This is a genomic window from Spiroplasma endosymbiont of Nomada ruficornis (genome assembly GCF_964030795.1).
In the GTDB taxonomy this organism is placed as follows: domain Bacteria; phylum Bacillota_I; class Bacilli_A; order Mycoplasmatales; family VBWQ01; genus Spiroplasma_E; species Spiroplasma_E ixodetis_A.
This window is the reverse complement of the sequence record NZ_OZ034962.1, coordinates 288,358-403,700: the sequence shown is the minus strand read 5'-3', so window position 1 is coordinate 403,700 and position 115,343 is coordinate 288,358. Positions and strand designations below refer to the sequence as shown.

The 115,343-nt window shown below is 23.9% G+C and carries 131 protein-coding genes, 18 tRNA genes, 1 other RNA gene and 2 pseudogenes (2 of these 152 only partly in view); 59 read left to right on the top strand and 93 right to left on the bottom strand.

Annotation, left to right across the window (positions count from 1 at the left end):
* From AAHM79_RS02465 to AAHM79_RS02370, 20 genes are all read right to left on the bottom strand, one after another.
* A protein-coding gene (locus AAHM79_RS02465; RefSeq protein WP_342258034.1) for a hypothetical protein crosses the window boundary here: on the bottom strand, positions 1 to 1,184 show its 5' portion. Its footprint begins 34 nt before the window's first position; 1,184 of the gene's 1,218 nt are visible here — the first part of the coding sequence; its start codon is at positions 1,182 to 1,184; its stop codon lies off the left edge, out of view.
* 3 nt (positions 1,185 to 1,187) lie between these two features.
* Complete coding sequence (locus tag AAHM79_RS02460; protein ID WP_342258033.1) at positions 1,188 to 1,493, bottom strand: hypothetical protein; 306 nt, start codon at positions 1,491 to 1,493, stop codon at positions 1,188 to 1,190.
* Entirely contained in the window at positions 1,454 to 2,842 is a 1,389-nt protein-coding gene (locus AAHM79_RS02455; protein WP_342258032.1) for a hypothetical protein, read from the bottom strand. Before AAHM79_RS02455 ends, AAHM79_RS02460 begins: the two co-directional genes overlap by 40 nt.
* Positions 2,843 to 2,853: 11 nt before the next feature.
* A complete protein-coding gene (locus AAHM79_RS02450) occupies positions 2,854 to 4,038 on the bottom strand; it encodes a hypothetical protein (RefSeq protein WP_342258031.1) in 1,185 nt (394 codons plus the stop codon).
* An 18-nt stretch (positions 4,039 to 4,056) separates the two neighbouring features.
* Entirely contained in the window at positions 4,057 to 4,434 is a 378-nt protein-coding gene (locus AAHM79_RS02445; RefSeq protein ID WP_342257219.1) for a hypothetical protein, read from the bottom strand.
* A gap of 16 nt (positions 4,435 to 4,450) precedes the next feature.
* Positions 4,451 to 4,642 (bottom strand): hypothetical protein, encoded by a 192-nt coding sequence (locus AAHM79_RS02440; protein ID WP_338957816.1) that lies wholly within the window; start codon positions 4,640 to 4,642, stop codon positions 4,451 to 4,453.
* A 34-nt stretch (positions 4,643 to 4,676) separates the two neighbouring features.
* A complete protein-coding gene (locus AAHM79_RS02435; RefSeq protein ID WP_338957552.1) occupies positions 4,677 to 4,835 on the bottom strand; it encodes a hypothetical protein in 159 nt (52 codons plus the stop codon).
* Positions 4,836 to 4,850: 15 nt separating this feature from the next.
* Entirely contained in the window at positions 4,851 to 5,234 is a 384-nt protein-coding gene (locus tag AAHM79_RS02430) for a hypothetical protein (protein WP_342257220.1), read from the bottom strand.
* Positions 5,235 to 5,349: 115 nt separating this feature from the next.
* Positions 5,350 to 5,622, bottom strand: coding sequence for a hypothetical protein (locus AAHM79_RS02425; RefSeq protein WP_342257221.1), 273 nt, complete (start codon positions 5,620 to 5,622; stop codon positions 5,350 to 5,352).
* Complete coding sequence (locus AAHM79_RS02420; RefSeq protein WP_338957557.1) at positions 5,591 to 5,866, bottom strand: hypothetical protein; 276 nt, start codon at positions 5,864 to 5,866, stop codon at positions 5,591 to 5,593. The genes AAHM79_RS02425 and AAHM79_RS02420 overlap by 32 nt, the downstream gene beginning before the upstream one ends.
* Entirely contained in the window at positions 5,859 to 6,002 is a 144-nt protein-coding gene (locus tag AAHM79_RS02415) for a hypothetical protein (protein ID WP_338957559.1), read from the bottom strand. The genes AAHM79_RS02420 and AAHM79_RS02415 overlap by 8 nt, the downstream gene beginning before the upstream one ends.
* Positions 6,002 to 6,568, bottom strand: a complete 567-nt coding sequence (locus tag AAHM79_RS02410; protein WP_342257836.1) for a hypothetical protein — start codon at positions 6,566 to 6,568, stop codon at positions 6,002 to 6,004. The genes AAHM79_RS02415 and AAHM79_RS02410 overlap by 1 nt, the downstream gene beginning before the upstream one ends.
* Positions 6,507 to 6,794 carry a hypothetical protein gene (locus AAHM79_RS02405; RefSeq protein WP_342258030.1) on the bottom strand — a complete coding sequence of 96 codons (288 nt, stop codon included), beginning with the start codon at positions 6,792 to 6,794 and terminating at the stop codon, positions 6,507 to 6,509. The genes AAHM79_RS02410 and AAHM79_RS02405 overlap by 62 nt, the downstream gene beginning before the upstream one ends.
* Positions 6,794 to 7,000: a hypothetical protein gene (locus AAHM79_RS02400; protein WP_342257316.1), complete on the bottom strand. Its 207-nt coding sequence runs from the start codon at positions 6,998 to 7,000 to the stop codon at positions 6,794 to 6,796. Before AAHM79_RS02400 ends, AAHM79_RS02405 begins: the two co-directional genes overlap by 1 nt.
* Positions 7,001 to 7,017: 17 nt before the next feature.
* Complete coding sequence (locus tag AAHM79_RS02395) at positions 7,018 to 7,179, bottom strand: hypothetical protein (RefSeq protein WP_338957563.1); 162 nt, start codon at positions 7,177 to 7,179, stop codon at positions 7,018 to 7,020.
* A gap of 3 nt (positions 7,180 to 7,182) precedes the next feature.
* The gene (locus AAHM79_RS02390; RefSeq protein ID WP_338957564.1) at positions 7,183 to 7,476 is read right to left on the bottom strand and encodes a hypothetical protein; all 294 of its coding nucleotides are present in this window, start codon (positions 7,474 to 7,476) and stop codon (positions 7,183 to 7,185) included.
* On the bottom strand, positions 7,466 to 7,903 hold the full coding sequence (locus AAHM79_RS02385; RefSeq protein WP_338957565.1) for a hypothetical protein: 438 nt from the start codon (positions 7,901 to 7,903) through the stop codon (positions 7,466 to 7,468). Before AAHM79_RS02385 ends, AAHM79_RS02390 begins: the two co-directional genes overlap by 11 nt.
* A gap of 2 nt (positions 7,904 to 7,905) precedes the next feature.
* The gene (locus tag AAHM79_RS02380) at positions 7,906 to 8,070 is read right to left on the bottom strand and encodes a hypothetical protein (protein ID WP_338957566.1); all 165 of its coding nucleotides are present in this window, start codon (positions 8,068 to 8,070) and stop codon (positions 7,906 to 7,908) included.
* 134 nt (positions 8,071 to 8,204) lie between these two features.
* Positions 8,205 to 8,723 carry a hypothetical protein gene (locus tag AAHM79_RS02375; protein ID WP_342258029.1) on the bottom strand — a complete coding sequence of 173 codons (519 nt, stop codon included), beginning with the start codon at positions 8,721 to 8,723 and terminating at the stop codon, positions 8,205 to 8,207.
* A 12-nt stretch (positions 8,724 to 8,735) separates the two neighbouring features.
* The gene (locus tag AAHM79_RS02370; RefSeq protein ID WP_338958910.1) at positions 8,736 to 8,867 is read right to left on the bottom strand and encodes a hypothetical protein; all 132 of its coding nucleotides are present in this window, start codon (positions 8,865 to 8,867) and stop codon (positions 8,736 to 8,738) included.
* 800 nt (positions 8,868 to 9,667) lie between these two features.
* On the opposite strand from AAHM79_RS02370, the gene AAHM79_RS02365 reads away from it, so the two are divergent.
* Complete coding sequence (locus tag AAHM79_RS02365; protein WP_342258028.1) at positions 9,668 to 12,736, top strand: DNA polymerase III subunit alpha; 3,069 nt, start codon at positions 9,668 to 9,670, stop codon at positions 12,734 to 12,736.
* Between the two features lie 97 nt (positions 12,737 to 12,833).
* On the opposite strand, the gene AAHM79_RS02360 is transcribed toward AAHM79_RS02365, so the two are convergent.
* Positions 12,834 to 13,304 (bottom strand): hypothetical protein, encoded by a 471-nt coding sequence (locus tag AAHM79_RS02360; protein WP_342258027.1) that lies wholly within the window; start codon positions 13,302 to 13,304, stop codon positions 12,834 to 12,836.
* A gap of 297 nt (positions 13,305 to 13,601) precedes the next feature.
* Here AAHM79_RS02360 and AAHM79_RS02355 point away from each other — a divergent pair, with 297 nt between their 5' ends.
* Positions 13,602 to 13,994, top strand: coding sequence for a hypothetical protein (locus AAHM79_RS02355; RefSeq protein ID WP_342258026.1), 393 nt, complete (start codon positions 13,602 to 13,604; stop codon positions 13,992 to 13,994).
* Here the strand turns inward: AAHM79_RS02355 and AAHM79_RS02350 are convergent.
* The gene (locus AAHM79_RS02350) at positions 13,912 to 14,862 is read right to left on the bottom strand and encodes an IS30 family transposase (protein WP_338979395.1); all 951 of its coding nucleotides are present in this window, start codon (positions 14,860 to 14,862) and stop codon (positions 13,912 to 13,914) included. The two genes, AAHM79_RS02355 and AAHM79_RS02350, sit on opposite strands and share 83 nt — an antisense overlap.
* Before the next feature lie 225 nt (positions 14,863 to 15,087).
* Here AAHM79_RS02350 and hprK point away from each other — a divergent pair, with 225 nt between their 5' ends.
* From hprK to AAHM79_RS02300, 10 genes are all read left to right on the top strand, one after another.
* Positions 15,088 to 16,035, top strand: coding sequence for an HPr(Ser) kinase/phosphatase (gene hprK, locus AAHM79_RS02345; RefSeq protein ID WP_342258025.1), 948 nt, complete (start codon positions 15,088 to 15,090; stop codon positions 16,033 to 16,035).
* Between the two features lie 32 nt (positions 16,036 to 16,067).
* Complete coding sequence (locus tag AAHM79_RS02340; RefSeq protein ID WP_342258024.1) at positions 16,068 to 17,270, top strand: prolipoprotein diacylglyceryl transferase; 1,203 nt, start codon at positions 16,068 to 16,070, stop codon at positions 17,268 to 17,270.
* Positions 17,254 to 18,219 carry a thioredoxin-disulfide reductase gene (gene trxB / locus AAHM79_RS02335; protein WP_342258023.1) on the top strand — a complete coding sequence of 322 codons (966 nt, stop codon included), beginning with the start codon at positions 17,254 to 17,256 and terminating at the stop codon, positions 18,217 to 18,219. Before AAHM79_RS02340 ends, trxB begins: the two co-directional genes overlap by 17 nt.
* A gap of 23 nt (positions 18,220 to 18,242) precedes the next feature.
* Positions 18,243 to 19,190 (top strand): DNA-binding protein WhiA, encoded by a 948-nt coding sequence (gene whiA / locus AAHM79_RS02330; RefSeq protein WP_342258022.1) that lies wholly within the window; start codon positions 18,243 to 18,245, stop codon positions 19,188 to 19,190.
* Between the two features lie 34 nt (positions 19,191 to 19,224).
* Complete coding sequence (locus tag AAHM79_RS02325; RefSeq protein ID WP_252319896.1) at positions 19,225 to 19,521, top strand: helix-turn-helix domain-containing protein; 297 nt, start codon at positions 19,225 to 19,227, stop codon at positions 19,519 to 19,521.
* 236 nt (positions 19,522 to 19,757) lie between these two features.
* Positions 19,758 to 20,216 carry a hypothetical protein gene (locus AAHM79_RS02320; protein WP_342258021.1) on the top strand — a complete coding sequence of 153 codons (459 nt, stop codon included), beginning with the start codon at positions 19,758 to 19,760 and terminating at the stop codon, positions 20,214 to 20,216.
* A gap of 8 nt (positions 20,217 to 20,224) precedes the next feature.
* Positions 20,225 to 21,841: a tyrosine--tRNA ligase gene (gene tyrS / locus AAHM79_RS02315; protein WP_342258020.1), complete on the top strand. Its 1,617-nt coding sequence runs from the start codon at positions 20,225 to 20,227 to the stop codon at positions 21,839 to 21,841.
* Between the two features lie 16 nt (positions 21,842 to 21,857).
* Positions 21,858 to 22,100 (top strand): hypothetical protein, encoded by a 243-nt coding sequence (locus tag AAHM79_RS02310; RefSeq protein WP_342258019.1) that lies wholly within the window; start codon positions 21,858 to 21,860, stop codon positions 22,098 to 22,100.
* Positions 22,040 to 22,933 carry a hypothetical protein gene (locus tag AAHM79_RS02305; protein ID WP_342258018.1) on the top strand — a complete coding sequence of 298 codons (894 nt, stop codon included), beginning with the start codon at positions 22,040 to 22,042 and terminating at the stop codon, positions 22,931 to 22,933. The genes AAHM79_RS02310 and AAHM79_RS02305 overlap by 61 nt, the downstream gene beginning before the upstream one ends.
* A gap of 188 nt (positions 22,934 to 23,121) precedes the next feature.
* Positions 23,122 to 23,637, top strand: coding sequence for a hypothetical protein (locus AAHM79_RS02300; protein ID WP_342258017.1), 516 nt, complete (start codon positions 23,122 to 23,124; stop codon positions 23,635 to 23,637).
* Positions 23,638 to 23,701: 64 nt separating this feature from the next.
* Here the strand turns inward: AAHM79_RS02300 and AAHM79_RS02295 are convergent, their stop codons facing one another.
* The 4 genes from AAHM79_RS02295 to AAHM79_RS02280 form a co-directional block, all read right to left on the bottom strand.
* Positions 23,702 to 24,043: a hypothetical protein gene (locus AAHM79_RS02295; protein ID WP_338958972.1), complete on the bottom strand. Its 342-nt coding sequence runs from the start codon at positions 24,041 to 24,043 to the stop codon at positions 23,702 to 23,704.
* A gap of 234 nt (positions 24,044 to 24,277) precedes the next feature.
* Positions 24,278 to 24,889 (bottom strand): 30S ribosomal protein S4, encoded by a 612-nt coding sequence (gene rpsD / locus AAHM79_RS02290; RefSeq protein ID WP_174480874.1) that lies wholly within the window; start codon positions 24,887 to 24,889, stop codon positions 24,278 to 24,280.
* A gap of 350 nt (positions 24,890 to 25,239) precedes the next feature.
* Complete coding sequence (locus AAHM79_RS02285) at positions 25,240 to 26,028, bottom strand: IS30 family transposase (protein ID WP_342258230.1); 789 nt, start codon at positions 26,026 to 26,028, stop codon at positions 25,240 to 25,242.
* Positions 26,028 to 26,189, bottom strand: a complete 162-nt coding sequence (locus tag AAHM79_RS02280) for a helix-turn-helix domain-containing protein (protein WP_342257378.1) — start codon at positions 26,187 to 26,189, stop codon at positions 26,028 to 26,030. Before AAHM79_RS02280 ends, AAHM79_RS02285 begins: the two co-directional genes overlap by 1 nt.
* Positions 26,190 to 26,665: 476 nt before the next feature.
* On the opposite strand from AAHM79_RS02280, the gene rplM reads away from it, so the two are divergent.
* The 3 genes from rplM to AAHM79_RS02265 all read left to right on the top strand — a co-directional run bounded on the left by rplM (position 26,666) and on the right by AAHM79_RS02265 (position 28,926).
* Positions 26,666 to 27,097: a 50S ribosomal protein L13 gene (rplM, locus tag AAHM79_RS02275; protein ID WP_342258016.1), complete on the top strand. Its 432-nt coding sequence runs from the start codon at positions 26,666 to 26,668 to the stop codon at positions 27,095 to 27,097.
* Positions 27,098 to 27,112: 15 nt separating this feature from the next.
* Positions 27,113 to 27,520: a 30S ribosomal protein S9 gene (rpsI, locus tag AAHM79_RS02270; RefSeq protein ID WP_252319874.1), complete on the top strand. Its 408-nt coding sequence runs from the start codon at positions 27,113 to 27,115 to the stop codon at positions 27,518 to 27,520.
* 284 nt (positions 27,521 to 27,804) lie between these two features.
* Positions 27,805 to 28,926, top strand: a complete 1,122-nt coding sequence (locus tag AAHM79_RS02265) for a hypothetical protein (protein WP_342258015.1) — start codon at positions 27,805 to 27,807, stop codon at positions 28,924 to 28,926.
* Here the strand turns inward: AAHM79_RS02265 and AAHM79_RS02260 are convergent.
* From AAHM79_RS02260 to AAHM79_RS02250, 3 genes are all read right to left on the bottom strand, one after another.
* Positions 28,923 to 29,873 carry an IS30 family transposase gene (locus AAHM79_RS02260; RefSeq protein ID WP_342258014.1) on the bottom strand — a complete coding sequence of 317 codons (951 nt, stop codon included), beginning with the start codon at positions 29,871 to 29,873 and terminating at the stop codon, positions 28,923 to 28,925. The genes AAHM79_RS02265 and AAHM79_RS02260 overlap by 4 nt on opposite strands.
* A gap of 828 nt (positions 29,874 to 30,701) precedes the next feature.
* Positions 30,702 to 30,938, bottom strand: coding sequence for a hypothetical protein (locus AAHM79_RS02255; protein WP_339039691.1), 237 nt, complete (start codon positions 30,936 to 30,938; stop codon positions 30,702 to 30,704).
* A 144-nt stretch (positions 30,939 to 31,082) separates the two neighbouring features.
* A complete protein-coding gene (locus tag AAHM79_RS02250) occupies positions 31,083 to 31,244 on the bottom strand; it encodes a hypothetical protein (protein ID WP_342258013.1) in 162 nt (53 codons plus the stop codon).
* Positions 31,245 to 31,420: 176 nt separating this feature from the next.
* Between AAHM79_RS02250 and AAHM79_RS02245 the strand changes: the two genes are divergently transcribed.
* From AAHM79_RS02245 to AAHM79_RS02220, 6 genes are all read left to right on the top strand, one after another.
* Positions 31,421 to 31,498 (top strand) — tRNA-Ile (locus AAHM79_RS02245).
* Positions 31,499 to 31,807: 309 nt separating this feature from the next.
* Complete coding sequence (locus tag AAHM79_RS02240; protein WP_342258012.1) at positions 31,808 to 32,623, top strand: ABC transporter ATP-binding protein; 816 nt, start codon at positions 31,808 to 31,810, stop codon at positions 32,621 to 32,623.
* Positions 32,616 to 32,894 (top strand): hypothetical protein, encoded by a 279-nt coding sequence (locus tag AAHM79_RS02235; protein WP_342258011.1) that lies wholly within the window; start codon positions 32,616 to 32,618, stop codon positions 32,892 to 32,894. The genes AAHM79_RS02240 and AAHM79_RS02235 overlap by 8 nt, the downstream gene beginning before the upstream one ends.
* A gap of 113 nt (positions 32,895 to 33,007) precedes the next feature.
* Positions 33,008 to 34,306, top strand: a complete 1,299-nt coding sequence (locus AAHM79_RS02230) for an ABC transporter permease (RefSeq protein ID WP_342258010.1) — start codon at positions 33,008 to 33,010, stop codon at positions 34,304 to 34,306.
* 423 nt (positions 34,307 to 34,729) lie between these two features.
* Positions 34,730 to 34,897: a hypothetical protein gene (locus AAHM79_RS09625; protein ID WP_425289550.1), complete on the top strand. Its 168-nt coding sequence runs from the start codon at positions 34,730 to 34,732 to the stop codon at positions 34,895 to 34,897.
* A gap of 36 nt (positions 34,898 to 34,933) precedes the next feature.
* On the top strand, positions 34,934 to 36,193 hold the full coding sequence (locus AAHM79_RS02220; protein ID WP_342258009.1) for an MATE family efflux transporter: 1,260 nt from the start codon (positions 34,934 to 34,936) through the stop codon (positions 36,191 to 36,193).
* 13 nt (positions 36,194 to 36,206) lie between these two features.
* On the opposite strand, the gene AAHM79_RS02215 is transcribed toward AAHM79_RS02220, so the two are convergent.
* Positions 36,207 to 36,590 carry a hypothetical protein gene (locus AAHM79_RS02215; protein ID WP_342258008.1) on the bottom strand — a complete coding sequence of 128 codons (384 nt, stop codon included), beginning with the start codon at positions 36,588 to 36,590 and terminating at the stop codon, positions 36,207 to 36,209.
* Positions 36,591 to 37,541, bottom strand: coding sequence for an IS30 family transposase (locus AAHM79_RS02210; RefSeq protein ID WP_342258007.1), 951 nt, complete (start codon positions 37,539 to 37,541; stop codon positions 36,591 to 36,593).
* A gap of 168 nt (positions 37,542 to 37,709) precedes the next feature.
* Between AAHM79_RS02210 and AAHM79_RS02205 the strand changes: the two genes are divergently transcribed.
* The 4 genes from AAHM79_RS02205 (at position 37,710) to hpf (ending at position 41,051) form a co-directional block, all read left to right on the top strand.
* Positions 37,710 to 38,309, top strand: a complete 600-nt coding sequence (locus AAHM79_RS02205) for a hypothetical protein (protein ID WP_342258006.1) — start codon at positions 37,710 to 37,712, stop codon at positions 38,307 to 38,309.
* Between the two features lie 516 nt (positions 38,310 to 38,825).
* A complete protein-coding gene (locus AAHM79_RS02200) occupies positions 38,826 to 39,173 on the top strand; it encodes a hypothetical protein (RefSeq protein ID WP_342258005.1) in 348 nt (115 codons plus the stop codon).
* Positions 39,174 to 39,340: 167 nt separating this feature from the next.
* A complete protein-coding gene (locus AAHM79_RS02195; protein WP_342258004.1) occupies positions 39,341 to 40,492 on the top strand; it encodes a hypothetical protein in 1,152 nt (383 codons plus the stop codon).
* Positions 40,493 to 40,658: 166 nt separating this feature from the next.
* The gene (gene hpf / locus AAHM79_RS02190) at positions 40,659 to 41,051 is read left to right on the top strand and encodes a ribosome hibernation-promoting factor, HPF/YfiA family (RefSeq protein WP_174480838.1); all 393 of its coding nucleotides are present in this window, start codon (positions 40,659 to 40,661) and stop codon (positions 41,049 to 41,051) included.
* Between the two features lie 793 nt (positions 41,052 to 41,844).
* On the opposite strand, the gene AAHM79_RS02185 is transcribed toward hpf, so the two are convergent.
* The gene (locus AAHM79_RS02185) at positions 41,845 to 42,966 is read right to left on the bottom strand and encodes an Mbov_0401 family ICE element transposase-like protein (protein ID WP_342258003.1); all 1,122 of its coding nucleotides are present in this window, start codon (positions 42,964 to 42,966) and stop codon (positions 41,845 to 41,847) included.
* A 300-nt stretch (positions 42,967 to 43,266) separates the two neighbouring features.
* Here AAHM79_RS02185 and AAHM79_RS02180 point away from each other — a divergent pair, with 300 nt between their 5' ends.
* Positions 43,267 to 43,473: a hypothetical protein gene (locus AAHM79_RS02180; protein WP_342258002.1), complete on the top strand. Its 207-nt coding sequence runs from the start codon at positions 43,267 to 43,269 to the stop codon at positions 43,471 to 43,473.
* Positions 43,474 to 43,552: 79 nt separating this feature from the next.
* Here AAHM79_RS02180 and AAHM79_RS02175 read toward each other — a convergent pair whose 3' ends face one another.
* The 21 genes from AAHM79_RS02175 to AAHM79_RS02075 form a co-directional block, all read right to left on the bottom strand.
* Positions 43,553 to 44,839: a hypothetical protein gene (locus tag AAHM79_RS02175; RefSeq protein WP_342258001.1), complete on the bottom strand. Its 1,287-nt coding sequence runs from the start codon at positions 44,837 to 44,839 to the stop codon at positions 43,553 to 43,555.
* Positions 44,824 to 45,579: a hypothetical protein gene (locus AAHM79_RS02170; RefSeq protein ID WP_342258000.1), complete on the bottom strand. Its 756-nt coding sequence runs from the start codon at positions 45,577 to 45,579 to the stop codon at positions 44,824 to 44,826. Before AAHM79_RS02170 ends, AAHM79_RS02175 begins: the two co-directional genes overlap by 16 nt.
* Positions 45,524 to 46,165, bottom strand: coding sequence for a hypothetical protein (locus AAHM79_RS02165; protein ID WP_342257999.1), 642 nt, complete (start codon positions 46,163 to 46,165; stop codon positions 45,524 to 45,526). Before AAHM79_RS02165 ends, AAHM79_RS02170 begins: the two co-directional genes overlap by 56 nt.
* Positions 46,166 to 46,784: 619 nt before the next feature.
* Complete coding sequence (locus tag AAHM79_RS02160) at positions 46,785 to 47,735, bottom strand: IS30 family transposase (protein WP_342257998.1); 951 nt, start codon at positions 47,733 to 47,735, stop codon at positions 46,785 to 46,787.
* A 355-nt stretch (positions 47,736 to 48,090) separates the two neighbouring features.
* A complete protein-coding gene (locus AAHM79_RS02155) occupies positions 48,091 to 49,275 on the bottom strand; it encodes a hypothetical protein (protein WP_342257997.1) in 1,185 nt (394 codons plus the stop codon).
* Between the two features lie 3 nt (positions 49,276 to 49,278).
* On the bottom strand, positions 49,279 to 50,247 hold the full coding sequence (locus tag AAHM79_RS02150; RefSeq protein WP_342257996.1) for a hypothetical protein: 969 nt from the start codon (positions 50,245 to 50,247) through the stop codon (positions 49,279 to 49,281).
* A 234-nt stretch (positions 50,248 to 50,481) separates the two neighbouring features.
* Entirely contained in the window at positions 50,482 to 50,997 is a 516-nt protein-coding gene (locus AAHM79_RS02145) for a hypothetical protein (protein WP_342257995.1), read from the bottom strand.
* A gap of 14 nt (positions 50,998 to 51,011) precedes the next feature.
* Complete coding sequence (locus tag AAHM79_RS02140; protein WP_342257994.1) at positions 51,012 to 52,259, bottom strand: hypothetical protein; 1,248 nt, start codon at positions 52,257 to 52,259, stop codon at positions 51,012 to 51,014.
* A gap of 17 nt (positions 52,260 to 52,276) precedes the next feature.
* Positions 52,277 to 52,462 (bottom strand): hypothetical protein, encoded by a 186-nt coding sequence (locus AAHM79_RS02135; RefSeq protein ID WP_174480219.1) that lies wholly within the window; start codon positions 52,460 to 52,462, stop codon positions 52,277 to 52,279.
* 1 nt (position 52,463) lies between these two features.
* A complete protein-coding gene (locus AAHM79_RS02130) occupies positions 52,464 to 52,652 on the bottom strand; it encodes a hypothetical protein (RefSeq protein WP_174481134.1) in 189 nt (62 codons plus the stop codon).
* Positions 52,653 to 52,692: 40 nt separating this feature from the next.
* The gene (locus tag AAHM79_RS02125; RefSeq protein WP_338959443.1) at positions 52,693 to 52,851 is read right to left on the bottom strand and encodes a hypothetical protein; all 159 of its coding nucleotides are present in this window, start codon (positions 52,849 to 52,851) and stop codon (positions 52,693 to 52,695) included.
* 177 nt (positions 52,852 to 53,028) lie between these two features.
* The gene (locus tag AAHM79_RS02120) at positions 53,029 to 53,694 is read right to left on the bottom strand and encodes a hypothetical protein (protein ID WP_342257993.1); all 666 of its coding nucleotides are present in this window, start codon (positions 53,692 to 53,694) and stop codon (positions 53,029 to 53,031) included.
* A 3-nt stretch (positions 53,695 to 53,697) separates the two neighbouring features.
* On the bottom strand, positions 53,698 to 53,943 hold the full coding sequence (locus tag AAHM79_RS02115; protein ID WP_338959439.1) for a hypothetical protein: 246 nt from the start codon (positions 53,941 to 53,943) through the stop codon (positions 53,698 to 53,700).
* Positions 53,943 to 54,080: a hypothetical protein gene (locus AAHM79_RS02110; protein WP_338959437.1), complete on the bottom strand. Its 138-nt coding sequence runs from the start codon at positions 54,078 to 54,080 to the stop codon at positions 53,943 to 53,945. Before AAHM79_RS02110 ends, AAHM79_RS02115 begins: the two co-directional genes overlap by 1 nt.
* Positions 54,073 to 54,276: a hypothetical protein gene (locus tag AAHM79_RS02105; protein ID WP_338959436.1), complete on the bottom strand. Its 204-nt coding sequence runs from the start codon at positions 54,274 to 54,276 to the stop codon at positions 54,073 to 54,075. The genes AAHM79_RS02110 and AAHM79_RS02105 overlap by 8 nt, the downstream gene beginning before the upstream one ends.
* Entirely contained in the window at positions 54,276 to 54,437 is a 162-nt protein-coding gene (locus AAHM79_RS02100) for a hypothetical protein (protein ID WP_338959435.1), read from the bottom strand. The genes AAHM79_RS02105 and AAHM79_RS02100 overlap by 1 nt, the downstream gene beginning before the upstream one ends.
* A 3-nt stretch (positions 54,438 to 54,440) precedes the next feature.
* The gene (locus AAHM79_RS02095) at positions 54,441 to 54,734 is read right to left on the bottom strand and encodes a hypothetical protein (protein WP_342257992.1); all 294 of its coding nucleotides are present in this window, start codon (positions 54,732 to 54,734) and stop codon (positions 54,441 to 54,443) included.
* 2 nt (positions 54,735 to 54,736) lie between these two features.
* Entirely contained in the window at positions 54,737 to 55,162 is a 426-nt protein-coding gene (locus AAHM79_RS02090) for a hypothetical protein (RefSeq protein WP_339040146.1), read from the bottom strand.
* Between the two features lie 2 nt (positions 55,163 to 55,164).
* The gene (locus AAHM79_RS02085; RefSeq protein ID WP_339040130.1) at positions 55,165 to 55,338 is read right to left on the bottom strand and encodes a hypothetical protein; all 174 of its coding nucleotides are present in this window, start codon (positions 55,336 to 55,338) and stop codon (positions 55,165 to 55,167) included.
* A gap of 134 nt (positions 55,339 to 55,472) precedes the next feature.
* Entirely contained in the window at positions 55,473 to 55,991 is a 519-nt protein-coding gene (locus AAHM79_RS02080) for a hypothetical protein (protein WP_342257991.1), read from the bottom strand.
* Between the two features lie 12 nt (positions 55,992 to 56,003).
* On the bottom strand, positions 56,004 to 56,144 hold the full coding sequence (locus tag AAHM79_RS02075) for a hypothetical protein (RefSeq protein ID WP_342257990.1): 141 nt from the start codon (positions 56,142 to 56,144) through the stop codon (positions 56,004 to 56,006).
* A gap of 1,145 nt (positions 56,145 to 57,289) precedes the next feature.
* Between AAHM79_RS02075 and AAHM79_RS02070 the strand changes: the two genes are divergently transcribed.
* From AAHM79_RS02070 to AAHM79_RS02055, 4 genes are all read left to right on the top strand, one after another.
* On the top strand, positions 57,290 to 57,583 hold the full coding sequence (locus tag AAHM79_RS02070) for a hypothetical protein (protein WP_174481144.1): 294 nt from the start codon (positions 57,290 to 57,292) through the stop codon (positions 57,581 to 57,583).
* Between the two features lie 23 nt (positions 57,584 to 57,606).
* Positions 57,607 to 59,265, top strand: coding sequence for a DAK2 domain-containing protein (locus tag AAHM79_RS02065; protein ID WP_339039713.1), 1,659 nt, complete (start codon positions 57,607 to 57,609; stop codon positions 59,263 to 59,265).
* A 53-nt stretch (positions 59,266 to 59,318) separates the two neighbouring features.
* The gene (locus AAHM79_RS02060) at positions 59,319 to 59,948 is read left to right on the top strand and encodes a hypothetical protein (RefSeq protein WP_342257989.1); all 630 of its coding nucleotides are present in this window, start codon (positions 59,319 to 59,321) and stop codon (positions 59,946 to 59,948) included.
* Between the two features lie 76 nt (positions 59,949 to 60,024).
* Complete coding sequence (locus AAHM79_RS02055; protein ID WP_342257988.1) at positions 60,025 to 60,252, top strand: helix-turn-helix domain-containing protein; 228 nt, start codon at positions 60,025 to 60,027, stop codon at positions 60,250 to 60,252.
* 19 nt (positions 60,253 to 60,271) lie between these two features.
* Here AAHM79_RS02055 and AAHM79_RS02050 read toward each other — a convergent pair whose 3' ends face one another.
* The 10 genes from AAHM79_RS02050 to polA all read right to left on the bottom strand — a co-directional run bounded on the left by AAHM79_RS02050 (position 60,272) and on the right by polA (position 71,455).
* Positions 60,272 to 60,940, bottom strand: coding sequence for an IS30 family transposase (locus AAHM79_RS02050; protein WP_342258232.1), 669 nt, complete (start codon positions 60,938 to 60,940; stop codon positions 60,272 to 60,274).
* A 9-nt stretch (positions 60,941 to 60,949) separates the two neighbouring features.
* Complete coding sequence (locus AAHM79_RS02045) at positions 60,950 to 61,222, bottom strand: helix-turn-helix domain-containing protein (RefSeq protein ID WP_342257987.1); 273 nt, start codon at positions 61,220 to 61,222, stop codon at positions 60,950 to 60,952.
* An 86-nt stretch (positions 61,223 to 61,308) separates the two neighbouring features.
* A complete protein-coding gene (locus AAHM79_RS02040; protein WP_342257986.1) occupies positions 61,309 to 62,130 on the bottom strand; it encodes a hypothetical protein in 822 nt (273 codons plus the stop codon).
* A 362-nt stretch (positions 62,131 to 62,492) separates the two neighbouring features.
* Complete coding sequence (locus tag AAHM79_RS02035; protein WP_342257985.1) at positions 62,493 to 63,149, bottom strand: hypothetical protein; 657 nt, start codon at positions 63,147 to 63,149, stop codon at positions 62,493 to 62,495.
* A 9-nt stretch (positions 63,150 to 63,158) separates the two neighbouring features.
* Positions 63,159 to 64,349, bottom strand: a complete 1,191-nt coding sequence (locus tag AAHM79_RS02030; RefSeq protein WP_339039761.1) for a phosphoglycerate kinase — start codon at positions 64,347 to 64,349, stop codon at positions 63,159 to 63,161.
* Positions 64,350 to 64,475: 126 nt separating this feature from the next.
* Positions 64,476 to 65,483 (bottom strand): type I glyceraldehyde-3-phosphate dehydrogenase, encoded by a 1,008-nt coding sequence (gene gap, locus AAHM79_RS02025; protein WP_342257984.1) that lies wholly within the window; start codon positions 65,481 to 65,483, stop codon positions 64,476 to 64,478.
* 180 nt (positions 65,484 to 65,663) lie between these two features.
* Positions 65,664 to 66,596, bottom strand: a complete 933-nt coding sequence (locus AAHM79_RS02020) for an ATP-binding protein (protein WP_342257983.1) — start codon at positions 66,594 to 66,596, stop codon at positions 65,664 to 65,666.
* A 45-nt stretch (positions 66,597 to 66,641) separates the two neighbouring features.
* Positions 66,642 to 67,760, bottom strand: coding sequence for a DnaD domain protein (locus AAHM79_RS02015; RefSeq protein ID WP_342257982.1), 1,119 nt, complete (start codon positions 67,758 to 67,760; stop codon positions 66,642 to 66,644).
* A gap of 172 nt (positions 67,761 to 67,932) precedes the next feature.
* Positions 67,933 to 68,763 (bottom strand): DNA-formamidopyrimidine glycosylase, encoded by an 831-nt coding sequence (gene mutM / locus AAHM79_RS02010; protein ID WP_252319020.1) that lies wholly within the window; start codon positions 68,761 to 68,763, stop codon positions 67,933 to 67,935.
* Positions 68,764 to 68,830: 67 nt separating this feature from the next.
* Positions 68,831 to 71,455 carry a DNA polymerase I gene (gene polA, locus AAHM79_RS02005; RefSeq protein ID WP_342257981.1) on the bottom strand — a complete coding sequence of 875 codons (2,625 nt, stop codon included), beginning with the start codon at positions 71,453 to 71,455 and terminating at the stop codon, positions 68,831 to 68,833.
* Between the two features lie 419 nt (positions 71,456 to 71,874).
* Here polA and AAHM79_RS02000 point away from each other — a divergent pair, with 419 nt between their 5' ends.
* The 7 genes from AAHM79_RS02000 to AAHM79_RS01970 all read left to right on the top strand — a co-directional run bounded on the left by AAHM79_RS02000 (position 71,875) and on the right by AAHM79_RS01970 (position 76,902).
* Positions 71,875 to 72,825: an IS30 family transposase gene (locus AAHM79_RS02000; RefSeq protein ID WP_338979395.1), complete on the top strand. Its 951-nt coding sequence runs from the start codon at positions 71,875 to 71,877 to the stop codon at positions 72,823 to 72,825.
* A gap of 562 nt (positions 72,826 to 73,387) precedes the next feature.
* Positions 73,388 to 74,338, top strand: coding sequence for an IS30 family transposase (locus tag AAHM79_RS01995; protein ID WP_342257980.1), 951 nt, complete (start codon positions 73,388 to 73,390; stop codon positions 74,336 to 74,338).
* A 78-nt stretch (positions 74,339 to 74,416) separates the two neighbouring features.
* Positions 74,417 to 75,235 carry a hypothetical protein gene (locus tag AAHM79_RS01990; protein ID WP_342257979.1) on the top strand — a complete coding sequence of 273 codons (819 nt, stop codon included), beginning with the start codon at positions 74,417 to 74,419 and terminating at the stop codon, positions 75,233 to 75,235.
* Between the two features lie 227 nt (positions 75,236 to 75,462).
* Positions 75,463 to 75,795 (top strand): ATP-binding cassette domain-containing protein, encoded by a 333-nt coding sequence (locus AAHM79_RS01985; protein ID WP_342257978.1) that lies wholly within the window; start codon positions 75,463 to 75,465, stop codon positions 75,793 to 75,795.
* Positions 75,796 to 75,803: 8 nt separating this feature from the next.
* On the top strand, positions 75,804 to 76,265 hold the full coding sequence (locus AAHM79_RS01980; RefSeq protein ID WP_342257977.1) for an ATP-binding cassette domain-containing protein: 462 nt from the start codon (positions 75,804 to 75,806) through the stop codon (positions 76,263 to 76,265).
* Between the two features lie 68 nt (positions 76,266 to 76,333).
* Positions 76,334 to 76,579, top strand: coding sequence for an ATP-binding cassette domain-containing protein (locus AAHM79_RS01975; RefSeq protein WP_342257976.1), 246 nt, complete (start codon positions 76,334 to 76,336; stop codon positions 76,577 to 76,579).
* A 77-nt stretch (positions 76,580 to 76,656) separates the two neighbouring features.
* Entirely contained in the window at positions 76,657 to 76,902 is a 246-nt protein-coding gene (locus tag AAHM79_RS01970; protein ID WP_342257975.1) for an AAA family ATPase, read from the top strand.
* A gap of 100 nt (positions 76,903 to 77,002) precedes the next feature.
* On the opposite strand, the gene AAHM79_RS01965 is transcribed toward AAHM79_RS01970, so the two are convergent.
* Together AAHM79_RS01965 and AAHM79_RS01960 are read right to left on the bottom strand one after the other, a co-directional pair.
* Positions 77,003 to 77,275 carry a hypothetical protein gene (locus tag AAHM79_RS01965; protein ID WP_174480642.1) on the bottom strand — a complete coding sequence of 91 codons (273 nt, stop codon included), beginning with the start codon at positions 77,273 to 77,275 and terminating at the stop codon, positions 77,003 to 77,005.
* Between the two features lie 210 nt (positions 77,276 to 77,485).
* Complete coding sequence (locus tag AAHM79_RS01960; protein WP_342257974.1) at positions 77,486 to 79,618, bottom strand: hypothetical protein; 2,133 nt, start codon at positions 79,616 to 79,618, stop codon at positions 77,486 to 77,488.
* A gap of 324 nt (positions 79,619 to 79,942) precedes the next feature.
* On the opposite strand from AAHM79_RS01960, the gene AAHM79_RS01955 reads away from it, so the two are divergent.
* From AAHM79_RS01955 to AAHM79_RS01905, 10 genes and pseudogenes are all read left to right on the top strand, one after another.
* Entirely contained in the window at positions 79,943 to 84,670 is a 4,728-nt protein-coding gene (locus tag AAHM79_RS01955) for an ABC transporter permease (protein ID WP_342257973.1), read from the top strand.
* Between the two features lie 162 nt (positions 84,671 to 84,832).
* On the top strand, positions 84,833 to 85,810 hold the full coding sequence (locus AAHM79_RS01950; protein ID WP_342257972.1) for a DnaJ domain-containing protein: 978 nt from the start codon (positions 84,833 to 84,835) through the stop codon (positions 85,808 to 85,810).
* A gap of 219 nt (positions 85,811 to 86,029) precedes the next feature.
* Positions 86,030 to 87,013, top strand: a complete 984-nt coding sequence (ftsY, locus tag AAHM79_RS01945; protein WP_342257971.1) for a signal recognition particle-docking protein FtsY — start codon at positions 86,030 to 86,032, stop codon at positions 87,011 to 87,013.
* The gene (gene ylxM, locus AAHM79_RS01940; RefSeq protein ID WP_174481096.1) at positions 87,006 to 87,320 is read left to right on the top strand and encodes a YlxM family DNA-binding protein; all 315 of its coding nucleotides are present in this window, start codon (positions 87,006 to 87,008) and stop codon (positions 87,318 to 87,320) included. The genes ftsY and ylxM overlap by 8 nt, the downstream gene beginning before the upstream one ends.
* Before the next feature lie 15 nt (positions 87,321 to 87,335).
* Positions 87,336 to 88,163 (top strand): TIGR00282 family metallophosphoesterase, encoded by an 828-nt coding sequence (locus tag AAHM79_RS01935; RefSeq protein WP_342257970.1) that lies wholly within the window; start codon positions 87,336 to 87,338, stop codon positions 88,161 to 88,163.
* 30 nt (positions 88,164 to 88,193) lie between these two features.
* On the top strand, positions 88,194 to 89,180 hold the full coding sequence (locus tag AAHM79_RS01930; RefSeq protein WP_342257969.1) for an alpha/beta fold hydrolase: 987 nt from the start codon (positions 88,194 to 88,196) through the stop codon (positions 89,178 to 89,180).
* Between the two features lie 11 nt (positions 89,181 to 89,191).
* Entirely contained in the window at positions 89,192 to 90,367 is a 1,176-nt protein-coding gene (gene metK / locus AAHM79_RS01925) for a methionine adenosyltransferase (protein ID WP_422397105.1), read from the top strand.
* An 18-nt stretch (positions 90,368 to 90,385) separates the two neighbouring features.
* Positions 90,386 to 91,054 (top strand): copper homeostasis protein CutC, encoded by a 669-nt coding sequence (locus AAHM79_RS01920; protein ID WP_342257968.1) that lies wholly within the window; start codon positions 90,386 to 90,388, stop codon positions 91,052 to 91,054.
* Between the two features lie 86 nt (positions 91,055 to 91,140).
* Positions 91,141 to 92,090 (top strand): annotated as a pseudogene (locus AAHM79_RS09620) (IS30 family transposase).
* Positions 92,091 to 92,273: 183 nt separating this feature from the next.
* Positions 92,274 to 93,314, top strand: coding sequence for a hypothetical protein (locus tag AAHM79_RS01905; protein ID WP_338957760.1), 1,041 nt, complete (start codon positions 92,274 to 92,276; stop codon positions 93,312 to 93,314).
* 60 nt (positions 93,315 to 93,374) lie between these two features.
* On the opposite strand, the gene AAHM79_RS01900 is transcribed toward AAHM79_RS01905, so the two are convergent.
* Both AAHM79_RS01900 and AAHM79_RS01895 read right to left on the bottom strand, forming a co-directional pair.
* The gene (locus AAHM79_RS01900; protein ID WP_338957759.1) at positions 93,375 to 94,346 is read right to left on the bottom strand and encodes a 3'-5' exoribonuclease YhaM family protein; all 972 of its coding nucleotides are present in this window, start codon (positions 94,344 to 94,346) and stop codon (positions 93,375 to 93,377) included.
* 14 nt (positions 94,347 to 94,360) lie between these two features.
* Positions 94,361 to 96,043 (bottom strand): phospho-sugar mutase, encoded by a 1,683-nt coding sequence (locus AAHM79_RS01895; RefSeq protein ID WP_342257965.1) that lies wholly within the window; start codon positions 96,041 to 96,043, stop codon positions 94,361 to 94,363.
* 216 nt (positions 96,044 to 96,259) lie between these two features.
* Here AAHM79_RS01895 and AAHM79_RS01890 point away from each other — a divergent pair, with 216 nt between their 5' ends.
* Positions 96,260 to 97,210 carry an IS30 family transposase gene (locus AAHM79_RS01890; RefSeq protein WP_342257964.1) on the top strand — a complete coding sequence of 317 codons (951 nt, stop codon included), beginning with the start codon at positions 96,260 to 96,262 and terminating at the stop codon, positions 97,208 to 97,210.
* Between the two features lie 12 nt (positions 97,211 to 97,222).
* On the opposite strand, the gene AAHM79_RS01885 is transcribed toward AAHM79_RS01890, so the two are convergent.
* On the bottom strand, positions 97,223 to 97,456 hold the full coding sequence (locus tag AAHM79_RS01885) for a hypothetical protein (protein ID WP_342257963.1): 234 nt from the start codon (positions 97,454 to 97,456) through the stop codon (positions 97,223 to 97,225).
* Between the two features lie 916 nt (positions 97,457 to 98,372).
* Here AAHM79_RS01885 and AAHM79_RS01880 point away from each other — a divergent pair.
* The gene (locus AAHM79_RS01880; RefSeq protein ID WP_174481002.1) at positions 98,373 to 98,600 is read left to right on the top strand and encodes a hypothetical protein; all 228 of its coding nucleotides are present in this window, start codon (positions 98,373 to 98,375) and stop codon (positions 98,598 to 98,600) included.
* A complete protein-coding gene (locus tag AAHM79_RS01875) occupies positions 98,600 to 98,797 on the top strand; it encodes a hypothetical protein (RefSeq protein ID WP_338957754.1) in 198 nt (65 codons plus the stop codon). The genes AAHM79_RS01880 and AAHM79_RS01875 overlap by 1 nt, the downstream gene beginning before the upstream one ends.
* A gap of 53 nt (positions 98,798 to 98,850) precedes the next feature.
* Here AAHM79_RS01875 and AAHM79_RS01870 read toward each other — a convergent pair.
* Positions 98,851 to 98,924, bottom strand: a tRNA-Gly gene (locus tag AAHM79_RS01870).
* A 161-nt stretch (positions 98,925 to 99,085) separates the two neighbouring features.
* Here AAHM79_RS01870 and AAHM79_RS01865 point away from each other — a divergent pair.
* Positions 99,086 to 99,478, top strand: coding sequence for a hypothetical protein (locus AAHM79_RS01865; protein ID WP_339039793.1), 393 nt, complete (start codon positions 99,086 to 99,088; stop codon positions 99,476 to 99,478).
* A gap of 95 nt (positions 99,479 to 99,573) precedes the next feature.
* Here AAHM79_RS01865 and AAHM79_RS01860 read toward each other — a convergent pair whose 3' ends face one another.
* Together AAHM79_RS01860 and AAHM79_RS01855 are read right to left on the bottom strand one after the other, a co-directional pair.
* Positions 99,574 to 99,702 carry a hypothetical protein gene (locus tag AAHM79_RS01860; protein ID WP_342257962.1) on the bottom strand — a complete coding sequence of 43 codons (129 nt, stop codon included), beginning with the start codon at positions 99,700 to 99,702 and terminating at the stop codon, positions 99,574 to 99,576.
* Between the two features lie 5 nt (positions 99,703 to 99,707).
* On the bottom strand, positions 99,708 to 101,252 hold the full coding sequence (locus tag AAHM79_RS01855) for a sodium-dependent transporter (protein ID WP_342257961.1): 1,545 nt from the start codon (positions 101,250 to 101,252) through the stop codon (positions 99,708 to 99,710).
* A gap of 270 nt (positions 101,253 to 101,522) precedes the next feature.
* Between AAHM79_RS01855 and AAHM79_RS01850 the strand changes: the two genes are divergently transcribed.
* Together AAHM79_RS01850 and AAHM79_RS01845 are read left to right on the top strand one after the other, a co-directional pair.
* Entirely contained in the window at positions 101,523 to 102,473 is a 951-nt protein-coding gene (locus AAHM79_RS01850) for an IS30 family transposase (protein ID WP_342257960.1), read from the top strand.
* A 211-nt stretch (positions 102,474 to 102,684) separates the two neighbouring features.
* A complete protein-coding gene (locus AAHM79_RS01845; protein ID WP_342257959.1) occupies positions 102,685 to 103,722 on the top strand; it encodes a hypothetical protein in 1,038 nt (345 codons plus the stop codon).
* A 73-nt stretch (positions 103,723 to 103,795) separates the two neighbouring features.
* On the opposite strand, the gene AAHM79_RS01840 is transcribed toward AAHM79_RS01845, so the two are convergent.
* The 7 genes from AAHM79_RS01840 to AAHM79_RS01810 all read right to left on the bottom strand — a co-directional run bounded on the left by AAHM79_RS01840 (position 103,796) and on the right by AAHM79_RS01810 (position 104,467).
* Positions 103,796 to 103,877: transfer RNA gene (locus AAHM79_RS01840), tRNA-Leu, on the bottom strand.
* A gap of 65 nt (positions 103,878 to 103,942) precedes the next feature.
* Positions 103,943 to 104,030, bottom strand: a tRNA-Leu gene (locus AAHM79_RS01835).
* Between the two features lie 6 nt (positions 104,031 to 104,036).
* A tRNA-Lys gene (locus AAHM79_RS01830) sits at positions 104,037 to 104,111 on the bottom strand.
* Positions 104,112 to 104,127: 16 nt separating this feature from the next.
* Positions 104,128 to 104,202: transfer RNA gene (locus AAHM79_RS01825), tRNA-Gln, on the bottom strand.
* A gap of 9 nt (positions 104,203 to 104,211) precedes the next feature.
* Positions 104,212 to 104,296 (bottom strand) — tRNA-Tyr (locus tag AAHM79_RS01820).
* Between the two features lie 11 nt (positions 104,297 to 104,307).
* Positions 104,308 to 104,384: transfer RNA gene (locus AAHM79_RS01815), tRNA-Thr, on the bottom strand.
* Positions 104,385 to 104,391: 7 nt separating this feature from the next.
* Positions 104,392 to 104,467: transfer RNA gene (locus AAHM79_RS01810), tRNA-Val, on the bottom strand.
* A 282-nt stretch (positions 104,468 to 104,749) separates the two neighbouring features.
* Between AAHM79_RS01810 and AAHM79_RS01805 the strand changes: the two genes are divergently transcribed.
* The 4 genes from AAHM79_RS01805 to AAHM79_RS01790 all read left to right on the top strand — a co-directional run bounded on the left by AAHM79_RS01805 (position 104,750) and on the right by AAHM79_RS01790 (position 107,335).
* Positions 104,750 to 105,178, top strand: coding sequence for a hypothetical protein (locus tag AAHM79_RS01805; RefSeq protein WP_342257958.1), 429 nt, complete (start codon positions 104,750 to 104,752; stop codon positions 105,176 to 105,178).
* 118 nt (positions 105,179 to 105,296) lie between these two features.
* Positions 105,297 to 105,614: a hypothetical protein gene (locus tag AAHM79_RS01800; protein ID WP_342257957.1), complete on the top strand. Its 318-nt coding sequence runs from the start codon at positions 105,297 to 105,299 to the stop codon at positions 105,612 to 105,614.
* A gap of 9 nt (positions 105,615 to 105,623) precedes the next feature.
* Positions 105,624 to 106,250, top strand: coding sequence for an isochorismatase family cysteine hydrolase (locus AAHM79_RS01795; RefSeq protein WP_342257956.1), 627 nt, complete (start codon positions 105,624 to 105,626; stop codon positions 106,248 to 106,250).
* A 134-nt stretch (positions 106,251 to 106,384) separates the two neighbouring features.
* The gene (locus AAHM79_RS01790) at positions 106,385 to 107,335 is read left to right on the top strand and encodes an IS30 family transposase (RefSeq protein ID WP_342257955.1); all 951 of its coding nucleotides are present in this window, start codon (positions 106,385 to 106,387) and stop codon (positions 107,333 to 107,335) included.
* A gap of 68 nt (positions 107,336 to 107,403) precedes the next feature.
* Here the strand turns inward: AAHM79_RS01790 and AAHM79_RS01785 are convergent, their stop codons facing one another.
* The 3 genes and pseudogenes from AAHM79_RS01785 to AAHM79_RS01775 form a co-directional block, all read right to left on the bottom strand.
* Positions 107,404 to 108,714, bottom strand: coding sequence for a glucose-6-phosphate isomerase (locus tag AAHM79_RS01785; RefSeq protein ID WP_425289544.1), 1,311 nt, complete (start codon positions 108,712 to 108,714; stop codon positions 107,404 to 107,406).
* Positions 108,715 to 108,884: 170 nt separating this feature from the next.
* On the bottom strand, positions 108,885 to 109,262 hold the full coding sequence (locus AAHM79_RS01780) for a S1 RNA-binding domain-containing protein (RefSeq protein ID WP_252318945.1): 378 nt from the start codon (positions 109,260 to 109,262) through the stop codon (positions 108,885 to 108,887).
* A 321-nt stretch (positions 109,263 to 109,583) separates the two neighbouring features.
* Positions 109,584 to 110,057: pseudogene (locus AAHM79_RS01775) on the bottom strand (oleate hydratase); the annotation flags it as partial.
* 120 nt (positions 110,058 to 110,177) lie between these two features.
* On the opposite strand from AAHM79_RS01775, the gene AAHM79_RS01770 reads away from it, so the two are divergent.
* A complete protein-coding gene (locus AAHM79_RS01770; protein WP_342257952.1) occupies positions 110,178 to 110,585 on the top strand; it encodes a rolling circle replication-associated protein in 408 nt (135 codons plus the stop codon).
* A gap of 19 nt (positions 110,586 to 110,604) precedes the next feature.
* Here the strand turns inward: AAHM79_RS01770 and AAHM79_RS01765 are convergent, their stop codons facing one another.
* From AAHM79_RS01765 to AAHM79_RS01720, 10 genes are all read right to left on the bottom strand, one after another.
* The gene (locus tag AAHM79_RS01765) at positions 110,605 to 111,555 is read right to left on the bottom strand and encodes an IS30 family transposase (RefSeq protein WP_342257951.1); all 951 of its coding nucleotides are present in this window, start codon (positions 111,553 to 111,555) and stop codon (positions 110,605 to 110,607) included.
* 341 nt (positions 111,556 to 111,896) lie between these two features.
* Positions 111,897 to 111,972: transfer RNA gene (locus AAHM79_RS01760), tRNA-Asp, on the bottom strand.
* A 1-nt stretch (position 111,973) separates the two neighbouring features.
* A tRNA-Met gene (locus AAHM79_RS01755) sits at positions 111,974 to 112,048 on the bottom strand.
* 21 nt (positions 112,049 to 112,069) lie between these two features.
* Positions 112,070 to 112,159 (bottom strand) — tRNA-Ser (locus AAHM79_RS01750).
* Between the two features lie 13 nt (positions 112,160 to 112,172).
* Positions 112,173 to 112,249 (bottom strand) — tRNA-Ile (locus tag AAHM79_RS01745).
* 7 nt (positions 112,250 to 112,256) lie between these two features.
* Positions 112,257 to 112,333: transfer RNA gene (locus tag AAHM79_RS01740), tRNA-Met, on the bottom strand.
* Positions 112,334 to 112,365: 32 nt separating this feature from the next.
* A tRNA-Ala gene (locus AAHM79_RS01735) sits at positions 112,366 to 112,441 on the bottom strand.
* An 11-nt stretch (positions 112,442 to 112,452) separates the two neighbouring features.
* A tRNA-Pro gene (locus AAHM79_RS01730) sits at positions 112,453 to 112,529 on the bottom strand.
* Position 112,530: 1 nt separating this feature from the next.
* Positions 112,531 to 112,607: transfer RNA gene (locus AAHM79_RS01725), tRNA-Arg, on the bottom strand.
* 107 nt (positions 112,608 to 112,714) lie between these two features.
* A tRNA-Cys gene (locus AAHM79_RS01720) sits at positions 112,715 to 112,790 on the bottom strand.
* 239 nt (positions 112,791 to 113,029) lie between these two features.
* Here AAHM79_RS01720 and AAHM79_RS01715 point away from each other — a divergent pair.
* Positions 113,030 to 113,980: an IS30 family transposase gene (locus AAHM79_RS01715; protein WP_342257950.1), complete on the top strand. Its 951-nt coding sequence runs from the start codon at positions 113,030 to 113,032 to the stop codon at positions 113,978 to 113,980.
* Between the two features lie 116 nt (positions 113,981 to 114,096).
* Here AAHM79_RS01715 and ssrA read toward each other — a convergent pair.
* Positions 114,097 to 114,512: a transfer-messenger RNA gene (gene ssrA, locus AAHM79_RS01710) on the bottom strand.
* 125 nt (positions 114,513 to 114,637) lie between these two features.
* Positions 114,638 to 115,343, bottom strand: partial view of an IS30 family transposase gene (locus AAHM79_RS01705; protein ID WP_342257949.1) — the 3' portion only. The gene runs 245 nt beyond the window's last position; 706 of the gene's 951 nt are visible here — the last part of the coding sequence; the start codon falls outside the window, past its right edge — the gene reads right to left on this strand; its stop codon occupies positions 114,638 to 114,640.

Below are 115,343 nucleotides of genomic sequence, written 5' to 3'. Positions count from 1 at the left end.
AAATTAATTTTTCCAAGTTCAGGATAAGAATTACCACCACCACTAAATTGTTTCTTTTTATTGTTATAGTAAATAGTTCCAATATTTAAAATATTTTTATTTTGTATTTGTTCTCCATAAGTCATGGAATCAACATTTAACAATTCAAATTCGTTAAAAACATTATTTAAATAAATTTTAATTACTTTATAAAATTTCATAAAGTTATTTTCTGTTGAATATTGATAACTGATTTTAATAAAATATCATTTAAATATTTCTATATTATTATTTTCAACTTTTTTTCATAAGGGACTAGTTTCAATATTAAATCAATTATTTTTAACATCATTAATATTTTCGTTTGTTTTAATTAATTCACTATTTAATTTGGTAATTTCATTTTCATTTGTAGTAATTCGTTTTTGTTGTTTAGCAGAAAAATCACAAGTTGGTGCATGTGTATAATCACCAATTTGTGGATTGTTTTGTAAAACATCAGGTGGTAATGTTCCAATTTCATTAGGTCAATCTAAAATCATAGTTTCAGTTTTTGAGTCATATTCTGTTGCAACATAACCTTTATTTATTAAATTTGTAACTGGTCCCCTATATGTTTCATTTTTATTACCATTAATGGTATCATCATATAATTTTATTTGCTTTGATAATGTAAATTCTTTTTGTTCTTGAATTAATTCATTAACTTGGTTTCTAGTATAAAATGCTTTTAAGTTAATTTTTTCAACATCTATTTCATCATTATTATAATTTGAAAATATTTGTTTTAATTCTGTTAATCTTGCTCATATTTTCATTCTACTAGGTGCTAAATCTCAAATATTAATCGTAGGAGTACTACTTGCACTAAATTGATTACCATTATTAAATTGAATAGTAGCATCAACATTAAATTCAATTGGTGTACGATTAAATACTCAATGTTCAACCATAACATAAACCATATCTCTTAAAGTTTCTTTAATTAATTCATCTTTAAAACTATCAAAAGGAAATTTAGATAAAATAAAATCAAGATAAGCATTAATATCATTTTGAGCACGAATAGCAAATGTTTTAAATCAATCATCAACATTTGGTCATGTATTTATATATTGTCGTGGTGTTTCTGTAATTGTTCCAGTTAATGGATATCAGTTATTATAATTTTCTAAACTGACACCAGTTCAAAGTTTATTAATCATATTTTATCATTCCTTAAAAAATGCTTTTTTATAACGTTTGGTTTTTGATTTAGTTTTTCTATGTGATATATGTATAATTTCTTTTTGTAATTTTTTCTTTCCTTTTTTTACAACTTGATTATATGCAAATTTTTCTAAATGTCTTAACAATCCAGTACCAAATACAGTATTAACTGATAATTTTAAACCCACCCTTTTAAATGATTTATTGACATTATCAATAGGATTATTAATAACATTAACTACTTTATGATAAGTTCTAATTGTCCTTAATATTTGCCTATAAATTTTAAAACTATCTTTAATCATTTATTTTGACTAACTCCATATCCAATATATCAACCGCTATATCATCTATATCAATGAAATGGATGTATTTGAATAACAAAAGTTTCTGCTTTGATAATACTATCAATAACTACAATTGGTTTATATTTAGGATTACGATGATAAATAGTAATTCCACATTTATCTAATGATAAAGGTTGAATTTTACAAGCCATAAATACTGGTGAATTTAATGGAATTAATTGTGCATGTTTAATTGCTTTCTTTTCAGCACTTGTAAATACATCAATTGTTTTTTCTTTTAATTTATTAATTTTTTCAAATGCTTGTTTTTCTAATTTTTCGAATTTCTCTTGTAATTTATAAATATTTATTCTTATTTTTTCAAAATATGAAGTATCTTTTCAAAATTTATTTAAACCTTTTTTAAAATAAAATTTAATATCAAAATATTTAAAAGTTTGATTTGCTTTTAATACTAATTTATGAATTGAACTATTTTTAAAATTAAATTTAATTGCATTAGCACGAATTTGTTGTAAATCTAAAATTAAAGATTTTCCATATCTATTTTCTGCATGTATTGTATGAACTAAATTTAATCAGTCATGTTGGTTCATTTTTAATACTTCTTTTAAATCAGTATTATATTTTTGTAAAAAATTGTTTGCTTTATCAATATCTTTAATTTTAAATTTAGGAGTTAACTGTGGACTTAACTTTATTAATTCATTTTGTAATAATAAATAATTTTTTAATTCTTGTACTTCTAATTTTGCAAAATTATTTTTATATTGTCTTTCAGCAACAAAACCTAAATTTTGTATTATTGTTTCGCGATTTGGAGCATGGTTATAATTAAATAAATAACGTTTATTTCCAATAATTTTATCTGTTAAAATTTCTTTTCCACTTACTTGACTAATGATTTCTTGTAAATTTTTTGCTTTTTTAATGCCAATTTGTTCTAATGTTTTAGTTTTTTCTGCTAAACTAATAAATTTAGTTGTACGATAACCACGACTAATTCTATTAAGTCCAGCAAATGCAGGTAATATATTAAAAAAAGTATTTAATGGTGTAACATTTCCTTTTAAATAATCATAAACTTGATTAATAGTAAAATCAGTTAAAAACTCTACACCAACAGCACTAATACTAGCAAGTAAATCACTTGCACCTAAACCAAGTGCTAAACTTTCACTTAATCCACCAGTAAAAGGAGCAAGTGCTACTGCTATTACTTGTACACCAATCATTTCTAAAATTTCTCATCATCAACTTTTATGTTCTTGTTGTTGACTTGTTCTAGTATGTTTTGGTTTATTTATGTTTAAAAGTATTGCTGTACTAGTTGTACCAATTGGCATAATAATTATCCTTATTTAATAGTTATTTTTATAGGATTTGTTGAACCTTGATAATTTTTATCAGTGTCATTAGTAGTGATTACTACATATAAATCTCCTGCTTTTTGGTTTTGATTACTTACATCAACTTGACCTTGGGCATCACTAAAATAATTAATAATTGGAGTTGTTAAATTTGGATTTAAATTATTTAGTTCAGTTGTATTTTTAATTGTTGTATCTAATAATTTATTCTTTTTAGTAGTATCAGCAGTAATATTAGTTGTTAATGTTGTAATTTCTTCACTTAAATATTTTTTATTAACAATACCACATAACATTCATCTTGATTCTGTTTCTGAGTTTGACATATAAGGAATAGATTCTCCTGTTACTTGTCCACCAACTAAATATCTTTTTGGAACTTTACCATCTTTAATATCTTCAACATATATACTAGTTTGTTGTAACATATATCTTTTCATTGCTTTTGGTGTTGCTAAAACAAAATTCATAATTTGATTTTTATTTTCAGTATTTTTAAATGTCATATAATCATCCATAACAATTTGACATAATACACCTTTAATATATAAATTTGTTCCATTTAATCTTAATTGTTGTGCTAGTTGATTATCAGTAATTAAACCTTTATTATCTGCTAAATAAAATAAAGTATCATAAAGACTATTTGTTATAAAAAATTTACAATTATTACTATTTCTTAATTGAAATAAAGTATTTCATGCTGATAACATTGATTTTAAATATCCTACTGGTGTTGTATCAGTAATGATTACTTTTTTGGCAGATTTAGCAATTGTATTTGTATCATTATTTGCTAAATAATCTGCTAAATCATTAGCAACTTCATATTGCATACTTTCTAGTAAATTTTGCCCATTATCTGCAAATAAATCAACTTCACCAATCATTTCTCCTGTACTAGCTTCTTTTGTAATTTCTTTAATAATTTTATCAGTATCAACATAACCAACTTCTAATCCTTTACTTTTATCATTTCAATGAAGTATTTTGAATGTTGGGTCTTTTGGTTTTTTAACTATAAATTCAATTTTTGTAGAATTAACCATTTCAATTGGAAAAAAACTTGCTCATGGACTATTTGATTGTTTATAAAATTCTATAAATTCAGGTGTTTCTACTAATTTTGTAGTATTATCTAAATTTTGTTTAAATGGCACTGGATTTGGCATTTTAAATTTTCCTTTCTTTTATAAATTATTTTTCTTTTTATAATCTAATAAACTACTTTTTATTGAAGTTTCTTGATTTGTTAATATTGTTTCTTGTTTACCACCTGTATTAATTGGTTCTTTAAATAGTGGTTGTTCTTTAATCATTTTTTTAATAGTTTCTTCAATTTTTGAATTTTCTATATTACTTGTTTTAAATTTTAAAAATTCATAAAATTCTTTTTTAACTTGATATTTTTTAAATATATTAATTATTTCTTTTTCTTTAATTTCTTGATTAAGTTTATTTAACTTATTTTCTAATTCAACAATCTTAATTTCTTGCTCTTGTTGTAAATTATTATTTTCAATTAAAGGTTCAGTATTTTGTTCAACATTAGTTTCATTTTCTAACATTTAAATCACACCTTTATTATTTATTTTCTTTTCCATTAATTTTTTCATTAAGTTTTGCTAATTTTTTTTGATGTTTCATCACTTTATTATTTCTTCTAATATGTTTTGGAGTTGTAATAAATCTTTTAAATCAAACAATTAATTCTCTACAAATTAATGTTCCTACACTTGTTCCAATAATAATTAATTCATGTAAAAATTCTTTCATTTTCAATTATTTCCTTTCAATTATTTATTTTTAATTATTCGTCAAATTGACCATTATTAATTCTTTCAATCATTGATTTTGAATTACTTATAATAGTTACCAATAAAGATATTTCTTTATTTAATTGTTCCATTCTTTCTTTATATGTCTGAATTTCATTGTTATAATATTCAATCAATTTTTCTTTATTCATTAGTTATCATCTCCTTTATAAACTATCATATGTAGTTGGTCTTTCATATAAAACATCACTACTTCCACTATTATTACTAATAGCATCACTATTAATTAATCTTCTTGTTTCATTTGTAAATGATGTTTCTTGCATTTCTTGATTATAATTTGTAGTTTCCATAGGTAATAAATTATGTATAATTTCACTTGCACCAGCAACTATTGTTGGTACTGCATAAGCATTATTAAAATCATTATTTATACCCATAGCTACACCACTTGAAATTAGACATCCACTAGTTGCCATATTACATATTTTTCTTATTACTTCAAATCTATTAGGTATTAGTTCACTTAACCCACCAATTAGATTTGATATACCATAAGTACTTAAACTAATATATGTATCTCAATCCATTTGTTGTTTATTATCATTAGTTAATAATAATGGTCATGGTGGTGTTTCTGTGGTAGTAGTTGTTAATCAAGGTGGTGGTTCAGGATTAGGATTGATTTTTGTAAATTTTGCATAATTAATTAAACCAATAGTTCCTAAACCTAATAATATTTTTTTTACTTGAATTTAATATTTTCTTTTTAGTACTTGGCATTTGATTTAAGTTTCATATATCAATTCCTAACTTTTTACTAAATAATAAAGCATTAATACTTCCTAATACTGGATTACCAATAATTTGACCATAATAAGCACTTGTACCAATCATTGCTGATAATGGACTTATTCCAATTCTTATTATTTTTAATAAAGTATAGTTATTTGATTGTACATTCGTGTCATTTGGCATTTTCATTTACTCCTTCATTTTTTGGTTTAATAAACACTTCAACTCAACCTGTATAGTGAACGTTATCACCAACTAAAATAGCAGTATTTGCATGTGGTTGAGAAACAACTAAATATTCAGCAATAACATTAGGATATTTTCATAAAATAATTGCTTTTATATCATTACTATCTGTTAAATCTTTGGGATTTGGTGAAAATATTTCTATTTTATCTTGACCAAATAAATCTGTTAATTTAGTCATTATCAAATTCACCTTTTTCTATTTTTTCAATTAATAAATTTAAAATATTTTTGTCCAAATCAGAGTTTGTATAATTAATTTTTTTAGTTCATTTAATTATATCTTTCATATATTTAAGTAATTTTTCTTTATTCATTATTTATTCTCCTTATTTAAATAATATCAACCAATTAATAAACTATCTGCTTCATCATGATTTGATATTTTTATATTTCAATTATTTTCTTTAATAATTTCTTCAGCAACATATATACTTAGTTCTTTATCTCAAGGTCTTAATCAAAAAATAGGTGGGTCATAACGTTCATATCATTTCTTTCATTCACTTGGACTTATTAACATATCTTTTGTTAATAATTTATTAAATTGTCCTGCAATAAAACCACGTAAATGTTCTTGAGTTTCATAACCAATACCATTTTTTGAATTAAAAGTACCACGTTCAATAATTAAATCCAATTCATTATCATTAACTTTTATATCTCAATAAAATTTTCTTTGTCCATCATATTCTTTTAAATTATAACTTTTAACAAATATTGGTTTTCAATTTCAAAAATCATATTTATCATGTAAATAAACTTTTTTTCATAAAGTAAATCCAGTATTTTTAATACTTGGGTCAATTGAAAGTAAATAATTAGTCATTATCAAATCACCGGTCTTTAATTCTGGTTTTAATTGGTTTATAAACTTCTTCATAATATCCGTTTAAGCGATATGTGTTTTTAATATATTGCATAAATCTTTCTTTATTAATACAATTTTTATGTCTTGATTTATTAATTTCATCAACTTTATTTCTATGTTCTTTATCACCTTGATAACAATGTTCACATACATTTTCTCAGCAGTTTTTTTCGCAAGTAAATAAATCATGTTTTTTATCACATACACAACAATCTTCACAACATACTTCTTTATTCATTATTTATTCTCCTTTCTATTATTTCTTTCTTGCTTTATTAAGAAATTTATTCAAATAATTTGATTATCACCATCACCTAATTTTTTTAAAAGATATTCATATCTTTTCTTAAAATCTTCACTATCAATATCTCTATCTTGGTAAATTATTTTTTTCAATTTTTTTATTTTATACAAGGTTTTTGGAGAATATATTTCTCCATGCATGCAAAGAAAACATTTCATTATTTATTCTCCTTATTTTCAATTTGATTAGCAATTTCACTTAATATTTTTAATACTTTATATTCATTTTTTAATTCTTTAATAATAAATATCAAAAATATTATTAGTGTTATACTTGTTATTAATATTGGTGCTATTAATAAAATTTCTCATCATATCATTTTTTACTCTTTTCATTTTTTAAATCATTTAACATTAATTGAACAAAATACACGATTTTTAGGAATGTTTAAAGTATTAAAAATTTGACCAGTGACAATAATTTCATCGTTTTTGTTTAATAAAATACATCGGTTATAAAATTTTGGATTATTAAAAATTAAAGTAACATAGTTTAAACCATTTCATTGACCACGAACACTATAATATAATTCTTTATTACCTTTTTCGTAATATTTTGCTTCAATAGTGTTACTTAGTTTTACTGTTAATTTGACATAATTGGCTTTATCTTTCATTTTTATAATTCCTTAAATAGTATTGAATGTGTTTATATGCATCTTGTTCATGTTTTGTTAATTTTATATTTCCTTTATAATTTGTTATTTTATTTTTATTTTTTGGTTGGTTTTCTAGATAATCTCAGTTGAAAACATCTTGTACTAATACCATTAATGAACCAATAATTTTAGGAGTTGCTAATGGATTAGTTAATAATTGTTTTGAACTTAAAAAGAAATTTTCTACAATAACTAATATTTTGTTTTCAAAAAATTGTTCTTTGATTATTGATAATATTCTTTTATAACGATTTTTACTTTCAAAAACATGTGTTGTGTTGAATGTTTCTGTATAAATAATCCTATTTGTTTCATTTGAATATATAACAATTCCATTATTACCAATACCAGCGGGGTCAATCCCAATAATTAAGTCATATTGCATTATTAATCAAATTCACCATTTTTAATTTTTTGATTTAATTGAGATATAAGATTTAATCTTCCATTAAAACAACTTTTTCAAAGTTTAGTTACTTTTTCATCGTCTCTCATTTCTTTATTTCATTCTCATTCATCTTTAAGATATTCAAGTATTTTTTCTTTATTCATATTTATACCTCCTACTTAACCTAATATTTAAAATACAGTCATAACAAATTGCTTTACTATTTTTATCTCTTAAAAAATATTTTCTTGTTTTTATATCATTAGTATTAAAGAATAAATAATCTAATTTATTTTGTTTACATGTTCAACAAAAATACTTTTTCATTATGAGTTGAAATTTCCTTATAAGAAGTAAATATATAATTAATTGGTAAATCATCATGTTTATATGGATTATTTATTTTAAAACCTTTTCTGTTTTCTTCTCACGTAATGTTATATTTAAAACAAGGATTAGTAATTTTAGTTTTGTTATCTGTTATTTCACCCATAAATCAACTATTATGCTGTTCATAAAATGTTAATTGTTCAAGTTTTATATCATTAAGATAATATTCTTTTGGAGCAGTTGGTTTATTAACAGTTATTTTTTGGTCTTTAATATATGGTTCTAATAACTTTATTAATTCATTACCACTTAATTCTTTTTTAATATTTTCTAAATTAAAAACTCAATATGTGCAACTGTTATCAACAATAAAAGAATTATTTTTAATCATTCATTTTGGAAGAGATAATTTATATTCAACATAATCCATAAGAATAGATTGTGGTTTATCTTTAACAATTTGTTCTTTTTTAAATTCTATTTGCATAATAATCCTTTCCTAATATGTTCTGTTGCTTCTAGCATAAAGAACATATATTTTTATTCTTAGATTATTAATAATACTACTATTTGTTTTATTCATTCCAGCAATTCTGGGCTCAAAAATAAATTGTGAAATTTTAAAAAACATTGAGGCATTCGATTCAATATTTATTTAATTTGCGTTTAGCAAATTAATATTTTAATTGAACCGGTCCCGCTCAATTTTTTTTACAAGTTTGAAATTTATTTTCTCGCCCAAAAATTTTTCAAAAAAAAATAAAAAATAAAACCAACACTTGCTCACTTGGTAGTGGCAAGGTTGGTTAAATAAAGAATAATAGTTGGTCCCCACTCCGGGTCTATATATACTAGTTTCCAATTCGCTCCCACCCCAAGAATTACCATTTCTGGTTAGTATATTTTATTAGGTATCACTCCACTTTTTATTTATCCATGCAAGTCCACATGCTAGCTACTATTTTTAACAACTATGTTGTAGTTCACTTTTTTATTTCCCTAACACGTGTTGATAATAGTGCTAAAGACGGTTATTAAAAATTTTAAAATTTTACAATTACAAAAAAAGACAAGAATTTTATTCTCGTCTTTTGTCATTTATTTTTTAATTTAATAGTTTAAAAAAGAAAGGAGTTATTTTTAAAAATTTTTATTTATCGACATCTTCGGTACGCTCCCGAATTTTGCAATTTTATTTACTTGCACTTACAAGTATAATTCAGCTATTGAAAAAAATAATGTTTATTTTTTCTTTTTTAATATAAATTTTAGAAATAAAATTTATTTTTTTATTTTATTTCTAAAAAAGTTGATTTTAAGTGTTTTAAATAGTTTTGTATTAAAAACAATAACTTAAGAATAACCTAGCAAGATAAAATGATGTTAAAATTAACTTGTAATATAAGTCATTCAAGAATTGTAGGGGATAGTATGAAATATATAGTTAATTTAAATGTTCGTTCTAATTATTCATTTCTTTCATCAACTATTAAAATAAGTGATTATATTGAATTTGCTAAAAAAAATAATTTAAAAGTTCTATCTTTAGTAGATAAAAATATAATGTATGGTGCTTATGAATTTTGTAATTTATGTATAGAGAATGATATTAAACCATTAATTGGTTTAAATTGTGTTTGAGAAAGTGCTACTGATAAAGTTGAATTAACTATTATGGCAACTTCATATGCTGGTTATCAAAGATTAATAGAGCTTTCTACTATTATTAGTACTAATAATAATATTGTTACTACTAATGATGTAAAAAAATATCTTAATCAAACACGTGAAGTTTTAGTTATTATTCATGCTAATAATAAAAATATTAGATATATTAAAAATAATTATGATATTTTAAATTCAACAGGTCATGAATTAGTTTATTTTGGTTTAGTACCTAGTGATATGGATAATATTACTTTATTAAAATCGATTACATCTAATATTATTCCAATTGATTTGGTTTTATATTTAGATGAAAAACAACATCGTACTTATCAAATTTTACAAGCTATTAAAGAACAAAAAACATTAAAATCAGAAGATTTATCAAAAAGTAATGAGTTTTTATATAAAACTAAACAAGATTTAATGCAACATTATCCAAATGAAATTATTGAAAATATTGAAAAGGTTATTTGATTATGTAATTTAAAATTTCCTAAAAATAAGCCAAATAGTGCAGAATTAAGTTTACCAAAATTTACTTGCCCTAATAATCTTACTAGTAATTTATATTTGCAAGAATTATGTAAGCAGGGATTAGAAGCGCATTTTCAAAGTCGTGAAATTCCTGAAACATACGTTAAAAGAGTTTTATATGAATGACAAGTAATTAATGAAATGGGTTTTGCTGATTATTTTTTAATTGTTAATGATTATGTTAAATTTGCAAAAAGCAAGAATATAATGGTTGGACCAGGTAGAGGAAGTGTTGCTGGTAGTTTAGTGGCATATGTTTTAGGAATTACTGGTGTTGATCCTATTGCTTATAATTTAATTTTTGAAAGATTTTTAAATCCAGAACGAATATCATTACCAGACATTGATATAGATTTTGAAGATACAAGAAGAGATGAAGTTATTAATTATATTCATCAAAAATATGGCAAAGAACATGTTGCATATATTGTTACTTTTCAAACAATTGCTAGTAAAATGGCAATTCGTGATTTGGGAAGAGTTTTTCAAGTTAATATTGAAGATATTAATGAAATGACAAAATTAATACCAATTCAATATAATTTTGAAATAGATATGGCTATTAAACAATCACCAAAATTAGCATGATATGCAAATAAGTATCCTTTATTGTTTATTTTAACCAAAGAAATTCTTGGTTTTCCACGACAAACTAGTACTCATGCAGCAGGAATCGTTATTACAAGAGCACCGTTAGTTACTGCTATTCCATTACAATTAGGATTTCAAGGTATTTATCAAACGCAATTTCCAATGCAAACCCTAGAAACTCTTGGTTTGATAAAAATGGATATTTTAGGATTACGTAATTTAACTATTTTGCAAAATATTTTACAACAAGTAAGCAAACATTATTTTTTAAATTTAAAATTATCTCAAATTCCTTTAAATGATGAAAAAAGTTTTAACATTATTAAAAATGGTGATACAACCGGTATTTTTCAATTGGAATCTTCAGGAATGCGTCAAATTTTAATTAAAATGAAAGTTGATAACTTAGAAGATATTATTGCTAGTTCTTCTTTATTTCGTCCTGGACCACAAGAGTACATTCAAGATTATATTAATCGTAAATTAGGAAAACAAAAAGTTACGTATATTCATGAAGATTTAAAACCTTATTTAGCATCAACTTATGGCATTATTATTTATCAAGAACAAATATTATTAATTTTACAGAAAGTTGCTGGTTATTCATTAGGAAAAGCTGATTTAATTCGTCGTGCAATTAGTAAAAAAGATACTACAGTTATGAAAGAACAAGCAAACTCATTTATTAAAAGTGCTGTTAATAGAGGTTATTCACCAAGAGTTGTTAAGAAAATATGAGAAGATATTGAAAAATTTGCTGGTTATGGATTTAATCGATCTCATGCTGTCGCTTATTCATTAATTAGTTATTATTTAGTTTATTTAAAAGCAAATTATCCATTGGCATTTATGGTGTCGTTATTAAGTAGCGTTATTGGTAATGATCAAAAAATGTTACAATATTTGAATGAATGTCAAAAATATCAAATTAAAGTTTTACCACCATCAATTCAATTTTCTGACATTGATTTTTTAATTGATGGTGGTAAAAAAGCTATTCGTTATAGTTTACAAGCAATTAAGCAAATGAGTCAAGGTAGTTGTAGTAATCTTATTAAAGAACGTACTAGTAATGGATTTTTTCAAGATTTTTTTAACTTTTGTGCTCGAGCAATATTTATTGGTTTGAATCGTAAAAACATTGAACATTTAATTGCTGCTGGTGCTTTAGATGATATTCAATCAAATCGAACAATGTTATTATTAAACTTGGATGCTGCATTAGAATATGCCAATATGGTGCAGGTAAAAAATGAAACTAGTGGCGAATTATCATTAAATTTTAATTTAATTGCTAAACCAATTATGTTACAAAGAGAAGATGATTGAAATAATAATAGTATTAATGAACATCGTGCATTAGGACTTTATTTAAAATATAATCCTAAATTACTATGAAAAGAGCAATTAGATCCTCATAATAAAGCTATTGATTTAGCATATATTAATAATTATGTTGATCAACATGTTAGAGTATATGGAGTTATCAATAATATTAGAGTAATTAAAACTAAAACTAAAAAATTAATGGCTTTTTTTGAAATGCAAAATGATAGTAATGTTATTGAAGTAACGGTTTTTGAAAAGTTATATCAAATATATCAAGAATATTTACAAGTTAATAAAGTAATTTTAATGGAAGGAAAGGTAGAAATTTATAATGATAATATTCAGTTAGTTTTATCAAGAGTAATTAAAAATTTATAGTAAGCATATAATTTTATCTATGCTTACTATATTAAATAATAAATATAATCAATAGTTTTTAAATTTCTTACTTTAATTTCTAATAATAAATAAAAAATTAATGAACATAGTAATTATTAATAATTTCACAATTTTCAATAGCATCTCAAAAGTTATTATCTACTTTTTTTATTTTTAAATAAATATTTAAAAAGATTAGTAATATAGTTATAAATAATAAAATTATTGGACTTAAAATTATAGCAAAAACAATTCCAATTTTTAGTTGTACTAATGATTTAAGATTATAGTTTTCAACAATATTTTGGAAGAGGTAATGTTTACAAAAATATAATTTATTATTAGTTAACATATAAATTAAACCATGTTCTTTTATTAAATTAAAACCATTTTCTTTTGTTATTATTTCTTGTTTTCGATAATGATTATAGAAAGAAGGAATATATTTTATATCATTTTTTATGTTAAAAAAATCTATTAGGGTTAAAGAAGTAAATATAACCAAAATAGTTAAAATCAATAGTGATAGTGTTATTAAATTTATTTTTTTAAGTTTCTGAATTTTCATTTCTAAAAATCTCCTTATATTTTATTTATAGGTTAATTTTATTTTGTTAGGACAGTATTATAATATATTTTTTATTAAATAAAATTAAATTATGAAATATTTATATATAATATTTTAATAATGATTTGCTATTATTTTTTTGTTTTTTTGTTATATTATAAGTAGTAATATTTATTACCAATTTACGATGAATTGCAAAGCAACGAAGATTAAAACCCCAATATATTTATTCAAAATTTCAGTTTATTATTTTATTTTTAAAGTAACTGTTTTTCTTTTAAAGGAGCACACATCACCATGGCAATTAAAGATGTACAAAGAGATGGTAATTGTTTATTATGAGCAGTAATCGTTTCATATTTAGAACAAGTTAAAACTAATAAAAACCAATTTAAGACAATATATAAATCACTTTTTGGTCTAGAAGTCGGTTGAGAACGAATTTTTAATTTTGCTGATTTTAATTTTGCTGATAAAGAAAATGAAAAATTAGTTAAAGTCTTTCGTAATCGTATTTGTGATTATATTGAAACAAATTTAGATACAAAACGTCCAAATAATAAAGCTAATTTTAGATCAATGTGCTGAATTGTAAAGGTAAGTGCAACTAAATTATTTTTCTATCCAAATATTCGATTGGTGAAAGATAATTTAGTATTTTTCTCGGTCTTTGATTTAAAGACAATATAAATTTATGAACTTCATTTTTATTAGTTTTTGAAAAAATAAATTTTTTAGGAAATTTTTCTCTAATTAAACCATTAGTATTTTCATTAGTACCTCTTTGTCAAGGTGAATATGGATTGGCAAAATAAATTTTTACATCTAAATTTTTTTCAAGTTGTTGTCAATTTGAAAATTCTTTGCCACGATCAAAAGTAATAGTTTTAACAATGTTTTTAGGAAGAATTGATAAATAATAACTGACATTTTTATTAATAACTTTAGTAGTTCTGTTTTTAACTAATATTGCTAAAGTAAATCGTGATACTCTTTCAACTAAAGTTATTAAACATGATTTGCTTTTACCTCGTGATGATACTATAGTATCTCCTTCTCAATGACCAAGTGTTATACGATCATTAACATTTATATCTCGTTCTTTAATTGATTTACCATTAAACTTGCCACGATTTTCTTTAGATTTTCGTTTTTTACCTTTTCTTCTTAAATTTTTACTAGTAACTTTATCAAGCATTCCAAAATAAATTCAAGTATAAATTGTTTTAAAACTAATAACTCACTCTTTATGAAAATTTTTAATTCTGCCATAAATTTGTTCAGGTGATCAACCTAATAGTAATTTTTGTTGTACATATTTTACTAAATTCTTATTTTTAAACTTATGAAAACTAATATGTGATTGTTTTCGATTTTCAGCTTTATTTTGTGCAATTAATGAAAAATAATGATTATTATCTTTATTTCTATTAATTTCTCGAATAATAGTACTAATACTTCGATTAAGATTTTTAGCTATTTCACTAATTTTAAATTTAAATTTCAATTGATTCTCAATATAAATCCTTTCATCTATGCCAAGATGTTTATAACTCATATAAAAACTCCTTACTTTTTTCTAAACTAAATTTAGCATTATGAAATTTTTATATGAGAATTTTTTGCAATTTTATTTACTTGCACTTACAAGTATAATTCAGCGTTTTTAGAAACTTATGTATATTTTTTGTTAATAATAAACTTTCTGTTGATATATTATATATAATTATATTATGTTTAAAATTCATCAAAAATTTTAATTATAAAAGGTAGGAAATTAAGTATGGAAAACCTTAGTGTTGGCGAAATAATAACAAAATTTAATTTAACAATTTTATATATTAATCCCAAAATTCCAATTGAAAAAAGAATTATTACTAATATTGGTACTAATCGTGGTGGTTTAGAGTTAACAGGATTTAAAACTAAACAAATCTCACGTAGTCGTCGTATAATTTTATTAAGCAGTAAAGAAAGCGAATATATTTCTTCTTTACCAAAAATAGAATTTAAGAACCATTTTAGTAATATTTTAGAAGATCATATTCCTGCTATTTTTGTAACACCTAATTTTAAATTTAAAAAAGAATTATGTGACTGTGCTAAAGCAATTAATTCAACAGTTCCAATTATTGAAGTATTATTTTTTACTTCTGAATTTGCAGCAACAGTTTCTACGTATATTGTTGAACGTTTATCTGAATCTAAACGTTTACATGGTACTCTAGTAAATATTTTTGGTTATGGTGTCCTAATTACAGGTGAAAGTGGTATTGGTAAATCAGAAACAACATTAGATTTATTACGTAATGGGCACTTATTTGTTGGCGATGATAGTATTGATATTTTAAAAGTCAGCAATAAAATTGTAGGAAAAGTTAATCCGATTATTAAAAATTTAATTGAAATTAGAGGAATAGGTATCCTAGATATTACCAAAATGTATGGATATCATGTTATAATGCATGAGAGTCAAGTAAATTTAATTATTAATTTAATTAGAATTGAAAATGATGGTTGAACTAAAGTTGATCGACTTGGTGATCATAATAACTTTGATGTTTTTTTTGAAATTAAAGTGCCTAAAATAATTATTCCTGTTAGTCCAGGAAGAAATTTAGCTGATTTAATTGAAGCAGCAGTTATTAGTTTAAAGTTAAAAGATGAAGGTCAAGACGCTACTGCTAGTTTTCAAAAACAAATAATTAGAAATTTAACAAAAAAGAAATAATTTAATTATTAAATTATCAAAAAGGAAAAAATATGATTAATGATGATGGATACAATAGTTTAATTACCGATATTCCGGGAACGGGAATTCATATTTATTCAGTATTAATGGCAATAGGTTTTTTAACTGCTGTCATTGCTTCATGAATAAAATTATATCGTCGTAATATTCCAACTAAAACTTTAGAATGAGGAACATTAGTTATTGCATTAGCAGGATTAATAGGAGCAAGAGCATGATATGTTCTTAATAATACTAGCACAATTGCAAATGCACTTGATGTAGTTGCCGTTTGAAGAGGTGGTATGGCAATTGAAGGAGGCGTTACAGTTGGAATGATAGTAGGGTTCTTTATTTTTTATCGTACTTCAAAACAGTTACAAATTTCAATGTGAGTTTTTATTGATTGTATTGTTCCAAATATTTTATTAGGTCAAGCGATTGGTAGATGAGGTAATTTTTTTAATCAAGAATTACTAGGAACTGATGTTGCTCATCCTTTCAGTTGATTACCAACATGAATAAATAATCATTTACATTATGGTTTTAATAGCGATAATCGAGATCCTGTTGCTGTTTATCGTCAACCTTTATTTTTATATGAGTCATTATCTTCATTATTTAGTTGATTCTTTTTAACGTTTTTTGTACCAAAAACAGGACAAATATTTAGTAAAAAAACATGAAAATTAGATTCTTCGCAATTTATTTCGCCTTTAAAGACTAATCCAATTGTTGGAAAAGATTTTTTAAAACCTTGAACGGTTATTAAAAAAATTCATGGATATCGTAAATTTAAATATGAAAGTTGAAAACAAGCATATTTTGATTTTACACCCAATAAGAATAGTGTTAAAAGTGTTGAAAAAATACCTTGAAAAGATGTTAAAACACATTCAAAAGTTAAATCAAAGATAAAAAAATGATATTTAAAGATTAAATATAATATGCAACCACATTCTAAATCTTTAAATACTATGTATAATCCTAATAATTATCGAGTAACGTATGCAGGAGTATCAGGTAGTTTATACTTTGTCTTTTATGGTATTATTAGAATGATTTTAGAACCACTTCGTGATAATAGAGACATTATGAAAATAGCCAATGTTTCAACTTCAATGATAGTTTCTGGAATGTGAATTATTTTAGGTGTTATTTTAGTAATATTTGCACAAATTATTGCACCATCAAGATTTCGTAAAGGAGAATGATTATATGAAAAATCATACTAATAAAGAAAATAAATATGATTATGATTTAGTAGTTATTGGTGGTGGTCCAGCAGGAATGACAGCTGCTATTTATGCACAAAGAGCAAATCTTAAAACTGTGATTATTGAAAAATATATTGTTGGTGGAAAAATGATTAAAACTTCTGAAATTGAAAATTATCCAGGTTATGATTATATTTTAGGGCCTGAATTATCAGAAAAAATGCAAAAGCAAGTTGAGAAACTACAAGTTGAATTTGTTACTGATGAGGTTATTAAAATTACAGATAGTGAAAATCATAAAATTAAAACAGTCCTTTTAAGTAGTGGTGATGTTCTTATTGTTAAAGGAGTAATTATAGCTACTGGTTCATTAGAACGTAAAATTGGTGTTCCTGGTGAAGAAGAATATGCTAATCGTGGTGTTTCTTATTGTGCTGTTTGTGATGGTGCTTTATTTAAGAATAAAATTATTAGTGTAGTTGGCGGTGGTTATGCTGCTTGTGAAGAATCTTTATATTTAACAAGATTTACTAATAAAGTTAATCTTATTCATCGTCGTGATCAATTTCGTGCTGATGATAAAACCGTTAATAAAGTTAAAAATAATGAAAATATTAATTTAATAACTGATCATGTTGTATTAAAAGTATTAGGTACTGAGGATAAGAAAAAAGTAGGTAAATTAGAAATTCAAAATATTAAAACTAAGGAAATTAGTGAAATTACTACTGATGCCTTATTTCCTTATATTGGTTCTGATCCTGTTACAAAATTTGTTAAAGATTTAGATATTTGTGATAGCAATGGTTATATTATAGTTAATGATAAGTGTCAAACTAAAATCCCAGGATTATATGCAGCTGGTGATGTAATTGCTAAAAATTTAAGACAAATAGTAACTGCTGTTAACGATGGAGCGATTGCAGCACAATATTTAATAAATTTTATTGATAATTTTAATGAATAAAGTGTACAATTGAGGTGATAGTAATGATATCATTTACAACAAGTGTAAAAGATGAAATCTGTCAAAAAAGTTTTAAAAATTGTTGTCAGAAATCTTTGCTATCAGCATATTCGCTTATTAATGGTAAGATTACAAATTCAGATAAAATAAATCATGAGATTATTATTCATAGTTTTCATAACAAAACCACTAGGTTAATATATAAATTTTTAAAAAATCAATATAAAGATGTAAAATTGATAGTTATGGTGGATGTTTTAAATAAATTTGAGCGTCCAAAGGTGTATAATATTCGTATTAATAATAAAATTGATTTTATTATTAATGATTTAATGCTTCAAGATAAATATCTTTTTATTGAGAAAGAAGCTATGCACCAGCATATAATAAAAGAGCATTGTATAAGAGCGTATATCGCAGGAATCTTCCTTGTAGTTGGCAGTATCAATTCTCCTTCAACACCTAACTACCATTTGGAATTACAATTTCATAATGATATGTTGGCTAAAAAAATTAAAAATATTTTATTACAAATTTTTAAATTAAACTTTAAAATAATAAAACGTCGTAATAAAACGGTGCTTTATCTAAAAAAATCTAATGTAATTTCTGACTTTTTAAAAATAATTGATTGTCCACAAGCAGTTTTCGCTTTTGAAGATAAACGCATTTCACGAGAATTATTTAATAATATTAATCGTTTTAATAATATTGATATTTCTAATCAACAAAAAATTTTAAATGCTGGAGACCAGCAAGTTATAATGATTTCTGTTTTAAAGGATAAAAAACTTTTCAAAGCGTTGTCATTAAAAGCTCAAATTATTTCAAATTTAAGATTAAAAAATCCTGAAGCATCACTTTCAGAATTGGGTGAACTTTACTATCAAGAAACTGGTTTTGTCATTACTAAGTCTGGGGTTAATCATTTAATTCGCGAAATTAAGAAAAAGTATCAAGAAACATTGTAAGTTAATAATAAAAAGTATAAGAGGAGGCCATACAATGAAAAAGAAAGAAATTTTAAGCAAAGGTCGTCAAGATTTATTGAATGCTTTTGGAAAACGAATGAAAACTTTACGTAATCAAAAAGGTAGAAAATTTTCACAAGAGAAACTTGGAGAAGCAAGCGGCCTACATCGTAATTATATTTCTGATGCTGAAAGAGGAACAAGAAACGTATCTTTAGTTGCAATCTTAAAAATAATTAATGGGTTGGATTCATCTATTAGTGAGTTTTTTGCTGTAGGGTTTGATAATATTGATACTTCAAATTTATATGACACATTTAGTGTTGAATAAAATCAATTTAATACACTTTTAGTAGTACTTTATAAATAAGTACTACTTTTTTATTATTTTATTTTTGATTAAAAATAAATTTGAGAAAAGTATTAGTACTTTTTATAAAATTAATTGATATTCACTAGTAATTTTTTTATCTTAATGAAGATTATGAAAATTATTCACTTTATATTAGGAATAATTAATCATTAAAATGTTATAATTTAATTATTGATTATCATTAAGGAGTTATTATGACAATAGAAAATACAGAAGTTGAAATTGAAAATGTTACTACTAATGTTGATAATGCTAAAAAAGAACCTTATCAGTTAAGTAGTATTATTTCACCTATATTTGGTCTTAATCATCAAAAAATAACTACTATTCCAATTAATATTAAAAAAGCTGATAGCAGTTCTAGCACTATTGAGCAATATGTTGATAAAAAAACTAAAGAAAATATTTTTCGTGAAAAAGAAGTAGCGTATAATAATTCTAGTAATCTTGATAATACTAGAATTGCACAAATTAAAAAAAATAGAGAACAACAAAAAATATATGATAGTTTACCATCGCGCTATCTAGAATTTCGCGATAAAATATTTAAAGAAACTACATCTATTAATTACAATAATGCAAGTAATAATAACGATACAGTTATTACAACTATTGATTTGTTAGTTGATGATATTTTAGATGAAAATAAATAGGAGATGCTATGAATAATATAATAAAATCCAATATTATTGACGAATTAAAATGACGTAATATCTTAAAAGATATTAGTAGCATAGATAAAGTAATTAATGCAGGAAAATTAGGAAAAGGAATATATTGTGGTTTTGATCCAAGTAATGATTCATTACATTTGGGTAATTTACTACAAATTATTTTATTGCATCGTTTTGCTATATTTGGTTTTCAACCAATTGCTGTTATTGGTGGTACAACGGCAATGATTGGTGATCCAAGTGGTAAAAATAAAGAACGTAATTTATTAGATGAAAATGTGTTACAAACTAATGTTAGAAAAATAAAAGAGCAGTTAGTGACATTATTAAGTTATGAAAATATTGATAATTTAACATCATTAGAATTAATTAAAACATGTAATTTATTAAATGATAAAGAATATGAAACATTAGAGATGATTATTAAAAGTATTAATCCAAATAATCAATATCAACAGACTTTAAGTAGTATTTTAAAAACATTGCCCTTACCTTGAGAAGAATTAGGATTATCAGCATCATTACTAAAAACTTTATATGAAATTTGTAATTTTGATCAAAAGTGAATTACTATGAAAAGTGATTTAAATAATCTTTCCTTTAAACAATTGTTAAATTATTGTGATAGTTATGTAGAAACTTGAATTACATTTTTAAAATTACCATTGGGAACATTAAACAATAAAATTAAACCAATTAAAATTATTAATAATCAAACATGATTAGGCCCACTAACAATTACAACTTTTTTGCGTGATATTGGTAAGCATTTTAATGTTAATCAAATGTTAGGCAAAGAAATGATTGCTAATCGTTTAAATTCTGGAATTTCTTATACTGAATTTTCTTATATGGTATTACAAGCGTATGATTTTTATCATTTATATGAAAAAGAGCAATGTTATATTCAATCTGGTGGTAGTGATCAATGAGGAAATATTACTTCCGGTTTAGATTTAATTAGAAAACAAAAAGGTGATGAACATCATGCTGCCTGTATTACTATTAATTTATTAACTAAATCTAATGGTGAAAAATTTGGTAAAAGCGAAAAAGGTGCTATATTTTTAAATAGTGAAAAAACTTCGCCTTATGAGTTATATCAATTTTTATTTAATCAAGAAGATAAAGATTTGCCTACTTTTTTTAATTCTTTAACTTTATTTAGTGAAGAACAAATAGCAAAAATTTTAGTAATTCATAACAGTGATGTTAAGCAACATTATGGACAAAAGATTTTAGCAGCTTTATTAACAGTATTTATTCATAAATTAAATGGATATTTTAGTGCTATTAATATTACTAATGCTTTTTTCCACGACCGGATTCATCAAATGAAATCATCTGAGATTTTACAGGTTTTAAAAGATGTACCACATTTTAATCTTAATCATAATGAACAAATAATTGATTTTTTAGTTAATAATCAAATTTGTAATTCAAAAAGAATAGCAAGAGAACTAATTATTCAAGGTTCAATTGTTGTTAATGGTGAAAAAATTACCAATATAAATTTTCTTATTAGTAAAAAAAACGCAATTAATAATCAAGTAACAGTTATTAAAAAAGGTAAGCGTCATTATTTTATAGTTGTTCATAAATAAGGAAGGGTATTTAAATATGATATTTATTAATGTTTCTCCATTATTATGGGATATTATTATTTTTGCTATTATTATTTTTGGTATTGTTGCTGGCTTTTTTATTGGGGGAAGAGCATTAACATTTATTAGCGCTGGTAATTTACTTAGTATTGGTTTAATGTTGGCATTTAAACCAATGTTAATAGATTCTTTTAAAATATGGTATCACCATGGTTTAGTGACCTTAGCGGTAGTTTTGCTTCATTTAAGAATTTATTAACTGATAATATTGGATTTTTGATATATGCTATTGTTTGAATTATTGGTATTAATATTTTATTTTGAATAATCTATATTATTTTATATTTTGTACTTTTTAATAAAAATAAAATTGAACACAAAGCAATAAATGCTACAGCGGGAATTTTAATTAATTTTATTAGAATGAGTATTTTAGGTAGTATCATAATAATTATGATGGGTACTAGTGTTTTCGGTAATAAATTATTAAGTTATGGTGTTATTAAAAATGAAATACCAACAACTTCTGTTACTCATAAAATATTTAGTAGTATTGATAATAATCTTCCTTTTTTAAATGTTAATGTAACAGACATTAACACTGTTATTGATTTATATCAAAATAGTGAAACATTAAAGCAGAGTATAAATGAATTAAAAAATAATACAACTTATGAGGAATGTTACAGTACTGTTGAAAAGTTAAAAATGATAGGTATATTAAGAGTAGATGAAACCGATAAAATTGCTAATGCTCTAAAAGAAATGGAATCAACAGGTGATATCAATGCTAATAAAAAAATAATTATAGAAATCTTGCAACAACACGGAGTTGATAATTTTTTAGATGTTAATTATATGGTATTAGTTTTTAATGCTTATGCTAATATACTTAATTTATATTCGGAAGTAGTACAAGTATGTGATAATAATTTAAAAGATATGCCAAGAATAGATACTACACTTCCAAAAAATATGGGTCGTTATAATCTTTTAAAGCCTAAAATTTCTGCTTTTACTAATTCAATGAAAGATGTAATAGTAAGAGAACATATTATTCAAAATTTAAAAAATATTTATAATCCGTTTTAATAAAAATAAAAAAATAGTTGAGGAATTTAATTTTTACTTATAACTGGAGTAGTAATTTTTCTTTGTGTTTTAAAAAAAATATGATATTATTACCTAGTAATTTAATAAATGTTCTTTCCTAGTATAGATATTTTCTATATTAGGATTTTTATTAAGTTAATTTTAATAAGCAAAGGAAGATAAAGAATATGTTAGATGATTTATTAAGAAAAACATTAGAAAACACACCTAAAGAATATAAGAAAAATATGATTGACAGTTTCAGAATAAATATAGGTAAATTAATTAATAATATTAATGACTATATAGACGTTGAAGAGAAAATTTATAATGCAGAAAGTAAAGCAGGATATTCTGTTTCTTATAATCCTTTTTATATGTCACTTCAACATCGAATTAATATCCAACTATTAAAAGAAATAGTAAATGCTCTTAATAATGTTGATGAATTAGAAAAGTTTAAAAAATTAGAAGAAATATATAAAGAATTCGTTACTAGAAAAGAAGAAATTGAAACACCAAATTCAAGATGAAAGAATGCTAATAAATATAAAGAACCTAATAATCCTGACTTACAAACAAGAATTAATCAAATTTGAGAAAATGGTCCATTAACAAGACAACAAAATTTTATTGATGCAGCAAATCAAGAACATATTCCTAATAATGGTAATGGTTCAAATAGTTTTCATAATGTTATATAATATGAACCTATATTAAGTTCATTATTTATAGAGAACATATAAAAGTTACCCTTTGGGGTAACTTTTACAATATTTTATTTTTTATTAAATCAATAGTATTTTCTACTTGTTTATTATTACTTTCTTTTTTGTCTTTTGTCTTAATAAATCGATAAGTACTAATGATTAAAAAACCTATATAAATTAAATAAGATATCGTTAATACTGATATTAGTAAAATATTATCATAATAATTTTTAGTAAAAAATGAAAATATGTTACTAAAAATTAAAGGAATTATAGCTATTCATAAAATTAAATATTTCTTTTTGTTTTTACTAATTCCTAATCAGCCAATAGCTGTTATCATAACAGCTATCACAAAAGTAATACTAACTATTTTTTCAGAAATTTCATTTTTAATCATTTTTATTCTTCCTTTACTCATCTATAATTAACATTATATCATTTAATTTAATTGACATAGTAGTTGTAGAAAATTAATTGTTACTTTTGTTTTAAGGAAATTTATTAATAGATAATTAATTTATATTTTATTTTTTCAAAAATCAAAAAAATAATAAATGCTTTTATTGATATTTACCATCTAAAAAATAAATCTGTTATCAATTGATAACAGATTTTAAATTAATTATTAATTTTAAGCACGTCCATATGATTCAACAACTAATGCTTCATTAATATCAGTATTTAGTTCGTCACGTAGTGGATGACGTACATATGTACCAATAAATGTTTTTTTATTGAATTCAATAAATGGTAATGTTGAAGCATTAGCGCTTAATGCTTCAATAATTTTTGCATTTTTTTGTGCTTTTTCAGTAATAGTAATTTTATCTCCTATTTTAACACGATATGAAGGAATATTAACTTTTTTACCATTAACTAAAACATGACCATGATTTACTAATTGACGAGCACCTTTTCTTGTTAAAGATAAACCTAAACGAAAAACAATATTATCTAATCTTGATTCTAAGAATACCAACAAGTTAGTACCAGTAACACCATGAGTTTTTTTTGATTCATCAAATAAATTTTTCATTTGACGAGCATTTAAACCATAAGTGAAACGAATTTTTTGTTTTTCTTGTAATTGTAATCCATAGTTAGAAAGTTTAATTCTTTTTTGACCGTGTTGTCCAGGAGCGAATGTTCGCTTTTTTCCTTTTGCAAATTCTTTACCAGATTCAAGAATTGAGAAGTTTAATCTTCTTGATTTTCTAAAAACCGGACCAGTATATCTTGACATAATAAAAACCTCCTTGGAATGTATACAAACACAAAGAGACTTTAATAAGTTCTCATTAAGATAGTTTACAATTCGCCAGAACAGCACTGGTTACTATTAAGATTAATAGAAAATTCTACTAATAAAAAGAATAATCTTTGAGGGTAAACTATTTGCAACTTAATAATACTTATTTGCTGCTTTCGTGAATGCTTGTTAATTATAGGATAAGTAATGTTATTTGTCAAATATTATTTTTCATTTTTGCAATTAAATATCATTAAATTTTAGTTATTATTTTTTAAAAAAATAATTTAAATTTATATAATAAAATTTAGTATTTAATTGCTAAATTGTAAAGGTAAGTGCAACTAAATTATTTTTCTATCCAAATATTCGATTGGTGAAAGATAATTTAGTATTTTTCTCGGTCTTTGATTTAAAGACAATATAAATTTATGAACTTCATTTTTATTAGTTTTTGAAAAAATAAATTTTTTAGGAAATTTTTCTCTAATTAAACCATTAGTATTTTCATTAGTACCTCTTTGTCAAGGTGAATATGGATTGGCAAAATAAATTTTTACATCTAAATTTTTTTCAAGTTGTTGTCAATTTGAAAATTCTTTGCCACGATCAAAAGTAATAGTTTTAACAATGTTTTTAGGAAGAATTGATAAATAATAACTGACATTTTTATTAATAACTTTAGTAGTTCTGTTTTTAACTAATATTGCTAAAGTAAATCGTGATACTCTTTCAACTAAAGTTATTAAACATGATTTGCTTTTACCTCGTGATGATACTATAGTATCTCCTTCTCAATGACCAAGTGTTATACGATCATTAACATTTATATCTCGTTCTTTAATTGATTTACCATTAAACTTGCCACGATTTTCTTTAGATTTTCGTTTTTTACCTTTTCTTCTTAAATTTTTACTAGTAACTTTATCAAGCATTCCAAAATAAATTCAAGTATAAATTGTTTTAAAACTAATAACTCACTCTTTATGAAAATTTTTAATTCTGCCATAAATTTGTTCAGGTGATCAACCTAATAGTAATTTTTGTTGTACATATTTTACTAAATTCTTATTTTTAAACTTATGAAAACTAATATGTGATTGTTTTCGATTTTCAGCTTTATTTTGTGCAATTAATAGAAATAATGATTATTATCTTTATTTCTATTAATTTCTCGAATAATAGTACTAATACTTCGATTAAGATTTTTAGCTATTTCACTAATTTTAAATTTAAATTTAAATTGATTCTCAATATAAATCCTTTCATCTATGCCAAGATGTTTATAACTCATATAAAAACTCCTTACTTTTTTCTAAACTAAATTTAGCATTATGAAATTTTTATATGAGAATTTTTTGCAATTTTATTTACTTGCACTTACAAGTATAATTCAGCATTTATTGTTTAAATAATGATATATTTTGGTATATATTTTTTAATTTGTATTTTTGTAGAATTAAATTAAGACTTATTTAAAAAGTATTTTAAATAAGTCTTAATTTAAGTTTATAATTGAAAAAAATAATATATAATAAAAAAAATGTTTAATGTAATTATTTTTAGAAAATAATACTATATTTTTAAAAAATAAATATTTTTATAAGAGTTAGTTATAACTTTTAATTATTTATTTTGTAATCGATAATTTTGTGTAAAAATAATTATTAAATCTTTGATAATACTTGTTTTTTTAAATAAGTTTCTATATAATTATTAATGCTTTAAGCAATGTAGTCCCGGTAAAAATTACACTGTAAGGAGAAAAAAATGCGTCAAACAACAATGAATTTCAGTAACATTGAAAAAAAGTGATATGTTATTGATGCCAGTGGTTTAATTTTAGGACGTCTTGCAACTAAAGTTGCAATGATATTGCGTGGTAAAAATAAACCTTCATTTACACCACATTTAGATTGTGGAGATTATATCATTATTATTAATGCAAACAAAATTAAATTAACAGGTAATAAATTACAAGATAAGAAGTATTATAACCATTCACAATATCCTGGTGGATTACGTGTACGTAATGTACAAAGTATGATTGCTAAAGATGCTTCTGAATTAGTAGAGATAGCGATTAAAGGTATGCTACCAAATACTACCTTAGGTCGTAAGCAATTTACACATCTTCATGTTTATAACCATGATCAACATCAACATCAAGCCCAAAACCCCGAAGTTTTAATATTAGGCTAATAGGAGTAGACTTTTATGACAACATCTAATAAACCCGTAACTTATTCAAGTTCAGGCGGACGTAAAACGTCAACTGCCCGTGTTCATTTAAAAAATACTGGTCAATCAAAAATATTAATTAATGGTTTTGAGCCTTTAAAATATTTAGAACAAGAAATCTTAGTTCAAGATATGTTATTACCTTTAAAAGTAACTAATACGTTAGAAAACTTTGAAATTAATATCAAAGTTGAAGGTGGCGGAAGAACTGGTCAAGCTGGTGCAGCACGTTTAGCTTTATCTAATGTTTTAGTTAAGGTGTCAGAAGATTATCGAGTATTATTAAGACAATTTGGATTATTAACTCGTGATGCACGTAAAAAAGAACGTAAAAAATATGGTTTAAAAGCAGCCAGAAAAGCACCGCAGTTTTCAAAACGTTAATATAATAAAAAAAGAGTCTGAGACTCTTTTTTTATTACTATTATCTAATATTTTTTTATTATTATAGTATTACTAGAATTTTATATATTATTTTTGTTTATAATTTACTTTTTTATTTATATAACTTTCTTTTTTTTAAAATTTGTATTTCTTTAAATAAATTAGAGGTGTTTTTATTATAAACACTATATATGTGTAAAATAAGAATATCAATAATTTGTTTTAATAATAATGTAAAATTAATTTACAAAAAATTTAATAAAATTAAGGAGAGATTTTAATTTATGCCAAAAGAAATTAAAAGAAAAAGAAAAGTTATTGTAGGAATGGTTGGTGGGGCAGTTTTGGCTGGTGGATTAATCGGTGGTATTATAGCAATTTCTGAAATATTAGTTCAAAATGAGGGGGTATATCAAGAAAAATTAAATATTTTTAATTGACCTGAATCTTATGGTGCAATATCAACTTTATTAAATATAAATAATGATTTATATGTCGGAACTAGTAATGGTGTATATAAAATTAAAGATAATGCAAGTAATACAAAAGACAAAATAATAACACCAATTAGTGGTATTAATGGTTATATTTCTAGTTTAGTTGTTACTAATGATGGAACTGTTTATGTAGCAACTTTTGCTAATGGACTTTTTAGATATTCTCCTGAACAAAATATTTTGACACAAATATCAGAAATAACAGGAGAAGTTTATAGTTTAGTAGCTATGGGTAATAATGTATATGTTGGAACAAGAACTTCTGATTGTTATGGTAAGTTATTTATGATTGAATCTAATAAAAAGGTATCAGAAATTAAGGATTGAATTGAAACATATGGTGAAGTTAGAAGTTTAGCGGTTATTGATAATGATTTGTATATTGGTACTAAAACTGGTACATATACTGGAAATTTATTAATATTTAAGCCTAATGGAATATTAGAATTGTTAAAAAAATGAAATCAAAATAATGGTGAAGTTTGGAGTTTAATAGTTTTTGGTAATGATTTATATATTGGAAGTAGAAATCAACTATATGAAAGTAGACTATTTAAACTTTCTCTTAAAGGAGAAAAAATAACAGAAACTATTGGTTGAAGAAATAATAAAAATTATGGTGAGATTTGAAGTTTAGCTGTTGTTAATAATGATTTATATGTTGGAAGTAGAGTTCAAGTGATTGATAATAAATTTTTTAAAGGTGGATTATATAAGTCATCTGATGGTGGTATTACTTTTACTGAAGTATTTGGTTGAAATAAAGATTATGGTGCGGTAGTAAGTTTATTACTTGCAGATAATAATTTATATATTGGAAGCAAAAACTATAGTGATAAAACTAATCAAAATTATCAAGGGAAGTTATTTTTTAAAAGAATGCTAAATTGTAAAGGTAAGTGCAACTAAATTATTTTTCTATCCAAATATTCGATTGGTGAAAGATAATTTAATATTTTTCTCGGTCTTTGATTTAAAGACAATATAAATTTATGAACTTCATTTTTATTAGTTTTTGAAAAAATAAATTTTTTAGGAAATTTTTCTCTAATTAAACCATTAGTATTTTCATTAGTACCTCTTTGTCAAGGTGAATATGGATTTGCAAAATAAATTTTTACATCTAAATTTTTTTCAAGTTGTTGTCAATTTGAAAATTCTTTGCCACGATCAAAAGTAATAGTTTTAACAATGTTTTTAGGAAGAATTGATAAATAATAACTGACATTTTTATTAATAACTTTAGTAGTTATGTTTTTAACTAATATTGCTAAAGTAAATCGTGATACTCTTTCAACTAAAGTTATTAAACATGATTTGCTTTTACCTCGTGATGATACTATAGTATCTCCTTCTCAATGACCAAGTGTTATACGATCATTAACATTTATATCTCGTTCTTTAATTGATTTACCATTAAACTTGCCACGATTTTCTTTAGATTTTCGTTTTTTACCTTTTCTTCTTAAATTTTTACTAGTAACTTTATCAAGCATTCCAAAATAAATTCAAGTATAAATTGTTTTAAAACTAATAACTCACTCTTTATGAAAATTTTTAATTCTGCCATAAATTTGTTCAGGTGATCAACCTAATAGTAATTTTTGTTGTACATATTTTACTAAATTCTTATTTTTAAACTTATGAAAACTAATATGTGATTGTTTTCGATTTTCAGCTTTATTTTGTGCAATTAATGAAAAATAATGATTATTATCTTTATTTCTATTAATTTCTCGAATAATAGTACTAATACTTCGATTAAGATTTTTAGCTATTTCACTAATTTTAAATTTAAATTTCAATTGATTCTCAATATAAATCCTTTCATCTATGCCAAGATGTTTATAACTCATATAAAAACTCCTTACTTTTTTCTAAACTAAATTTAGAATTATGAAATTTTTATATGAGAATTTTTTGCAATTTTATTTACTTGCACTTACAAGTATAATTCAGCGAATAAAATAAAATTATTAAAAAAAATAAAAAACATTATAATAAAAATATTATAATATTTAGAAAATATTTAGTTTTTAAATTATTAATAAGATAAAGTATATTAATAAAAATTAATGAACATAGTAATTATTAATAATTTCACAATTTTCGATTGCATCTCAAAAATTATTATTTTTTTCTTTTATTTTAAAAATAAAAATAATTACTATGAATAGAAATACTGTATATAATAAAATTGGAACGATAATTATACAAAAGATCACTCCAATCTGTAATTGAATTCAAGGATAGTAATTATCAGGAAAATGATTTAAGTTACAGAAAGAACTTGCCGAAGTGCTAATAGTATAATTTAAACCAAAATGTTTTAATATTGTATATCCATCTTTAAAATTTGAATGACATTGTTCCTTATTATCGAATTTAAAATAAAAGTTACTAAATCAAATTAAGTATAAACCAGTAATTGTAATTAAAACCGTGATTGCAAATAATATTATAGTTGTTAACTGTAATATTTTAACTTTTTTCATTTTGATACCTCTTTAAATATAAAAAAAACATTTTTAGATAATAAAAATAATAAGTTAAGAACTATATTATTTTATGTAAAAATGATAACAAATTTATATTGTTTTTACAATTATTGATTGTATAAGCAAAGTTTTAATTAATTATATAAATGAATAATATTAAGAAAATATTTGAATATTTTCTTAATATTATTTTGATTTATTAATTTGATTCAATATTCTACTTGCATCTAAATTAAATGGTATTACAATAATTTCATAGTGAATAATTTCGCGATTAGGATATCCAAATTTTGTCACTATTTCTTTAAAACTTAGATGAAATAGTGTTGCTAATTCTAATGTTTCAAATGCTTTATATTTTATGTCATCACTTTGATTTGTTTTATATTTTAATAAATAAATTTCTTTGAGTTTTATTTTCATTTCATTTTTATTGCCATTCATTTTTTTACCTCTCAAACTTATATAATTTAACAAGTAAATTATATATAAATTATATCATTTTACTTAATTCATATTTAGTATTTTTTATTAAAAAATTTTAATAAATATACAATAAAAATATGATTATGAAAACGTAGTTGATTTTGCAATAATATCATCATTAATTTTCTCTATATTCTCATTCTCATTTATATCTTTTATATCATCATCATTTAGTGTTGCTTCTTTTCCTAAATTTTGATTTCATTTTTCAATTTTTAAGATATGTATTTTAATCTTTGTCATTCTGAATCCCCTCTTAATAAAAAACCTTGTATGAATAAATTATACAAAAAATTTTTTTTACTTTTAAAAATATAAATTTTTATTATAAGAATATTAAATAAAAATTAAATAAAATATTGTTATTATATATTGCAATCGTGCTTGAACAAATATATAATATCTCTGTTGCTCTTTTTGGGACTATAGCTCAGGCTGGTTAGAGCGCACGCTTGATAAGCGTGAGGTCGATGGTTCAAGTCCATTTAGTCCCACCATTATATGTGAAATTATGAAATAAACAGTTTTGTTTATTTTTTTTTATTTAAATCAAATTAAAAATTATAATAAAGATGTAAATCAATTGATTTATTAAGAATATAAAAAGTTATATTAAAAACCTATGATTAATAAGATATTTTAATTAGTGATAGGTTTTTAGTAATTGTTATTTTTTTTAGTATGTTTTATATTATTCATTTTTTTTATTTTTGAATTATAAATTAATATATAATATATCAGTATATTAGTATTAAGTATATTAACCATATAGTAATTATTATATTTAAGTAGTTAGGAGAATGAGTATGAAAAAACAAGAAATATTAAAACCAGTTATTAATAGTTCTTTAGTTGAAGATGATGTTAATGCTAAATCAAAAGAAAAACATAAATTTATAAATTTTATTAAATCATATTTTAAAAACTGACGTAATCATTATAACCGTAATGTAATAGTTAATCACGAAGATGCTCAATATGCATTTTTAATTCGTGATTTTACTAAACAGTTTAAAAAATTTAAAGCTGTTGATAATGCTATTATTAAAGTTAAAAAAGGTACTATTCATGGTTTTATTGGTCCAAATGGATCAGGTAAAACTACTACTATTAAGTATTTAATTAGCGCTATGGTTGAAACACACGGTGATTTAATTATTCATGGTAAGCGTTCATGAACAGTTGAAGCAAAAAAACAAGTAGGTTATATTCCAGAAGCTGCAAGATTTCCTAAACGAATTACTACTTATGATTATTTAATTTCAATGGGACAAATTAGTGGTTTGAAATATAAAATTGCTAAGGAAAAGACAGAAATGATTTTAAAGGAATTAGATTTATGGAAATTTAAAAAACGCAACCCTAATGCTTATTCTTCGGGTATGAAGAAAAAGGTGTTATTAGCACAATCACTATTAAATAATCCAGATGTCTTAATTTTAGATGAACCAGCCGCTAATCTTGATCCAACAGCAAGAACAGAACTGTTTAATGATTTAAGAAAGCTTCGTGAACAAGGTAAAACTGTTTTTATTTCATCACATATTTTATCTGAATTACAAAATTTAGCCGATGAAGTTACTGTTTTAAATTATAGTAAAGTTGTTTACAGGATTGGTTAATAAAACTGATTCATTATATGAAATAAGTTCTAATAATAACAATAATAAATTAATGAAGTTATTAATAGATAAAAAATTTTCAGTAGATGTTAATGAAAATCGTTTATTGGTAAATATTAAAACTGAAGCACAAGTTGCAGAAGTATTAGCAATTGCTTTAAGTGCTAATATCATCATTACTTATTTAAAACCATATACTGTTGATTGGCAAACAATGTATGAACGAATTGTTATGGAAGCTAATGATAAAAATAAGAAGGGAGAAAAATAATGCCAATATTTCGTTATACTTTTAAAAAGATGATTGCTACTCCTTCAACTTGAATTATTTTTATTATAACTTTAATTTTTCTTGCTTTATCTTAGTCTTTAATTTCGTTATTTGTGGGTTCTGAAGCAATAAAACAATTAACTTATGATCAAGCATTAAATTTTTATGTACCACAATGAAAAGTATTATCGTTCTCGGTACTTTTATCAATTATGATTTTTGTATTTATTTCAGTTAAAGCAACACAAGTTTTTCGTGATGAAATTGATGATGGTACTTTATTGATTTTAGTATCAAAGCCAGTTAGTAGAACTAGAATTTGAACTGAAAAGTTATTATCTTTACAAGTGGTAATTATTTTATATTTATTTTTATCTATTTTTATTGCTAGTTTTGTTATTACTATTCCTGGCATTGGTAGCTCAACTATTTATAATGCGGTATTTCCTTATTTATGAATTTTATTTGGTGTTGCTATTATTTTTGATTTAATTATTTCTTCAATTGCTATTTTATTTTCATTAATTTTAAATGCTAAGGCTTTAGTTGCAATTATGATTGGAATGGCTGCTTTATTCAATATTTTTGCGACATTAATTAATGGTTTAGTAACATTTGATCCTACATATTATGTTGTTTCACAGTCATTAGCAGTTTATAATAATGTAAAAGCTAAATTAGATAAAACTGATATTGATTGAATTAATGACGTATATAGAAAAGACCCAACAACTGCTATTGAATCTATTCAAAAGGCTATGTTTAGTATTTACGATACATATATTAAAGAAGTTAAGTATCCTAATAATTATGATTATCAAAAAGAACAAACAATAGTATTAGCAATTAAGAATGGTAGTACTAGTACTCCACCAACTACTGATGCTCCTAAGGACTTAGTTACTCATATTTACAATATTAGTAATGCTTTTCGTCAATGAAAAGAACAAAGTTTTGAAGAATTAATGACAGGTAAAAAAGTTGGACTAGATAACCTTGGTCCCAAAAGATCAAATGGTGTTGGTAGCAATAATGTTGATTATTCAGTAAATCTTATGATTACGGGTTTAAATACATCTCTTTCTCAATCACAATATGATGCTCTTAATACTAAGACATCACAAGTTAAAGCAATGCGTTATTTAAATATTTTTTATCAATTAAAATATATTTGAGATGGAATATCGACTGAACAAAGTTCAATCTTTGCTTATCCAAGTGAGTATGCTATGACAGCAGATCCTTATTTAGTTAGTTTTAATAAAGTTAACACAAATTATCAAGTTGATACCAATAAAGCAACTAATAGTAAAATTCTTAATTTTCCAGTTTTATTGACTGTGTATGTTTTGCTTGGTATTGGTTTATTGAGTGCTTCATGATTAGTATTTAATCGTAGAGATTTTACTTAGCAGTTTAGCATCTTTTATAAAAAATCAACATCAAAGATGTTGATTTTTTATATATTAAATTTCAAACCTCATTATTTAAATGATGTAAAATTATTATTATAATATAGAGCAAATTAATGATAAGGGTGAAACTATGAAAATTAGTGGATTTAAAATTAATAATAGAGCAAATCCACATAAAATTAGTAATTTTTTTGCTACTAAAAAATGGTATTTATTAGCATTAATGATTATTATTCCGGCAGTATTGCAACAAATATTATCAGCATCAATGAATTTACTAGATAATATTATGGTTGGAGAATTAAAGGATAGTTTTATTAGTGATTTAAAGCCAATGAATGAACATATTAGGGATATTTTTACTTCATTAGGACTTTGAGATAATTGAAGTTGATGAAAAGATAATGGTTTAGAACATTTTTATCATTTGCAATATTCAGCAGGACAAATTGCTGTTTCGGGAGTTACGGTGCTCAATTTTATGGAGCTGGAAGATATGGTTCTTTAAGACAAACAGTAAGAATGAGAATTATTTTTGGATTTTTAATTGGAGTGATAGTTATTATTTTATCTTATACAGTGGGTTAATATTTAATTTCTTATACTACTAGTCCTAGTAGTGCATTGGATAAATTTAATCAATTATGTGCTGCTAAAGGATTAACTATTAATGATATTAATGAGTTAAAGGACATTTTAAATTATAATCATGCTTTTGATGAAAATTCACTTATTAATTTTATGAATGTTCATAATATTGATAAAAACGATCCCCAATTTGTACAAATTATTTTACGTTATTATGAATTTCATTCAGCATCTTTAGCAACAGCACAAGGTATTGATTATAATCAATGAATTGTTTTTTCTTATCCATTGTTAGGAATAAACTTTGCTTTTGTTTCAGTATTTCGTGAAACAAAACGTGGTTATATTCCATTAATATTAACTTTTGTTTCAGTATTTATTAACTTTTTATTAAATTTATTATTAATTAATGGTATTGGTGCAGTTGCAGGAATTGGAGCACGAGGTTCAGCAGTTGCTACTTTAACAGCGAGAATTGCTCAGTTGGCATTAATTAGTAGTTTTATTATATGAAAGAAATATGAATTTCAACCAAAAGTTTTGAAAATGTTTAAGATTAGGGGTGATTTATTTAAAAAAATTATAATTAAAACATGGCCATTAATGTTAAATGATTTATTATTTGCAGTTGCTACGACAATGATTATTAGATTAATTTCGCAATGAAGCTTTGAAGCATTAAGTGGTTCGGCAATTGCTTCCACGATTAATACCATGTTCTATACTTTATATATTGGATTTGGTATTGCTTCTTCGGTGTTAATTGCCAATCGTTTAGGTGCCGATGATTTGATTGGTGCTAAATATAATGCTAAACATTTAATTAAGTTAGGCTTTTTTGTATCATTATTTTTTGCTGGCTTATTAGTTTTATCTTCATTTTTTTTACCACAATTATTATTTAATGCAACAACAGAAGCCTTACGAATTTCTAGTTGAATGATGCGTGTTGATGCTATAGTTTTTAGTGCTTATACTATTTTGTATACTTGTATTTATGCATTTCGTGCTGGTGGCTTAGCAATTACTGTTTTACTTGTTGATAGTTGTTTTACTTGATGTTTTTCAATATTAATTTTATTTATTGAGGTACATTATAGTCCTTTAGATATTGTTTATATTTATGCTATTATGCGTTCTTGTGATGTTATTAAAATGATTATTTCTTTATTTATTTATCATCGTGGTAAATGAGTAAGAAATTTAGCAAGTAGTATGAATAAAGTATATCCAGAATCTCCACCAGTAATTGATATACCAAAAGCAAAAGATAAAGTTGATATTGCTAATTTCTAAATATGTTTAATTTTTAAAATTTTATTATTCTTGAATTAGTTGGCTTTATTCTTTGCTTATAATTTTTTGTTGGAATATCATTTTCATATTTACGTAGTGTTTGTTCTCAAGGGATGTCTTTTTCTTTTTGTTTATTAATAGGGTTAGATATTTGTGGTTTTGGTTGTATTTTTAGAGGTACTGAAATATCTGAATTTAAAGAATCTGTTGATGTAGATTTTGAATTAAAGCCTTCATCACTACTGTTAGATAATAATTGATTTTCCAAATCACAAATTTTTTCACTAAGTTGAAATATTTCTGATTCAAATTGTTCAACCATTTGCTCATTGACTTCGACAATTGTTTCTTTTTCTTGTTGTTCTTTTTGATTGCTAAATTGTAAAGGTAAGTACAACTAAATTATTTTTCTATCCAAATATTCGATTGGTGAAAGATAATTTAATATTTTTCTCGGTCTTTGATTTAAAGACAATATAAATTTATGAACTTCATTTTTATTAGTTTTTGAAAAAATAAATTTTTTAGGAAATTTTTCTCTAATTAAACCATTAGTATTTTCATTAGTACCTCTTTGTCAAGGTGAATATGGATTGGCAAAATAAATTTTTACATCTAAATTTTTTTCAAGTTGTTGTCAATTTGAAAATTCTTTGCCACGATCAAAAGTAATAGTTTTAACAATGTTTTTAGGAAAAATTGATAAATAATAACTGACATTTTTATTAATAACTTTAGTAGTTCTGTTTTTAACTAATATTGCTAAAGTCAATCGTGATACTCTTTCAACTAAAGTTATTAAACATGATTTGCTTTTACCTCGTGATGATACTATAGTATCTCCTTCTCAATGACCAAGTGTTATACGATCCTTAACATTTATATCTCGTTCTTTAATTGATTTACCATTAAACTTGCCACGATTTTCTTTAGATTTTCGTTTTTTACCTTTTCTTCTTAAATTTTTACTAGTAACTTTATCAAGCATTCCAAAATAAATTCAAGTATAAATTGTTTTAAAACTAATAACTCACTCTTTATGAAAATTTTTAATTCTGCCATAAATTTGTTCAGGTGATCAACCTAATAGTAATTTTTGTTGTACATATTTTACTAAATTCTTATTTTTAAACTTATGAAAACTAATATGTGATTGTTTTCGATTTTCAGCTTTATTTTGTGCAATTAATGAAAAATAATGATTATTATCTTTATTTCTATTAATTTCTCGAATAATAGTACTAATACTTCGATTAAGATTTTTAGCTATTTCACTAATTTTAAATTTAAATTTCAATTGATTCTCAATATAAATCCTTTCATCTATGCCAAGATGTTTATAACTCATATAAAAACTCCTTACTTTTTTCTAAACTAAATTTAGCATTATGAAATTTTTATATGAGAATTTTTTGCAATTTTATTTACTTGCACTTACAAGTATAATTCAGCGTTTTTTATTAAATTATATTAATCAGAAGGATATTTTTCATAGATTAGAAAGAGAGAAATAAAAATGGATATTAGTAAATCTTCATTTGCTTCTTCAATGCAAGATGAAAATAATTATGTAGTGGAAGTGGTTAAACCTTCACTATCAAGAAAAAAAAGTTTTCGAAAGAAATTGAAAAAAAATTTTGTAAAAAATTTACCTATAATAACTGCCGGTACTGCTACAGTAGTAACATTAGCGGTTGGTGGAATTGATGGCTTTCAATGTTCTGATTTAGGAATAGCAGCTAGTGCAGGTACATCTGCTGCTATGATGGGTGCAGTTATTAAAGCTACGATTAAACAAAATAAACAAGAGAAAGTAGAATTAGAAGATGACAATAATGAAAAATCAAGTATTCTTCAGAGAAAATTAGAAGAATTACAATTAGAAACAGTAGGAGCAAAAATTCTTAAAAAACAATTAGAAAGAACTAAAGTTGAACTTGAATTAGTTAAAGCAAGAGAAAAATTAGCAAAACTTAATAACATAACTAGTTTAAATATTACTTCATCACCGATCCCTCAAGAATTAAATTTAGCAAAAGTAGTAAATGTAGAAACAAGTAATAATTGTTCATTATCAATTCATAAAAAAAATAAGTACATATATATAAAAATGTAAATAAACAATTGAAAAGGATAAAAGATATGAAAACAGAATTGTAAAATTTAAATGATTGTAATAATGAAACTGTTGTTATTGCAAAAAAAACTTTAGATAAAGAAAATAAAAAATTTTATTGAAAAACTGGTATTCAAGCTGTTATAAGTACTGCTGCTATTACTGGCTTGTTTGTAAGTTGGTGTTGGGTTAGTACCAATATCTATTTTTTCTGGAAGTTTAATAATTGGTAATACACTTTCAATTTGAGCAGAAAGAAAAAGAAGAAAAAATGTCAAAAAATTTTTTCAAGAATGAAATAAAAAATTAAATAAGGAATTAGAAATTAGTAAAATAAGATCAGAAATACAAAAAGAAAGATTAGAAGCAGAAAGATTAGAAGCAGAAAATTTAATTAAGCAAGAAGAACTTGAACAATTAAAGTTAGAAATAAATGAAAAAGAATTAATTATTTTAACTAAACAAATAGAATATAAAAAAATAGAATTAGAAAAAAGGAAGATAGAAGCAGAAAATTTGATTAGGGAAAAAGAATTTGAACAATTAAGTCTAGAAAGAAGTAGGGTACAACAAGATATTTTAACTAAGCAGTTAGACCTTGCAAAATTAGAAATGACTACCACGTTAGAAACAGATAAAACATTAGTACAATCTCAATTAAATGGTACATTAAAAGTAGAAAGTTTATTTGATATTTTAGAAAAAAATAGATTAGCAAAAAAAGAGAGTGGAAGGAAATTTTTTGAAGATGAATCATTAGATGAAAGATTAAATATTGAAAAAATTAATAAATCAGAATCACAAAATCAACAATCTTTAACAAAAAATTATTCGCAAGAAAGTTGCAAATTTAAAGTTTATTAAAAATATTATGATACATTTTTATTAAGTTAAATCTAAATTTTAATTTTCAAGAAGTATTTTTATAAAGGTTATATTTTCATTTATATTTCATAATTGTCGTTAAACATGTTAATCATCATTTATGATAGAATTTAATATATGAGATTTTAGGGTTGTGAGGTTTTAGTATGGAAGTGTCAGAAGAGAATTATAGAAACATTAATTCTCATAATCGTTGAGGAATTATTGTTAGTTCGGGATTAATGGCAATAACTTTGATTATAAGTTGAGTATTATGACTTATACTTTATCGTACTAATGTTAATGAGATTTTAGCAATTTTAACTGAAGTAATTAATAGTAAAGGCATTACATTTACTCTTACTTTTCAGATTTTAACAATTTTTACTTTAATTTTTTCGGTTATTACTCTAGTGTTTATTACAATTCCATTTATTTTTTTAAATAAATATGGAATAATAACTTTAGTATGAGCATTAATAGTAGTAGTAATTTCGCTTGTCTTACTTATTGGTTCAGGATTATTAATAAGTTATGGTTATAAAAAAATTTATAGTTATGTTATGGACAAAAAAATTATTAATGTTTTATTTTTTATTTTACCTTGAGGTTTTGCATTAATTTGTAGTTTCTTTTTAGTACTTTTTTCTTTATGATTAATAATGGCTAATTTAAGAAATAAATCAAAAAAAGCATTATCATTGACAAATAATAATGCTTTATCAGCAACAGAAATACCCGCAAGTGTTGAACAAAATTCTCTTTTTGGTGAACAAACTATTGGACCATCATTTACAGATCGATTTTTTAATGAACATGATAAATCAATACAAGGTATAAATATAGTTATTAATAATACTAGTGGAGGTGCACTTCCACAATCAAAATTACTTGATAATCAAGTAACTAGTAATCCAAATCCTGTTCAAACTAATAACAGTAGTAATAACAGTAGTAATGTTGTTAATAGTGAAGTAACTTGAACACCACAACAAATTGAAGAAGTATGAAATAAAGGAGAAATTATTGATGATTATAATCCACAGTTATATCGAAAAGACTATGCGGGTGCGCTAATGTTTAAAAATAACTTTATTAGTAATGTTAAACTTAATGATGATCCTAAAAGTTATAATTGAACTATTATACATCAACGACCTTTATTTCATGGAGGCACTTCTGATATTAGTAATTTACAACCAATGAATAATACTAATGCTATTACTAAAGGTAATAATTATCCACGTTGAAAAACAGCTATTACTTTTAATGGAAAACAAAATTTTTTAAAACAAAAATCATGAAAAGATAAAAAATAGAGTATTAATCATTAATTTAACTGAAGATGATATTAAGCATATTATAAATATAATTGGTATTTTGCTTAGTGGTTAATAATTTAAATTTAATTACACTATTATCTTTTAAAATTTATTTGTTTATGGGAAAATGTATATAATAATTAAAAGATAGGAGCAATTAATCATGCAAGTTATTGTCCATGGAAAAAATATTAATATTACTTATGAAATTAAAAATGCTGTTGATAAAAATTTTAATTATTTACAAGAAAAGTATTCTAAATATATTAAAAAAGATATGATTGCTAAAGTTGGTATTGAAAGAAATAGTAATCATACATATAATATTTCCGTTCATATTCAGTTATTAAATAATAATTTTTTACAGTGTTTAGTAGAAAATCACGATCTTTATGTTGGCATTAATAAAACATTAGTTCCGTTGGAAAAACAATTAAGTCGTTTAAAAACGGTTGCTGATAAAACTGGTGCTGAAAGCGTTGGTCAATTTATAACTAAAGAAATTCTTGATGATAATAGTGAAGTTATTATTGACGTAACAGAAAATAAAGATTAAAGAAAACGTTTATGAAAGTATACAATTATTAGCATTAGTTTTTTTATGTAAATATGATGCATCATATTTTTCATTTTCTGCATCTTGTGCTTTTTTTGTAAATTTTCTTCTGGTGTTATTTTTAAATTTCGCTTATAAATATTTGTATCCATTTTGTTTATTATTAAAATGGCATATTCAAGACTTTTTTTTATTTCTTTAATTAATTGTATATTTAAATTATCTTGATAGTTTTTTGTTGAAATATGTTTCTTTTTTTGTTATCTCTAATTCTAAAATGTTTGATATAGTTATAGTAATAAAAAATATAATAGAGATTTTTAAAAGTATTAATAATTTTTTTTGTATATTTTTCAATAAAAAAATAACTAATATCACTATTAGTTGCGTTATCTTTTATACAAATTTTATAAAAAATTATAGTTAAAGTAGTTGTATTATTAAATACTTCACTTACTTCTTTTTCAATTTCTTTTGTTAATTTTTTATTTATTGTTATTAGTGGAATTTTAATTTTATGATGTGTATCATAAAATTCTTTGGAGATTGTCAAAAATCCGGAATAAATTAAATCGTTGTAGTCTTATTATATTTTAGACAAGAAATAATTTGGATTTTTATGAAATTGTAAATTTATCTTACTACTAATTTAAAAATATTACAATTAAAATACTCAATTTTATAAATTATAAAAACATTTTAATAATTTAATTAACATAAATATATAACAAAAATTCTTATTAACTTTTAATTTAATAAGAATTTTTAATTTTTTATTTTAAAATAAGTAAAATTATGTTTTTAAATTTATTTGATTACATTTAAAAATAACCATTTTTATATAAATAAAAATACTATATGTTCTATTAACAATCATTTCTTTTAAAACATGTCAAATATTTGTTTCAGTAAAACAACCAATATTTCATTTTGCACCTTGATTAACAATACCTTTTTTATTATTTTTAAAATATTGTTTTTTTAACTTTTTATGATTATCTAATTCTTTATATAAATAATCAATTAATTGTTCATATTGACCATTATTAATGAAATCTTTACAATTATTATATTCACTTCAATATTTTCCTTTATTTCCCGCCATTATACCAAGATATAATGTTCTAATTAAATGGAATTTATCTAAAACAAACTCAGCACCAAGATAATCTGCTACATCTTTAATTCATCCAGCACTATCTCCACAAATAATTATTTTTGCTTGTTCAACATTTTCATAAAATTTTTGACAATGTTCTTGAACAAATTCAGCAGTTTTTTTAACTCCAATTGCTGTTCTTGTTGGTCTAATAATTGCTTTTACTCTTTTATTTTGTACTTTATGATTAATATTATCTGTATATGTTGTTATTAATCTCATAGAGTGTTTTATACCTTTACGTTTAAAATCTCAAAACTTTCGATGTCCATCATCAATTGCTACAAAAATAGGTTGATTTTTTTCTAATTTTACTTTTACTGGATTTGCTTCAATTACTTCTAAATTTTTAAAAACTCTATGAACAGTACTAACACTAATACCTGCTTTTTTACAAATAGCACAAATATCATGATATCTTTTTCCATCAGCAAAATATTCAATAATAGTTTGTTCAACATCTTCACCAATTCTTTTATATTTAGGTAATTCTAGTCATTCATCAACTAAACAAACACGAACTCATTTTTGTAATTTTTCATCAAAATATTCATAAATTCTTCTTTTATAAGTTACTAATCCATACATTATTTTTCTTGTTCGATATTGATAATCAACAATTTTATATTTCTTTTTATCTCTTGTATTTTTTATTCTTCAATCTCATTTTTCTCATTTTTTTGTTATATGTTCTAAAACTAATTTATCAATTTTTGCACTTTGTTCTCTAAAATTTCATTTATAATTAAAATTCACATTTACTTCTCCTAACTATTTTAAAAAAATCTAAATTTATTGTAAATATATTTAAAAAATTAATTTACTTAATTATTATATAAATATATAAGTGTAATTTTAAATAAAATAAAAATTATTTAAAAAACCACTTTCATATTTAAAATATAACAAACAATTTCAATATAATTAATAGTATAGGTATCACAAAATAAACACCTTTAATTTAGGCATTATTTTGCATTTAAAAGCATACTTGTAAAAATAATATAAAATAGTACAATTTAGAAGTAAAATCAAGGAAAAAAGGAGTAATTTAAGATGAAAACATGAATAAAAACAAATTTAAGTAAAATAACATTAGCATTAGCACTAACTGGTGCTGTAAGTGGAGTAACTGGTTTAATAATTAGTTCAATAGCACATAATAAAACTAATGATTTAACTTATTTTTTAGACCATCATTATAATGCGCACTGGGGGGGGCTTCTATTGGAGAAAGTCAAAGAGGAGACCATTATAAAATAGATTTATATTTTGAAATTAAACCTAATAAAGATAAAGATATAAAATGAAACGGAATCTATCCTGATGGATATTTTGATAATTAAACTTCTAAATTTATATAAGAAATATTTTCATTATATTTATCAAATAAATTAATATTTTTTAAATTTATTTCTTGTTTATCTGTTACTAAAATTAAATCATAATTACCAGCACCAAACATTCCACTAATTTCAATCCGATTTAAATTATTAATCGTATTTTTGATTTGCAATTCAAATTTACTGTCATTGTCAATTTGTAATATTTCTTTATAAAATTCTAGTTTTGAAAATAATTGTGATTTATTTGAACCATATAAATTTAAAGCATTTTCAATTTTAACTTTATCAATAATTAATCTTGTAAAATATTTACCATATTCTCCATTACCTAATGTTCAATCAGCAGGAATTAATGAAGGAATATTATTGCTTTCTAGTTCATTAGTTATGGATAATCAATTAAATTGGTTATCATCTAATTTGAATAATTCATTTTGACTAATGTCATTGTTTTTTAATTTAATGTTATTCACATCTGTAAAATCAAAATATTCAGATTTTAATAATACTTTTGCATCTTTAAATTCTCAAACTTTTTCAGGTGTAGAATGTATAGGATTTGATTTTAATTCGAAGTAGTAAGGTAATAAAAGTTTATAATCATCATTCATTCCTTTATTTATAGACATTGTTGAATAAATATTACTAGATAACATAATCACTATTTGTTTAAATATTTTTATTTGTTCTAAACTTATATAATTTGGATAATCTAATTTTCATTGTTTAAATAAATTAGTTATAACATCTTCTGGTTTTTGACATTCAAATTTTGCTCGCATTATATCTAAATCATTTGGAGATTTAGTTGAGTCCAATAATGCACCATCAAAGTTTCTATTATAAGTATATGTATAAGTTAACATATCTAATAATACTTTTTGTAAACTATCAATTGGTGGTTTATCATTTATTTCTAATTCAACATCATGAAATTTATTTGTTGTAGAAATAAATAAATTATAGTTACCTGCTAAAAATCATGACTCTAATTTTGTATCTTTTAATTCTAGTTCATCAGATAAGGGTCATACTTTTGAATTTTTAGTAACATCATAACCAATTTTAGCATTTGTTACTCTTGCATTATTAATAATTTCTTTTCTTGTTTCAGTACCTCCACCAATAGCAATTAAATCTAAAACTGATTTTTCTTTTCCAATAAATTGTTTTGCTAAATTTCAAGGTAATATTTGTTCACTAAATCATTGTTGTAATATTCTAACTTTTGGTTGAGTTTCAATAGGCATTGATAATAGTGGAAATGCTATCTTATCTTTCACAAATAACTTGGGTATACTTCCATATTGTCAACTTCACCAAGTACCTTTATATTGCCAAAAATCATGCTTCTAGGAGCTTTAATTTTTAAACCAATTACTTTGGTATCTTTATATAATGGTTTTTGTAATTTAATAATGATTGGATAACCATCTCTTGTTTTAAAATCTTTAATTTTAATAATAGTTATACTTTTAGTGCTTCGAGTTTTTGGATTTTGATAAGGTTGTGAATAATTATTAATAATATATAAATTATCAATGTTATTTTCAGTTAATGGTTCATTAATAGATACTGCATATAATTTAAATTGATTTAATAAATTTATTTCTTGAAAAATTAAATTTTTAATATCAGTCATACTATATTCAATTGTATTATCATTAATGTTAGTACTTGCTCTTTGATTTAATTGCATAGTAAAATCAGATGTTTCAACTGCAATAGTTTTTAATACTTTATCAATATCAATAAAACCTATTTTAATAGTGTTTGCTGAAAATCTTAAACTATTATTTTCATTGTTTTTAAATAAACGTTCAATTTCATAAATATAAATTGTTCTTTTTTTAAATTCATCATATGCTCTATTAATGTCTGGGTCACTAGTAGCACGCATCATATTAGTAAAGTCATAAGGGATATTATCAATTAAATAATCATTTTCTATTTCTGCTTGATTAAGTTTAGTTTGTTTCTGTTTCTGAGGAAACTTCGTTTGTGGTTTGTTGTTGTTTTCCATTGTTATCTCCTATTAATTGGTTATTTTCGGAGTTAAATAATTTTAATTTAACTGTTAAATTATTAATTTTTTGTTCATCATTAATGTTAAATGTTTTACTATTTAATAAATCTTTATCCATACGTACTAATATTTGAATAAATTTAAGAATATCAATATTAAATTGTCATAATTTTTGTTCAATATAATTAATGGTTGAAATATTAACTGCTGTACTTTCTGGAACTGATTGTTGTGCTGATTTCTTTTGACTTGGTATATGAATACCACAACGTTTAAATATTTCATTAACATTTCAATCATATATATCAGTTAAATTTTTACCTTTAAAATTACTATTTGTCATATTGATATTTTCGTTTTGTTCATTATTATCTCCACCACTTTTAAATATGTAGTTTTTAGTAACCAAAGTTCTTACTGCTTCTTCTAATGCTGATTGAACATTACCATAAGTTTGACTAAATATAAATTTAGGTGAGTTTAAAATAGTATCTAAAACAATTTGTTCATAAATAACATCTAGTGCTTTAATTTTATCCATTACTTTTTCACAATCTGCTTGTTCATTTGCTTTATTTCTCATAATTGCTATTGGTATATAATTAATATTTAGTATTTGTTCTTGTACTAAATTGGGATTATTAATGTATGATTTAAAATCTAATTTATTTTGTTTTTTAGTATCATTAATACTATAAATTGCACGATTAATTGTTACTTGTTCATTGTTTAATGTATAAACTTCAAATAATCTTACAGTTTGTGCATTTTGTTCATAATTATCATAAAAAATAGTACATTTAATTAATTTACCAGTAATATCATAAACTCTTTGTTGTATGTCAACTACTTGAAAATATAAATTATCATTTGCAATATAAATTAAATAACCACTAATTCCTAATTTACTTAATTTAAAAATAGAATTTCAATTTTTTCTATAAAATTCTTGTTGAATTAAATATTGTTTAATGGTTTCATTATTAATTTCTAATGGAGCATTATATAAATTAGCATTATTTTCTGCTACAAAATCAGTAAAATAAGTTTCATGGTTAAAATCATTAAAACCAAAATAATTTAAAATAGAATCATGTGTACTTTTATTTTTATTAGTTAAAAATTTTAACTTTTCACTTTGATTATCATTAATATTGCTTTTATCTTTTCTTTTAAATGCTAAATTGTAAAGGTAAGTGCAACTAAATTATTTTTCTATCCAAATATTCGATTGGTGAAAGATAATTTAGTATTTTTCTCGGTCTTTGATTTAAAGACAATATAAATTTATGAACTTCATTTTTATTAGTTTTTGAAAAAATAAATTTTTTAGGAAATGTTTCTCTAATTAAACCATTAGTATTTTCATTAGTACCTCTTTGTCAAGGTGAATATGGATTGGCAAAATAAATTTTTACATCTAAATTTTTTTCAAGTTGTTGTCAATTTGAAAATTCTTTGCCACGATCAAAAGTAATAGTTTTAACAATGTTTTTAGGAAGAATTGATAAATAATAACTGACATTTTTATTAATAACTTTAGTAGTTCTGTTTTTAACTAATATTGCTAAAGTAAATCGTGATACTCTTTCAACTAAAGTTATTAAACATGATTTGCTTTTACCTCGTGATGATACTATAGTATCTCCTTCTCAATGACCAAGTGTTATACGATCATTAACATTTATATCTCGTTCTTTAATTGATTTACCATTAAACTTGCCACGATTTTCTTTAGATTTTCGTTTTTTACCTTTTCTTCTTAAATTTTTACTAGTAACTTTATCAAGCATTCCAAAATAAATTCAAGTATAAATTGTTTTAAAACTAATAACTCACTCTTTATGAAAATTTTTAATTCTGCCATAAATTTGTTCAGGTGATCAACCTAATAGTAATTTTTGTTGTACATATTTTACTAAATTCTTATTTTTAAACTTATGAAAACTAATATGTGATTGTTTTCGATTTTCAGCTTTATTTTGTGCAATTAATGAAAAATAATGATTATTATCTTTATTTCTATTAATTTCTCGAATAATAGTACTAATACTTCGATTAAGATTTTTAGCTATTTCACTAATTTTAAATTTAAATTTCAATTGATTCTCAATATAAATCCTTTCATCTATGCCAAGATGTTTATAACTCATATAAAAACTCCTTACTTTTTTCTAAACTAAATTTAGCATTATGAAATTTTTATATGAGAATTTTTTGCAATTTTATTTACTTGCACTTACAAGTATAATTCAGCATCTTCTAATTTTTTATCTACTTCTTCTTTTTTATAATAATCAGATAAATCTACTTTACCACCAGTAGCACTAATTTTATTATTTTCATCAATAGTTATATTAGTACCAGCAATTAATTTATCTTGTTTTTTATCTAATAAATTATTAGTTTCTAGTTTTGTATAATAATCACGTTCAGTATTTTCTTCTGCTATAAATTCAGTTGGTGCACCTTTTCCTATATATTGATATATTTCTTGTATATCACCAATTAAATTAATTTTTCACGTTCAGGATAAGAATTACCGCCACCACTAAATGTTTTATTTCTATTGTTATAGTAAATAGTTCCAATATTTAAAATATTTTTATTTTGTATTTGTTCTTTATAAGTCATGGAATCAACATTTAACAATTCAAATTCATGAAAAATATTATTTAAATAAATTTTAATTACTTTATAAAATTTCATAAAGTTATTTTCTGTTGAATATTGATAACTGATTTTAATAAAATATCATTTAAATGTTTCTATATTATTATTTTCAACTTTTTTTCATAAGGGACTAGTTTCAATATTAAATCAATTATTTTTAACATCATTAATATTTTCATTTGCTTTAATTAATTCATTATTTAATTTGGTAATTTCATTTTCATTTGTAGTAATTCGTTTTTGTTGTTTAGCAGAAAAATCACAAGTTGGTGCATGTGTATAATCACCAATTTGTGGATTATTTTGTAATGCTTCGGGTGGTAATGTTCCAATTTCATCAGGTCAATCTAAAATCATTGTTTCAGTTTCTTTATCATAATCTGTTGCAACATAACCTTTATTAACAAATTTACTAACAGGACCTCTGTATATTTCATTTTCATTATCATCAACTAAATCATCATATAATTTAATTTGTTTTGATAATGTAAATTCTTTTTGTTGTTCAATTAATTCATCAACTTGATTTCTAGTATAAAATGCTTTTAAGTCAATTTTTTCAACATCTATTTCATCATCATTATAACTTGAAAATATTTGTTTTAATTCTGTTAATCTTGCTCATATTTTCATTCTACTAGGTGCTAAATCTCAAACATTAATTGTAGGAGTACTATTTGCACTAAATTGACTACCATTATTAAATTGAATAGTAGCATCAACATTAAATTCAATTGGTGTACGATTAAATACTCAATGTTCAACCATTACATAAACCATATCTCTTAATGTTTCTTTAATTAACTCATCTTTAAAACTATCAAAAGGAAATTTAGATAAAATAAAATCAAGATAAGCATTAATATCATTTTGAGCACGAATAGCAAAAGTTTTAAATCAATCATTAACATTAGGTCATGTTTGTATATATTGCTGTGGTGTTTTTGTACTTTTTCCAGTTAATGGATATCAGTTATTATAATTTTCAAGACTGACATCAGTTCAAAGTTTATTAATCATAATTTATCATTCCTTAAAAAATGCTTGTTTATAATGATGAGTATGTTTTTTTGTTTTTTTATGTGTTATATGTTCAATTTCTTTTTGTATTTTATTTTTGCCTTTTTTTAATTTTTTCTTACTTTTTGCTACAACTTGACTATATGCAAACTTTTCTAAATGATGTAATAATCCAGTACCAAATAAAGTATTTACTGAAAATTTTAAACCAACATTTTTAAATGATTTGTTAATATTTTCAATAGGATTATTAATAACATTTACTACTTTATGATAAGTTCTTATTATTCTAAATATTTCTCTATATACTTTAAAACTATCTCTAATTATTTGTTGCACCACTGGTGGAGCAAATGCTATTGCTTTTAATCATTTATTACGATTAATACCATAACCCATGTATCAACCACTATATCAACGATATCAATGAAATGGATGTATTTGAGTAACAAAAGTTTTTGCTTTAATAATACTATCAACAACTGTAATTGGTTTATATTTAGGATTGCGATGATAAATAGTAATTGCACATTTATCTAATGATAAAGGTTGAATTTTACAACCCATAAATACTGGTGAATTTAATGGAATTAATTGTGCATGTTTAATTGCTCTTTTTTCTGCACTAGTAAATAAATCAGTTGCTTTTTGTTTTAATTTATTAATTTTTTCAAATGCTTGTTTTTCTAACTTTTCAAATTTTTCTTGTAATTTATATATACTTTCTCTTATTTTTTCAAAATATGGTCTATCTTTTCAAAATTTATTTAAACCTTTTTTTAAATAAAATCTAATATCAAAATATTTCAAACTTTGATTTGCTTTTAAAACAAGTTGATGAATAACATTATTTTTAAAATCAAATTTAATAGCATTAGCACGAATTTTTTGTAAATCCAAAATTAAAGTTTTTCCATATCTATTTTCTGTGTGTATTGTATGAACTAAATTTAATCAATCATGTTGGTTCATAGATAATACTTTTTTTAAATCAGTATTATATTTTTTTAAAAAATTATTTGCTTTTTCAATATCTTTGATTTTAAATTTAGGAGTTAATTGTGGACTTAATTTTATTAATGTATTTTGTAATAATAAGTAATCTTTTAACTCCTGTGCTTCTAATTTTTGAAAATTATTTTTATATTGTCTTTCAGCAACATAACCTAAATCTCGTAATACTGTTTCACGATTAGGAGTAAAACTCTAATTCATTAAATAACGTTTATTACCAATAATTTTATCTGTTAAAATTTCTTTTCCACCTACTTGACTAATAATTTCTTGTAAGTTTTTTACTTCTTTAATACCAACTTGTTCTAATGTTTTAGTTTCTTGTGCTAATTTAATAAATTTAGTTGTACGATAACCACGACTAATTTTATTCAGTCCAGCAAATGCAGGTAGTATATTAAAGAAAGTATTTAATTTTGTTACATTTCCTTTTAAATAATCATAAACTTGATTAATAGTAAAATCAGTTAAAAATTCTACACAAACAGCACTAATACTAGCAACTAAATCACTTGCACCTAATCCAAGGGCTACGCTTTCACTTAATCCACCAGTAAAAGGAGCAAGTGCTACTGCTATTACTTGTACACCAATCATTTCTAAAATTTCTCATCAAAAACTTTTATTTTCTTGTTGTTTACTTATTCTAGTATGTTTGGGTTTATTTATGTTTAAAAGTATTGCTGTATTAGTTGTACCGATTGGCATGGTATTAATTTCCTTTATTTAAGAGTTATTTTAATTTGATTTGTTGTTCCTTTATAATTTAAGTCATTAACATTTGCAGTAATAGTTATATATAAGTCACCGGCTTTTTGTTTTTGATTACTTACATTAGTTTTTCCTTGTGCATCACTAAAATATTTAATAGTTGGATTTGTTAAATTTGGATTTAATGATTTAAGTTCATTAGTACTTTTTATTTGTGTATTTAATTCACTATTATTGTTATTAACATTTGCAGTCATATCAATTGTTAAACTTGTAATTTTAGTTTTTAAATCCGTTTTTTCTGTTTTAATAACTCCACATAACATTCATCTTGATGTTGTTTCATTATTAGAAATATATGGTATTGCTTCTCCAACAACTTCACCAGCAACTTTATATGCTCTTCCTGCTTTATCATCTTTAATAAAATCTACATAAATAACTGTATTTTCTATCATGTATCTTTTCATTGCTCTTGGTGTTGCTAAAATAAAGGTCATTAATTGTTGTTCATTTTTATCATTAGTAAAAATCATATAGTCATCAAGAACGATTTCACATAATACACCTTTTACATATAAATTATTTCCATTTAAACGTAATTGTTGTGCCAACTGATTATCGGTAATTAAACCTTTATTATCTGCTAAATAAACTAAACTATCATAAAGACCATTAGTAATAAAAAATTTACTATTTGCAATATTTCTAAATTGAAACAAAGTATTTCAAGCAGATAACATTGATTTTAAATAGCCTACTGGTGTTGTATCTTCAATATCGATTTTAGTAGCAAATTTTGCAATTGCTTGTGTATCATCAATTGCCAATTTATCTGCTAAATCATTTGCAACTTCATATTGCATACTATCTAATAAATTTTGACCATTATTTGCTTTTAAATCTACATCTGCAATAATTTCTCCTGCAAGATATTTTTTAGTTATTTTTTTACTAATTTTATCTGTATCTGTATTAATTGTTTCTTTAAATACTGGTTGTTCTTTAATCATTTTTTTAATAGTTTCTTCAATTTTTGAATTTTCTAAATTATTAGTTTTAAATTTTAAATAATCATAAAATTCAGTTTTAACTTGATATTTTTTAAATATATTAATCATTTCTTTTTCTTTAATTTCTTGATTAAGTTTATTTAACTTATTTTCTGCTTCATTAACTTTATTTTCTATTTCTTGTTGAGCATTATTTTCAGTTAAAGGTTCAGTTGTTTGTTGAACATTATCTTCATTTTCTAACATTTAACATTCTCCTAATCTTATCCCAGTAATCAATCTTTAACTAATTGTGGCATTTCACTTATTAGTTTTTTATAATCATTAACAGCATTTTCTAATGTATTGATATCAGAAAATTTAAAACAATTATCAATATGTAAATCAAAATCTCTATCAATACTGATATCTTGTTTTCTATATTTTTCATTAAATTCAATTTTTGTCATATTATTTTTCTCCTTTATTAATTTTTTCATTTAATTTTGCTAATTTTTTTTGATGTTTTATAATTTTGTTATTTGCTCTAACATGTTTTGGAGTTGTGATAAATCTTTTTAATAAAACAATAATTTCTCTGCAAATTAATGTTCCAACACTTGTTCCAATAATTATTAATTCATGTAAAAATTCTTTCATTTCAATATTTTCCTTTCAACTATTTATTTTTAATTTTTAATTATTCATCAAATTGACCACCATTAATTCTTTCAATCATTGACTGTGAATTACTTATAATTTTTACTAATACAGATATTTCTTTATTTAATTGTTCCAATCTTTCTTTATATGTCTGAATTTCATTATTATAATATTCAATAATTTTTTCTTTATTCATTGCTTTTCACCTCCCTTATAAACTCATGTGATTGTAATCTCAATTTAATGAAGCATTATCATTATTTAATGGTACTTCGCTCATATTATCACTACCATAATATTGACTTGCAGTTTCACTATTAATAGTAAATCTATTGTCATTAATTAATCTTGCAGTTTCATCATGAAATGATGTTTATTGCATTTCTTCATTATGATTTGTAGTTTCCATAGGTATTAAATTATGGATAATTTCACTTGCACCAGCAATTATGGTAGGTACTGCATAAGCATTATTAAAATCATTATTAATACCCATAGCAACACCACTTGATATTAAACATCCACCAGTAGCCATATTACAAATCTTTCTTATTGTTTCAAATTTATTAGGTACTAACTCCGTTAATCCATTAATAAGATTTGATATACCATAAGCATTTAATGAAATATAAGTATCTCAATCCATTAATGACTGATTTTCTTGCTTATTTAATAATAATCATGGAGGACCCTCAGTTGTAGTTGTAGTAGTTATTGGAGTTGGTGTGGTTGGAATAATAGGATTAATATTATTTTCAGTTCATTTACTATAATTTGCTAAACCAATTATTCCTAAACCTAATAGTATTTTTTTACTACTATTAATTAATTTAGTTTTTGTATTTGGTCTTTGATTTAAATTTCAAATATCTAAACCTAATTTTTTACCAAATAATAAACTATTAATTGAACCTAATAATGGATTATCTATTACTTGACCATAATAAGCACTTGTACCAATCATTGCACAAATTGGACTTATTCCAGTTCTAATTAATTTAGTTAAAGTATAATTTGATTGATTTTCTATACTTGGCATTTTCTATTCTCCTTTAATTTCTAATTTTTTAACTGTTACTTTAATTCAACCTTGATAAACATCATTATCACCAACTATTAATGCAACATTACTTTCGGGGTCAGAAACAATTATGTGTTTTGATTTAACATTTGGGTATTGTCTTAAAATAATTGCTCTAATATCATTACTTGTATGAATTTCTTTTGGAAATGGTGATAATATTTCAATTTCATCTTTATTTTCAAACAAAGTAGGTAAGATAATCATTAGTCAAATTCACCTTTTTCTATTTTTTCAATTAATAAATTTAAAATATTTTTGTCAAAATGAGAGTTTGTATAATTAATTTTTTTAGTTCATTTAATTATATCTTTCATATATTTAAGTAATTTTTCTTTATTCATTATCAAATTCACCAATTTCAATATTTTTGTTTTTTATTTTAATTAAAAAATCTTTTAAACATATTTCTTCTCATATATAAAATTCTATTTGTTTAAAAGATTTAACATTAGTTATTTCATTTTTAAGTCATATTATACGGTCTTCAATAATCTTAATTATTTTTTCTTTATTAATACAATTTTCATGATTATTCATTATTTATTATCCTTATTTTCAATTTGATTAGAAATTTCACTTAATATTTTCAATACTTTATATTCATTTTTTAATTCTTTAATAATAAATATTAAAAATATTATTAATGTTATAATTGTTATTAATATTGGTACTATTAATAAAATTTTTCATAATATCATTTTTTACTCTTTTCATTTTTTAAATCATTTAACATTAATTGAACAAAATGCACGATTTATATTCATATTTCAATTATTAAAGATTTCACCAGTTACTAAAATTTCATCATTTTTGTTTAATAAAATACATCGTCTATAAAATTTTGGGTTGTTAAAAATTAAAGTAACATAGTTTAAACCATTTCATTGTCCACGAACACTATAATATAATTCTTTATTACCTTTTTCGTAATATTTTGCTTCAATAGTGTTACTCAGTTTTACTGTTAATTTGACATAATGTGCTTTATCTTTCATGTTTATAATTTCCTTAAATAATATTGAATATGCTTATATGCATCTTGTTCATGTTTTGTTAATTTTATATTTCCTTTATAATTTTCTATTTTAGTTTTATTTTTTGGTTCACTTTCTAAATAATCTCAATTCATAACATCTTGTACTAATACCATTAATGCACCAATAATCTTAGGTGTTGCTAATGGATTAGTTAATAATTGTTTTGAGCTTAAAAAGAAATTTTCTACAATAACTAATATTTTTTGATTAATAAATTGTTTTTTAATTAATTTAAAATATTCTTTATATATATTTTTACTTTCTAAAACTGTTTTAGTTTTGAATGTTTCATTAAAAGTAATATTATTAGTTTCATGTGAATATATAACAATTCCATTATTACCAATTCCAGCGGGGTCAATTCCAATAATTAAGTCATATTGCATTATTAATCAAACTCACCATTATTTATTTTTTGAATTAATGAATAATATATTGAATCATTATTTGCACTTCTATATCCATCATTTTTAATTTTATTTTCTAAATATGTAATTAATTTTTCTTTATATTCATTAATAATTTCTTGGTCTTTATAAGAAAATGGTTTTTCTTTATTCATATTTATACCTCCTACTTAACCTAATATTTAAAATACAGTCATAACAAATTGCTTTACTATTTTTATCTCTTAAAAAATATTTTCTTGTTTTTATATCATTAGTATTAAAGAATAAATAATCTAATTTATGTTGTTTACATGTTCAACAAAAATACTTTTTCATTATGAGTTGAAATTTCCTTATAAGAAGTAACTAAATAATTAATTGGTAAATCATCATGTTTATATGGATTATTTATTTTAAAACCTTTTCTGTTTTCTTCTCACGTAATGTTATATTTAAAACAAGGATTAGTAATTTTAGTTTTGTTATCTGTTATTTCACCGATAAATCAACTATTATGCTGTTCATAAAATTTTAATGGTTCAAGTTTTATATCATTAAGATAATATTCTTTTGGAGCAGTTGGTTTATTAACAGTTATTTTTTGGTCTTTAATATATGGTTCTAATAATTTTATTAATTCATTACCACTTAATTCTCTTTTAATATTTTCTAATTTAAAAACTCAATATGTATATTTATCATCAGCAATAAAACTATTATTTTTAACCATTCATTTTGGACATTGTAATTTATATTCACCATAATCAATAAGAATAGATTGTGGTTTATCTTTAACAATTTGTTCTTTTTTAAATTCTATTTGCATAATAATCCTTTCCTAATATGTTCTGTTGCTTCTAGCATAAAGAACATATATTTTGATTTTTAGATTATTAATAATACTACTATTCGTTTTATTCATTCCATGAAAACTGGGCTCAAAAATAAATTGTGAAATTTTAAAAAGAAATCGAGGCATTCGATTCAATATTTATTTAATTTGTGTTAAACAAATTAATATTTTAATTGAACCGGCACCGCTCAATTTTTTTTACAAGTTTTAAATTTATTTTCTCGCCCAAAAAAATTTTTCAAAAAAAATAAAAAATAAAACCAACACTTGCTCACTGGGGAGTGGCAAGGTTGGTTAAATAAAGAATAGAATTAATACAATGGGTCCCTACAACAGGTCTATATATACTAGTTTCCAATTCGCTCCCACCCCAAGAATTACCATTAATGGTTAGTATATTTTATTAGGTATCACTCCACTTTTTATTTATCATGCAAGTCCACATGCTAGCTACTATTTTTAACAACTGTGTTGTAGTTCACTTTTTTAGTTCCCAACACGTGTTGATAATAGTGCTAAAGATTGTTATTAAAAATTTTAAAATTTTACAATTACAAAAAAAGACAAGATTATTTCTTGTCTTTTTCCTTGTTGATAATTTTAATTTAACTTACAAAATGTATATTTTATTTTTTTTAAATACGTCGAATATAAAATATAAATTTAATGTTTTAAGAAAAGAGAGTAATTTTGTCTAATTTTCATTATTTTTCAAATAATTCATTTTTGGAAATAAGTTACTAATATGATAATAAATTATTTCGTAACTTTGACAACCGCCCTTGTTATTATGAAAATTGTAATTGAAATTTCTGCAAAAAATAAGATTACGATTAAAAACACAAAAATTCCTAAAATTTATATAGTAAATTTTTGAAGTATAGTTTAATTATTAATTATACTTTTGGTTAGTTAGTATTTTATATATTTTAAATTTTATTATTTTCTATTATATAATGTTTAAGTATAAAAATAAGACAGTTAAGAATAAGTAATTATTTAATTATTATTGTATTACTTTACTAAAATTAATATTAATATTAATTTTTAAAATTATAGATAGTATTTTATATTTAATAATTAGGTAGTTTAGTTTTTCTTAATTATGTTTTTATATAGAAAAAACCATTATCAATATATAATATCTTTATCTTTAAGATTATTATTGTCTTGATATATTATATTAGGTATAATATAAAAGACTATAAAAATTATAAGAGATTTTATTTTATATAAATTTAATTTATTATTAATATAATAGGGGTGATTATGTGGAGAAAGATAAAGATATTATGAACATTATTAAAAAAGCATTATCAGAAAGTATTTTATCTGTACCAGGTGTTGCCAATATTTATGAAAAAGATAATAATTATGGAATTAAAGTTAACAAGTCTGATTTAGGTTGAATTATTGATATTAATATAGTTTGTTTTTTTAATAATAATATTTGAAATATTATGAATCAAACTCAGAAAAATTTAAAATATATTGTTGAAAAGATTATTAAACATCAAGACTATATAGTACTTAACATTTTTGTTCATGATTTAATTGAAGAATAAAAGAAAATATAAGGTGAAATTAAATGAAAAAAATTGATATTAAAACCTTAAAAGTTATGCTTATTAGCGGTGCTAATAATCTTTATAATCATCATTTTGAAGTTGATAAATTAAATGTTTTCCCAGTACCTGATGGTGATACTGGAACAAATATGAATTTAACAATGATGAATGGTATAAAAGAATTAAATGGCAAAGAATATGATAGTTTAAAAACATTTGCTACTACTTTTTCTCGTGGTTTAATGATGGGTGCGCGTGGTAATTCTGGAGTTATTTTATCTCAAATTTTTCGTGGTTTTTTTCAAACTATAAAAACAAAAGATTTAAAAAATGATTTCATTAGTAATGAGGATTTATTAAAATTTTGAAAAAGTGCGCAAGATTATGCATATCGTGCAGTTATGAAACCAGTAGAAGGTACTATTCTTACTATTATTAAAGATGGTGCTAATTATATTAATGAATTAGAAATAACAGGCAAAGATTCGCTTTATATTTTTGAAAAATTACTAGAAGGAATGAATGAATCATTAAAAAGAACACCTGATTTATTGCCAATTTTAAAAAAAGTAGGAGTTGTTGATTCGGGTGGTGCTGGTTTAGTTTATATTGTTGAAGGTATGGTGTATGGTTTAAAGCATGGTAAAGCTATTTCACCAAAGAAAAAATTAGAACAACAAGATACAGCAAAATTAGAAATGGTTTTAAATCAAGAAAACTTTGGTTATTGTTCAGAAGTTATTGTAAAACTAAATAAAGTTAGTAAGTTAGATTTTAATTTAAGCAAAACACGAACTGATTTAGAAACAATGGATGGTCAATCAATAGTTTTAGTAGATGATGAAGATTTAATCAAAGTTCATGTTCATACTTTAAAACCAGGTCAAATTTTAAATTATTTTCAGAAATTTGGTGAAATTTTAAAAGTAAAAATTGAAAATATGACCGAACAGGCAAAAGCACATACACAAACTATTAAACCAATTCGTAAATTAAATAATAAATTTGCTTTAATTGCTGCTGTGCCTGGTAGAGGAATTGAAACCTTTTTTAGAGATGAATTAAAGGTTAACAATATTATTATGTATTCAAAAAGAATTAATCCATCAACAGATGACTTTTTAAAGGCAATTGAAATTGTCGATGCAAAAAATGTCTTTATTTTGCCAAATGATAGTAATTTATTTTTAGCAGCAGAACAAGCAAGAAAATTAGAAAAAAAATCAAAAGTTTTTGTATTACCTGCTAAAAATATTGCTCAAGGTATGCGTGCCGCTTTAAATTTCAATCCTGAATTAAGTGCAAAAGAAAATAATAAAAATATGTGAAGTGAAATTAAATATGCTGCTTTTGGTTATGTAACAGTTGCTGATCGTGATGTTGAAATAGATGGTATTAAAATTGGAAAAAAACACTTTTTTTCTGCTGTTAGTTTTCGTAATAAAGATGGTAAAGAAAAAATTATTGCTTCAAATGAAAATTTATTTAATGTAATTAAAGTATTGTTTACTAAATTAATTTGAGATGGTGCAGAAATAATTACTATTTTTAAAGGTAAAGGTTATTCAAAAGATCAAATTAATTTTATGAAAAAAATTTTAGATGAAGATTATGATATTGAATATGAAATTGTTGATGGTGATCAAGAAGTTTATAACTTTCTTTTCGTGGTGGAATAATACTATGTTATAATATTGTAGACTCTATTCAAATAGTTAGAAAGGAGAAGATTATGACTAATTTATTATTATCCTCAGTTAATCCAAATGATCCAAAGACTTGATCAACTAGTTTAATTGTTTTAGCAAGCTTATTAGCTATTGTTGGTGTAATTTTGTTTGTTGTTACTATGATTTGATTTTTCACTTGAATTAAGTATTCTTGATTCCATCGTGAAAATAGTGCTAATTTAACTGGTGGCGAGTTATCTCAAAAATATTTAAAAACATACGGTATTAATGCAAAAAGAATAAAATTTAAGGGATTTGGTAATATTAATAGTATTACTGTTGAACCTAGGTTTTTTTATTTAAGGCCATATTTATTTAATAATGGTAATTTTACTTTAAGACTATTACCATGAAATTACCACCGTCGTTCTATTTATACTTTAGCAATGGCAATGGAAAGTACTTGGGCAGTAAGTAGTTCAAATAGTAGTCGTTTTAATACTTTTTGATGAGATTTTTCTCGTAAAATAACATTATTTTTTGTTTTAATTCCTTTTGCACTTGCTATTCTATTTGCTCTTTCACCTGCTAATTATTGAATTACTTTATCAGCAGCGAGCGCAAATATACTTTCAATTGTTTTATCAATTTTAGGTAGTATTTTGCTGAATTATACTTGTAAGTGCAAGTAACTAAAATTGCAAAAAATTCTCATATAAAAATTTCATAATGCTAAATTTAGTTTAGAAAAAAGTAAGGAGTTTTTATATGAGTTATAAACATCTTGGCATAGATGAAAGGATTTATATTGAGAATCAATTGAAATTTAAATTTAAAATTAGTGAAATAGCTAAAAATCTTAATCGAAGTATTAGTACTATTATTCGAGAAATTAATAGAAATAAAGATAATAATCATTATTTTTCATTAATTGCACAAAATAAAGCTGAAAATCGAAAACAATCACATATTAGTTTTCATAAGTTTAAAAGCTAAATTGTAAAGGTAAGTGCAACTAAATTATTTTTCTATCCAAATATTCGATTGGTGAAAGATAATTTAGTATTTTTCTCGGTCTTTGATTTAAAGACAATATAAATTTATGAACTTCATTTTTATTAGTTTTTGAAAAAATAAATTTTTTAGGAAATTTTTCTCTAATTAAACCATTAGTATTTTCATTAGTACCTCTTTGTCAAGGTGAATATGGATTGGCAAAATAAATTTTTACATCTAAATTTTTTTCAAGTTGTTGTCAATTTGAAAATTCTTTGCCACGATCAAAAGTAATAGTTTTAACAATGTTTTTAGGAAGAATTGATAAATAATAACTGACATTTTTATTAATAACTTTAGTAGTTCTGTTTTTAACTAATATTGCTAAAGTAAATCGTGATACTCTTTCAACTAAAGTTATTAAACATGATTTGCTTTTACCTCGTGATGATACTATAGTATCTCCTTCTCAATGACCAAGTGTTATACGATCATTAACATTTATATCTCGTTCTTTAATTGATTTACCATTAAACTTGCAACGATTTTCTTTAGATTTTCGTTTTTTACCTTTTCTTCTTAAATTTTTACTAGTAACTTTATCAAGCATTCCAAAATAAATTCAAGTATAAATTGTTTTAAAACTAATAACTCACTCTTTATGAAAATTTTTAATTCTGCCATAAATTTGTTCAGGTTATCAACCTAATAGTAATTTTTGTTGTACATATTTTACTAAATTCTTATTTTTAAACTTATGAAAAATAATATGTGATTGTTTTCGATTTTCAGCTTTATTTTGTGCAATTAATGAAAAATAATGATTATTATCTTTATTTCTATTAATTTCTCGAATAATAGTACTAATACTTCGATTAAGATTTTTAGCTATTTCACTAATTTTAAATTTAAATTTCAATTGATTCTCAATATAAATCCTTTCATCTATGCCAAGATGTTTATAACTCATATAAAAACTCCTTACTTTTTTCTAAACTAAATTTAGCATTATGAAATTTTTATATGAGAATTTTTTGCAATTTTATTTACTTGCACTTACAAGTATAATTCAGAATTTAAATTTGATTCGATTTTTTTATCTAAATTTAATTTTCCATAAATAGCTAAACTTAAAACATCATTGCACATGCCTAAAATAGTTTTATTTACAAATTTGGCAGTAATTGTTTTTTCAGCAATAGAACCATCTCCACCACCTTTGTAGGGCTTATTTAAATCTAAATTCATATTTGTTAAATCAATTCCATACAAATGTCATTCTTTGGTACTTATTTTGTTTGAATAATGTTTACCCAAATAATAAATTTTTGCTTTTGTATTATTAACATCAATATTAGCTTCTTCTTTCATTTCATTTACTACTGTGGTGTTAAGATCTTTTTTTTCTACTCCCCCAGTAATAGTGCTATATTCACTAATTTGTTTATTTTTAAATAACGGATTATTTTCTTTAACTAGTAAATAATAATATTCATTATCTTTTAAAACATAAGGTAATATTGCAACACCTTTATTATTAGTTCAAGGCTCTTCAACACCACAGTAAAAGTCTTCTTTAATTAATTTTACGAAAGTAGTTCCTTCATTTGTACATGTACCATTAAAAAATGTTGAATTTTTTAAGTTACTATTAATATTTCTTTTTTTATGTTTTTTATGACGATGTTTATAATTAAAAATTTCGGCTTGTTTTAAATTAATTGGTAGTTCTTGTAAATTGGTTAATGATTCTTGTAAGGTTGTTGGGTTAGTTAATGATTTTATTGGCATAGATTGTACTTTTTGTTTTTCATTATGAAATAATGGAATAATTAATATTCATAATTTAAATAAAAAACTTGGATTAAAATATTTCATTTTAACACCCCTTTCAAAATAATAATTATTAATAAAAATATATCTAAAATTATGTATTTATTTTAACATTTTTTTATTTTTCTTAGGATATTTGCTTTTATAATGCTTTGATAATAATAAACATGGTATATAATTTAAAGCAAGATTACTATACTTTTGTAAATGAAATTTAAATGTATATTATAGTTTTATCGCTATAATTACTAGGTTTATTTTTGGTTTGTATTTTAGATAATAGAAATTTATTGAATAATCATTTATTAATAAAAATTAAGTTTAAATTTAATTAAAAATAATAAAAAAAGTATCAATTTTTACCACAAGTGTAAATTTGATACTTAATTAAAATAATTTTATTTTATTTAAAACATTAAATCAGAAAATGGAAAACAAGATTTAAATAGGGTAATATATTTAATAGTTTTTTGTTCATTATAATTTAATTCTGTATTTAATGTCATTAATTGCTTACGAAATTTTTCATAAAACATTGTTCAAAATAATCAACTCATAGTAATAATAAGTAAGCTAAGGAAACTAAAAATTGCTAATATTTCCTTGTTAATATTATTATTTTGAATTGGAATGTAATATAATAAAGCACAAATAATAGTAATAATAACACCATTTATAAAAAATAAATTAATAATTGGTAGAGCTAAATTACTTCATTTTTGAGAATTATTTTTTCACTTAATAACAAGTACACTACTTAAAGTTTGATATTTATTTCAAGTAGTAGTTTCATTAAAATCACGACTTTTTAATTTTAAAATATTTTTTTTAAAATTATAGTTAAGATATTTAAAAGTAAATTTACTTTTAACTATTTGACAATTAATATTTTCATTGGATAATGCTTGTTGATAGCTAGGTTTTAATTTAGTATCATTTTTTTTAGTTTTTAAAATAATAATTAATCAAAAAATAAATTGGAATAATTGAAATATTAAAACCATCGTAATTAAAAATAAACTAATAAGAATAAAAACACTTGTTGTTTGATCTTGAGTAATCATATATTTTCACTATTTATTTTCTATAGCATTAATACCAGGTAAATCCTTACCTTCTAGATATTCTAATGAAGCACCTCCACCAGTTGAAATATGGCTAAATTTATTTTCATATCCAAATTTAACTGCTGCTGCTGCACTATCACCACCACCAATTAGTGTAAATGCACCTTTTAATTGTGAAATAGTTTTACAAATATTTTTTGTTCCATTAACAAAGTTACTCATTTCAAAAACTCCTAATGGTCCATTTCAAAAAACAGTTTTAGCATTAATTAAAGTATTTTCAAATAATTTAATTGTTTTTGGACCAATATCCATTCCTTCATATCCATCATCAATGTTTTCATTATTAGTAATTTTACCTTTGATATCTTTAAATTCCGGAGCAATTACAAAGTCAATAGGTAGTATTAATTTTCCTTTTCCTAATTCAATAATTTCTTTAGCAATATCAATTTTATCTTTTTCTAATAATGAATCACCAATTTTATAATTCAATGCTTTCATAAAAGTATAAGCCATACCGCCACCAACAAGAACTTTATCAGCTTTTGTTAATAATTGTTTGATAACATCAATTTTATCTGATACTTTAGCACCACCAAGTACTGCTATAAAAGGATGTTCTGGATTAACGGTGATTTTATTAAGCATTGTTAATTCTTTTTCAATTAATAAACCAACACAACTATTTTTGATATTAGTAGCAATACCAACGTTAGATGCATGAGCACGGTGTGCAGTACCAAAAGCATCATTAACAAATACATCACCTAAATGTGCTCAATATTTACCTAATTCGGGATTATTAGTAGATTCTTTATTACCATTTAAATCTTCAAAACGAGTATTTTCTATTAAAAGTAATTCTTTGTTTTTAAGATTATTAATAGCTGTTTCAAGATTTGTACCACGAGTTTCATTAATGAATATTACATTTTCTTTTAAGATTTCACTTAGTCTTTTTGCAACGGGCGCTAAAGTATTATTCTCTTTATCAGCTTCAGATTTAATTCTTCCAAGATGTGATAACATGATTATTTTGGCATCTTGATTTTGTAAATACTTAATAGTTTCGATGCTTGCTTTTATTCTTGTATCATCGGTAATTTTACCATTTTCTAATGGTACATTGAAGTCAAAACGAACAATAACTTTTTTATTTTTAAAATCAAGATCCTTTAATGTTTTTTTATTCATATAATTTTCATCTCCTTTTTTCATATTATAATTTTAATATATTTTTAAAGCTATTAATAAAAATGCATCTTGTAATTGGTAAGATGCATTTTTGTAGTTTAATATTTTAATTAAACTATTTAAAAATTATTTTAGCTTTGCTAAGTGTATTACTGTTCTTACTAATTGCGATACATATGACATTTCATTATCATATCAAGCAAAAACTTTAACAATTTGTTTGCCTTCAACTTCAATAACTTTTGTTAATGTTGCATCAAAAACTGAACCAAAACTTGAACCAATAATATCAGTTGAAACAATTGGATCTTCATTATAAGCAAATGATTCGCTACTATGTTTTTTCATTGCTGCATTAACTTGTTCAACAGTAACATTTTTCTTTAATTCAATTGTTAAATCAACAATTGAACCAGTAATAATTGGAACACGCATTGCTGAACCATCTAGTTTTCCTTTAACAGAAGGGATAACTAAACCAATAGCTGCAGCAGCACCTGTAGCTGCAGGAACAATATTAGACATAGCACTACGTCCTCTTCTAAAATCTGAATGTTCTAAGTCTAGTAAACGTTGGTCATTAGTTGCAGCATGAACTGTTGTCATTCATCCCTTAATAATTCCAAATTCTGATTCTAGAGTATGAACAACAGGAGCAAGACAATTAGTAGTACATGAAGCACCAGAAATAATATTATCAGTACTTTTTAGAATATCATGGTTAACATTATAAACAATAGTTTTTAAGTCTCCTTTAGCGGGTGCTGAAATCACAACTTTTTTAGCTCCAGCATCAATATGTGCTTGTGCTAATTCTTTTGTTGTAAAACGTCCAGTTGCTTCAATTACGATATCAACATCATTGGCTTTTCATGGTAATACTTTTGGGTCTTTTTCTTGACAAACTTTAATTATTTTACCATCAACATTAATAGTATTTTTTGATTTGTCTGCTTTGATTTTTCCATGTTTTCAAGTTCTATGTGCTGAATCATATTGTAATAGATATGCTAGAGCTTCTACATTTCCTAAATCATTGATAGCAACAATATCAATTTCTTTTTTGTCAAATAATTGACGAAAGGCAAGGCGGCCAATGCGCCCAAATCCATTAATTGCAATTTTAATTGCCATTATTAAGTCACTCCTTTTATGTGTTTGTTTTTTATATTGATTAATGACTAGGTATATTATAAACAAATATTGTGAATATTTGTCATAAAATATGGATTTATTTATAAAACATTTATTTTATTAGTAAATTATTTCCTTTATTTTAATTATAGTTTTCATTATTTTATTTTTTTATGAAATTTATATTGGTATATATTCTATTTCATTATTAATATTGTCAATATTATTATTATTTTCAATGGTAGTTTGTGATTCTTCAATAGTTAATTCAATTGGTATAGTTAAAGTTTGAATACGTTCTAATAAACGTTTAACTTTAATTTCTTCTGATTTACTATTTTTTAAATAATAATGTTGATATAGTTCACTAATACTATAGTTAGAATTAATAAATGTAGTTTTTAATGGTAAAATTCGTGCATTAAGAATACTAAATAATAATTCATCACGCTCTCAAGCGCTAACAGTTTCACCGCCTAAATCATCAATAAATAATAAGTCACATGATTTTAATTGTTCAATTTGCTGATTAGTATCAGTATCATTTTTAAAACTTTTTTTAATGTCCATAACAAATTCAGGTCATACAATAAAACAAACAGTTTGATTTTTTTGAATTAATTTATTTGCAAATAAGATAAAAATAAAAGTTTTGCCACTACCTGTGTCACCATATAAGTATAAACCTTGATAACTTTTGTGTTTTAAAGATTGATGTAAATACTGGATGATTTCTTTTCTTGCATTAGTTGAGGCATTAAAATTTTTACTTCATGAAAGTGATAAAAGTTTATCATCATAGTATTTAATTAAAAAATTATTATGTACTTGTTGTTGGACAGATCTATTAATAGAATGAAGACAATCCGTTAGTACTAAACTTATTTTTTGATTAGGTAACATTACTAGTTTATAACGATATCCTTTAACATTTTGTAGACATTTGCTAAGATTCTCTCGTTTTTTACATAAATTGTAGCTATCAATATAAGTTTTTAATAAATCAACATATGGTTCTAGTTTGCTGTTAGTTAAGTTGTTTTTTTTAATAAAGTCATGAAGTTCAGCATTGTTAATGTTTTTTTGTAAGATAGTTGTCGCTTTAAGTTTCATGATAATCATTTCCTTACTTAATAATAGTGTCTTTTAATAATTAAATTAATGGGCATCAAATTCCTTTAAAATATTCTTTATTTCTTCTTGAGTTAATTTTATATCTTTTTTAAGATTATCAACCTTATATTTTTTAATTAATTTTTTATTGAAATTATTTGTTGTTGATTGTTCTGTAGTAGATCATAATGATTCTTGTTGAAATTGTTGCTGTGGATTTTTTTTGCTACGAGCATAAGCAAGTTTTAAATGAGATAAAGCATCATCAATACTATTAATTTGATTTTCTTGAAAGGTTTCAGCAATTTTAATAATATAGTTTGGTTCTAAACGTTTATTATTTTTAAATCAAACATATTCAATTAAGCAGTTAATTACAGCATTATTTAATTGAAAGTTATTAGTTAATATTTCTAATGTTGTTTTTAATTTATCAGTTGGTATTTTACCAGTTAAATTTTTTAAATATTCTTCAGGTAATTTTTGTTGCATTAAATTTAATGTGGTATTAATAACATCAGAATTATCTTTAGATATAATTGTATTACCATTAGAATTTAAATTAACTTTCATAGTATTAATTTGATTTTTATTTTGAAATGAATAAATTGGTCTAGAAATTGATGTTTGCTCTTGTTTAGCATAAATATTATTAAGTGCTGTTTTTAATTTTAAAGATTGAGGGATAGTATTTTCCTGTTGACTAATATTAACATAATTTTCTGTAATTTCAATATCATTTTTCAAAAAATAAAATTTTTGTCTTTCGTAATTTAAAGTTCCTAATTGTTTAAGTAGTTCTGAGTTTAAATGGGTATTAGCAAAAAAATCATCAGCAGATAAGGGAGAACACAATTGATAAATGTAAGTAGATTTTAAAGAATAGTAGTAAGTATTAATAAGGTTAACAGATTCAAGTTGTTGGAAAGCAACAAGTAATTGAGTGGAAGTTATTTTTAATAAAGATTTAATTCGTCCATGATTGAAATCAAGATTAATACGTTTTGTTAATAACTTTTCTTGAACTAAAGTTAAATATAAATTTATTGCTTCAATACCAATTATTGGTTGATATAACATAAATAAAATTTGGTAATCTTCGTTACTAATATATTCTGATTGGTTCAACTTAAAAATATCAATATCATTTATTGTTCTGTTCATATTCATTCCCTAACTTTCTTTTTACTATCCATTTCTTTCATGGTATGATAATTATATGCACATAAAGAATATAAATAAAGTGAAATGATTAAAACACATACTTATCCACATTTATTCCACTTTTGTTATTAAAAATATTCTTTATTAATATATACTTTTGAGTTTTCCACAGTTAATATTTAATTTGACAGTGATTACAAAAGTAAGTTCCACGAAGGTTTATTTTTATTTTTTTAATAATAGTATGGCATTTAAAACAAGGCATTTTTGCTCTAGTATGAACTTGTAATTCTTGTTGATAGTAACCTGTTACACCAAGGCTTGAAGTATAACTACTAATTGTTGATCCACCAAGTTTTATTGATTTATCAAGCACAAATCTTGCTTTATTAATGATTTCTTGTAATTGTTTAAGTGTTAAATTTTTAGTAATACTTTGCGGATGAATACTAGCATAAAATAATACTTCATCTGCATAAATATTTCCTAAACCACTCATAACATTTTGTTCTAATAATGTTGCTTTAATACTTTGACTTTTATTTTTTCATTTATTTTTTAAATATTCAGCAGTAACATTTTTATTAAAAGGTTCTGGACCAATATTAATATAAGGTTTTATGTTTTGATATTCATTTTTAGTTTGCAAATGAAAGGTTCCAAACTGTCTTGTGTCATGATATCTTAATTCGTATTTATTGTCTAATTCTAATATTAATAAGACATGTTTTCAATTTATTGATTGATTATTTTGTTGAAAATAATATTTTCCTTCCATTCGTAAATGACTTAATAATACATAATCATCTAATATAAATATTAATAATTTACCAACTCTTTGAACATCATTAATTGTTTGTCCAATAATTTGTTTTGTGAATTGTTCAATACTTGGTGTTTTGATAATTTTATTTAAAAGAATTCTAACACCAATAATTTTATGATTAGTTAAAAGTGGTTGTAAAGTTTTGCGAACAGTTTCAACTTCGGGTAATTCTGGCATTTTTATTTTCCTTCCAATAAAATATAATAAACTAATTTGTTTTAAATATTAATAAATTTTTAAAAATTTATTTTAATTCAAATCAGTTATCACCAATACTAGTATTAATTAATAAGGGAACTTTTAATTTAGTAACATTAGACATAATTTTAGTAATTTTAGTAATAACATCATTAACTTTATGATCTTCAACTTCAAAAATTAATTCATCATGAATTTGTGCAATTAATATTGCATCAATATTTTGTTTTTTTATTTCTTCATAAATTTTATTCATTGCTAATTTTAAAATATCAGCAGCACTACCTTGAATTGGCATGTTCATTGCTATTCGTTTACCAAAATTTTGAATCACCTTATTTTTATTTGTAATTTCCATTACTTCTCTTCTACGATTAAAAATTGTTTGAACATATCCATTTTTTTCACAAAAATCAATTATATTATTAATATAACTTTTAATTTTTGGAAAAACTGAAAAATATTTATTAATAAATATTTTAGCATCTTCAACTTTAATTCCTATTTGTTGTGATAAACCAAAACTAGAAATGCCATAAACAATGCCAAAATTAATAGCTTTTGCATTTTGTCTTTGTTCGTTAGTAACTTCTGCTAAAGGTATATTTAATATTTTACTTGCAGTTTCGCGATGAATATCATGCTTTTGTTGAAAAGCTTTAATTAAATTTTCATCTTCACTAATATGAGCTAATATTATTAATTCAATTTGCGAATAATCACAGGATAGTATTTTAGTATGTGGTTTGCTTGGAATAAAGATTTTGCGAACTTCTCTTTGTTCTTTATCGCGAATACTAATATTTTGCATATTAGGATCTAATGAAGATAACCTGCCAGTACTGGTTTGTACTTGATTATAAATGCTATGAATTTTACCATCATCAAAAATATATTTTTGTAAACCAAGTAAGTAAGTGGAATATAATTTTTGTAATTTACGATATTCTAAAAGAATATCGATGATTGGATGTTGATTTTTTAAACTAATTAAAACTTCAAAAGCAGTACTACCTTTTTTATAATTAGGTAATTTTAATTCTTTAAATAAGTATTCACTAATTTGTTTTGGTGCATTTGGATTTAAATTACTATTACTTTCTTTTTTAATTTGTAATTCTAAATCTTGGATTTTTAGTAAAGTTTTATCAGTTAGTAGTTTTAATTTTTTTTGATCAATGTTAACACCATTACACTCCATATTTACTAATACAAAAGCAGCAGGTAGTTCAATCTCTTGATATAAATTTCAGTTATTAGTATCTTTTAATTTTTTTATAAGAATGAGATGAGAATCTGTTAAAAAATTTAATTTTTTTTCTAAAAAAATAGCTATTTCTTTTTCATCATTGGGAATATTTTTTTTAATACCTTTGCCATAGAAATCATCAGCGCTTAAATTATCTTTAACATTGACATTGAGCATAACAGCAATGTTTTCTGGTAATATTTTTTCATTAGCATAAAGAAGGTAAGCAGCTAACATATGGTCGAAAATAATATTATTTATTATCAATTTTAAACGTAGTCCTGCGATAATAACCTTTTTTAAATCTCAAGTTATTTTTTGTAGTTTTTTATTTTGTAAGAAATGTTGAAAATTAGGACAATTAATTGCATTAATTTTATTAATATAAAATGTTCCTTTTTCATTTTTAATACCAAAACCAATAATATTATCACGATTATAATTATCACCAAAAATTTCTAATCATAAGTAATTTGAATCACAATTTCATTCTTGATTTCACTTATTTATAATTTGAACGTGAGATGTACTATTTTTATTAGTTTTAGGATTAGTGTCTTGTGTTAATAAAGAGTTCATATTATATTGTTTGTAAAAGTCTTGTAACTTTTCATTATTTAAATTTTCAACATTATAATTAAACGTTTCTAAATTACCAGTAATTGGTGTATTTAAATTAAGTTGTGCTAGTTGTTTACAAATAATACCATTATTAAAGTTAAGTTTAATTAGTTTACTAACATTTGGTTTTAATTGTTCTACATTTTCAATAATGTTTTCTAATGTGTCATATTCTTTTAATAAACTAATAGCAGTTTTTTGACCAATTCCTTTAATGCCAGGTAAATTATCAGAACTATCACCCATTAATCCCTTTAAATCGGTAACTTGATAAGGTAATAATTCATATTCTGATTGAAATGTAGAAATAGTAATAACCTTTAAATCACTCATCCCTTTTTGTGGATTAAGAATTTTAATATTGTTATCTAATAGTTGTAATAAATCTTTATCACTACTCATAATATCAATTTGATAATTACTAGCAACTTTATTTTTAACAATGCTGCCAATAATATCATCAGCTTCATAATTATTTATTTGTCCCCAAGGAATTTGTGCTAAGTCTAAAAATATTTTAACTAAATTCAATTGTTCAATTAACTCAACCGGAGTTTCACTTCTTTTTCCTTTATATGTTGCTAAAGTTTCATGACGAAATGTTTTACGACCAGCATCAAATGCAACCAAAACACTAGCATAGTTGTTAGATTTTAAGTACTTAATCAACATTCTAATAAAAGCATAGACGGCATTAGTTGGAATACCCTGTAGCGAATGTAGATTAACTCCTTGGTATGCAGTAGCATAATATGCTTTAAATAATAAATTGTTACCATCAATAATTAATGCTTTTTTCATTTATTCACCTAATTTCATAAAACTATTATAACAATAAGTAAGTATAACTTCATATAAAATTAAAAAATTAGCATATAAAAAAAACAAGATTTTTTTCTTGCTATCGAACAATAATTAAGTTACAGATTTAATTGTGTAGAAAACATTATAAATATAAGGTTTTAGGGTTAATTTTAAGAGAATTATTATATTTATAGTGATTAGAGTTCTGTAACTTAAGTATTTAAATATTAAGGATATTTATAAATAGATCCTTAACTTTTATTATAACATTCAATTTTTAATTTTTAAATTCATTTTTTCTTTTTTATATATGCTGAATTATACTTGTAAGTGCAAGTAAATAAAATTGCAAAAAATTCTCATATAAAAATTTCATAATGCTAAATTTAGTTTAGAAAAAAGTAAGGAGTTTTTATATGAGTTATAAACATCTTGGCATAGATGAAAGGATTTATATTGAGAATCAATTGAAATTTAAATTTAAAATTAGTGAAATAGCTAAAAATCTTAATCGAAGTATTAGTACTATTATTCGAGAAATTAATAGAAATAAAGATAATAATCATTATTTTTCATTAATTGCACAAAATAAAGCTGAAAATCGAAAACAATCACATATTAGTTTTCATAAGTTTAAAAATAAGAATTTAGTAAAATATGTACAACAAAAATTACTATTAGGTTGATCACCTGAACAAATTTATGGCAGAATTAAAAATTTTCATAAAGAGTGAGTTATTAGTTTTAAAACAATTTATACTTGAATTTATTTTGGAATGCTTGATAAAGTTACTAGTAAAAATTTAAGAAGAAAAGGTAAAAAACGAAAATCTAAAGAAAATCGTGGCAAGTTTAATGGTAAATCAATTAAAGAACGAGATATAAATGTTAATGATCGTATAACACTTGGTCATTGAGAAGGAGATACTATAGTATCATCACGAGGTAAAAGCAAATCATGTTTAATAACTTTAGTTGAAAGAGTATCACGATTTACTTTAGCAATATTAGTTAAAAACAGAACTACTAAAGTTATTAATAAAAATGTCAGTTATTATTTATCAATTCTTCCTAAAAACATTGTTAAAACTATTACTTTTGATCGTGGCAAAGAATTTTCAAATTGACAACAACTTGAAAAAAATTTAGATGTAAAAATTTATTTTGCCAATCCATATTCACCTTGACAAAGAGGTACTAATGAAAATACTAATGGTTTAATTAGAGAAAAATTTCCTAAAAAATTTATTTTTTCAAAAACTAATAAAAATGAAGTTCATAAATTTATATTGTCTTTAAATCAAAGACCGAGAAAAATACTAAATTATCTTTCACCAATCGAATATTTGGATAGAAAAATAATTTAGTTGCACTTACCTTTACAATTTAGCATATAAAAAACAAGAGCTTTTCAGCTCTTGTCTACACAAGAATTATTGCTAAGGTAATATGTCATTTATAAAAAAAGGGGGGGTTATTTATAAATAAAACTTAAGGTTATTGGGGTTATAGAGTTTAAATTAGAGGTTTTAGATTAATTTTAAATTTTTTATATTTAAAAATATTATAATTGAATAATGTTTTGACATATTACCTTAATTTTAAAGGACCTAGGCTATCTAAATCCTTATAAGAATAATAACAAATAATATTTAAATTGCAAGGAAATTTGTTATTATATGTCATTATTTAGTGATAATTTCCTATTAGTTATCGAGCAAAAATTTCCCAAAAGTAAAGTTAAATATACTTGGTGATAAATATGGAAAGAAGCATGACTATGAAAGAAAAATATAAGTTTAATATTATAAATGACATTATTATTGCTGAATTATACTTGTAAGTGCAAGTAAATAAAATTGCAAAAAATTCTCATATAAAAATTTCATAATGCTAAATTTAGTTTAGAAAAAAGTAAGGAGTTTTTATATGAGTTATAAACATCTTGGCATAGATGAAAGGATTTATATTGAGAATCAATTGAAATTTAAATTTAAAATTAGTGAAATAGCTAAAAATCTTAATCGAAGTATTAGTACTATTATTCGAGAAATTAATAGAAATAAAGATAATAATCATTATTTTTCATTAATTGCACAAAATAAAGCTGAAAATCGAAAACAATCACATATTAGTTTTCATAAGTTTAAAAATAAGAATTTAGTAAAATATGTACAACAAAAATTACTATTAGGTTGATCACCTGAACAAATTTATGGCAGAATTAAAAATTTTCATAAAGAGTGAGTTATTAGTTTTAAAACAATTTATACTTGAATTTATTTTGGAATGCTTGATAAAGTTACTAGTAAAAATTTAAGAAGAAAAGGTAAAAAACGAAAATCTAAAGAAAATCGTGGCAAGTTTAATGGTAAATCAATTAAAGAACGAGATATAAATGTTAATGATCGTATAACACTTGGTCATTGAGAAGGAGATACTATAGTATCATCACGAGGTAAAAGCAAATCATGTTTAATAACTTTAGTTGAAAGAGTATCACGATTTACTTTAGCAATATTAGTTAAAAACAGAACTACTAAAGTTATTAATAAAAATGTCAGTTATTATTTATCAATTCTTCCTAAAAACATTGTTAAAACTATTACTTTTGATCGTGGCAAAGAATTTTCAAATTGACAACAACTTGAAAAAAATTTAGATGTAAAAATTTATTTTGCCAATCCATATTCACCTTGACAAATAGGTACTAATGAAAATACTAATGGTTTAATTAGAGAAAAATTTCCTAAAAAATTTATTTTTTCAAAAACTAATAAAAATGAAGTTCATAAATTTATATTGTCTTTAAATCAAAGACCGAGAAAAATACTAAATTATCTTTCACCAATCGAATATTTGGATAGAAAAATAATTTAGTTGCACTTACCTTTACAATTTAGCATTTATGAATATTTTTTTGAGAAAATAAAAGATAAAGATAATGGTTCTTGCATTGTGACTAGAATTTATTTTAGTAATGATGAGATATGAGAAAAGATAGTATATATTAATAATAAAGAAACTGATGTTGAACAAAAAATAATAGAACAATATGGAGTTTATTTTTGTAAAAAAGAACTTTTAGAAGAAAGTCAATTCATAAAAAATGAAAATGATAAGCAAGTAGTTATTAGAAAAAAATCTATTTTAGATTTTAAAAATAAAGAAAATATTAATGGTGTCAATAATAATGATGAAAAGATTAAAGAAAGTAAAAATACTTTAGGTAAACGATTAGGTAGGTGAGTTGGAAAATTTTTTATTTTTGCCTTTGAAACTTTTATTTTTGGTGTTGTTTCAGGAATTATTTCTGTTCTTGCACTTAAAATTTCTTTTGCAATGGCGCTTTGTTGATGAACTCCTGCGGCTTTAGGAATAGCAACACTTACTGCTTTGCCTATAGGTTGATGTGTAGTTTTAGCAATTGTAGCAGTATTAGGTGTTCAGATACTAAAAGAATATGGAATTAAACCTTTATTAAAAAAAATGTGAAACTTGGTGGAATTAAAAAAAGCAAAAAAACTAGAAATGGAGGACTTAAAAGAAATAGATTTTCATAATATCAATTCTAGAGTTTTAAAAAACTATTTAAGTTCTCAAAAAAACATACCTTTTGATGAAATTAGACCAAGTTTTGAACAAAATATTAATATAATTAAAAATAGAAAATTGTCTCATCAAACTCAAGAAAAATTTGATGCAAAGAGTATTAATAATATTCCAATTTCAGCTAATACTTGAAATAAACATTTTACTTTATTTCAACATAATTAATAAGTTAACAATTTTGTTGATAATAATAAAATTTTAATCTATAAAATTAATACTATTTTCTCTTTTCTCTTATTTTATGGCTAATATTCATGTTATTATTACTAAGTAATTAAAAAAATATTAATGAGGTATAAGATGAGTATTGTCACAATTGAGAATTTAACACATGCTAATGGTGGAAAAGTTTTATATAAAAACGCCACTTTACAAATTAATAAAGGTGAAATGTGGCATTAATTGGTATGAATGGTGTTGGTAAAACAACATTATTAAATATTATTAATGGAACAGTATCTGCAGATCATATTAATTTAAATATTCATCCTAAAATTAAAATTGGGTATTTGGATCAACATCAAGAGGTTAATTTAGAATTAACAGTTTTACAATATTTGCGTGAAAGTTATCAAAAACTTTTTGAACGTGAACAACAAATGGAAAACTTATATGCAGAAATGGCTAATAATTATAGTGAAGAGTTATTAACGAAAGCAATGAAAATTCAAGATGAATTGACACACCAAGGATTTGATACTATTAGTAAAAAATTGGTCGTTTAGTTGATGGATTGGGTATTAATTTACAGCTTTTAGAACAAACTTTAGGTAGTTTAAGTGGTGGTCAAAGAGCAAAAGTGTTATTAGCAAAATTATTATTAAATGAAGATGATTTTTTATTACTTGATGAACCAACTAATTTTTTGGATATTGAACAAATTAATTGATTAGCTAAGTTTTTACAAAATTACCCTAGTGCATTTTTATTGGTGTCACATGATCGTAATTTTATTAATACAACATGTAATATTATTTTCGATATTGATAATTATATGATTACTCGTTATGTTGGTAATTTTGAAAGTTTTTTAGAACAAAAAAGTTTACATCATCGTCAATATGAATCAGCATATTCAAATCAAAAGAAATTAATTGAAAAATTAGAAACTTATATTAGTAAAATGCAGCACGTGCTTCAACTGCTAAAAGTGCTGAATCAAGAAGAAAACAATTATCTAAAATTAATGTTTTAGAAAAACAGCAAATCCAGTCTCCTCCAAAGTTTTATTTTAAGTATTATAAAACAACGAGTTCAATTGCTGTGCAAGCTAAAAACCTTGAAATAGGTTATCATAAACCATTAATTAAGCCACTTACTTTTGTTATTAAGACTGGTAGTAAGTGAGTTGTTAAAGGGTATAATGGAATTGGTAAAACTACTTTCTTGCAAACATTAGCTGGTAATATTCCAGCAAGTGCTGGAAATATTAATTTAGATGATCGAATGCAAGTAGCATATTTTCATCAGACTGAAGTAATGACTAGTACTACTCATTTAATTATTTAAAAGAGTTAGATATTAAATTAAATGATGTTGAGATTAGAAGAATTTTAGCAAGTTTTGGCTTGCGTAGTAATTTAGTAATGAAACCAATGAACTTACTTTCTGGTGGTGAACAAACTAAGGTTAGATTAGCAGCATTGGCATTAAAACCTTACAACTTATTAATTTTAGATGAACCAACTAATCATATTGATGTTTTAGCTAAAGAGTCTTTATTAAAAGCATTGCAAGAATTTGAAGGCACTGTATTATTGACAACTCATGATACTAATTTTAATAATAGTTGAGTTGATGGTGTTTTAGATTTTGAAAAATTAACAAATTAGTGAAATTAAAATAGTTATTTTTAATATTTAATTTATACATTTAAACAAATAAAAAAACTTATAACTAAATCTTAGTTATAAGTTTTTTTATTTGTTTAAATTATCCTTTACGATTACGGTCGTCACGGTCTCGTCTGCTAAATCCACCACTGTTTCCTCAACTAGAATCACCACGGTCAGAACGTGGTCTAAAGTTTCCACGATCAGAAGAATTTCTATCCCCTTGTGTTCTTGCTCCACGTTCAGCAAAACGTTTTTCACGTTCTTCTGTGATTTTTACAAGTGTTGTTAAACTTGCATTAATAGTAATTACTGTTTCTTTTAAAACTTTAATTTCTTCTAATAATGCTTCGATTGTTTGATTGTTTTCCATTAACAATGCCTCTTCTTTCTGGCGCCTAATTGATAAATCTGATAATAATATCTGATATAATGAGATTAATAAGCACTTAATTAAGTATAGCATTAAAATTAAAATTGTATAGTATATAGTCATATATTTTATAGTTAAAAATAATTATTATTATGATAACTATTATTTTTTATTAAATATCTAGTCAATAATATTATTAAAATTAGTTTTTTATTTTACTAAAGTAATACTTTTAAATTTAAAAGTACGTATACCTTGAAAATCAATTAAATTTTCAATATCAATAGCAGTGATAATAAAATGATATGTAGTGTTTTTAATTTTATATGTAAAATCATATTTTAAATTAATTGTTTCAATATTATTGATGGTAGTTTTAGTCATAGTAATATTAGAAGTATTACCTATTTTTTTATTAATGCCGGTTGTGTTATCAGCATCAAAATAAACTTCATAGTTATCTTTAATTCATTGATTATTATTAGCAGTAATAATATTTTTAATTCCTAATTTATGACTTTCATCAGTAGTACCCAGTAATAAATTTAAAATATTATTTAGTTGACTGTGTGGTTCAAGCATAGTTTTTTGTAAAATGTCCAGTATTGAACCTTGAGTAAAAGTTGGATATTCTGGATCATCTTTATTAATGTGCCCACCTAATGATTTATATAATTCTTCGACATCGGTTGCTGTTACATCACTTTTATTAATTATGTTTTTTAGAGTAACAATAGTATCATTTTTAAAAATTATTAAGAGACCAGTAGTATTATTAAATAAAAAATTCTCTAAATCTTGTAAATCAATATTAATACCTTCATTACCTGGATATTGTTCTGAAATTTTGGTAATTAGATCAGTAATGCTATCAATAGTATTTTTAACACTATCTGTATTAATGGCTTTAATAATGGTATCAATTAAGTCATCAGGTTTATACATTTCATCACCAATCAGTCCTCCTAAAGTTAAATTTACCGGTAAAGAAGTTGGTTTTGGTATTGTTAAATTAAGTTTAAGATCATAAAGAAATGTATCAAAACCACGAGTTTCTGCTGTAGTTTTACCAAATATGGTTAGAAGTATTTGTTTTAATTTTTCTGGTTGGCTAATTAAAGATTTTATAGTATTAATAATATCAAGTAAATTATAGCTACCAGCACTTGGCTTTGATGGATAACCATTACCAATTGTTAAGTTTTTAACACCTTCAGTAATATCTGGCATATCTAATATTCATTTTTTAATAACAGGAATAATTGCTTCAATAATTGTTAAGATATAAAGTGGGTTAGTTAAAAGATAGGGAAGGTATCTTTCTATATCAGCAAAAAAACCTTTATCATCAAAATGAACTTTTATGTTACCTGTATCCAGTCAACTTCCATCAAGTGTTATATGTTCTGAAAGAACGCCACCTAAATATCGTGGACTTTTACCATCTTTACCAAAAATTTTATTGTCTTCACTCATTTTTCAAAACAAGTAATTAATTAAAGTGCCACCATGATATAAATCATAATCTTGTTTTGACTTTCAATCACTTACTTTGTGACCAGGAAGTTGACCTAAAGTTGGACTTATTTTTCATCTTTCTCCATTATTTCAAGCGCTATAAGGTTGACCACTATCATCTTTTCAATTATTCATAAATTTAATTAATGTTTCTTCATCAGTGGGTGTAGAAGTTTGTTGATCAGATCAACTGCCATTGACTAAATTACCAAATATTCTAGTTAGCGGATTTAAAAAATTAGGACCATAGTTATTAATTAAATTAGCAACTAATTGTAATCCAGCTGGTAAAGTGCTTAAGTCACCTTGTAATGATTTTAAAAAACTAGAAATGGGGTCCATACCAGCACCTACAACTATATTTTCTAATTGTGGGTTAGCCATAATTGATATAGTTCTAATATAATCAAGTGATGAAAAAACATCATTAACTTGTTTTTTACTATTGATGGTTTTAGTTAATTCACCTGTTCCAGAAGCTTTAAAAAAATTATCAGGATCAAAATTATTTACATCAATTTTTCCATTTTCCCCTCAACGTGTTTGTAAATCACCTCAATTATCTAAACTAGTATTTTTAGTTAAATTATTAATACTATTATTTTTAATTTTTCCCATAATATCATCATTAGTACTACTAGTATCAGCACCTAACTCTTTTGACATAACCATACTTTTAATTAAAGCAGAAGTTTGGTCAGCAAAACTTTTAGCGATACTATTAGTTACACGGTTAACATAAAAATTAAAGGTACAAGCTGATAGAGGTAAAATAGTGGCACTTGCTATTAAGATAATTCCTAACTTGGTAAATACTTTTTTCATAGCAGTTCTCCTTAAATAAAGTGTTATTTTTGTCAATTTTATTTTACTAAAATTTAATACATTTAACTCTGAAAATAATTAAATTCATTTCTTACAAATTGTATCATTAGTTATTTTAATTTTAAAATTTATTTAAATAAACAATTTAAATATGGTAATATATCAAACAGAGAAAAATTAAACATTATAAAAAATATCTATTATTTATTTTAAAATTATCCTATATATTAATTTTGTATAAGTGTGATATTATTAATCCATATGTGAACTTAATAATTAAAATTAAATGTAAAATTTTAATTTCAGGAATTAGGGAGAACTGTAATGGCAAGGTTAAATAAACGCGAAAAAGCGAATAATAAAAAAATGGTGTCTACTAATAAAAAAACAAAAAAAAGTTTATTTAAGAATGCGTTACTATTAAAGCAGACTTTAGTTGCTACATGAAAAAGTAAATTACAATTAGTTATTTTATTATTACTTACTGCTTTTGCAACTTCGTTGGTTACTGGAAGTTGAATTTCGTACGTTAGAATGATTGAAGGAAGCAATCAATTAGGATTAAATGATCTTAAGTTTGATGCTGTTTTACCTTATTCACCAGTGTCGCAAGGTATTAAACAAATTGCTAATCAAGCTTTTAGTTTAAAGTTAGGTCGATTTTATGTTCAAGATGGAACTAATAGTAAAAGTATTAAAGCTCTTTATTTTGATGATACAAAAATAGGGACAGATCAAGAAATCCTACCAATCACTAAAGATAACTTAACTATTGATTATACTCGTGATAATATAGGTAATATTACTGGGTTTAATGATATAAGATGAACAAACCCAGATAATCCTTTAATTTTTAATTTGAATAATAATAATGTTAAAGCAAGCATCTATGGTCAATTATTATTAAAGTCAAAAAATGCTGCTAATGAGAATTTAAAAAACCATTTTAAAACAGCAGCAGATGATTTATATCGTGATGTTTTTTTTAAAAAAACAGCACCCAATATTCTTCAATCTATTAATACTTTTATTAAGGAATGGATTACAAAACATTCAACAGATCCGATATTAAAGGAGACTGATAATGATAAAGTGACCACTTGAATTTTAGAAAATAAAATAAATTTTAGATCTTCTTCTAATGATGCTACTATTCCTGATAGTGTTAATTTACAAGATCAAACAGAAAGAAATGAACTTTTTATTAAAGTAGTTAAGGAAACTGAACCTGATCCAAGATTAGATAATGATTATGGTATGAATGGTCAATGAATGAGAATTTATCGTAATTTTTCTGCAACAGAATCAGATAGTAACATTTATACTAATTTTACTAATACTTCTATTGGTTATCATTCACCTTTTAACTATAATATGATTAGTGATGGCACTGAAAGAGACGATTTTTCTTCATATTTAATTCGTGCGGTTGCAGCATTACAAATGCGTGATTTATATGTTCGTAATCAATTTACTGCCAGTGCTGGAGTAATTAATAATACTCAAATTAATACTAAAATTATTGATATTGGTTTACCTAATGCTTTAAATCATACTAATCTAAAAGTATTTGAAGGTGTTGCACCAACAAGTAAAAATGAAATAGTTATTACGCCACAATATGCAAGAAAAAATAAAAGTAATAAAGCGTATAAACCAGGCGATCATATTAATATCAATGGTACTGACTTTATTGTTAGTGGTATTGGTGGTGATGCTTATGATATTTATCCAATGATTAGTGACTTAGATCCAATTCCCAATACAAGAACTGAATTTATTGCTTATGTTACACCTTCAGCATGAAATGATGGAAATTGATATAAGACAGCAGATAAAACTGATAATACTTTAATGTATTTTACAAAATGAAATAATGTTCCTAAAAATAGTATTCATGAATTTGATGTTGATTTATTTAATGATTTTTTTCAAAAAACAATATTTAGTGATAATGGTGTTAGTGATTTAAATCAATATGATTATAATAAGTATTTAGTTGAGAAATATGGTAATACAGTTCCAATACCACAATCGTCTTCTACATACCTTATTAATCCAAATCCTGTAGTTACAAGTAGTAATAGTCAGTTTTCGCTTTATAATAGTAAAGAAAAGATATTTAATTCAGCAATAATTGGATTTTTATTTGCAGCAATAGCAGGAGTATTATTTTTACTAACCGTTGTTATTTTTATTACTACTTTAATTGTTAAAAAAGCAATCCAACATGGACAAGTTTCAATGGGTATTTTAAAATCAATAGGTTATAAAACATGACAAATTACGATTTCTTATTTGGCATATCCATTATTAACACTATTAATTGCAATTCCAATTGGCTGAATTGTTGGTCTTGTAATTCAGGTATATTTAACTGAGATTTTTAATACTTTATTTGTTTTACCATATAATGTTTTTAACTTTGATGTTGTTCCATTATTTATTTCAATTGTTTTAATTATTGGTTTTATTTCAATTGTTACTTTATTAACTGCCTTTCGTCTTTTAAAACGTGATCCTTTATTTTTAATTAAAAAAGATAGTGATTTAGCTTTAGGTGTTCCTAAAAGTAGAACTAGCAAGTTTTTACAAAATAATTTTCGTCTTCGCTTTTTATTATCGTTATCAAAAACTAGTTGAAAAAAAATTTTAGTTACTTCAGGAGTTATTACTTTAGCTTCACTTTCAATTGTAGCAACAACACTAGTTCCTGCCACTATTAATAGTTTAAAAGTTAATTATTTCAAAACTCAAAAATATAAAAATTATTATGAGTATCAAACACCAATGCCGAATATGCCAATGAGTAAATATGGATTATATTCATGAGTTTTTTTTAATCGACCAAGCGGTGAGAAATATTATCCAACTTATGGTGCTATGCCTTGACCTGAAGATAAAATTGTTTATGATGAGAAAAAGGCACGTGTTGGATGATATAATCCATTATTGTTTAAAAAAGAAAAATTAACTAATAATTTTGCTGATATTTTTACTTTTGATTCATCTTTTCCTGAATCTGAAAGAGCAGAGTTTATAAAAAAAATGTCCTCTTATTATCAAGAACAATCAACAGGGACATTAGATCTTAATGATTTAGTTTGATCATATAGTTGATTAGGTGGCAAAGATTTTAGTAATCAGTTAATAACTGATTTAAGTAAAGAAGATAATACACCATCAAAAATATTTTCATATAATATTGTTAATTTTGCAAGTGGCCAATTACCTAATATTTTGCAAGTTCCCAATCCTGGAGTGCCACCTGGTCCAGAGGCAATTAAAGAAATTTTAAAGCAAGTATTACCAGGCTTTGTTCGTCAGAGTATTGATAGTTTGCCAAGACCTAATATTAAAGAAGATCCTTATGATTATTTTAGTATTGGTCATAATACTATTGCTTTTAATCCAAAAACTACTAATAATGGTGATATTAATGGACCAGATGAAGAATTAGTAACACAGTTTAAAGTTGGTGTTGATGAAAGTACAAAAATTGCTAAAAAAGAACTAATGGATGTTATTGGTATTAATCCCAATACTGAGATGTTGGTATTAAAAAATGATGAAGTTAAAGCTTTAAAATATAATGCTAATGCTAATGCTATTCCAATGGTTATCAATCGTGCTTTTCAATCTAAATTTGGATTAGATGTTGGTTCACAATTTAGTGGTGTACCACAAGTTAATACTCTATGTTATAAAAATATTGATGGTAAAAGTATTCCTTTACCAAAAGAAAATTGATATTACGGTGAAAAACCACCAACAGATTCTTATACTAAAAATGGTGGCATTTGATCCAAAAGTGGAACAAAATGAAATTATCGTGGTGATCAAAAAATAAAATTATCTGATAATAGTAAAGAATATAGTGATATCCACGGCACTAGGTATAATGGTATGTATGATGAAAAAGGACAACCAATTATAAATAATGAACCTAGTACTTGAAATAATGTTAATGATATTTGATTAAAATTGCCTTCTGATCTTGATCATCATGCTATAAAGGGTAAAATTCCAACAGCTGATAATGCTAAAACTATTGATTTTGATTTATCACGTATTTCCGATTCAACAGGTGAATGAATTAGACCTTTTTCATATGATTTGGTAAAGCCATATAATGGATTTGATCCTAAAGATCCATTAAGTATTTTATTAAACCGTCCAGCAGAATGATTTATGGGAATGGTTAATAATAATATTTTAACTAAAGAAAATAATATTAATGCTGATAGTTTACAAGCAGATATTAAAAATAACATGCCAACATGATGAAAAAATATTACGGGTAATGATAATCCACTTCATACATATCAAGTTGTGGGAATTCAAGATTCTTATGATACTCCTAAAGCCTATGTTGATCAAAAATGAGCTAATGAAATTATGGGTTATAGTTATATTGATGATAATCCTTATTATTCAGGAACGGATGTATTTCAATGATTTAATGGTAAGTTAAGTGCTAATGCTAATGTTTTTGATTTAATTGGAAGAATGAGTTTTAAATCAAATTTAGATGATTATACTATTTATGCAACCACTAGTTTAAGTGGTAATCAAAATATACCAATGGTCAAAAAAAATTATTTATTATCAAGACAACAAGCAATGCTTACTAAAATGTCAGATATTGCTTTCAGTGCTAGTGCTTTATTTATTGTGACAACGATTATTTGTTCAATATTAATTGTTATTATGATTACTGATTTATTTACCGATCAATTTCGTCGTTTTATGGCTCATATGAAAGCAGAAGGATATACTAATTGAGAAATTAATTCTTTTACTTTAGGTATTTTTACACCTTGAGCATTACTTGGTTATATTGTAGGATTTGCCCTAGGTTTCCTTGCAATTTATGGTTTAATTTCTATTCTTACTAGTTTTGTTGGTGTGGCTTTACCATTTACAATAACATGATGAATATTACCAGTAAGTTTTACCATAATTGGTGGTATATATATATCAACATTTATTATCAATAATCATGAATTAAATAAAATGAATTTAATTGAATTATTAAAATCTGATGAATAAAATAAAGTTCACTAAAGAATGTTTGGTAAATTTAAATATTTAAATTTGCCAAATTAATAGTAAAATATGTATACTTTATTTGAAAACTAAATATAGTTTTTAACTCATTACTTTATTTTAAAGTAAATGGGTTTTTTATTTTGAAAGGAGAAAAAAAGAATTTTGAAAGATGAATCATTAATTTCTAATTATTATGATATATTAAATGTATTACCAACAGCATCAGTAGCAGAAATTAAAAAAAAATTCAAACAGACTGCTCTAAAAACACACCCAGATAAAAATAATAATCCTCAATCAAAACTTAAAATGCAAGAATTGAATGAAGCAAAAAGAATATTAACGGATGAAAACTTAAGAAAAGTTTTTGATCAAAAACTTTTGATTTACTTTTTACAAAATGGTAATAATAAGGAAGTTATTTATTTTCTTACTAATAAAATAAATAATTTAAATATAAATGAAAAAGATAATTCTGGTAATAATCCTTTACATTATGCATGTTTTCATAATTTTTTAGAAGCTGCAGATCTATTAATTAAATATGGCGTTAATATAAATGCCAAAAATAATAGAGATAATACTCCTTTACATTATGCTATAATGGGTAATGCTGATTTAAAATTTATTAATTTATTAATTGATAAAGGTGCTAATTTTATTGAGAAAGATAAAATGGGTAATGATAGTTTATCTTTTGCCAAAGATTTTTCAAAAGATAAGAAAGTTTCTAAATTTTTTTTAAAAAAAATGAAAAAATTAAGAATAAAACAAAATCAACAAATCTTATTAAATATAACTAAAAGAATTACTAATATTGAAAGAGAAATTACCAATATTGAAAGAGATATTGCACATTTTGAACAGAAAAAAATAAATTCACTATTAAATTATATTATTATTATTTTTACTTTTGGTTGTGTTAATAAGAACAAAGATATAAATAAGGATATTTTAATTAAGACTGATCAACTTAAAAATTTATTATTAGAAAAAGAAATTGTTAATAATGATAAACATGTATTTAAAGAAAAAATAAACCGATTAAATTTTAATAAAACTAAAAAAATAAATGCAATGGATTTACAAAATCAACCTTCAACAAGTGGATATAACCCATCAAATTCATCATGTATTTAATAAAACAAGTTAAAAGATTGCAAAAGCAATCTTTTATTTTTAGCTAAAATCAAGAAAAAATGATTGATATTTTTTGGATTTATTATTAAATTAAAATATAATAAATTACTTATTAAATAAAACTTTTAAATCGTACTATTAATATTTTAATAAAATTAAAGTATTAATGTCATAAATAACTAGTTATTTATTGGTATAATAAACAATGTAGGTGAAAATATGGCATTTTTTAAAAATTTAAAGACAAAATTATTTGGTCAAAAGACAACTAAATATGATCAGGGCCTTAAAAAGTCAAGAACATTATTTGCATCTAAAATTAAAGCATTAGCAGCGCGTTATCATCAACTTGATGAACAATATTTTGAAGAATTAACTGAAGTATTAATTTTAGCAGATGTTGGATACAAAACGGCAGAAACTATTACTGATGAAATTCGTCATGAAGCTAAAATCCAAAAATTAACAAAACCAAAAGATATTAATGATATTATTATTGATAAAATGTTTGTTATTTATACTGATGGTCAGTTGGTTTCTACAAGATTAAATTTTAGTAGTAATAATATTTCGTTATTTTTAGTTGTTGGTGTTAATGGTAATGGTAAGACAACATCAGCAGCTAAATTAGCAGCTAAATTAAAAACACAAGGTAAAAAACCAATTCTAGTTGCTGCTGATACTTTTCGTGCTGGTGCAGTTGAACAATTGCAAATTTGAGCAGAAAGAATTGGTATTCCTTGTTATTTAGGAACACCAAAGCAAGATCCAGCTAGTGTTGTTTATGCTGGAATTGAAGCAGCTAAATCTGAAGGTTGTGATGTTATTATTGTTGATACAGCAGGGAGATTAGAAAATAAAGTTAATTTGATGCAGGAGTTAAAAAAGATTAATAAAATTATTACTCAGAAATTAGGACATGAAGCTAATGAAACATTGTTAGTAATTGATGGTACAACTGGACAAAATGGTATTAATCAAGCGCAAGAATTTATGAAAATTGTTTCTTTGACTGGCATTATTTTAACAAAAATGGATGGCACTGCTAAAGGTGGCATTATTCTTGCTATTAAGGAAGAATTAGATATTCCTGTTAAATTAATGGGTTTTGGTGAAGGTATTAATGACTTGGAAGAGTTTGATTTAGATAAGTATATTTTTAGTTTAACAAGTAATTTGTTTGTGGAGTATGAAAATGAATAGTTTAGAAAAACAAGTTTTATATTATAGTTTATTTGCTTTTTATAATACATTATTAACAGCAAAACAAAAACAATATTTTACAAATTACTTTATTGAGAATTTATCTTTACAAGAAATCGCTGATTTACAAAAAGTATCACGAACGGCTGTTCATGATAGTCTACAAAAAGTTATTATTTTATTAAATAAATATGAAAGTAAGTTGCATCTTTATGAAAAATATAAACAACGACAAGTAATATATGAAAAATATACGGAAAAGTATAATTTTATTAAAGTTTTACAAGAAATTGATAAAATAGAATAAAGCAGGTGGAAATTAATGAAGATTTTAATAATTGGTGATATTTACAGTATTATTGGTAGACAAATGGTTAAATATTGAATTCCTAAAATAAAAAAGGAATATGAAAATCAATTTAAGATTGATTTAGTAGTTGCGAATGGTGAAAATACTACTCATGGTAAATCATTATGTAAAAAACACTATGATGAATTAAAAAATGCTGGTATTGATATTATTACTACCGGTAATCATATTTTTGGTCATCCTGATGTTGCTAAGTATATTAATACAACTCCCGATTTATTGCGTCCTTTAAATTATAATCCTTATCATCCAGGTAATGGTACAATTTTAGTTAAAGTTGGTAATAAAAAAGTACGTGTAACAAACTTAATTGGTCGTACTTTCATGGATAAATCTGATAATCCTTATTTTGCTCTTGAACAACTTATTACGATTGATAAACAAAATAGTGAAGAAAAAAGTGACATTCATATTATTGATTTTCATGCTGAAGCAACAGCGGAAAAGTTATCTTTTGCTTGAAATTTTGATGGTCAAGTTACTTGTGTGGTAGGAACTCATACTCATGTTCAAACAGCAGATAATCGTTTATTACCAAAAGGTACTGCTTTTATTAGTGATGTTGGAATGACAGGTCCGTTTTATTCTATTATTGGTGCTAAAGCTGAAGAAGTTATTATTCGTGATAAAAAAAGTATGCCGGCAAAATTTAGTCCAGCTGATGGTGAAGGTCAATTTTCAGCTGTTTTATTAACTATTAATGATGAGACAAATAAAGCACAAAAAATTGAACGTATTTTTATTCATCCACAAGCACCTAATTTTAAAATTTACGAATAATTACAAATATAGGAAGGGACTAACTTTAACATGATATGAAACAATGCTAATTTTTTTACTGATAAAAATGGTTTATATTCGATTTTAATTGGGATTAGTATATTAATTATTTTAATAATTTTAAGAATTTTATTAATGGCAAAAATTAAAGATAATGTTCATGTACAACAAGCTGCTGAAATACGAGAAAAGGTAATTATTTTACGTGATGGTTATGAAGTAAAATTATTTAAGCAAATGGTTGATAAAAGTACAGTCATTATTATTGGTGCTCATGGCTTGCAAGGTCAAAAAGATGATTTTAAATTATTAAGTTCTTTTTGTAAAAAATCACAACTATCTTTAATTACTTATGATCGAAGAGGTAATGGTAAAAATGGACAAGATTGAAAATTTAAATCATTAGGTACTGATATTAATGATTTAAAAGATATAATAAGTGCAGTAAAATCTAAATATCCTAATCAAAAAATTATTATTTTTGGTGAATCATTAGGCGCAGCTATTGCTAGTCATGCTGTTAAAAATAATTCACAAGTATCAGCATTAATTACTAGTAATTTAGTAACTAAAAAAAATCTTTATCAATTTTCATTAAGTTTTATTATTTGTTTTTGTTTTGCTTTTATTTTTAATTCTAATATTCAAATGCCAATCTATGTTGAAAATCAAGATATTTCTAGTAATAATGCTCATATTACTAATATAAATCAAAGATATAGTAATCGTCAAAATTGATCATTACGTTTTTTACTACAATTTAAAAAAATTAATAAAAAAAGTATAATGGAAATTAGTAATTCAAAACTTCCAACGTTAATCTTGCAAAGTGCTGATGATGTATTTAGTGATTTTCATCAACTTAAAATTAATAAAAAATATTGGAAGAAACATCATAGTTATGTTTTTATTTTTGATGGTAAACATGCTTTAATTAATGAACCTAATATTAAAGATATATTTGATAATGAAATTATGCCATGAATTAAAAAAAAAAATTTACTTGAGAAAGGTTAAAAAATATGAAATTAATACCTAATATTACCCATCCTCTTTTTACTAGTGAGTCTGTTGCTCCTGGTCATCCTGATAAGATTTGCGATCAAATTGCTGATGCAATTTTAGATGCTTTTTTAAAACAAGATCCACATGCCAAAGTAGCATGTGAGGTTTTTATTACTACAAATTTTGTTTTAATTGGTGGTGAAGTTCATAGTCATGCTCAAGTTGATTATCAAGCAATTGCGCGAAAAGTTATTACTGAAATTGGTTATATAAATGATGAAATTGGATTTAATGGTTTTACTTGTGAAATTAAAGTGTTAATTCATGAACAATCACCTGATATTTTACAAGGTGTTGAATTAAAAAATCATCAAATTGGTGCTGGTGATCAAGGAATAATGTTTGGTTATGCATGTCAGCAAACATCAGAATATATGCCATTAGCAATTGTTTTAGCACATGAATTAATTAAACGAGCTACAAAATTACGAAAGGAAAAAAAATTTAAGTATGCACTTCTTGATATGAAAGCGCAAGTTACTATTGATCAAGAAGACCCTAAAAATTTAAAAATACATACTATTTTAATGAGCATTCAACATCAAGCAAATTATGATGAAAAACAATTTAAAACATTTATTCATAAAGAAATTATGCAATATATTGCTAATAAATATCATTTAAATCTTGATTTTAAATATTTAATTAATCCAACTGGTAAATTTGTAATTGGTGGACCTGCTGGTGATACTGGTTTAACAGGAAGAAAATTAATGGTTGATACTTATGGTGGAGCTGCTTGTCATGGCGGGGGAGCTTTTTCAGGAAAAGATCCCACTAAAGTTGATAGAACGGGTGCTTATTATGCTAGGTATATTGCTAAAAATATTGTTGCTGCTAACTTAGCAAAGATTTGTGAAGTACAATTAGCTTATGCAATTGGAACTCCTGAACCAATTGCAATATTTGTTAATACTCATCAAACTATTATTTCCGGTTTAACAGAGGCAAAATTAACAGAAATAATTTATCAAGTCTTTGATTGTTCTGCTAGTGCTATGATTGATAAATTAGAGTTATTTAAACAAAATTATCAACAATTATCAACTTATGGTCATTTTGGTAGAAATGATTTACAATTACCTTGAGAGAAATTAGATAAAGTTAGTTTATTGAAAACTTATTTATCAAAAAAATAAGATGGGGAGAGATATTTTATGTTTTTAGAAGTAATAGCTACATCTTTAAAAGATATAGAAAAAATTAATAATTCTTTAGCTAATCAAGTTGAACTTTGTACTGCTATGGAATTTGGTGGTTATACTCCAAATTATGAATTGATTGCTGAAGCATGTAAAATTTCATTGAAACCAGTAATGGTTATGGTTAGAAATAATAATAATGGTTTTAATATTACTGATAATGATTTTAAAATCTTTAAAAGAGATATTGAATTGATTAAAACAACTCATGCATCAGGTATTGTTTGTGGTATTTTAACTAAAGATAATAATATTGATGTTGAAAGAATGAGTGAAATTATTAAATTAGCAAAGCCTTTAAAAATAACTTTTCATCGTGCTTTTGATGAAATTTTTAATAAAAAACAAGCTTTAGAACAGTTAGTAAAATTAGGTGTTACTACAGTTTTAACTTCTGGTGGTCAAGATAATATTGTAAATAATATTAATAAATTTAAAGAATTAAAGAAATTAAATTTACCAATAAAAATTCTTGCTGGTGGTGGAGTTAATTTAGAAAATGTTAATGTTTGATTAAAAAATGGTATTAATGATATTCACGTTGGAAAATGTGTGCACGAAGATAATAATTTTAATAATCCTATTAATTATCAATTAATTAATAATGCTGAATTATACTTGTAAGTGCAAGTAAATAAAATTGAAAAAAATTCTCATATAAAAATTTCATAATGCTAAATTTAGTTTAGAAAAAAGTAAGGAGTTTTTATATGAGTTATAAACATCTTGGCATAGATGAAAGGATTTATATTGAGAATCAATTGAAATTTAAATTTAAAATTAGTGAAATAGCTAAAAATCTTAATCGAAGTATTAGTACTATTATTCGAGAAATTAATAGAAATAAAGATAATAATCATTATTTTTCATTAATTGCACAAAATAAAGCTGAAAATCGAAAACAATCACATATTAGTTTTCATAAGTTTAAAAATAAGAATTTAGTAAAATATGTACAACAAAAATTACTATTAGGTTGGTCACCTGAACAAATTTATGGCAGAATTAAAAATTTTCATAAAGAGTGAGTTATTAGTTTTAAAACAATTTATACTTGAATTTATTTTGGAATGCTTGATAAAGTTACTAGTAAAAATTTAAGAAGAAAAGGTAAAAAACGAAAATCTAAAGAAAATCGTGGCAAGTTTAATGGTAAATCAATTAAAGAACGAGATATAAATGTTAATGATCGTATAACACTTGGTCATTGAGAAGGAGATACTATAGTATCATCACGAGGTAAAAGCAAATCATGTTTAATAACTTTAGTTGAAAGAGTATCACATTTACTTTAGCAATATTAGTTAAAAACAGAACTACTAAAGTTATTAATAAAAATGTCAGTTATTATTTATCAATTCTTCCTAAAAACATTGTTAAAACTATAACATTTGATCGTGGTAAAGAATTTACAAATTGACAACAACTTGAAAAAAATTTAAATGTGAAAATTTATTTTGCCAATCCATATTCACCTTGACAAAGAGGTACTAATGAAAATACTAATGGTTTAATTAGAGAAAAATTTCCTAAAAAATTTATTTTTTCAAAAACTAATAAAAATGAAGTTCATAAATTTATTTTATCTTTAAACCAAAGACCAAGAAAAATACTAAATTATCTTTCGCCAATCGAATATTTGGATAGAAAAATAATTTAGTTGCACTTACCTTTACAATTGAGCATATATAAAAAAGAAAAGAAATTTTTTAAAAAATAACTTAATTTACAAGTATTTTTGCATATTAAAGTTATATTGTAAAATATTTGGTTTTCATATATTATTAATTCAAAATCTTTATTGGTTTTTAAATTAACTTATTATTTTTAAGCGAGGTAAAAAATGAAAAACTTAGTAAAATTATTATCGATCTTAACAATATCAACACCAATACCATTATCAGTTGTTGCTTGTGATAATAACACAACACAAAAAACAGAATTAAAAGATAAAATTACTAAACTAACAACAAATATTACTGTAGATGTTAATAAAAGTAATAAAAAATTAGATACATTAATAAATAATACAATAGAAGTTAAAAACTTAAATCCAAAGTTAGGTAACCCTGTAATTAAATATTTTAGTGATAAAGAAGCTAAAAATGATATAACTGCTAAATTACAAAAAGTTGGTGATTTATATATAGTTATTACTAGCAATAGTAATGATTTGAATTATCAAGGTTCAACAGCACCAATTAAAATAAATATAAAAGAACAATCTGATAAAACTGATTTAAGTACTATTATTCAATTAACTGGTTTAGACATTATTGCTAATCCAAGTAAAAGTTATAAAGAATTAATTAGTAATATAAATAGTTTTGATGAATTTAAGTCAACACCATTAGCTGCTGGTTATCAACTTCAATTTTATAACGAAAATAATGAAGAAATAACAAACAATAAACAAGAACTTGAAAAAGTATCTAAAATAGTTGTCAAAATAAGTAGTAATTCAAATGATCCAAATTATCAAGGTTCAACAATGATTGATATAACTAAACAAACAATTATTTCAGATATTGATATGCAAAATTATTTTGCAAAGACAACTTTGCCATTCGCTTCATGAGCACCAGCAACTTCAACTAAAGAAACAATGAATAAACAAGAAGCAGTAACAGATGTTATAAATAAATTAAAAAAATTACAAAAAAATTCAGAATTAGCTGTTAAAGTTTTATTAAAAGGTATGTATAAAGAAAAAATTGATTTTAATAAGCTTAGAAATGAAAATGAAATTTATGATAAAAATGAAAAGCCAGTACCTAATGATTGATTTAAAGATAAAGAATCAGATAAAGAAGCAAATGTATTGATTTTTTATGGTAATACAGAAACTGGTTATTTTTATCCTATAAAAATAAATATAAATTAATTTATTAAAATTTATGATAAAAAATAAACTCTCTTTTAATTAAAAGAGAGTTTATATTATTTAAACTTTTTTATTTTTTTCTTTTAAATTTTGATGTTTATAAAACATTCTATTTTCAATACTTGCAATACGAGCAGTTGATTCACCAACATTAATATTAACCAATGCTTCATCAATTGCATATATCTTTGCATCTAAGTTATCTAAATGATGTAAAATTTCAGCTTCTATTGTTTTTGGTAAGACAGGTGAACCATATTCATATTTACCATGACTAGCTAATATTAGATGCTGTAATAAAACTACGATTTCTTCGTCTAAGTTAATATTTAATTCCTTACAAGCAAGTGTAACTTGCATTGCACCTAATGAAATATGACCAATCATTTTACCTGATAGTGTATATGAACTAATAGGATTATTATTTAATTCAACCATTTTTCCATAATCATGCATAATGATTCCTGCATATAATAGTTCACTATTAATATTACGATCATTATAAAGCGCTACTACTTGTTTTGCCATTCTTAACATTGTTACTGAGTGTCATAATAAACCGCTTTGAACAGCATGATGCATTTTAACTGCTGCTGGTCATTTTTTATAATCATCAATATTTTTTTTATTAAAACATTGGATTAATACTTTTTTTAAAATTGGATTTTTAAATTCCTTTATTGTTTGACTAATTTCAGTTCATGCTTCAATAATATTAATTGGTGCTTGTGTAAGTAATAAATCATAATATTCACTAGGATTAGTAATAATAGTTCAATTATTAATTTTTAGTTGTATTTCATTATTATAATTAATGCTATTTGCTTCAATTTTAATTACTTGTCCTATTGTTAATTGTTCAATAGTTTCTTTGCTTACGTCTCAAATTCTTGCTGAAATTGTCCCAGTTTTATCTTGTAATTGTAAGTTTAAATAATTAGTATTGTTAGAAGCAACACCTTGAATTACTCGATTAATAATTACTACTAAACTTAAAACATTATTGGGTTTAATATCTTTAATTACAGTCATTTTTTAGTTCCTTTCTATCATTTTATATCTTTGATATTTAGATATTTGATAGCTAATTCTTCATACATTTTTCTCATTTTTAATTGTGCATCATTAATGGTTTGATCAACACAAACAAAATAGAATTTAATTTTTGGCTCAGTTCCACTAGGTCTAACAGCAAATCATGAACCATCACTGAAGTAAAATTTTAGTAAATTTTGCGATGGCATTCCATGTAAACCAGTTTGATAATCTTCAACTTTAATTGTTTTAATATTATTAAGTGTTGGTATTTTACTAGTTCTTAATGTTTCTAACATATTATTAATAGTATTTTGTCCTGTTTTGCCTTTTAAAATAAGATTAACAGTATAACAGTAATAATATCCAAATTTTTGATAAATATTTTCTAAAACATCAACTAATGTTTTTTGTGACTTTTGATAATATCAAGCCGCTTCTGCTGCTACTATTGCTGATTGAATACCATCTTTGTCACGAGTAATATCTTTAATAACATAACCATATGCTTCTTCAAAACCAAAAACAAAGTTAATGTTACGTTCTTTTTCTTTTAGCATTTCTGCACCAATTCATTTAAAACCAGTTAACGTTTTAATAACTTGACATCCATATGATTTAGCAATCATATCAGATAAATTTGAAGTAACAAATGTATTGTACATAACAGGATTTTTTGGCATTGTTTTATTAAGTTGATAATGGCTTAATAAATATTCTAATAAAATTGGTGCTGTTTCATTACCTGTTAATAATACATAATCATTATTATGTTTTACAGCAATACCAATGCGATCAGCATCAGGATCATTTAAAATAATTAATGGTGCATCATGTTTTTTAGCATGTTTAATTGCTAAATCAAATGTTGGTTTTACTTCGGGATTGGGCGACACTACACCTTTAAAATCAGGATCATAGTTAGCTTGCTCTGTTACTAAAATAATTTCATAACCGCATTGTTCTAAAATTGGTTTAACTCATTCACGACTAGTACCGTGTAGATTAGAAAATACAATTTTAAAGTTACGATTTTTAACTTGTGCATAAAACTGTAAATTTTTAATATCGTCACGATAATTATCTTCTACTGTTGAAGGCACTTCTTTAATTAGGTTAGTATCATAATCGAATGTTAATTGAAAATCATCAGGCAATTGTTCCATTTTATTGCTAATTATATTGGTAACATTAGGAAGAAATTGACAGCCATATTGATCATAAATTTTATAACCATTATATTCAGGAGGATTATGACTGGCTGTAATAACAATTCCAGCAAGAGCATTAACTTTTCTAATACTATATGAAAGTACTGGTGTTGGTCTTAAATCATTATTTTTAAATAAAAAAACAGGAATTTTATGTTTAGCTAAAGTTTTTGCTGTTAACATTGTAAATTCTGCTGAAAAGTGACGATTATCATGAGCAATAATAACACCACGAAGTAAGTCTTTTTCAGAAAAGGCAGATTTTAAATATTGAATAAATGCGACAGTTGCCTTCATAATAATAATTTCATTAATTCTGCCGGTACCAACTCCAGTAATACCACGCATGCCAGCTGTACCAAATTCTAAAGTTGTAGTAAAAGCATCTTCAATTTCACTTTTAGACATTGTAGTTAATTGTTTTTTTAAGTGTTGTGGTAAGTTTTGCTTTTTTCAAATCTCATATGTTTTTAGTACATTCATTATTATTTCTCCTTTATAATAAAAAATTAAGTTTATAGGTAAATCATACTATAAAATAAGAAGAAAATAAATTTTAGTAGTTAATCTAAACATAAACTTTGAATTAAATAATGCTGAATTATACTTGTAAGTGCAAGTAAATAAAATTGCAAAAAATTCTCATATAAAAATTTCATAATGCTAAATTTAGTTTAGAAAAAAGTAAGGAGTTTTTATATGAGTTATAAACATCTTGGCATAGATGAAAGGATTTATATTGAGAATCAATTGAAATTTAAATTTAAAATTAGTGAAATAGCTAAAAATCTTAATCGAAGTATTAGTACTATTATTCGAGAAATTAATAGAAATAAAGATAATAATCATTATTTTTCATTAATTGCACAAAATAAAGCTGAAAATCGAAAACAATCACATATTAGTTTTCATAAGTTTAAAAAGAAGAATTTAGTAAAATATGTACAACAAAAATTACTATTAGGTTGATCACCTGAACAAATTTATGGCAGAATTAAAAATTTTCATAAAGAGTGAGTTATTAGTTTTAAAACAATTTATACTTGAATTTATTTTGGAATGCTTGATAAAGTTACTAGTAAAAATTTAAGAAGAAAAGGTAAAAAACGAAAATCTAAAGAAAATCGTGGCAAGTTTAATGGTAAATCAATTAAAGAACGAGATATAAATGTTAATGATCGTATAACACTTGGTCATTGAGAAGGAGATACTATAGTATCATCACGAGGTAAAAGCAAATCATGTTTAATAACTTTAGTTGAAAGAGTATCACGATTTACTTTAGCAATATTAGTTAAAAACAGAACTACTAAAGTTATTAATAAAAATGTCAGTTATTATTTATCAATTCTTCCTAAAAACATTGTTAAAACTATTACTTTTGATCGTGGCAAAGAATTTTCAAATTGACAACAACTTGAAAAAAATTTAGATGTAAAAATTTATTTTGCCAATCCATATTCACCTTGACAAAGAGGTACTAATGAAAATACTAATGGTTTAATTAGAGAAAAATTTCCTAAAAAATTTATTTTTTCAACAACTAATAAAAATGAAGTTCATAAATTTATATTGTCTTTAAATCAAAGACCGAGAAAAATATTAAATTATCTTTCACCAATCGAATATTTGGATAGAAAAATAATTTAGTTGCACTTACCTTTACAATTTAGCATTTGGTTCTGAAGTTTTAATTAGTTTATATAATGGTACTTGTTTGTTATCTTTATTAAGATACTGATCACTAGTAATAGTACCAACAAGTTTTTCATTATTATTTAGTAATATTTCAGCAAGAGATGTTGTTATTGGTAATTGTGGTTTAATTTTTCTTGAATTTGTTGTTGTTTTTTCTTTTTCTGTTATAAGATTTTCTGATTTTTTACTATAGAGCACTTCTAAATATCTCCTTTTTCAAATTAAAAACCTATTTACTTTAAAATAAAAGTAAATAGGTAAAAACTTATATTAATTTTAGGAAAATTATATCATAATATCTATATTAAATATAGATATTTTTCATTTATTTTTGTATTAGATAACTATTGTTTAATTAGAAATAGTTAACTCCTTAGAAGTTTTATAATTTAATTGTTTATAAAAAAATACATGTATATGAAATTAAATATTAATACTTATATAAGTGTTAATTATAATTTTCATCAAAAGTATTATTTTTTATGTTATTATATATTCATAATTTAATAACTGTTCAGTCCTAATATAGATATATCTCTATGTTAGGATTTTTATTAAATTAAAGTTTTAAAGAAAAGGAAAAAAGATTAAAAGAAATTCCTAAAGATAAAAATAAAACAAATTAATTAAAGTAGGAGTAAGCAATAGAACAGTTCTTGCTTATGCTTGAGACCCCAGATTAGTCAATAAGAAACATTGTGAGGTGGAGTTACAAATTATGAAACAAATGATTATTTTTGTTTCTATTGTTACACCTGACTATGTAGAGATGAAAAGCTTAGTTAAAAAAATGACAAAAACAAGTGAGTGATTTAATAAATAAAACTGAAGTTCCAATCAGTGAATATAAAAAATTTTGTTTTAAAAACAATTTCAGGACAATTATAAATAAAGATTACAAATGTAATCTTTATTTATCTCTTTATATTAATTTTAAGTTATTAATTTTTTTTATTGATTTTACTTGGAATTTCTTGTAAATGAGTTACAATTGTATTAAAGTTTTAAAGGAACTTTGGAACAAAATATTTTGGTTTTTTTATAGACCTCGTTTAAATTTTTGTATTTAAATTAGGTTTTTTGTTTTATTATATCGTTTAAAGGAGTGAGAAATATGAAATCACAATTTTATAGAGATGGAATAATTTATTATGCAATGAATTTAGAAAAGTGAGCAAATGTTGAAAATAAAACTTACTTTATAAAATATCATGATGTGATTTTAAAATTAACTGATATCATTAATTGTTATGATTTAAAAAATATTTCTGAAGTAAAAGTTTATAAGTTCTTAGCAGATGCTTTTAATAGTCGAATTTTAAAAGAAGTAGGGGATAACTAATGAAAATTAATTTAGAAGAATGCACAAATAATAAAATAAAATATTTAGAATCATTACCAGAAAGAACTAATGGAATGTCTTTAGTTATGTATCCAGTAAATTCATGAGCAGAAATAGTTAATAAATGTGCTTGCAGTAATTGTAGTGATGAAGAAACAGCAGTAGTACTACAAACTAAAAAAGGTCCTAAAATATAAACCATTATAAAAAAATAAAAGCCGTAATTAATACGCCTTTTTTTATTTTATAATGGAGCGGGTGATGGGAATCGAACCCACGTCTTCAGCTTGGAAGGCTGTAATAATACCATTATACGACACCCGCAGTTATGTTAACCACCATGTATTTATATCATATTACTAAAATTAAAGTCAACTACTTTTGATAAACAAGTTAAAAAAAATTATTTTTTAATCTTTTTTTCAATATGTTTATTTTTTTTCTTTTTAAATAAAAGAAGTTTTTTTTTAAAGAAAAAAGAAACAATGACAAAAATAATTGAAGCTATAGCAAAAAAATGAGCAATTAATCATATAATTCAGAATTTATTAATGTTTAAACTAAAAAGAAAAGTTGTGCACAATATTGTGATAATTAGTGACAGTGTTAAAAATACTAATAAAATTTGTTTTTTATTAGTAACTCATATTGGCATAATAAAAATAAATAGAATTATACTAGTAATTGGTCAAATCATAATTTGAATTGAAGTATTCATAATTTTGGCAACAAATGAGTTTTGAGATTTAGGAAAAAAATTATTAGTCATAAACATTAGTCAAACTAAAAATAAAAATAAAGAAGCAATTGTTAAAGTTATTTTGCTAATTAATAAAATTTGTTTTAATTTATTTTTTTCCATTTCACTCACCATTTAATAATAAGTTTTGTAATCTGGCATTAAAATGCCAGATTACAAAAAAACCTAATTATAATACTTTATCATAAGTATACTAAAATATTTTAAAAAATATTATTCTTTGTTTTTTTCTTTTCTTTTTTGTTTTTTATGACTCTTAAAATCCATTATGACAAAGAAAATAAAAAGACCAATAATACTTACTAAAGAAATTACCATGAAAATAATTGCTCCAACATCCATGTTTTTTAACCTCTTTCAGTTTTTGTTTTTATTTTAAATAATTTATTAAAAACATTATGAATATTTTGATGATAAGTTAAGATAAAAGTTAAAAGTAAAACTAACCCAACACCAAGTGTTAGACCAACTGTACCATAGACAAAATTAGCATTGATAATATTAATAATAAAATCATAGATACCAGTAGCAATATTAATTAAAATTAAAATTGGTGCGATAATTAAAATTACTATTTTATATCCTTTTGTTCATTTCATTCATGAATTTTCATTATTATATAATTTTAATGTATCATATAGTTTTCAGCCATATGGACTAATACCAATTAATAAAATAAACCCAATTATTAGTAGTCAAATTTGTGCTACTCAGATTGCTAGCCCATTAAACAGCGCTGGTGAATTACTAAAGGTAAATAATACTGATACTGCCATTGCTCCTAATAATGATATTGCTAATGCTTGTTTGCGCTTTAAATGAATTTCATATTCTAGACCATTTACCATTGATTCAACTTGACCAATTAGTGAGGACATACCCGCAAAGAAAAGTGTAACAAAAAATAATATTGCTAAAATATTTCCTAAAATAGGAACTTGATTATTAATAATAGCAAATAATTGTGGTATTACTTGGAAAATCAAAGCAGGTCCTGCTTGAAATACATATTTAATATCAGTTTTACCTTGATTTTGAGCAATTGCACCTATTGAATTAAAAACAATAATTGTTGTTAATATACCAATAACGCTAGTACCAAAGGCTACTACAAAAGCTTGATTAGTACTATCTTGTTTTTCAGGAGCATGAGCTGCATAAATATAAATGGTTCCTGTACATGTTGATAACATAAAGAATGATTGACCAAAAGCATCTTTTCATAATCCAGGATTTAATAATTCTTTAGCATCTAAATCAAACATTACATTTAATCCAAGTTTAGCACCTGATAATGTACTAGTATAAATTGCTAAAATAATAATCATTAAAAATAAAAATGGAATCATAATTTTATTGGCTTTTTCAATTCCTTTTTCAACACCACCTAGTAGAATGATACCCAAAATAATTCATACACCAATTGTTGCAAGTAAAATCATTCAATTTAAGTTACCTAGGCTATTTAAATTGCTAATATCTTGATCATTTGTTTGTTGTAAAATATTATGATAAAAATAAGAACCTTTATTTAAATTAGAAGTAAAACTAATAATAATATTAATTAAAGTTCATCCTACTAAAACACTATAATAAGTACTTAGTAAAATAACGGTTGTTGAATGCAATCAAGAGAAAAAAGCACCCTTTTTACCTCCAACCTCACTAAAAAATTCAATATGATTTTTGCGATATTTATTACCAATTGTCATTTCAATAAATAAAACTGGTATTGCACAAATTACCATACATATTAAAAAAGGGATTAGAAAAGCACCATGATGGTTATACATTTGAGTTAGAAATCCTCAAATACCACCTAATCCTACTGCCGAACCCATTACTGAAAGTAAAAATCCTAATTTTGAGATATTTAAGCGTTGTTTTTTCATATTAATAAATGACCTCCTTTATAACAGTTAATTATACAAAAAAAATATTTTATTAAAACTAATTTCAGTAAATAAAATTTTGCGATGTTATTTATTAATAATGTGTATTGGAAAATATATAGAAAATCAAAAGTTTATTTTATTTAATCAAATGATATTATTAAAAGCTGAATTATACTTGTAAGTGCAAGTAAATAAAATTGCAAAAAATTCTCATATAAAAATTTCATAATGCTAAATTTAGTTTAGAAAAAAGTAAGGAGTTTTTATATGAGTTATAAACATCTTGGCATAGATGAAAGGATTTATATTGAGAATCACTTGAAATTTAAATTTAAAATTAGTGAAATAGCTAAAAATCTTAATCGAAGTATTAGTACTATTATTCGAGAAATTAATAGAAATAAAGATAATAATCATTATTTTTCATTAATTGCACAAAATAAAGCTGAAAATCGAAAACAATCACATATTAGTTTTCATAAGTTTAAAAATAAGAATTTAGTAAAATATGTACAACAAAAATTACTATTAGGTTGATCACCTGAACAAATTTATGGCAGAATTAAAAATTTTCATAAAGAGTGAGTTATTAGTTTTAAAACAATTTATACTTGAATTTATTTTGGAATGCTTGATAAAGTTACTAGTAAAAATTTAAGAAGAAAAGGTAAAAAACGAAAATCTAAAGAAAATCGTGGCAAGTTTAATGGTAAATCAATTAAAGAACGAGATATAAATGTTAATGATCTTATAACACTTGGTCATTGAGAAGGAGATACTATAGTATCATCACGAGGTAAAAGCAAATCATGTTTAATAACTTTAGTTGAAAGAGTATCACGATTTACTTTAGCAATATTAGTTAAAAACAGAACTACTAAAGTTATTAATAAAAATGTCAGTTATTATTTATCAATTCTTCCTAAAAACATTGTTAAAACTATTACTTTTGATCGTGGCAAAGAATTTTCAAATTGACAACAACTTGAAAAAAATTTAGATGTAAAAATTTATTTTGCCAATCCATATTCACCTTGACAAAGAGGTACTAATGAAAATACTAATGGTTTAATTAGAGAAAAATTTCCTAAAAAATTTATTTTTTCAAAAACTAATAAAAATGAAGTTCATAAATTTATATTGTCTTTAAATCAAAGACCGAGAAAAATACTAAATTATCTTTCACCAATCGAATATTTGGATAGAAAAATAATTTAGTTGCACTTACCTTTACAATTTAGCAAGTTATTAAAATTATTTTTCATAATTTCAATATTAATGATTATATTACTTGCATTTATTTAATATAGGGTTATAATACAAGAAGTAATAAATAAAGACTAGAGTTTAGCTCATATTTAAGAATTGTAATTCTTAATATGGGTGTTTTTATATTAATTTTATTACTTTAAATTATTTTTTAGAAAGGATGAAAAATATGGATTCATCACCAGCAAGAAGTTATTCTTCTACAGAACAATTATTACCAAATGATTTAATATCAACTAATAATAGAAATAGGGTAGTACCTACTATAAGAGATGTGTTACTTACTCTTGGTAATTGAATGGTAACTGGGGGTAACTATTTATTATATCAAGATGGAGTATTATCACTAGCACCAGCATTATTTTTTATGTTGGAAGGAGGAATTAATTCAAAAATTTCGTTAACTAATTTAATATTAAGATATTGAAATATTAATAATGTAAGGATTAATAATTTATTAACAGGAGTGAGTTTTGCAACAGCACCATTATTACCACTAGCAGTAGCTTGACTTAACTGACCAACACCCAATCCAGATACATTACCTGTTACATATGCTTTTATTACAGCAGCAGCAGCTTCAAGTTTAAATCATATAGTGACAATTAGTAAAAAAATATCAGAATGTTGTGCACCTAATAATGAAGAAAATGCAATAAATCAACAACGTAATATATGACAAAAAATAGGTAATACAGCTGCAAGTTTATTAGCACCAATAACTATTGCTAGTGCAATTACTGGTGTTAGTCTTTTTGCATATCATGAATTAAGTAATCCAAATAATAATGATGATGACCAACCATTTTATAAGAAAAGATCAACAGCTTTTTGAGACACAATAGCTGGTCTTGCAATAGTTGGTACTGGTTTATTAGTAAATACTGGAATGGAATTATATGAAAATTGATGTGCGGATGTTAATGATTTTGATGAGGAAGATAATTATGAAAATATTTCTAGCAGTACATCTTCACCATCATCATCAAGTTCTGAAGATAGTGATGATAATAATCCATTATTAAATAAACCTTTTAATCCAGAAAAAATTAATAATGGAGAGGAAACACAATCAGTCATGTCAACTTCTCATGTTGTTGAAATAGCTGATCCTAAACCACTTAATACAGCAGCATTAAATTCTGAAGAACGTTTGCCTGTTAAACAACAATCTTCAGAACGTCGATTATCAGTTTAATAATATTTAATATTATAAAAATAAAAAGGTATTCTTAAAAGAATACCTTTTTATACTAATAATTTAATATTAGTGGTGCCCAGAGCGGGACTCGAACCCGCATGATTTCTCGGTAGATTTTGAGTCTACTGCGTCTGCCATTTCGCCATCTGGGCAAAATATAGTTTACTTGCTTATAAAAAATGAGGAATACTTCCTCATCATTAATAAATATATAAAATGGTGCCCAGAGCGAGACTCGAACTCGCACAACCTGTAAAAGTCATCGGATCTTAAGCCCGACGTGTCTGCCATTTCACCACCTGGGCATCAAATGGTGTCCCCGGCAAGGATCGAACTTGCGACACCTCGGTTAAAAGCCGAGTGCTCTACCGCTGAGCTACGAGGACAAATTAATAAAATATATGGCTGAGGTGGTTGGATTTGAACCAACGCATGACGGCGTCAAAGGCCGTTGCCTTACCGCTTGGCTACACCCCAATAAGTATATGGTGGAGGGGGAGGGAGTCGAACCCCCGAACTCGAAGAGATCTGGTTTACAGCCAGGTGCAGTTGGCCACTTTGCTACCCCTCCATAAATAATAATGGTGCTGATGACAGGAATCGAACCTGCAACCTACGGTTTACAAAACCGTTGCTCTGCCGGATTGAGCCACATCAGCAGGTAAATGGTGGAGTATGACGGACTTGAACCGCCGACCTATTGCTTGTAAGGCAATTGCTCTCCCAGCTGAGCTAATACTCCTTATTTATTGTTTTATTAGAATTATTTATTCTTAAAAACCTTAATCATTATAATAGATATTTTTCACATTTACAATTATTTTTTAAAGATAATGTAAAATTATTTTATTTTTAATTATTTTTTAAAAGAAAAGTTAAAAGAAAAAACCAAAAAAAATAATTTTATGTTAAATATTACTATTTTATACCTATTTTCAGCTTTATATATTTTAAATATAATATTTTTTTAAAGTTTGCTAAAATTTTTTTGAGCCATATTTATATTAAAAGAAAGGGAAAATTTATGCAAAAAATTTGAAAAAAATTATCAAAGTTAGATAAAATTAGCATTTACGTATTTATAACTATGTTAATAGTAATGATTTTAGGATTAATTTTAATTGGAACAGTATCTTTAACAGTTAAACCTCTAGGAGCTAAAGCGGCTGAAAGTCATGATGGGTTTTGAATTTTAAGAAATTCTCATCCTTGAAATATTGGAGTTTTTATTAAGGGTAGTATAACTAATTTTGGTGTTACTATGTCATTAACTGATTTTTTTGATAAATTAAAAATTGCAGTTGCTGCATTAGGTGGAACTGCAACTTTAACAGGTACAGCAGCACAGTTACAAATAGGAGTAATCTTAGCGGTTATTGCTACTCCAATCTTATTTTTTACAAGTCTTATTATTTTTGGATACAGTTGTTATTTAAAAGTAGTAAAAAAATAAAAATAGCGATTTATTAATTTTAAAAAATTCTTATTTTTCACATTAAAGTAAGAATTTTTTTATTTATTTTATAGCAGTAATATAACAATGATATAATTAAAAAAAATAGGTGATAATAATGATAACTAAAAATTGATGAAAAAAATTACCTCTTGATGAAAAAATAATTACTATTTTATTTTTTTCTGGTTTTATATTTTTGTTATTAGGGTTAATTATGTTATTAAGTATTAAAATAGAAAACATTTGTAATGGATTTAATTTTATTTATATAAATGGTGTAATTGATAGTTTAATCTATCAAAGTAGTCAGGGAATAACAGTAGATATTTTCTTTTTAAAAGTAGGAATTATTTTTACTATTTTCTTAATGCCAATTTGTTCTGGCTGTAGTATAATTTGATTTATTATTAAACGATTAATTTTTAAAAAATAGAGGTGAATAATGAAAAATAATGATTCATTTATTGAAATTATAAATAAAACTTTGGATCAAACAGTTAATTTAAATTTTAAAACTTTAAAAGGTCATAATATTATATTTATTGTTGATATGGTTAATGGCTTTGCTAAAAAAGGAAATTTATTTTCACCCAATATTAATTCAATTATTAAACCAATTAAAAATTTATTAGCAAAAGTAAATACTAATGAAACTAAAGTTATTGCTTTTAATGATGCTCATAATGAACATAGTCCCGAATTTCATACTTTTCCTAGTCATTGTTTGGAAAATACTATTGAATCAGAGTTAGTAGAAGAATTAAAATTTGACAATATTAAGATTATTAAAAAAAATAGTACTAATGGTTTTTTTGCTTTTGATTTTAAGCCAAATTTACAATGGGATAACATTATTATTGTTGGTTGTTGTACTGATATTTGTATTTATCAATTTGCTATTAGTTGTAAAACTTGATTTAATCAGCACAATAAAGAAGTAAATGTTATTGTTCCAATGACAATGACAAATACTTATGATGAACCAGAGCATCCAGCTCATATTTTAAATCAATATGCATGATATTCAATGCTTAAAAATGGCATTACTATTGTTAAGGATGTTATTTAATTAAAGTAGAATTTTAAATAAAATAAATTTGCTGAATTATACTTGTAAGTGCAAGTAAATAAAATTGCAAAAAATTCTCATATAAAAATTTCATAATGCTAAATTTAGTTTAGAAAAAAGTAAGGAGTTTTTATATGAGTTATAAACATCTTGGCATAGATGAAAGGATTTATATTGAGAATCAATTGAAATTTAAATTTAAAATTAGTGAAATAGCTAAAAATCTTAATCGAAGTATTAGTACTATTATTCGAGAAATTAATAGAAATAAAGATAATAATCATTATTTTTCATTAATTGCACAAAATAAAGCTGAAAATCGAAAACAATCACATATTAGTTTTCATAAGTTTAAAAATAAGAATTTAGTAAAATATGTACAACAAAAATTACTATTAGGTTGATCACCTGAACAAATTTATGGCAGAATTAAAAATTTTCATAAAGAGTGAGTTATTAGTTTTAAAACAATTTATACTTGAATTTATTTTGGAATGCTTGATAAAGTTACTAGTAAAAATTTAAGAAGAAAAGGTAAAAAACGAAAATCTAAAGAAAATCGTGGCAAGTTTAATGGTAAATCAATTAAAGAACGAGATATAAATGTTAATGATCGTATAACACTTGGTCATTGAGAAGGAGATACTATAGTATCATCACGAGGTAAAAGCAAATCATGTTTAATAACTTTAGTTGAAAGAGTATCACGATTTACTTTAGCAATATTAGTTAAAAACAGAACTACTAAAGTTATTAATAAAAATGTCAGTTATTATTTATCAATTCTTCCTAAAAACATTGTTAAAACTATTACTTTTGATCGTGGCAAAGAATTTTCAAATTGACAACAACTTGAAAAAAATTTAGATGTAAAAATTTATTTTGCCAATCCATATTCACCTTGACAAAGAGGTACTAATGAAAATACTAATGGTTTAATTAGAGAAAAAATTCCTAAAAAATTTATTTTTTCAAAAACTAATAAAAATGAAGTTCATAAATTTATATTGTCTTTAAATCAAAGACCGAGAAAAATACTAAATTATCTTTCACCAATCGAATATTTGGATAGAAAAATAATTTAGTTGCACTTACCTTTACAATTTAGCATATAACTATATTTTAATGTTTTATTAAATTTATTATTAGGAAATTATTTTTTACCTAATAATGTAAACATTTTCTTTTTGTATACTTCAACACCAGGTTGGTTAAATGGGTCAACACCTAATAATTTTGCACTAACAGCACAAGCCTTCATAAAGAAATAACTAGCATAACCAAACATTTTGCCATCCATTGTATCCCATTCTAATAAAATATTTGGTGTTTTTCCTACTATTTCATCACTATGAGCTTCAATAGTTCCTTGTAAGGCAATATTATTAATTTCATGTAAAGAATGTTTTGTTAAATAGTTTAATTGATCATTGTTTTCTTTATCAAGTGGAATTTTGATATCTTCATTAGGTTTTTTGATTTTTATTACTGTTTCAAAAAACATTTTTGAACCTTCTTGAATAAATTGGCCCATTGAATGTAAATCAGTTGAAAAAACAACACTAGCTGGTAATAATCCTTTGCCATCCTTACCTTCTGACTCACCAAATAATTGTTTTCATCATTCACATAACATTTGCATTTGTAATTCATAGCTTACTAAAATTTCAACTGCTTTATTATTAGTTTTATGTAAATGATAGCGAGAAACTGCATATAAATAGGCATCATTAACATCAATTTTATCACTTTTACATTCTTTTGCTGCTAATTGCGCACCAGCAATAATTTCTTCACAGTTAATTCCTGCTACCATCATCGGAAAAATACCAACAGGAGTTAAAACAGAGTATCTACCACCGATATTATCGGTAATAACAAAGCTTTCATATCCTTCTTCTTTTGCCAAATCATGGAGTACTCCTCTTGTTTTATCAGTAGTAGCGATAATTCTGTTATTAACAATATTCTTATTTTTCTTTTGTTTAATTAATAGTTCTTTTAACAAACGAAAGGCTATTGCTGGTTCAGTAGTAGTTCCTGATTTAGAAATAACATTAATGGCAAATTCTTTATCTTTTAAATATGATAAAACTTGGTGAACATAAGTTGAACTCATGGTATTACCCATATAAATTACTTTAACAGGAGCGGTATTATTAAATAAACCTTGCACCATATCAATTCCTGCTCTAGCACCTAAGTATGATCCACCAATACCAATTACTACTAAAACTTGTATTTCTTTTTGTAGTTTCAATGCTAGAGTTTTCATTCGTTTTCAAGAGTCTTGAAAAGTAATGTCTTTTTGGTATGCAAATGGAAAATCAATTCATCCTAATCAACCATCTTCATTTTTAGCATTACTTTCCAGTTCAGCGTTAATCACCGTTACTTTTTCTTGATATAAAGTTGATAATTCTTTCATATCTAAATTAGTAAACTTTAAATTAGTTTTTATCACTATTCTATAACCTCCTTATAGTATTTAAAATTAAAATATTAATTCGTAATAATACTATTTAATATTTATAATAAAAATATAGTTGTAAAAATTTTAGATTGCAAGAAAAAAATAAAAAATATTGCCATTAAATAGCAATATTTTTTATTATTTGGAAGAAAAATAGTATTTTAATTATTTTCCTCTTTTTTAAATCAATTATCAACAGTTTCTCTTATTGGTGCAAATCCTTTACCATTTTCTTCAATTGAAGAATTATTCTTTGCAACTAATCCTTGTTCTTTTGTACTTAAACTTAATTGTTGTTTAGTATGATCAATACCTGTTATTTCTGCTTTAACTGATGTACCAATTGTAAAATAATCACTAACATTTTTAACAAATTTAGGGGTAATACGACTAATGTGAATTAAACCAGAAAATCCATTTGGACACTTACAAAAAACTCCAAATTCCTTTATTCCAGTTGGAGTTACGGTAATAATGTCACCAACTTGAAATTGTTGAACATTTGATTCATTTTCTTCATTTTTAATAATTGTACTCATAATAAGTTAATTCCTCTTTCTTTTGTATAATTTAATAATACATAAAAATATTATAACATTATATTTAATCTTGAAGTTAAAATTAATAATATTAATTTTATGAATTTTTAAACATTAGAATGAGAAATTATTAATTGATTTTAAATTTAAAGATTATTAAAATATTAAATTTGTTAGCAATTTCTTTATTTTTAAAGAAATGAATGTTACTTGTAACAATATTACTAATTTTTTTTAATATTTTTCTTTATTTTATACTTAAAATGGTAAGTTAATATAGATATTTTATTTTATAAATATTATTAAAAATATTAGGATTTATTATAATAATCCTGATTTTTCAAGTAATTCTTCTAGAAAAGTTCCCTTGATTTTTTTTAATGCACCTCTACGGAAAATTTTTAAGATGAGAGGAACTTGTATATCATTAATTTTTTTCTTATCTCATAAAATATGAGTTGAATTCAATAGTACTCTAATATCATATGCTGAAGCAAAAACTTCTGGTATTCCTCTATCAACCTTTAATAATTTATAGACAGCTTCCATAGCAGTTCTCACTGAATATTCGGTTGTAAAAACTGTATCATCTTCAGTTTCACTAAAATTACCAATAAACGCTAAATTTTTTGAACCTTCCGGAACTACTAAAGGACGATCACCAATTTCTCTTGGCATAAAGTATGAAGTAATAAATGGCATATAAACTGGTACCACATTACATTAGTTTTTAGCAAGTTGAAAGATTTCTTCTTCAGGAACACCAATATGATATAATCACTCTTGAGCTATTTCCATGATTAAGTATCGTTTTTGTTTTATATTTATTTTTATAATTTTTTATGTTAAGATTTGTTTGTTATTAAAATGTATAAAATTGGTTTTTTTAAAACCTAGAATAGTCGAGTTTTATATATGGATTTTCAACAAGATTTTTATGTTAAAAAGATTTTTTATGCTTGTTATGTTAAAAATGTTGTTTTACCTATTTCTTTTTTAAATAATATTGGAAATAAAAAAGGTAAATGTTATGTTGGTAATAAACAAAAATTAAGAAATAATACTGTTCGTACTAAAACTAATTTAATTCAAAAAGCATTACATAATTTTTATGATAGTAAAATGTTGAGTTTTATTACTTTAACTTATAAAGATAATATACAAGATATTAAAAAAGCAAAAAAAGATATTCGTTTATTTTTTCTTAAATTAAAGAAATGGTGAAATGACCCTAAACGTTTTGAACATTTAGGAGAATTAAAGTATTTTTATGTTTATGAATATCAATCTCGTGGTGCTATTCATTTTCATATAATTTGCTAAATTGTAAAGGTAAGTGCAACTAAATTATTTTTCTATCCAAATATTCGATTGGTGAAAGATAATTTAATATTTTTCTCGGTCTTTGATTTAAAGACAATATAAATTTATGAACTTCATTTTTATTAGTTTTTGAAAAAATAAATTTTTTAGGAAATTTTTCTCTAATTAAACCATTATTATTTTCATTAGTACCTCTTTGTCAAGGTGAATATGGATTGGCAAAATAAATTTTTACATCTAAATTTTTTTCAAGTTGTTGTCAATTTGAAAATTCTTTGCCACGATCAAAAGTAATAGTTTTAACAATGTTTTTAGGAAGAATTGATAAATAATAACTGACATTTTTATTAATAACTTTAGTAGTTCTGTTTTTAACTAATATTGCTAAAGTAAATCGTGATACTCTTTCAACTAAAGTTATTAAACATGATTTGCTTTTACCTCGTGATGATACTATAGTATCTCCTTCTCAATGACCAAGTGTTATACGATCATTAACATTTATATCTCGTTCTTTAATTGATTTACCATTAAACTTGCCACGATTTTCTTTAGATTTTCGTTTTTTACCTTTTCTTCTTAAATTTTTACTAGTAACTTTATCAAGCATTCCAAAATAAATTCAAGTATAAATTGTTTTAAAACTAATAACTCACTCTTTATGAAAATTTTTAATTCTGCCATAAATTTGTTCAGGTGATCAACCTAATAGTAATTTTTGTTGTACATATTTTACTAAATTCTTATTTTTAAACTTATGAACACTAATATGTGATTGTTTTCGATTTTCAGCTTTATTTTGTGCAATTAATGAAAAATCATGATTATTATCTTTATTTCTATTAATTTCTCGAATAATAGTACTAATACTTCGATTAAGATTTTTAGCTATTTCACTAATTTTAAATTTAAATTTAAATTGATTCTCAATATAAATCCTTTCATCTATGCCAAGATGTTTATAACTCATATAAAAACTCCTTACTTTTTTCTAAACTAAATTTAGCATTATGAAATTTTTATATGAGAATTTTTTGCAATTTTATTTACTTGCACTTACAAGTATAATTCAGCATCATATTTTCGCTCCTTTTTAAAAATTAAAAACTATTATTTAATAATAGTTAAATTTAAATAAAATTATATTTATTATTTAAACTATACGTGTATTTTAATATTCTTAATTTACTTAATCAATCAAAAACTTTCTTCCATAATGAGTAAAATAATTATTCATTATACCAATAAAAAAAAGAGTAAGACCTTTTACTTACTCTCTAAATTAATACTGCTTATGTTTTATTTTCTAAATGGCGGTCTTGACGGGGATCGAACCCGCGATCTCCTCCGTGACAGGGAGGCGTATTAACCACTTTACCACAAGACCGTGGTTGCGGAGACTGGATTTGAACCAATGATCTTCGGATTATGAGCCCGACGGGATACCACTTCCCCACTCCGCGATGTATAAAATTTAATAATAATGGAGGAGGCTGAGGGATTCGAACCCTCGAGCACTTGCGCACTGACAGTTTTCAAGACTGTTCCCTTCAACCGGACTTGGGTAAGCCTCCGAGTATTTAAGTATGGTGGACCCTATCGGATTCGAACCAATGCTCGCCCGGTTATGAGCCGGGAGCTTTAACCAACTAAGCTAAGGGTCCTAGACTATGGTAGCGGGGATGGGACTCAAACCCATGGCCTCTCGGGTATGAACCGAACGCTCTAATCAACTGAGCTACCTCGCCAGTTTTAGTTTAAATGTTTAACCGATATATAATGGTGGACCCTATCGGGATCGAACCGACCACCTCCTGCGTGCAAGGCAGGCGCTCTACCAAATGAGCTAAGGGCCCTTATTTAATAATGGTCGGGAAGACAGGATTCGAACCTGCGACCTCTCGGTCCCAAACCGAGCGCTCTACCAAGCTGAGCCACATCCCGATGGTGCGCCTGGCAGGACTTGAACCCACAACCTTTTGATCCGTAGTCAAACGATCTATCCAATTGATCTACAGGCGCATTTAATTACTAAAATTTATAGTAACTCATTAAATCATTAAACCTAATCAATTATAACTTATTAAAAGTAATATTTACAAGTATATTTGTAAATATTATTAATATTTTGGAGGAGCCGATCGGATTCGAACCGACGATCAAAGTTTTGCAGACTTATGCCTTAAACCACTTGGCCACGGCTCCAAATATAATGAAAAAAATTTAAAGACTTTTCAATATTACCAAGACTAGTTACTATTTGCAACTTGTTTTACAATATTATTCATAAAATATTTAAATATTTTTTTATTATGCTGAATTATACTTGTAAGTGCAAGTGCTGAATTATACTTGTAAGTGCAAGTAAATAAAATTGCAAAAAATTCTCATATAAAAATTTCATAATGCTAAATTTAGTTTAGAAAAAAGTAAGGAGTTTTTATATGAGTTATAAACATCTTGGCATAGATGAAAGTATTTATATTGAGAATCAATTGAAATTTAAATTTAAAATTAGTGAAATAGCTAAAAATCTTAATCGAAGTATTAGTACTATTATTCGAGAAATTAATAGAAATAAAGATAATAATCATGATTTTTCATTAATTGCACAAAATAAAGCTGAAAATCGAAAACAATCACATATTAGTTTTCATAAGTTTAAAAATAAGAATTTAGTAAAATATGTACAACAAAAATTACTATTAGGTTGATCATCTGAACAAATTTATGGCAGAATTAAAAATTTTCATAAAGAGTGAGTTATTAGTTTTAAAACAATTTATACTTGAATTTATTTTGGAATGCTTGATAAAGTTACTAGTAAAAATTTAAGAAGAAAAGGTAAAAAACGAAAATCTAAAGAAAATCGTGGCAAGTTTAATGGTAAATCAATTAAAGAACGAGATATAAATGTTAATGATCGTATAACACTTGGTCATTGAGAAGGAGATACTATAGTATCATCACGAGGTAAAAGCAAATCATGTTTAATAACTTTAGTTGAAAGAGTATCACGATTTACTTTAGCAATATTAGTTAAAAACAGAACTACTAAAGTTATTAATAAAAATGTCAGTTATTATTTATCAATTCTTCCTAAAAACATTGTTAAAACTATTACTTTTGATCGTGGCAAAGAATTTTCAAATTGACAACAACCTGAAAAAAATTTAGATGTAAAAATTTATTTTGCCAATCCATATTCACCTTGACAAAGAGGTACTAATGAAAATAATAATGGTTTAATTAGAGAAAAATTTCCTAAAAAATTTATTTTTTCAAAAACTAATAAAAATGAAGTTCATAAATTTATATTGTCTTTAAATCAAAGACCGAGAAAAATATTAAATTATCTTTCACCAATCGAATATTTGGATAGAAAAATAATTTAGTTGCACTTACCTTTACAATTTAGCTTATTTATTTCACTAATTAAAATTTTATAAAGGTATTTATAATTAATTATTAAATTAAATAATAAAAAAAGCACAATTGTGCATTTAATTTATGGTGGAGATGGCGGGGATCGAACCCGCGTCCAAAAGTTAACTGACTAACTGTATCTACAGTTTAGTATAATTTAGAAAAATCACTATTTAATAATAAATTATACGAAATTATGAATAGCTAGTTAATGGAAATTCGAAAAAATTTATTAACATCATTTTTTCTAGTTTATCCTATGATACGTTACTAATAATGATAAACTTGCTATTAGTAACGGTAGTATTTACTTCTTAAGTAATTAAGCAGGTAAAACTGCTTGATTTCCTAAACCAAATCCAAAGTTGTTTAACTTTGTTGTGAATCAGTTAGGTACTATGGTTTTAGTTTGTTTTCCGGTTATGAAACCTCGTAGTATTATGGTCTACCAAACCACTGCCACAATTAGTTGTTCACTCCTGTCGAAACCAGAACATCCCCGCTAATATTATACATTACTTTCTACTATAAAGCAATTTTTGGTTTTCTTAAAAATTACTAATAATTCTTTCAAACTTTCATCATAAATTATAAAATCTAAAGCTAAATTGTAAAGGTAAGTGCAACTAAATTATTTTTCTATCCAAATATTCGATTGGTGAAAGATAATTTAGTATTTTTCTCGGTCTTTGATTTAAAGACAATATAAATTTATGAACTTCATTTTTATTAGTTTTTGAAAAAATAAATTTTTTAGGAAATTTTTCTCTAATTAAACCATTAGTATTTTCATTAGTACCTCTTTGTCAAGGTGAATATGGATTGGCAAAATAAATTTTTACATCTAAATTTTTTTCAAGTTGTTGTCAATTTGAAAATTCTTTGCCACGATCAAAAGTAATAGTTTTAACAATGTTTTTAGGAAGAATTGATAAATAATAACTGACATTTTTATTAATAACTTTAGTAGTTCTGTTTTTAACTAATATTGCTAAAGTAAATCGTGATACTCTTTCAACTAAAGTTATTAAACATGATTTGCTTTTACCTCGTGATGATACTATAGTATCTCCTTCTCAATGACCAAGTGTTATACGATCATTAACATTTATATCTAGTTCTTTAATTGATTTACCATTAAACTTGCCACGATTTTCTTTAGATTTTCGTTTTTTACCTTTTCTTCTTAAATTTTTACTAGTAACTTTATCAAGCATTCCAAAATAAATTCAAGTATAAATTGTTTTAAAACTAATAACTCACTCTTTATGAAAATTTTTAATTCTGCCATAAATTTGTTCAGGTGATCAACCTAATAGTAATTTTTGTTGT